A 112,364-nucleotide genomic window follows, 5' to 3' on the forward strand; every position below is an offset into this window, starting at 1 on the left:
CATGCGTCCCGGCGTGATGCCGATCCTGTTGACGACATTGCTGGCGCTGACCGGCGCCTTCACCGTCTTTGCCTATGTCGCGCCGCTGGCCATCGAGGGCGGCGGGCTCAGCCAGATCGCGCTGCCCGGCATGCTGCTCGCCTTTGGCGTCGGCGCCGTCATCGGCAACATCGCCGGCGGCCAGGCGGCCGACCGGTTCGGCGCCACCCGCACCGTTGGCTGGTCGCTGACGCTAAGCGCCGCCATGCTGGTGATGCTGTCCGTGATCCCGGCCTTCCTGCCGCAGCATATTGCCGGCCCGGCGCTGATGGCGATGATGGTGCCGTGGGGCATCGTCGGCTGGGCGTTCCCGCCGGCGCAGGCCAGCCGCATCATCAAGCTGGCGCCCGATGCCGCCCCGATCGTGCTGTCGCTCAACGGCTCGGCGCTTTATCTCGGCGTGGCGTTGGGCGCGGTGGTTGGCGGTGGCGTGCTGCGCTTTGGCGCGCCGGCCGATCTCGGCCTGGTCGCTGCGGCCTTCCCGTTGATCGGTCTGGGTATTGTGCTGGCCGGCCGCTGGGCGGCACGGCCGGTTGCGATGCCGGCCGAGTAGTCCCCGTCTTGAACCCGCCGGCCAGCTTAGTTGGCCGGCGGCAGATCAAAATCCAGTGCGGAAATATCATCCAGCGCCGCGCGCAACCTCGCGGCCTTCTCCTTGCCGACCACGTCCTCGAAACGCTGCTGGGCGACCTGCCACAGCTTCATCGCCCCATCGAGCTTGACCAGCCCTTGAGGCGTCAGCCGCACCCGCTTGATGCGGCGATCGTCCGGATCGGCGACGGTCTCGACATAGCCGTCGCGGATCAGCGGCTTCAGCGTGTGGCCGAGCGCCGACAGGTCCATGATCAGGGCCGACGCAATGGCGCCCATCGCCGGTTCATCGCCAATGTGGATCTGATAGAGCAGGCCCTGCTGCGTGGCTTTCAGGCCCGAGGGCGCCAGCACATCATCATAGTACTGGCCAATCTTGCGCGTCGCGCGACGCAGCATGGCGTTGTTGCAGAGCGACAGTCCGGGCAGGGCCTCTTTCGACATGATGCTTCCCTCAGCGGCGCTGACATGATGTCCGGCTGCTGCCTGACAAATAATCCCGGATGCGCTCATTGACAAGATAGTGGCATATGCCTATTTTGTCGATAGTGGTATATGCCACTAAATCAATCAGGCGGCTTGTAGGCGAGCAGAGGGCGATTGTCCACGGTGCCGACGGCCAGGTCGAAGCGAACATTTCGAGATAGAAGGAACAGGACAATGAGTGGACAGGCAAACAAGGGCACGGCGGTTGTCACCGGCGCTTCATCGGGCATCGGCGCGGTCTATGCGGACCGGTTGGCGGGGCAGGGCTATGACCTGGTGCTGGTGGCGCGCCGCGCCGACCGGCTCGAGGAACTGGCCGAGAAGCTGCGCTACGCCTACAGCCGCAAGGTCAGCGTGATCAGCGCCGATCTCTCCGACGACAATGATGTGCGCCGGGTCGAGCAGGCGATATCGGCTGACGACAGCGTGACGCTGCTGGTCAACAATGCCGGCCTTGGCGGCCAGCAGGTGGTGGCAACGGCCGACGCCGACGCGGCCGAGCGCATGATCAAGGTCAATGTCATCGCCTTGACCCGTCTGACCCGTGCCGTGCTGCCGGGTCTTCTGGCGCGCAACCGCGGCGCCATCGTCAACATCGCCTCGGTGCTCGCCTATGAGACCTCGTTTGGCGGTATCTACAGCGGCACCAAGGCCTATGTCGTCAACTTCACCGAAGCGCTCCACCGCGAGGTCGCGGGCACCAATGTGAAGGTGCAGGTGGTGCTGCCGGGCGCGACCCGGACCGATTTCTGGGAACTTGCCGGCAGCGATATCGACCAGCTTCCGAAGGAAATCATCATGACCGCCGACGATATGGTCGATGCCGCGCTTGTCGGCCTTGCCAGGGGCGAAGCCGTCACCGTGCCCGCACTTGCCGATGCCGGCAAGCTGGACACGTTCCTCGGCGCCCGCCAAGCCTTCTACGGCAGCCTGCACGCCGACAAGCCGGCGGTGCGTTACGCGGCTTGAAGGCTATCCATGCTTGGGTTCCTCGCCCCCATTTCCTGGGGGCGAGGAACTAGGGTCGCGCCTTACGCCGATCGCCACGTCGGAATGATCGATGCCGCCAGCACCAGCGCCAGCACGATATTGAGGGCGCGCCATTGCCATTCGGTCTTCAGCAGCCGGGCTAGCACCATGCCAGCGAGGCACCAGATGGACAGCGAGATGGCGGCGGTCAGGCCGAAGGTCGAGCCGAGCAGCAGGGCAAGCTGTCCCGGCCCGTCGGCAAGGGCGGCGAACGAGGCCGCTGCGCCCAGTCCCATCGCCCAGCCCTTGGGGTTCATCCACTGGATGCCAGCGCCGCCAAGAAAGCTGTTGGGCCTGGCCATCGTCACGTCGAGATTGGGCGGACCGGCGCGGCCGATCTTGAGCGCTAGCCACAGAAGATAGAGCGAGCCGGCGATCTTCATGGCAAGCTGCAGTGACGGCACCGCAAGCAGCAGACCGGCGAGCCCTGCGGCAGCCGCCGCCGTCACTGTGGCGAGGCCGGCGGCACTGCCGATCATCAGTGGAACCGACCGGCGAAAGCCGAACTGCGCGCCCGAGGCGGTCGACAAGGTCGTGGCAATGCCGGGCGTGGCGGTAGCCACAAAGGCAAACAGGATGAGCGGCAGGATGGACTGGAGCATGGGACGTCCTTTGTCGGAAGCTCCATGGTAGACGCCGGCAAACATCAGTAAATGCAATGTTTGCGATGCTAAGCATTAGTATCTATAATGCAGAGCATGATCCGCAACCTCGATACGGCGCTGATGCGCACCTTCGTCACCGTGGCCGACAAGGCCAGCATGACAGCGGCGGCCAACGTGCTTCACCTGACACAGGGCGCCGTCAGCCAACAGGTCAAAAGGCTGGAGGAGGCGCTCGGCTGCAGCCTGTTCGAGCGCGACCGGCGCGGCCTGCGCCTGACGCGGTCCGGCGAGCGGCTGTTCGACAAGGCCAAGCGCCTGCTTAGTCTCAACGACGAAATCTGGGCCGAGATGGCAGGAAGTGCGGTGGCCGGCCAGGTGCGGCTCGGCGTGCCCTACGACCTTGTCGGCACCTTGCTGGCGCCGGTGTTGAAGGCCTATGCCGAGACCTATCCGCAGGTCGAGATCTCGCTGGTCTGCGCCTCGTCGCCGGAACTGGCGGCAGCGCTGGCGGCGGGCACCATCGACCTTGCGGTGATCGAGGAAAGGGTCGGCCCGACATCAGGCGAATGCCTGGCCGTCGACCGGCTGGTCTGGGTCGGCGCCAGAGGCGGCACTGCCCGTGCCAAGCGGCCGCTGCCGGTGTCTATCGTCGCCGACACCTGCGCCTTCCGGCCGGTGGTGCTCTCGGCGCTCAACGAGCATGGGCTGGAATGGCGCACGGTGTTCGAAAACGGCAACATCGACGCGACGACGGCGACGGTGCGCTCCGACCTCGCGGTCACCACCTGGCTGGCGTCCACCGTCCCGGCCGATCTCGACATTTTGCCGTTCGATGTCGGCCTGCCGCCACTGCCGAATTTCGCCATCAATCTGCATTTGCCGAGGCATGGTGTTGGGGCTGCGGCACAGGAATTCGCGCGGCATATACGAGACGGGCTGGCGCGACGGCCACAGGCGGCTTGAGACCTGGAAGAACTTGTTTCCTCTCCCCCGTCGCTCTCCCCCCTCCGGAGGGAGAGGAAAGGAGCCAAGGCCGTCCCGCTACTTCCAGTTCCTGCGCCGTTCGAGTTCGGCGGCGGACGGCTCGCCCGTGACGAACGACCCGACCTCGATTTTGCCCGCGCGTTCGTAGGTTGCGATGATGACGCCGGTGCTCGACGTCTGCGATTTGGCAAGCTTGAAGGCGGCCGGCATCGCGTCGTCGCCGAACAGCCGCTTGCCCTTGCCCAGCACCAGCGGGAAGATCATCAGTCGGATCTCGTCGATCAGGCCGTTGGCGAGCAAGGTCTGGATCAGGTCGGCTGATCCCTGGATGAGCAGGTCAGGTCCATCTTCCTGGCTGAGGCGGCGCAGCGCCGCGACGATGTCTTGCCCGAGCCATTGCGTGTTCTGCCAGGTGAGTGTGTCAGGCCGATGCGTCGCCACATATTTGCTCGCGGGGTTGAAGGCATCCGCGATCGGATCTTTCTGATACGGCCAGTAGGCGGCGAAGATGTCGTAGGTTCTGCGGCCGAGCAACAGGGCGAAGGGCTTGGAGAAGAGCTCGTTCATTGCCGCGCCGCCCACTTCGTCAAAGTAATGGAAGGTCCAGCCGCCGAAGCTGAAGCCGCCGACCGGGTCCTCTTCGGGTCCGCCGGGTGCCTGCATGACGCCGTCGAGGCTGACGAAGGTGGCGGCGATGATCTTTCTCATAGTGCTCTCCCTTGTTCCATCCACGCCGTCGCGGCCGGACTATGGCCCAAGGACGGCCGGCCCGCACCCATTCCGACAGGGCCTGCGAAATTCTGGACAATCGGCGCATCGATGCGTCAGCTGCCGGGTTTGGCGCGGACGTCTTTCGTCGAGAACCAGACGTCGCCGAAGATGGCCGTGGCGGTGCGGTCCGGCGCCTTGTCGCTCGTCAACCAGATCGAACGGCTGCGCGCGGCCTGCTTCGGAGTCGGGATCTTCGCCGCCAGATCCGCGACCGAGGCCCCGAAGCACGGGATGAACCAGGAGCGCATGAAGGGATTGCAGGTCAAGCCCTTTTCGGTGCGGGTCACCAGCACCGCCAGCGGGACGCGCTCGGCCGGGCGCCAGGGAAATATCATGCGGCCGCCGGGGCGCAACGCCTTCAGCCATCCGGCCGGAGGGGCGACGACGCCGGCATTGACATAGACGATGTCGGATGGCGGCAAAGGCGTGGTCACGGCATCGCCGTGGACGACAGTCGCATTGCCATAGGCTTCGAGATTTTTGCGCGCCAGCTCGGCCAGCCTGCCGTCGAGTTCGAGGGCGGTGACGGTGCCGCCAGGTGAAACCAGCCTGGCCAGCACGGCGGTGTAGTAGCCGGTGCCGGCGCCGATATGCGTGACGGTCTCGCCGGGTCTCGGCGCCAGTTTTCCGATCCACATGGCGTGCAGGAACGGCTCGCCATTGTTGATGCCCTTGTCGGCATCGAGCGCCACCAGCACGTTCTGGTAGACATGGGCCGGATCGGCGCTCGGCGTGGTGATCTTGTCGCCGCTGGCGACGATCGTCCACGGTCCTGGGCCGAGAAAGGCTTCGCGCGGCACGCTGGCGAACACCTCCTCCAGGCGCGGATCCGATGAGCCGGCATTGGCCGCCATCAGCCGCGCGTAGAATCTCCGGATGTCTTCAATGTTGCTCATGACGCCAGGAAAGATAGCGCGGTCTGGCGGTTTGTCGCGCTATCCGGCGGAACCTCAACCGACCCCGAACAGCGTGTCGTAAAGCAGCTTGAAATTGAGCACGAGGATGATCGCCGCGACCACCCAGGCCAGGGCTGCAACGCCACGCGGGATGGCAAGATTGCCCATCTTCTTCCTGTCGGAGACGAACTGCACCAGCGGCACCACCGCGAAGGGCAGCTGCATCGACAGGATCACCTGGCTGAACACCAGCAGTTGGCCGGTGCCCTTCTCCCCATAGAGCGCGGTGACGACCACCACCGGGACGATGGCGAGGCCGCGCGTCAAAAGGCGACGGGCCCAGTTGGGAATACGCAGGCGCAGGAACCCTTCCATGACGATCTGGCCGGCAAGCGTCGCCGTCACCGTCGAGTTCAGGCCCGACGCCAGCAGCGCCACGGCGAACAGGATGGAGGCGATGCTGAGGCCCAGCAGCGGCGACAGAAGCTTGAAAGCCTGGTCGATTTCGGCGACGTCCTGATGGCCGGTGTCGTGGAAGGCGACGGCCGAGACGATCAGGATGGCGGCGTTGACGAACAAGGCCAGCATAAGGGCGATGGTGGAGTCCGTCGTCGCCCATTTGATGGCGTCGCGCTTGCCCTTTTCAGTGCGCTCATAGGCACGGGTCTGCACGATCGAAGAGTGCAAATAGAGATTGTGCGGCATGACCGTGGCGCCGATGATGCCGATGGCGATGTAGAGCATTGCCGGGTTGGCGACGATTTCGGCCGACGGCACGAACATCGCATGCAGGATCGTGCCGGCCGGCGGGGCGGCGAAGAAGATCTGGATGGCAAAGCAGCTGAAGATGATGATCAAAAGCGCGATGACGAAGGCTTCGAGATAGCGGAAACCCTTGTTCATCAACAGCAGCACAAGAAAGGCGTCGAGCGCGGTGAGCATGGCGCCGCCGATCAGCGGAATGCCGAACAGCAGCTGCAAGGCGATCGCGGTGCCGATGACCTCGGCGAGGTCACAGGCGATGATGGCGAGTTCGCAAGCGATCCACAGCACGAAATTGACGGGACGGGGGTAATAGGCGCGGCAGGCCTGGGCGAGGTCGCGGCCGGTGGCGATGCCAAGCCGCGCCGCCAGAGCCTGCAAAAGGATCGCCATCAAATTGGACAGCATGATGATGAACAAAAGCGTGTAGCCGAACTGAGCGCCGCCGGCGAGATCGGTTGCCCAATTGCCGGGGTCCATATAGCCGACCGAGACCATGTAGCCAGGCCCCATGAAGGCGAACAGCCGGCGGAACCAGACGCCCGAACTCGGCACGGCGATGGTGGAATTGACTTCGCGCAGGCTGGGCTGATCGTCCTCGTCCCGTCCGGCGAACCGCCATGAGGATCGAGGGGCTGTGGCTTCTGCGTCTGACATGAAAAGGCTTTCCGCGACTTCCGGGGGATGTCGCTAAGCTATGCCATGGCTCAACATTATGCAATAGGCTATATTTCATTGTTTGTGCTTTTTGCCGGCGTTCAGCCGGGTTTGCGAAGCGGCGAAGTGGAAACGCCGGTTGCGCCTGTGGGGGAATGCAAATAAACGGCCTGAAGAATCAGAGCCCGTGCTATAAAGCGGCGATGGCTGAACGCCCGAGGAGGAGCGCGCATTGGCGCTGAAGAACAGACCAGTTCCGCGTGAGCCGTTGCCCGACGCCGATGTCCATTCGGAAGGGTTCCGGCAGCAGCGCCAAGCGCGCCGCAGCGCGCTGGTCGAGGACTATGTCGAGTTGATCGCCGATTTGATCGAGGACGGCAACGAGGCGCGCCAGGTCGACATCGCCGCCCGTCTTGGCGTCGCCCAGCCGACGGTGGCCAAGATGCTGACGCGCCTGTGCGCCGATGGGCTGGTGTCGAGAAAACCCTATCGCGGCGTGTTCCTGACCGAGGCCGGCCGCAAGGTCGCGGACGAAAGCCGCATCCGCCATCAGACGGTGGAAGCCTTCCTGCGCTCGCTCGGCGTCAGCGCCGAGACGGCGCGCATAGATGCCGAGGGCATCGAGCACCATGTCAGCGCCGAGACGCTGGAAGCGTTCCGCAAGGCGATGACGGCGCCGCGCTAAGGCACCCAACCCTTCTCTGAGAGGTGGAACCGCCGCACCTTACGCACGTTGCTCCTGACAGTGCGCGATTGTCGCGCCTAGGAGGAAGCAATGGGCGTCGAACAGGCACCGACCGCAAAGGGCAAGCAGGCAGCCAAGGGATTGAAGCAAGCCGCGGCGAAGGACGAGCGCAAGACCGAGGCCGAGACCGGCCGCCCGCTGGAAAAGGGCGCTGCGCGTTTCGAGGAGCGTTCGAAAAGCTCCGACGGCAAGAGCGCTGGGGCCAAGCAGAAAAGCTGAGGCCGCGCCGAGGTCAAGGCAGGCGGAATCTGTCTGTTCAGCGGCCGGTTGTCGTCCGCTATGGCTCCCGGGCGTGCGAGCCTTTTGAAGGGTCCACTGGACCTTGCAATTTGCCTGCGACCGTTCTCTCACTCACGGACATCCTGCACCCAGCTTCTGGGGTGGCCGTCGACGCGGAACTGGAAGATGAAATAGGGCGGGATGCAGGTGCCTTCGCCGGGCTTGGCCTGGGGCAGGTCGTCATACCCAGCGGTGCAGATATAGTCCTCGCGGCAAGGATGCGCCTTGTCGCAGGCGCGCAGGCCGGCGGTCTTGGTGAATTCCCGGGTGCAGAATTTGTGGTCCTTGCCGGATGCGATACAGTCGTTGAAGCCGGTCTTGGCCAGACGGCCGCATGTCGCCTCGTCGGGAAGCTTGTCGCAGGTCGCCTTGCGCAGCATGCCGCCGGGAAAGCCGCCGGTCTTCTGGCCGGGGTTGTCGTAGCGCTGGCGCGCGGCGCCATAGCCGGCGAGTTTCACCACCGGTTTCTTGTCGCGCGCGGGGTCGATGGCGCAGGCCTTGGCGGTGGCCGGCGACAGGCGGCAATACTGGTCGTTGCCCCATGTCGACATCTTGATCTCGCCGAACTCGACGGGGTCGCCGACCGCGGTGCCCTTCTCGCTGACGCAGGTGCCGAAGCCCGGATGGATGGCGCTTTCGTGGACGCCGGCGCAGCGCAGGCCGGCGCCACAGGTCCAGTCCTTGAAGCTTGCGTCCTCGCCGCGATAGCAGATCGAACCCCAGCCATTGTAGAGGTCGGTGCCTTTCAGCGCCTCGGCATATTTCTGGTCCGGACGGGCGGCGAAACCCCTGGTGAAATCGGGATGGCCGCCGGCGGCGAATTGCTCGACGATGGCGCGGCGGCGCGGCAGGTCGGCGAAGAACACCGCCGAGCCCGGCACGAAGACGGCATTGCGGCGTGGCTCGCTCGCCGGATCGGCGCCAGTATAGTGGAAGCCGGCAATACCATGCGTCTGATGGCAGCCTGTGCAGCTCATCTCGTTGAGCCGCAAATTGAAGCCCGCCACCGACTTGATGGTGGCGAGCGTGTTGCCCTTGGCGACATAATCCTTCAGCGCCTTGTCGATATCGGCGTCGTCGACCAGCCCATAAGCGATGTTGTTTTGCGAGCGGCTCAACCCGCCGGGCGCGACGGAAACGGCACTCTTGGCCAAGAACTTTTCGTCGATGACCAGCCGGCCATGGTCGAGGTCGTAGATGTTGCGGTCGGTGAGCAGCCATTTGGCGAAGGACGGCTTGTTGGCCAGCACGGCTGCCCGGTCGATCTGGTTCTCCATCCTCGATTCATAGAAGCTCGAGGTCGCCGGATTCCATTTGAAGATTTTCAGGAGATATTCGGCATGGCCGCCGAAATCGCGCCGCGTCGAGGCCGACAGCCGCAGCACCTGCATGTTGAGCTCGAGCCGCATGATCTGCGAGGAATTCAACATGGCGCCTGACAGCGGCCCTTGGTCGGAACGCAGCCAGGCGGCAAGCTGTTCGGGCGGCAGGTCTTTTTGGCCGGCGGCGAGCCAACGCTGGGCGACGTCGGCGCAGGACACGTCGGTTGTGCTCGGCAGATCCTTCGAGGCACGCGCCTGCGTCCGCCCGGGCTTGGCGTTGAACACCAGGCTCATAGTCAGCGGCAGGCGCGAGGAGATGCGCTGCCCAGTCTTCCCCCCGATTGGCTTGCCCTTGGCCGGCTTTTCGGCGACCGAATAGTGGAAGCGATAGATCAGCCGGATCTCGCCGCATTCGGTGTGGCCGAGATAGCCGCGATCCATGCGGTTGACGACGCCGGTCAGGTCGAGCGTCGAGCCGTCGTCGTCGATGTATTTCGGATTGAATTTCTGGCTGGTGTCGTTCGATCTGGCCATGGCGGCGACGTAGGGATCGGGGCTGGTCTTCGGCTCGTCCGATATCTCTTGCTTGACCGTGTCACGCACCGTGGCCAGCGCCGGCACGGAAAACAGGCCGCGATTGTCGACGTCGCGGGTGAGGCCGAGCACGGGGCCGAGCAGGCGGCTGATCGACAGGCCGCCGCGCTCCAGCGCCTGCAAGGTGGCCGGATCGGTGACGGCAACGCTGGAATCGAGCGTCACCGCGCCGGCCGGCCCGATTCCAAGGCAACTCAATGCCATCAGCAACAGCAGGAATTGGCCAATGATCCGCAAGCGCCCCTCGCTACACAGAAAATCAAACACTAGCGGTCTTCCCGATCTTCGGCCATGGGGCGACAGTCGCAGCAACGAACCCGGCGGCAAGAGTTCCGTCTGCTTCAGTCCAAGGCATGAACAGGCCACTCGCCGGTTTTGATCGCCTAAAGGCCATCGAAAAACACTGTGACTTGGCGCAACCATTGGGATAATTGTTTGTTGGGTTGAGCCGGCCTTGCCGGAGCAATGAAGAAGTTCATCACGGGGAGTTGCCATGCTCTGGAGAGGCCGTCGTCAGAGTGACAATATCGAGGACGACCGCAGCGACAGCGGCGGTGGTGGGATCGGCGGCGGTGGCGGTCAGTTCCAGCTCCCCATAGGCGGCCGGACCGGTGGCGGCGGCAGCATCATCCTCGTCATCCTCGTGGTGATCGCTGGATGGTACTTCGGCTTCGATCCCTCAGCGATCCTGGGTGGTGGCGATGGCGGCCTGCTGCCGGGCGGTGGCGGCCAGATCACCGACAATGGCGGTGGCGGCCAAGACAGCGGCACCGCTCCCGCCAATGACGAGATGAAGCAGTTCGTGGCGACCGTGCTGGCCGAGACCGAGGACACCTGGACCGGCATCTTCAAGTCGCAAGGCCTTACCTATGAGGACCCGAAGCTGGTGCTGTTTTCCGGCCAGGTTCGCTCCGCCTGCGGCTTTGCTTCGGCGGCGGCTGGCCCCTTCTACTGTCCGGGCGACCACAAGGTCTATCTCGACATGACCTTCTTCCAGGAGCTCGATCAAAAGTTCGGCGCTTCCGGTGAGTTCGCGCGAGCCTATGTCATCGCACATGAGGTCGGCCATCACGTGCAGAACCTCACCGGCATCATGGGCAAGTTCAACCAGATGCGGCAAGGCATGAGCGAAGCCGATGCCAACCAGCTGTCGGTGCGCATCGAGCTGCAGGCCGACTGCTTCGCCGGCGTGTGGGCGCACTACACCGGGCAGAAGGGCATATTGGAGCAAGGCGACATCGAAAGCGCGCTGAACGCCGCCAAGCAGATCGGCGACGACACGCTGCAGAAGAAGATGCAGGGCTATGTCGTGCCGGAAAGCTTCAACCACGGCACCTCGCAGCAGCGCCAGACCTGGCTGGCGCGCGGCTACAAGAGCGGCAAGCTTTCGGACTGCAATACGATGACCGGCGCGCTTTAACGAGACTGTTTGGAAATTCTACTCCGGCGGCCATCTGGCGGCGTTTTCTGCGCTTCCGGTGCTCACGGACCCAAATGTCCGCTGCGCTCCGGTTCTCGAAACCACCACTATATGACTCGCCAGAGCGAATTTCGAAACAGTCTCGGCCAGCGTTTCCTGGCCCTGATCCGGCGATGAGACGCCGTCAGGGGGTGTCAGGATCAATGATTCCTGCCTGTTCCCGCATTGTTCCTTTTTGCGGGTTCGCCTATAAGGTTCGTCCGCCTGCGCCCCGGGCGGCCGGAGGAGCTTGACCCATCATGATCGATCCCAAAACCGCCAGGCGGGGCTTGGCGCTGGTCTTCACCACGCTGCTGCTGGATATCATCGGCTTCGGCATGATCATGCCGGTGCTGCCGGCCTTTCTCAGGGAACTGACCGGCGTTGGCATTAGTGAAGCGGCGATCGAGGGCGGCTGGCTGTTCTTCGTCTATGCGGCCATGCAGTTCTTCTTCGCGCCGATCATGGGCGGGTTGAGCGATCGCTTCGGCCGGCGGCCGATCCTGCTTGCCTCGGTGCTGACCTTTTCCATCGACAATCTGATCTGCGCCATCGCCTGGTCCTATCCGATGCTGTTCATCGGACGCGTTCTGGCCGGCATTTCGGGCGCCAGCTATTCGACGACGTCGGCCTTCATCGCCGACATATCGAACGACGAGAACCGGGCGAAGAATTTCGGCCTGCTCGGCATTGCCTTCGGTGTCGGCTTCGTCATCGGGCCGGTGCTGGGCGGATTGCTCGGCACGTTCGGACCGCGCGTGCCGTTCTTTTTCGCCGCCGGCCTCGCCTTCGTGAATTTCCTGATCGCGATGTTCTTCCTGCCGGAAACGCTCGATGAAAAGCATCGCCGCCGCTTCGAATGGAAACGCGCCAATCCGGTCGGCACGCTGCTGCAGATGCGCCAGTACCAGGGCATCGGCTGGATCGGGCTCGTCTTCTTCCTGATGACGCTCGGCCACATGATGTATCCGGCGGTCTGGTCGTTCGTCTCCAACTACCGTTATGGCTGGAGCGAGCAGCAGATCGGCTTCTCGCTCGGTGCCTTCGGCCTGTGCGGCGCGATCGTCATGGGCACTGTCTTGCCGCGCGTGATCCCCAGGCTCGGCGAGTGGAGGACAGCGGTGATCGGCCTGACCTTCACGGCGGCGAGCGCCTTCGGCTATGCCTTCGCTTCGCAGGGCTGGATGATCTATGCGGTGATCGTCGTCGGCTGCCTGGAAGCGCTGGCCGATCCGCCGCTGAGAAGCCTTGCCGCCGCCAAGGTGCGACCTTCGGCACAGGGCGAACTGCAGGGCGCGATGACCTCGCTCTTCTCGATCACCTCGATCATCACGCCGCTGCTCTACACGGCGATCTTTTCCTGGTTCACTGGGCCAAGCGCGCCGGTGACCTTCGGCGGCGCGCCCTATCTGGTCGGTGCGTGTTTTCTGCTGCTGGCGCTCATCGTCTTCGTCACCAAGGTGGCGAGACCGGCGACGGTCACAAATGTCGCCACCGACGTGGCGGAAGATGGAGCGCAGGCATGAGCCATGACAGCCGCATCGCGCTGACCAGGGACGGGGTGTCGCTGTCGCGGCTGGTCTTCGGTGCCTGGCGCCTGCTCGACGGCGACGCCCGTCCGGACGCCGATCAGGTCGCGCGGCTGATCGGCAGCGCCGTCGATCTCGGCCTGACCAGTTTCGACCATGCCGACATTTATGGGAATTACGAGGTGGAGGCGGCCTTCGGCGCCGGGCTGTCGCGTTGGAAGGGCAAGCGCGATCAGATCGAGCTGATCTCGAAATGCGACATCATGCTGGCCTCGGCCAACCGGCCGCAGAACCGGCTGAAGCACTATGACACCAGCGCCGTCCACATAAATGCTTCGGTCGACCGCTCGCTCGCCAATCTCGGCACCGATTATCTCGACCTGTTGCTGCTGCACCGGCCGGATCCGCTGATGGATGCCGACGAGACGGCGGCGGCGCTGGCCGGACTGATCAAGGCGGGCAAGGTGAGGGCGGTCGGCGTTTCCAATTTCACGCCGTCGCAGTTCGATCTGCTGGCCTCGCGGCTGCCGTTCGCGCTCGCCACCAATCAGATCGAAATGTCGGTGCTGAAAACGTCAGCATTGACCGATGGCAGCCTCGACCACGCGCAGCGCCTGGGCTACGCGCCGATGATCTGGTCGCCGCTCGGCGGCGGCTCGCTGTTCACCGGCAAGGAAAGCCGGGAGGCACGGGTGCGGGCAGCGCTCGCGGCGGTCGCGGCCGAAGTCGGCGCCGGCGATCTCGCCACTGTTGCCATCGCCTGGCTGCTGCGGCATCCGGCCCGGCTGGTGCCGGCGCTGGGGTCGATGAAGCCGGAACGGCTGGCGGCCATGGTCAAGGCGCTGGAGATCACCCTCGACCGCCAGCAATGGTTCGCCATATTGGAGGCGAGTGAAGGCCGGCCGGTGGCTTAGGGGCAGCAATATACTGTCAATAGCCGTATTTTTTTGGATTTGACAGAATTGTATCCACGGTAAAGGCCGGGTTTGCGACCTCTACCTGCTCCATGATCCTCAGCATTTCCTCACGGTCTCGATCGCGAACGGCTGCGTCCCATCGATCCATCAGGCCAACGGAAGTGAGGCGCTCGTTGACCGTCATACTCCCCAAGTTTTGAGAAGGTTGCTTTCCCATGACGTGAGTTTCGCATGGAAAAGCGATTCAAACCAACACCGCACTTTACGATGCGGCGCTAACGGATCGGGTTAGGCCCGCTCTGCCAGCAATTCCTCGCCGCGCTTTTCGCGGATCAAATTGACGAAGCGGCGGAACAGATAGTGCGAATCCTGCGGGCCGGGGGAGGCTTCGGGGTGATGCTGGACCGAGAACACCGGACGGCCGGTCAGCGCGATGCCGCAGTTCGAGCCGTCGAACAGCGAGACATGGGTTTCCTCGACGCCTTCGGGCAGCGAGTCGGCATCGACGGCAAAGCCGTGGTTCATCGAGACGATCTCGACCTTGCCTGTGGTGTGGTCCTTGACCGGATGGTTGGCGCCGTGATGGCCCTGGTGCATCTTGGCGGTCCTGCCGCCGAGTGCCAGCGCCAGCATCTGGTGGCCGAGGCAGATGCCGAACACCGGAATGTCGGTCTTGAGCAAATCCTGGATGACCGGCACTGCATAGTCGCCCGTGGCTTCCGGGTCGCCGGGGCCGTTGGAGAGGAAGATGCCGTCGGGCTGCATGGCGAGGATCTCTTCCGAGCCGGTGCTGGCCGGAACCACGGTCACCTTGGCGCCGAGGCCGGCGAGCAGGCGCAAGATGTTGCGCTTGACGCCGTAGTCGATGGCGACGACGTGCAGCGACGGCTCTGCCTGCTCGCCAAAGCCTTCGTTCCACACCCAGGGCGTCTCGCGCCAGACCGAGGACTGGCCCGAAGTGACTTCCTTGGCGAGGTCGAGGCCGATCAGGCCAGACCAGGCGGCGGCGCGCTGCTTGAGATCGTCGAGGTCGAAGACGCCGTCGGGTGCATGCGCGATGACCGCGTTGGGCATGCCCTTTTCGCGAATCAGCGCGGTGAGCGCGCGGGTGTCGATGCCCGAGAGCGCGACGATGCCGCGCTTCTTCAGCCACTGGTCGAGATGGCCGGCGGCACGGTAGTTGGACGGGTTGGTGACATCGGCCTTGAACACGGCGCCGACAGCGCCGGCGCGGGCGGCCGGGTTGAGGTCTTCGATGTCCTCGCCATTGGTGCCGATATTGCCGATATGCGGGAAGGTGAAGGTGACGATCTGGCCGGCATAGGACGGGTCGGTGAGGATTTCCTGGTAGCCGGTGAGCGCGGTGTTGAAGCAGACTTCGGCGACGGCGGAGCCGGTGGCGCCGAGGCCGCGACCCTCGATGACGGTGCCGTCGGCCAGCACCAGCAGGGCGGTCGGCTTTTCCGTGGCCCAGGCGGGCGTCATCTCGGCCATGGCGGCACTCCTATCAGGCTGTGCGCTTCGATGGCGGGCCATCCGCGCAGCAAACGACGCGGCAGCGATTTCTCGAGCCTCAGCGCGTCAATTCATTGTCTTATGCAAGGCCGAGTACATAGGGGAAGGTGCCAGAACGGTCAATGATACAGCCAGGGACCGACATCGATTTATTTCGTCGAACAATATCAGTGGCTTGCCGGCCCATTCGAGATTTGCCTTGTGCTCCCGGCGAGGTTATGGTCCGCGCCGTTCGAAGGAGACAAGCACAATGCGCGGAAAAATCGCCGAATCCCTGAAGAGCGCGATGAAGGCGCAGGACAAGCACCGGCTGCCGACATTGCGGCTGATCCAGGCCGCCATCCACGATCGCGACATCGCCAATCGCGGTGCCGGCAAGGACCCCGCCAGCGACGAGGAGATCCTGCAGATCCTGGCCAAGATGGTGAAGCAGCGCGAGGAATCGGCCAAGGCGTTCGAGGACGGCAAGCGCCCGGAACTGGCGGCGCAGGAGCGCGGCGAGATGGAGATCATCCGCGGCTTCCTGCCGACCCAGCTCGACGATGCGGCGATTGCTGCCGCGGCGCGCGAAGCGATCGCCGCCACCGGTGCGGCCAGCCAAAAGGACATGGGCAAGGTGATCGCCGCGCTGAAGCAGAAATATGCCGGCCAGATGGATTTCGGCAAGGCCAGCGGCATCGTCAAGGGGCTGCTGCAGTAGGGGGCTGTTGCGGTCACCCCTGCCGATTTTCATAGCTGGGCGCGCAGGCAGCCGGTGTTACAGTTTGACCTAGGGTTGGGTCATGGCGTTGAAAATGCCGGCGCCAACTACCGCACATAAGGCTGCGGTCCCAAGCCCTCCCACAATGATGCACCACCAGGCGCGGCCATTTCCCTGCAGCATGGGATTCAGTTTTATCATCCGTCGCGCCAGAAGACCCTGGTAAAGCGCATAGGAAGACCCGAACCCGGCGAGCCAAATAACGGAAAAGACGACGCCCCGCGTGAGCATCCTGTTGAGCCTGGTCTGTTCGACCGTCAAACTCGCATTCTCAGTATCCATGCTTCGCCCCCTTTTTGCTTGAGCTGTGGCCGCCTCTTAATATTCCAGCGCTGTCGATTAGTAAGTCGCAGCGATGTCATTTGTCGATCAGGATGGATTGCTCCTTGTTGTCTCGCGAGCGTTCGCCAATGCCTTCGACAACGATGCTGATCAGATGCCTGATCTCGTCGTCGCTGAAGGCGCCTCGCGAGAGCGCCGAGAGCATCGCCTGGCCGTATATGCCGAGCAGGACCAGCGCCATGAAATTGGCGTCGTCATCGCCGCGGATGACACCTTGCCGCTGGCCGAGCACGAGCAGGTCTCGCACCAGACGCTGGAAGGATGGGCGATCGGGCGGCGGCTGCAGGGACGGCCGCTCGGCGGGGGCAAGGGCCAGCCTGGCAAGCGAAGGGTTGGCGAGGCACCAGCGGGCGCTGTCGAGAAAGACTGTTTCGAGCAGGCCAAAGACGTCTTCATTCGCCGCCATGCGGGCGCGATAGGCGGTGTCCTGCGCCTCCACGCCGGCGATGAGCCTCAGCGCAATCTCCTCTTTCGAACGGAACAGATTGTAGACCGTCTTGCGGGTCAGACCCGCGCGGATCGCGATCTCTTCCATCGAGGTGTTGGCGAAGCCGAATTCCCGGAACGCCAGGTCGGCGGAGTCGAGGATGAGGTTTCGCGACCGCTCGGTTCGCGCCGAAGTCGATGCGCTGGGCAAAGTGCGCTTCCTGATCGCGCCCAATTCGCTGCACCATGTGTTCCTGGCCGATTGGCAGGGTCTCTATCCCGATGCCAGGGTCTATGCGCCGCCCGGCCTGCGCCAAAAGCGCGGGGATATCCGCTTCGACGGCGATCTCGGCGATGCGCCGGAGGCGGACTGGGCCGACGATCTCGACCAGGTCGTCATCCGCGGCAACAGGATCACGACAGAGATTGTCTTCTTTCATCGCAAGAGCAGCACGGTGCTGTTCACCGATCTCATCCAGCATTTTCGCCCTGGATGGTTCAAGGGCTGGCGGGCACTCATTGCCCGGCTGGACCTGATGGTGGCCGCCGAGCCCTCGGTGCCGCGAAAGTTCCGCGCCGCCCTTACCGACCGGGCCGCCGCACGCGCGGCCATCCAGCGCGTCCTGGCATGGCCGGCCGAAAAGGTGCTGATGGCGCATGGCGATCCGGTCACCGAAGGTGGGCAGGCCTTTATTCGCCGCGCCTTCCGCTGGCTGGTTGGTCGGTGACTTACGAGGTGGACCTCCGGGGCTCCAATGCGCGGCGCAACGCAGGCGCTTCCTGCTGGACATGATCCCATAACCGGTTGGCGACTGGCCCGTGCGGCCGGTCGCGGCGGCGCGCTACCACGAGTTCGTCGGTGCGGCCCGGCATATGGCGGCCGGCGATGGAGTGCAGGCGTCCGTCACCCAGCTCTTTCTCGATCAGGAAGCGGGGCAGGTGGCCCCAGCCAAGGCCTTGCAGGATGATTTCCTTTTTCATGCCCTGGTCGGCCACCAGGCATTGCGGCGCGCCCTCGATCAGCGAGTAGTTTTGTTGCGGCGAATGGCGGGCTGTGTCGCGCATGACGCATTGGGTGAGTGCCTGCAGCTGATCGGGCGTGATCGGCTCTTTGATACGCTCCGGCAGAAAGCCGGGCGCCACCACGGGAATGAACGGCACCTTGCAAAGATCGACCCATTCCACCCGCGCATCGCCCTTGTCGACCCAGTGCAGGATCAGATCGGCCTCGTCGTCGAACAGCCGTTCCCACGGACCGCCGACGGCCTCGAAATGCAGATGCAGGCGCGTGCCCGGGCATTGGGCGAAGAACCGTCCGAGCATGCCCAGCACCCGCGGCCGCGGGCAGAGATCGCCGATCACGACATGGATCTCGCTTTCCTCGCCCATCGAGAGTTGGGCGGCGTGCACCCGCAGGCCCTCCAGTTCGCGCAGCAGCGATTGCGCGCGGCGGTGGAACGACAGCCCCGCCTCGGTCGGGCGCACGCGATAGCCGCCGCGATCCAGCAGAACGAGGTCGAGCTGGCGCTCGAGCTTGGCGACAGCGGCGAACACGGCCGGGTGCGAGCGATGCAGCAGGGCGGCCGCCGGCTGAAAGCCGCCGGTGCGGATCACCGCATCGAAGCATTGCAAATCGTGCAAGGTGAATTCGGCCATGTCATCTTTGATTACAGAGTTTATCCTATCTTTGTAATATCAACAAAAACACGTCGCGGCTACGCTCCGCCTCATTCAACCTTCCAGAAGGACTTTTCATCATGAGTGAGCTGAATTTCGTGACTGTCGGCGATGGCACCCGTATCGCCTACCGCTTCGATGGCGATGCCGCAAAGCCGGTGCTGGTGCTGTCGAACTCCATCGCCACCACGTTGCACATGTGGGACGGACAGGTCGGCGAGCTGTCGAAACATTTCCGTGTTCTGCGTTACGACTTTCGCGGCCATGGCGGGTCAAGCGCCCCAGCTGGCGCCTATTCGCTCGACCGGCTTGGCCGCGACGTGATCGAGCTGCTCGATGCGCTCGGCCTTGGACGTGTGCATTTTCTCGGCCTGTCGCTCGGCGGCTTCGTCGGGCAGTGGCTCGGCATCCATGCGCTCGAGCGCATCGACCGGCTGATCCTGAGCAACACCTCGTCCCATCTCGGCCCGGCAAGCTATTTCGACGAGCGGATTGGCGTTGTCCGGCAGGCGCCGGACATGTCGGAAACCGCCGAAATGTTCCTCAACAACTGGTTCCCCGCGCGGATGGTGGCGGCCAACGAACCCGTCATCGCTGAATTTCGCACGATGCTGCTCGCGATCGACCGACAAGGCCTGGCAGGTCTGTTCGCGGCGGTCCGCGATGCCGATCTTCGCCGCACGGTCGCGCTGATCAACCGGCCGACATTGGTGATCGCCGGCGAGCACGACACGGTGACGGCGGCCAGCCACAGTGAGATGATCGCGGCGGCGGTGCCCGGCGCGAAGCTGGTTGTGCTGCCCGCGGTTCACCTGTCGAATGTGGAGTATCCGGCAGAATTCATAGAGGCGGTGCTCGATTTTCTGCGCTGAGCCGGCGCGGGGTGAGGGAGGTTCGCAGCCTGCTATAGAGCGGACTTCACGGCTTGCACATCGGCAGCGGCTGCGCGGGTGGCGCGGGATGATCTTTCTTGTACTGGGCGATCATCGGCTCAAGGGTTTTTTGCGGCCAGAATTTCGGCGCGCCGATTTCCTTCAGGCAGGATGCGTTCCAATAGGGCGCTTCGCCGGAGGGTGAATGGCCTTTTGCTGCTTGTGCGACGGCGGCGATGTCGCGCGATTCCGGATAGATGTAGAGCGTCGTCGGGTTGTCCTTGACCATCGCGATGATCTGCTGGGCATCCGTCGGCGACCAGCTGGTGCAGCCATTGCTGCGGCCGCCCGCATAGTCCACCAGCTTGCCGAACGGCACCAGACCATCGTGATCGGCATAGGAGCTGTTGGGGCTTTTGCGCATGCACATGGTACGCAGCACCTGCGCCGCGTGGCCGCCGATCACGCGCTGCCTGGCGTTGGCGGCTTCGCCTTCGCCGTCGAACTGGATGAAGGTTCGCAGGAAGGCAGCGTCCTGCTTCGCACCGGTGCGATAAAAACCCTTGAACGACGTTTTCGACTCCCGGGTCATGTATGCCCCGCCAGCCGTTAGTTCCGAATCCATGGCATTGCCAAAATTCTTGGAACACCGCCTGCCGTTTGAAAAATCGACCGTGCCTTTCAGGTTCTTGCCGGCCCCGTGACCCGATGCGATAGCACGAAACGACTGGCTGGCTTCGCAGACGACATAATACCGGCGCCCGAGCACGCCATTGCCGAGATCGCCGGGACGTGTCGCATCCATGGCGAAATAGCAGGGGTTCCTGACTGCGCCTTGCGCCACCTTCTTCAGGTAGAGCGCGCGCGCCCGCTCCAGCACCACTTGTGAGATCTGGCCGTCGCTGTCCCCGACATGGGCCTGCAGCCAAGCCGGGATGCCGGATGGCGCGGCGAAGGACCGGACCGTCGCCGTCAGGGCTATGACGATGACAAGAAGGCTGAGGGTGACGACAATACCCAGAGGGACAAATCTCAACCGCACCGGTTCAATTCTCCTGCCGAAGCCATGCGAATCTTTGCGGGTGTTATATCCGCAACCGATCATAAAAGGCCGTGCGCCGATCGGCGAGACACATCTTGTTTAACGTGTCGCGGCGGGGTCGTTTTGCGATCAGTCCAGCGGAGAAGTATGTCGGGCCAGCCTTCCTGAATCTCCTCGCAGCGTCCGTGCAACAAGCTTGGAGATGGCAAAAGGACGCTCTATAATCGATTCCTACAAAATAGTTATCGACCGTCTGAAGATGGACCCCCTCAGCGACGTCATCTCCCTTTTGCAACCCAGCACGGCGATCTCCAAGCCCATCAGGGGACGCGGTCGATGGGGCGTGCGTTACGCCGCCTATGATGCACCCGGCTTCACCATAATCGTGGAGGGGACGTGCTGGATCGCGTTCGAGGGCAAGGATCCAGTCAAGTTCGAGAAAGGCGACTTCCTCCTCTTGCCTTCCACACCGCCATTCTCCCTCAGCAGCCATCCGGGCATCGACTGTGAGCTCAGGGCGCCGATGGACATTGCCATCCGGCACGGCGACCCAGATGGAGAGCCCGACTTCGTCGCGCTCGGCGGTACGTTCCGGATCGAGCCGGTCAACGCCCCGCTCCTAGTTGCGCTCCTTCCGAGCGTCATCCACGTGCCGGTATCGCAGGGGCGTTCCGGCAGGCTTGGCAAGGTTATCGAGCTCATCATGGAAGAGTGCGAGAACGAAGATCCGGGCAAGGAAATGGTTTTGCAGAGATTGCTCGAGGTTCTGCTCGTGGAAGCGCTCCGATGGCATGGCATCGCCCACGGCGCGGCTGGCCTGCTCAGCGGGATGCGGGACCCGGTGCTCGCGCGCGTGCTGCGCTCAATGCACGAGGATGTCCGGGTGGGCTGGACGGTCGCGGAACTCGCCAAGGTTGCCGGGCTTTCGCGGTCGGCGTTCGCGGCTCGCTTTGTGGCCGTGCTGGGTTGCGGCCCGATCGAGTATCTGGCTCGCTGGCGCATGGCGCTGGCCAAGGATGCTCTCATCCGCGGCTCGAAAACCTTGGACAAAATAGCTGATGAGATCGGCTACGAGTCCGCCAGCGCCTTCAGCACGGCCTTCAGGAAGCGGCTTGGCTGCTCACCGGGAAGGTTCGCCCGCGGCAATGGTGTCGGCGTAACCGGCTGAGGCTCTTCCCTCACGGCGAGGCCTCTTCAAACGCTTCCGTTGATAACTCCGACCTGCTCTCGTTCGGCCTAAGCGATTTTTTTGGACAGTTGGAAATAAAACTAGGACTATCAATTATAGATCGTCTGCTTTGGCAAGCCTACGGAGGGTTTATCGAAACCAACGGAGCTTACCATGCAAACGATCCTCATCACTGGCTGTTCTTCTGGCTATGGCCTGGAGACGGCCCGCCATTTCCTCGCCAACGGGTGGAATGTCATCGCCACCATGCGGACGCCGCGACAGGACATACTGCCGCGCTCGGAGCGCCTGCGGATCCTGCCCCTGGACGTCACCAGCGAGGCCAGCATCGCGGCGGTGGTCAAAGCCGCCGGTCAGATCGATGTTCTGGTGAACAATGCAGGCATCGGCGTGGTCGGCGCCTTTGAAGCGACAACGATGTCGCACGTCCGCAAGATATTCGACACCAACAGCTTTGGCGTGATGGCGATGGCGCAGGCCGTGATCCCGCAGATGCGCGAGCGTCGGTCCGGGGCGATCGTCAACGTCACTTCCAGTGCCACCCTGGCGCCGATGCCCCTGGCGGCGGCCTACACCGCCAGCAAGCAGGCCATCGAGGGCTTCACCGGATCGCTCGCGCACGAACTCGGCTATTTCGGGATTCGCGCCAAGCTGGTCGAGCCCGGATACGCGCCAACGACGCGGTTTACACAAAACACTTCGGTGCCCATCGAAGACATGATCCCGGAAGCCTACGCCGATTTCGCTGCACCGATCTTCGCTGCCTTCGCCCAGCCTGCGCTGACCACCAGGGAAAGCGACGTCGCCGAAGCTGTCTGGGCCGCGGTCCACGACACTTCAGGCCAACTCCGCTTTCCGGCTGGCCCGGACGCGGTCGCGTTGGCAAAAGCTGGCTGAAGTCTCCCAGTCGCGCCTCGGATGCTTTGTCGGCCTCGGCCTGCTGTTTCGGGGGGCTGAGCCAGTTTGCGTCGGCCATCCGCGCACCCGCGATTTTCGATCCGCCGGGATTGGGCTATGATTTGATTCTGGCGTGGCCCACGCCTCCTCCCTCCGCTGGGAAAGCATTCGTTCATGCGGGGCATTCTCATCACCGAACCGACTGATCGAGCACCAGGCATAAGGAGGGGTTGCGAAAACTGCTCGCACCAGGAGGTTTTTGAGATGATTCTATCCGCGCCTGTCTACCATCTGAAGCGTCAAGCAAGGCTGTTGTCGCGCGAGGCAAAAATCCCGCTCCACCAGGCGCTTGACCGGATTGCCGCGCAAGAGGGATTTGCCAGTTGGAGCCTGCTTGCGGCGAAGCTGTCCGAGACGGCGCCCGCCAGCAGGTTGTTCGCGCAACTGGCACCTGGTGATCTGGTTCTGGTCGGCGCGCGGCCGGGCCATGGCAAGACGCTGATGAGCCTCGAACTGGCGGTCGAAGCGATGAAGTCGGGCCATCGCAGCGTGTTCTTCACGCTGGAATATACGCAACGCGATGTGCTGGAGCGGTTCCGCGCTGTCGGCGTCGAGCCGGCCCGGTTCGACGGACTGTTCGAGTTCGACACTTCCGATGCAATCAGCGCCGGCTATATCGTCAGGATGTTGGGGTCGGCGCCGCGCGGCACGCTGGCGGTCATCGATTATCTGCAACTGCTCGATCAGAAACGAGAGAACCCCGGCCTGATGGACCAGGTCCGCACGCTGAAGGCTTTCGCGCGCGATAGCGGCGTGATCCTGGTCTTCATCTCGCAGATCGACCGGTCCTACGATCCGGCGAAGAAGCCGGTCCCGGATATCAGTGATGTTCGCCTGCCCAACCCGCTTGATTTGTCCCTGTTCGACAAAGCCTGCTTCCTGAACGAGGGCGAGATCCGCTTCCATGCGGCTTGAGCGCTCCGGCGGCCAAGGCTATCCCTACGTGGTTGGGAGAGCATGGATCATGGTCGAGATCGTCAAACCGGCGCTTGAACATCTGCCGTCCTACAAGGCGGCGCTCGAGCGCGGCTGGTCGCCGGACAATGTGCGGCTCGTGGAGGCGACGCGCGAGCAACTCGCGGCGATAGAGCAGGATCCGGTGGCGTTCCTGGCCAGTCTCGATGACCCAGAAGCCAGGGGTGACCCGATCACCTTGCCCGACGGCACGCAAGTGCCGCGCCTGCCGGGGTTCCGCCGCTGGATCTGGGATGGCGAGGCGTCCGGCTCGATCGGTTTTCGCTGGCAGAAGGGCACGGCGGAACTGCCCTCGCATGTGCTTGGCCATATCGGCTATGCGGTGGTGCCGTGGAAGCGGCGGCGCGGCTACGCGACCGAGGCGCTACGGCTGATGCTCGATGAGGCGAGGGCGGTCGGCCTGCCCTATGTCGAGATCACCGCCAAGCCGGGCAATCCGGCCTCGCACAAGGTGATCCTGGCCAATGGCGGCAAGCTCGTAGAGCGCTTCTTCGAGGATGCCGCCTATGGCGGGGTGGAGAGTTTGCGGTTCCGGATCGATTTGTAGGTCGCCTTAAAGCGCGTCGCATCGAAACGGATTCATGCGACGCGCTTTAGGTCTTTATGCATGTCGTCCCCCCAAAACCGAGGTCACTTTTGGGCAACATGCATTAGAGTTCCTGCTCGCGCAGCCAGTCGGCCAGCGATGCGCGATGCTTGCCGGCCCTGCCGGTGAAGGCCTCGGCGGACAGCATGGAGTTCAACACCGCCTCCTGCGTGGCTTCCACGGCCGCCCGAAAAAGCATGTCGATGCGCGCTTCGTTGAGCGCGAGCAGGGGCACCAGATCGCGGCTTTCATCGTGATCGACCAGATTGCCGGTGCTGAAGGCGATGGCGATGTCACCACTGCCATGGCCCCAGAAAGAGCCGGGCCTGGCAATGCCGGCTCCGGCGCGGCGCGCCACCCTTTCAAGCTGGCGGTGTTCGAGCGGCACGTCGGTTGCCAGCACGATCATGACCGAGCCGCGCTCGACCTCGGCCGGTTGTCTGGGGTCAGGCCGGCGCCCATCGGGCAGAACGAGGTCTCCGGACCTGCCGAAGTTCGACAGAACGAGAACGCCGAGGTGATGGCCGCCGCCGAGCGCGATTCTTCTGGACGCCGAGCCGATGCCGCCTTTGAAGCCGAAGCAAGTCATTCCCGTTCCGGCGCCGATATTGCCTTGTTCGACCTCGCCCGCATGCGCGTCGGCCAGCGCGGCGAGGGCGTGTTCCTCTGATATCGCCAGGGCCTGGATGTCGTTCAGCGGACCGTCATTGCATTCGCCGACCACCGGATTGACGGTTCCGGTGGTGCGGCCGATATCCGGGTTCATGCGGATGGCGTCGCGGATCAGCGCCGTGGCGCAGGTGCCCACCGAGAGCGTGTTGGTCAAGAGAACAGGCGTTTCGATGGTGCCGAGCTCCTGCACCTGTGTCAGGCCGGCAGTCTTGCCGAAGCCGTTGATGACGTGGCTTGCCGCCGTCACCTTCCTGCGGAACAGATTTCCGCCATGCGGCAGGATCGCCGTCACGCCGGTGTTGACGTCGCCGTTGCGCAGCGTGCAGTGACCGACGCGCACACCGGGCACATCGGTGATCGCATTGTGCATGCCCGCCGGCAAGGTGCCGCAGATCAGGCCGAAATCGCTGACAGTTCTGGACATGCGTCAGACGTGCTCGTCGGCACACAACGCATGGTCGGACAGCGCGCGGATGACGTAGCAGTCGCCGACAGTTTTGCCGTCGCAGCAGGAGGCGATGCGCTCCAGCTCGGTTTCCAGCCGCTTCAGCTGGGCGATCTTTTCGCGCACGGAAATCAGTTGTTCTTCGGCAATCTTGTCGGCGTGGCCGCAAGGCTGCTCGGGATGGCCGCTCAATTCGATCAGCAACCGGATGTCCTCGACGGCGAAGCCGAGGTCGCGGGCGTGGCGGATGAAGGCCAGCCGCTCCAGCTCTTGCCTTGAGTAGCGGCGCTGGTTGCCTTCCGAGCGCTCGGGCGCTGCGACCAGGCCCATCTGCTCGTAATAGCGGATGGTCGGCACCTTGACCCCGGTGCGGCGCGAGAGATCACCGATCGAAAACATGCATTTTGCCTCTTGAAGCTCTAGTGACTAGAGCAATTACAGTGCCTGACATCAGGGTTCAAGGCCCATGCGGCGGCACGCCGCGCGAGAGCAGACAGGTGATGGGATGACGGCTCCTCTAAAGCAGACAAGGTTCAAGATCGGCGGCATGGATTGCGCCTCGTGCGCGGCCAAGATCGACACGGCTGTGCGCCGCCTCGACGGCGTCGTCGACGTCTCGGTTTCCGTGACGGGCGCCAGCATGACGGTCAGCCATGGCGTGCCGCTCAATGACGACAAGGTGCTGCAGCAGGTGGCGCGGCTGGGTTATGGCATCGTTAGGGCGGAGGCCAGGGCCGATGGGCCAGCGGCCAAGGCGCATGACCATGCGGGCCATGACCATGGCGGCGGCCAACAAATCGCCAAAGAGGCCGCAGGGTCATCGCATCTGCACAGCCACGCCGAGCCGGGGCAGGCGTGGTGGCGCAGCCGCCGCGCGGTGCTGACGTTGGCTTGTGCGGCAGCGCTTCTGGCCGCTTACGGTATCGGCCATCTGTTTCCGTCGACCGAGCGCTGGGTCTTCCTGGCGGCACTGCTGGTCGGCCTGGTGCCGATCGCACGGCGGGCGCTGATGGCGGCGCTGGCCGGCACACCGTTCTCGATCGAGACGCTGATGACCATCGCTGCCATTGGCGCGGTGATGATCGGCGCCACGGAAGAAGCGGTCGCCGTAGTGGTGCTGTTCCTGATCGGCGAGCTGCTGGAAGGGGTCGCCGCCGGCCGCGCGCGTGCCAGCATCCAGGGCCTGGCCGATATGGTGCCGAAGACGGCGCTGGTCGAGCGGGGAGGCGGCACTTCAGAAGTACCCGCGGACCTGATTGCCGTCGGTGACGTCATCGTGGTGCGGCCCGGCGACCGCATCCCGGCCGATGGCGAGATTGTCGAAGGCTCGAGCGATATCGACGAAGCTCCGGTGACCGGCGAGAGCACGCCGAAGCACAAGGGTGTCGCGGAATCGGTCTTCGCCGGCACGATCAACAGCGATGGCGTGCTGAAAGTGCGGGTGACGGCGGCCGCCTCCGACAACACCATCGCCCGCATCGTGCGGCTGGTGGAGGAGGCGCAGGAGGCCAAGGCGCCAACCGAGCGCTTCATCGACCGATTTTCGCGATATTATACGCCCGGTGTGCTGGTCGTTGGTGCGTTCGTGGCCGTGCTGCCGCCGCTTGTCGCCGGCGGCGGCTGGAACGAATGGATCTACAAGGGCCTGGCGATCCTCTTGATCGGCTGCCCCTGCGCGCTGGTTATCTCGACGCCGGCGGCGATCGCCGCCGGCCTGGCGACCGGCGCCCGACGCGGCCTGCTGATGAAGGGCGGCGCGGTGCTGGAGGGCTTTCGCCGGATCACGGCGGTCGCGTTCGACAAGACCGGCACGCTGACCGCGGGCAAGCCTGTTGTGACCGACATCGTCGCCTATGGCCGCGATGAGCGCTCCGTGTTGGCACTGGCGGCGGCGCTCGAGCAAGGCTCCAGTCATCCGCTGGCGGTGGCGATCCTTGACAGGGCCAGGGCCGACAAGGCGCCGGTGCCGCCGGCGCTCGCAGCGAAGGCAATCTCCGGCAAGGGCGTCGAAGGCAGCGTCGGCGGCGTGGCCGTCTTCCTGGGCTCCGGCCCAGCGGCGGGCGAACGTGCCGAGATGACGCAAGCGCAGCGGCTTGCCATCGACAGCCTCAACGGCCAGGCCAAGACCGTCTCGGTGCTGATCGCCGATGGCGCGGTGGCCGGGCTGATCGCCATGCGCGACGAGCCACGGCCGGATGCGGCGGCCGGCATCGCGGCGTTGAAAGGCGAGGGCATCCGCACGGTGATGCTGACCGGGGACAACCGACGCACGGCTGAAGCCATCGCCGCTTCGCTCGGCATCGAGGCGCGGGCGGAACTGCTGCCGCAGGACAAGCAGCGCATCGTCGGCGAGTTGCAGCGCGAAGGGCTCAAGGTGGCCAAGGTCGGCGACGGCATCAACGATGCGCCGGCGCTGGCCGCCGCCGACATCGGCGTCGCCATGGGCGGCGGCACCGACGTGGCGCTGGAGACGGCCGATGCGGCGATCCTGCATGGCCGTGTCATGGACATTGCCCGTATGGTGCGTTTGTCGCGAGCGGTGATGGCCAATATCGGCCAGAACATCACCGTAGCGCTGGGGTTGAAGGCGGTGTTCCTGGTCACCACCATTTTTGGCATTACCGGCCTGTGGCCGGCAATCCTGGCCGACACCGGCGCTACCGTGCTGGTCACCGCCAACGCCATGCGTCTCTTGCGTTGGCGCGGGTGAGGGCTTTGTCGTGGCTACTCGGCCGGCGCCGTCAGCGGCGGCGTGGCGTTGCTGCGGCCTTCCCAGACCTGGGAGACGACTGCGACCAGCACGGCGACCAGCATCGCCAAAGCGCCGGCCACCGGCAGGCTGCGATAGCCGTAGCCGGCATTGAGCATGGCGGCGCCCAGTGATGCGGCCAGCGCGATGCCGACATTGAAGCCGGACGGGATAAGCGAGGAGGCGAGGTTGGAGGCATCCGCCGTCCAGGCCAGGATGCGGGTCTGGATCGGCGTGCCGATGGCGAAGTTGAGGCCGCCCCAGATGACGATCGCGACAACCATCGGCACGGGGTAGGGACTGACGGCATAGATGACCGCCAGCGTCACCGCCTGTAGGCCAAGCATGGTGATCAGCGACGGCATCAGCTTCCAGTCGGACAGTTTGCCGCCGAGGAAGACGCCGAGCGTGGCGCCGACGCCGTTGAGCAGCAGCACCCAGGGCACCAGGTCTTCGTCGAGCCCGGTGACCTCCAGCAAAGTCGGGGTGATGTAGGTGAACAGGCAGAACTGGCCGAGCATCAGCATCAGCATAAGGATCAGCGAGGTCCAGACCTGCTGGCGCGCCAGGACTCGGACCTCACGCGCCAGGCCGGCGGGCTTGGCCTGATATCCGGTAGTGCGCGGCAGAAGGGCCGTCATCGCGAGCGTTGCCGCCACGCCCAGCGCGCACATCACCCAGAAGGTCGCGCGCCAGCCCCAGATGTTGCCGATCGCGGTGCCGGCCGGCACGCCGATGACGTTGGAGACGGTGAGGCCGGACAGGATGACCGCCACCGCCATGCCGCGTTTGTCCTCCGGAACGAGGCCGACGGCGACCACCATGGCGACGCCGAAATAGGCGCCATGCGCGACGGCCACGGCGATGCGCAAAAGCAGCATCGAGGTGAAATCGGGCGCCAGCGCACAGGCTGCCTGGCCGATGGTGAAGGCGACGGCGAGGCCGAGCAGCAAGGTCTTGCGCGGCAAGGATTTGGTGGCGAGCGCCAGCAGCGGCCCGCCAATGGCGATGCCGCAGGCATAGCCCGACACGAGATAGCCGGCGGATGGAACCGAGACGCCAAGCCCTTCCGCCACCTGCGGCAGCACGCCGGCAATGACGAATTCGGTGGTGCCGAAGGCGAAAGCGGCGATGAACAGGGCGATGAGCGGAAGCGACATGGGGAAAGCCTTGGCTGCAACGGCCTCAAACCATGGATGGACGGCCGGGGCAATCCAGAAATTTTTGTCGCGAGTTTAGGTTTTCTTGACTGGCAGCTTTAGGCTCGAGGCTTGCGGCCATAGGGAATCTTCAACCACGCCCGCTCGTGGAAATAGTAGAGCAGGGACTTGGTGAAGACCTCGGTTATGCCGATGGCCGCGGCGAGCTTGACGCTTCCTGTCACGACCAGGGAAATGATCAGCGTGTCGATGGTACCGGTCACGCGCCAGGAAAGCGCCTTGGCGAAACTGCGCGAATGGGTGTCCATCGATTCCTCCGAAAGCCTGGCCCAATCGATCCTTATCCTGACTGGCGGAAGCGGAGCAAAGGTATTTTGCTGTCGAAGCGAGGCGCAGTGAGGCGACTTCAGCTCGCCTTCAACCGCGACCCCGTCAGCAGGCCGCGCTCTTCCAGCACCGGATAGGCCATCGACGCCAGCAGCGAGTTGATCTGCTTCAGGTCGCGGATGGTGTCGAGGTGGATCGAGCTGGTTTCGACGCTCTTGGCGGTGCCTTCGCGCAGCCGCAGGAAATGGCTGGCGCTGGTTTCCTTCTCGCGGTCGCGCAACTGATCCTTCTCCAGCACCAGCTGACGGGCGGTTTCGGGGTCGCGCGAGACCAGCACGTTGAAGGCAAGCCTTGCATTGGCCAGCACAGAGCTGTGGAAGGCGGACAATTCGCTCCAGCCTTCGTCGGTGAATTCCAGCCCGCGGTCGAATTTCTTCTTCACATGCACCAGCATGTTGCGCACGATGATGTCGCCGACCTGCTCGAGTTTGACGCAGGCGCCGATCAGTTCCTGGCAGCGCAGCGCCTCGTCCTCGGTCAGCGGGTTCTTGGTGACCTTAGCGAGGTATAGTTTGATCGCCGCGTGCTTACGGTCGACGCGGTCGTCGAGGGCGGCCAGCGCCTTGATCTTGTCGCTGTCGGCGCTCTCGTAGAGTTCGATGATGCGCTTCAGCATGATCTCGACCGTCTCGCAGACCCGCACCACCTCGCGCGTGGCGTTGGCCAGTGCCTGGCTCGGCACATCCAGAGCGCTTTCGTTGAGCGCCGACAATTCGATGACGTCGAGCGAGGCCGCCGGCGCCGGCTTGGTGCCGAGCGCCACGATCTTTTCCGAGGCACGGTAGACGAAACCGGCCAGCGGCAGGCCGGCAAGCAGGATGATGACATTGAACAGGATATGGGCGTTGACGATTTGGTCGGCCGCCGTCGCGCCGAGGAAGCCGACATGCGGGCGGACGATCATGAACAGGATCAGCATGACCAGCGAGCCCAGCCCGCGCATCAGGAGATTGCCGATCGGCACGACGCGCACGGCGGGCCCGGCCGAGCGCGTCAGCATCGGCGCGATGATCGAGGAGCCAAGATTGACGCCGAGGATGAGGACGACGCCGAGTTCCGGGCTGATCAGGCCGCGGCCGGCCAGCGTCGCCATCAAAAGCACCGCCGCGATGCTCGACTGGAACAGCCAGGTGATCAGCGCCGCCAAGAGATAGGCGGTGATGGAATCGCTGGAGAAGTAGTTGATGATGACCGGCATCAGTTGGCTGTTGCGCAGGGGCTCGGAGGCCTGGCCGATCATTTCCAGCGACAGGATCAGAAGGCCGATGCCGACCAGGATGCGGCCGGTCTGACGCCAGTCGCGCCGCTCCGTGGCCATGAACATCACCGTGCCGGTGATAAGGCAGAGCGGTACCAGCAGCGTGAGATCGAAGGTCAAGAGCTTGACCACGAGTGCCGAGCCGATCTCGGCGCCGCGCACGGCCAATTGGCCGGCGGCACCCGAGACGATGCCGGAACCGGCGAAGGAGCCGACCAGCAGCGTCACCGCCGTCGAGCTTTGCAGCGCGATGGCGAGGCCGGTGCCGGCCAGCACCGCCATGATCGGATTGCGCATGGTGGCGCGCAGCCTGTGGCGCAGCACGTCGCCATAGGCGCGTTCGACGCCGGTCTTGACCATGCGGGTGGCAAACAGCATCAGCGCAACGGCGCCGGCCAGATGCAGAAGAACGACGGAACCGCTCATTGAGGCGCCTTCATGCGAATGGCGCGCGCGATGCGGACATCGCGGCGATCAGGTGAGAAAACAAGGGTACGAATCATGGTCATGGCAGCCGTGGATAATAGCCGGAATATTTTAGCCGGATAATAAAATCTTGTCGATTTTAGGAGGTCGTCGCAGCGCGACAGGCCGTGTCGGGAAATGGACGGGTGCGCAAAATGGTTGCATTGCCGGCCCATGGTGGTGCGGCGGATCCGCCGCACCTATCGCACTTCTGGCGTCCGGCTTGCGATGATGTTCAAATACCGGGAATAAGTAGAAGATTTCATTACACAATTGTAATGCTGGCATTCAGTTTCAGTTCATCCGCCGGCGGTTAATCCTCGGGGCATCGACAACCAAGGAGACTTCCCATGAAGCGCATTGTTCTTTCTGCTCTCGCTGTCGCGATGCTCGCCGCCACGTCGCTTACCGGCCAGGCCGCGCCGATGAACGCGCCGGTCGCGCCGCAGTCGAATTACACCAAGGTCGATTGGCAGAAGCCCGGCCATCACAACGATGTGAGGAAGCGCGTCTTCAAGAAGAAGGTCGTCGTGAAGCGCAACCACTGGCGCAACGGCCAGAGATATTCGGGCTGGAGGCAGCACCAGCCGATCCGCGACTATGGCCGCTACGGCCTGCATCGCCCCGGCCGCGGCCAGGAATGGATCCGCGTCGGCAACGACTATGTGCTGGTTGGCATCCTGTCGGGCGTCATCTTCGGCGCGCTTGCCGCGCAGTAAGTTCTGGCAGCTGGACTGAGAAGGAGGGGCGGCCCGTTACGGCCGCCTTTCTTTTTGCCCTGTGGAAACCGGGTATGGCCCGTATTGGGGGTCGTCGGATTTCGCCGGCGTGATTATATGGTGGGGAAACGAGTTCCCTCAATGCGCTTTCCGCCCGCCTTCCTTGACGAGATCCGCGACCGCGTGCCGATTTCACAGGTCATCGGCCAGCGCGTCGCGTGGGATCGCAAGAAAACCAATGCGTCGCGAGGCGACTATTGGGCCTGTTGCCCGTTCCATGGCGAGAAAAGCCCGTCCTTCCACTGCGAGGACAAGAAAGGCCGCTACCATTGTTTCGGCTGCGATGTGTCGGGCGACCATTTCAAGTTCCTCACCGAACTTGAGGGATTGAGTTTTCCCGAGGCGGTCGAGAAGATCGCCGATATGGCTGGCGTGCCGATGCCTGTGCGAGACGAGCGGGAGGAACGGCGCGAGCAGGAACGCGCCAGCCTGACCGACGTCATGGAAATGGCGACCACCTTTTTCCAGGAGCGGCTGCAGGGGCCTGAGGGAGCCAAAGCCCGCGCCTATCTGCGTGATCGTGGGCTGACGCCGGCGACGCAGCAGTCGTTCCGGCTTGGCTTCGCGCCCGATAGCCGCAATGCGCTGAAGGAACATCTCGCGGCAAAAGGCGTGCCGAAAGCCGATATCGAAGCGTGCGGGCTGGTGCGTCATGGCGACGATATCCCGGTCTCCTATGACTGGTTCCGCGACCGCATCATGTTCCCGATCCCGGATTCGCGCGGCAAGATCATCGCCTTTGGCGGCCGGGCGCTGGCGCCCGATGCGCTGGCCAAATACATGAACTCGCCCGACACCGAGCTCTTCCACAAGGGCAATGTGCTCTACAATTTCGCCCGGGCCCGCAAGGCGCTCGCCAAGGGCGGCACGGTCATTGCCGTCGAAGGCTATATGGACGTGATCGCGCTGGCGCAGGCCGGCTTCGAGAATGTCGTGGCGCCGCTCGGCACAGCGCTCACCGAGAACCAGCTCGAACTGTTGTGGCGCATGGCGCCGGAGCCGATGCTGTGCTTCGACGGCGACAAGGCTGGACTGAAGGCGGCATGGCGGGCTGCCGATCTCGCGCTGCCGTCGGTGCAGGCCGGGCGCTCGGCGCGTTTTGCACTGCTGCCGGAAGGCAAGGATCCCGACGACCTCGTCAAGGCCGAGGGGCCGGACGCTTTCCGCGCCGTGCTTGCCGATGCGCGGCCGCTGGTCGACCTGTTGTGGATGCGCGAGACAGCTGGCGGTGTCTTTGACACGCCGGAGCGGCGGGCGGAACTGGGAAAGACGCTGCGGGAGTTGACCAGCCGCATCCGCGACGAAAGCACGCGCTATCACTACCAGCAGGAAATGCGCGAGCGGGAAAAGAGCTTCTTCGGCTCGCAGCGCGATGCGCGGCAAGGGCGCCAGGACTGGAAACCGGGGCAGGGCAAGGCAGCCGCACCCGGCGGACAATTCGCCAAGCCTGGCGGCGGCCGCATGGCGATCACCGAAAGCCTCGGCCAGTCCGCGCTGGTCAAGCGCGGCAGCGAGGGCATGTCGGTGCGCGAGGCGACGATCATCGTGGCGCTGGTCAACCATCCGCCGCTGATCGACGAGAATTTCGCCCATGTCGAATTTCTCGACCTCGCCAATTCCGATCTGCAGCGGCTGCATGCCGCCATCCTCGACGCGATGGCGCATGACACGGCCAATGACCGCCACGCGGTGGTGGCGACGATCGAGCGCGCCGGCTGCGCAGAGATCTGGGAGCGCGCTGTCGGCCTGATCCGGCGGGCGCGGCAATGGCCGGCGCTGGAGACGGCGGCACTCGAGGATGCCCGCGACGCTCTGAACCAGGCACTGCACTTGCAGCGCAGCGCGCGCACCTTACATAAGGAGCTGAAACAGGCGGAAGCGGCGCTCGAAGCAGACCCCTCGGACGAAAACTTTCGCCATCTGATCGAAATTCAGGCGCAATTTCAGGATGTACAGGCGACGGAAGCGCTGATCGAAGGATTCGGCGTTTCGTCGGGCAGGGCTGGGCGAGCCTAAGTGCAGCTGAATACAGGAATGAGAGCGTGGCCGGGCTTCCCCAGGGGGCAAGGCGCGCTAAGTCGGGTAATTGATTCGCTTTTTTCATGCGAATCATGCCAGAGGCGCTTGACCTTCCGACAGAATGGCGGAATCAGGACGATTCGAAACGTTAACCCGCGCCCGCGCCGACGGGAAATGAGCGATGTGAGGTACTGGTCACTGGACAGGCAGGCCGTCTGCCACAGATATCAGGGTTAATCTGGACTTAACGGTAGATACGGTTACTGGCCCGGTGAAGCGCGTTTCATAAGCGAGCACATCCGGTTTTGACTGGTCCGACAGTTTACGCGGCTTCGATGGCAGCCGCTTGGAGAAGATAAAAAAAATGGCGACTAAGGAAAAGGAAGAGGTCGAGACCGAACGCGAAGGCGCCACCGATGGCCCTCTGCTCGACCTTTCCGATGATGCTGTCAAGAAGATGATCAAGGCCGCCAAGAAGCGCGGCTATGTCACGATGGACGAGCTGAATTCGGTGCTGCCTTCCGAGGAAGTGACCTCCGAGCAGATCGAGGACACGATGGCCATGCTGTCCGACATGGGCATCAATGTCGTCGAGGATGACGAGCAGGGCGAAGAGGCCGAGGCCGGCGACACCGCGGCCGATGCCGAGGAAGACGCCAACGAGCTGGCCGAACAGACCGGCACGGCGGTTGCCGCCACCACCACCAAGAAAGAGCCGACAGACCGCACCGACGATCCGGTGCGTATGTATCTGCGCGAGATGGGCTCGGTCGAGCTTCTGTCGCGCGAAGGCGAAATCGCCATTGCCAAGCGTATCGAGGCCGGCCGCGAGACGATGATCGCGGGCCTGTGCGAAAGCCCGCTGACCTTCCAGGCCATTATCATCTGGCGCGACGAGCTCAACGAATCCAAGATCCTGCTGCGCGAGATCATCGATCTTGAAGCCACCTATGCCGGCCCCGAAGCCAAGCAGGCGCCGGTGGTCGAGCGCATCGAGGAAGCGCCCAAGCCCGAGGAAAAGTCGCGCCGCGGACGCGACGAGGAAGACGACATCACCAATGTCGGCGCCGATACGCGCGGCATTGGCGACGATGACGAGGAAGACGAGGACGAGGCGAGCCTGTCGCTGGCGGCGATGGAAGCCGAACTGCGCCCGCAGGTGATGGAGACGCTCGACGTCATCGCCGACACCTACAAGAAGCTGCGCAAGCTGCAGGACCAGCAGGTCGAGAACCGTCTGGCCGCCGCCGGCACGCTGTCGCCCAGCCAGGACCGCCGGCTGAAGGAGCTGAAGGACCAGCTGATCAAGGCGGTGAAGTCGCTGTCGCTCAATACGGCGCGCATCGAGGCGCTGGTCGAGCAGCTCTACGACATCAACAAGCGCCTGGTGCAGAACGAGGGCAAGCTGCTCCGCCTCGCCGAAAGCTATGGCGTGCGCCGCGAGGAGTTCCTGAAGGAATATCAGGGATCGGAGCTCGATCCGAACTGGACGCGCGCGATCGGCAATCTGACCTCGCGAGGCTGGAAGGAATTCACCAAGAACGAGAAGGATGCGATCAAGGACCTGCGCGCCGAGATCCAGCACCTGGCCACCGAAACGGCGATCTCGATCCTGGAATTCCGCAAGATCGTCAACCAGGTGCAGAAGGGCGAGCGCGAGGCCGCGATCGCCAAGAAGGAAATGGTCGAGGCCAATCTGCGCCTCGTCATCTCCATCGCCAAGAAATACACCAACCGCGGCCTGCAGTTCCTTGACCTGATCCAGGAAGGCAATATCGGCCTGATGAAGGCGGTCGACAAATTCGAATACCGCCGCGGCTACAAGTTCTCGACCTACGCGACATGGTGGATCCGGCAGGCGATCACGCGTTCGATCGCCGACCAGGCGCGCACCATCCGCATCCCGGTGCATATGATCGAGACGATCAACAAGATCGTACGTACCTCGCGCCAGATGCTGCACGAGATCGGCCGCGAGCCGACGCCGGAAGAATTGGCCGAAAAGCTCGCCATGCCGCTCGAAAAAGTGCGCAAGGTGTTGAAGATCGCCAAGGAGCCGATCTCGCTCGAAACGCCGGTCGGCGACGAGGAGGATTCGCATCTGGGCGATTTCATCGAGGACAAGATGGCGATCCTGCCGATCGACGCGGCGATCCAGGCCAATCTGCGCGAGACCACCACGCGGGTTCTGGCCTCGCTGACGCCGCGCGAGGAGCGTGTGCTGCGCATGCGCTTCGGCATCGGCATGAACACCGACCACACGCTGGAAGAAGTCGGCCAGCAGTTCTCGGTCACCCGCGAGCGTATCCGCCAGATCGAAGCCAAGGCGCTGCGCAAGCTCAAGCACCCGAGCCGGTCGCGCAAGCTGCGCAGCTTCCTTGACAGCTGAGTTTGTCTGTCGCGAAGAATTGAGGGCGCCGATTGGCGCCCTTTTTCGTTTCAAGCGTTAAATCGTATCTGCCTGGAGCGGTTCATCATTGCTCTACAACGGTACGTTCAGCCGTGTCCCCCTGACGATGATGCCGCCGCGATCGCCGATCTCGATCGAGCCATAGCGCTGCCTGAAACATTCGGGCAGCGGGCGGTCGCCGGGAACCGACAGCCACAAGCGGAGCATATGGCGCCGCCTGTCCGGGTCTGGCCAGTCGCGAAAACCCATGCGGTCGTGTAGCAGCGAATGATTGTAGACGAACTGCATGTCGCCCGGCCGAAGCCGCATCGACAGGTTTAGCCTGACATCATTGGCGAGGCTGTCGAAGAGATCCAGTGCTTCGACATGCGCGGTGCTCAGCCGCATGGCATCGGGGAAGCGCTGCGCGCTGTCGATGTACTGGCGCTGGTAGATGCCGGTCAGCAGTCCTGCATGCCAGTTGAGGACCGGGATTTCGAAATAGGGTTTTTCGCCTTCCGGGATTTCGCCGCGCCGGTCGGTGGCGATCGGATCAAACAGCAGGCGGACCAGATCGGGCCGGCTTTTGCGCATCTCATTGTAGATCGTCACCGTGCTGACCAGCAGGGATTCGCCGCCTTGCATGGCATCCCTTAAGCAAAGCAGGCCGACGACATCGGCGGAATCGGTGTGAAATGTCTGACGCTCCGCCGTCTGGTAGATGCGCGTCGTGGGGCTCCTGGCGTCGGCGCCGATGTCGCGGACATGGCCGAGAATATGGCCCTGGGCATTCTGCGAGCGTGCGCTGCCCAGATGCGCGCCAATCCCGCAGAAGATCGTTGCCGCCATTTCAGCCGAATATTTTTCGACCGGGAGGCCGCGCAGCACCTCGAAGCCAATGCCGGCGATCAGTTTTTGGCGAAGGGCGGCAAGATGGCCGGCAAGCCGAGGCAAGGGGAAATCGGCCTTGGCCAGGCCACCAATATCGCGCGAGCGGGCGAGAAAGCCGGTTGCCGCCGATTCCAGCTCCGCGACATCCAGCGGGCCCAGTTCGACCAGCCATTGTTCCGGATGCCTGGCCATGGCCTCGCCGGTCCAAGCGGCGGGAATGTCGATCCGATCCGGCGGCAGGTCTGTTGTCTCGCGCATGACATTCTCCTGCGGGCCCGGATCGGCTCCGGACATTGAGGATTTCCCAGGCTGACGGCTATGACGAAGATGCCGCAATCAGCCGGGTTTTTAAACCGGCTTTCCCTTGTCGGCGCCGACGCGCGGTAGTCCTTGCGGGATGTTCGCTGCGGGAGGATAATTTCGCGTCGGATGCATTTTCTGGGCGACAACCCGGATGCCCGCCCCGGCGAAGCCGCCGTGCTCCGTGGCTCCGGAAGGAGGCGTACCATGACGACCTACATCATGCTGATGAACTGGACCGAGCAGGGCGCGAAGAACGTGCGCGATTCGCCCAAGCGCCTCGACGCCGCCAGGAAGCAGCTGGGCGAGATGGGAGGATCGTTCAAGGCGTTCTACCTGACCATGGGCGAGTTCGACATGGTGGCGGTGGTCGAAGCGCCCGATGATGCGGTGCTGGCGCGTTTCGCGCTGATGCTGGCCGCGAACGGAAACCTCAAATCACGGACGCTGAAGGCTTTCCCGGAATTCGCCTACCGCGAGATCATCTCGTCGCTTGGATGAAGCAAGCGGCAGGGCTCTCGAAGGCGACGGCTAGGTGCCGGCCTGACGGCGCTTTGCCGCAGGACAGGACGCGTCGCCATGATAGACTGCGGCCAGGGGAGATCGCGATGAAGAACGTCTCGCTACTGGCTGCCAGCCTTGCCTTGATATCGTCGATGCCGTTCGCCGCCGGTGCCGCCGCGCAAAAACCGGTCGGCATGGCCAATCCGGCATCGGTGCATTGCGGCGAGATCAGCGGGCGCCTGGTGATCAGGAAGGACAAAGCCGGCAATGAATACGGATTTTGCCGGTTGCCCAAGGGGCGCCTGTGCGAGGAGTGGGCGCTGTTTCGCGACAACAAATGCGTCGGGCCAAAGGCTGCCATGCGCGGTAAGTGACGCGCACGCTATAAGGTGAGATCATGTCCGAAACGCATTCGCATCTTTGGCCCGGCGTGCCGCTCGCCCTCGGCTCCGCCGCTCTGTTCGGCGCGACGCCGCCACTTTCCAAGCTGCTGCTCGATGCCGTGAATCCCTTCATGCTGGCCGGGCTGCTCTATCTCGGCGCCGGCGTCGGCCTCGCTCTCTACCGCCTGCTTCGCGGCAAGCAGGCCGCCGCCGGCGAAGCGCAGCTGGCCGCCAGGGATATCCCCTGGCTGGCGCTGGCAATCGGCATGGGTGGCATCCTCGCGCCGGTGCTGTTGATGTTCGGCCTCAGCCTCAACACGGCGTCCAGTTCGGCGCTGCTGCTCAATCTGGAAGGGCTGGCGACAATGGCGATCGCCTGGCTCGTCTACCGCGAGAATGTCGACCGGCGCCTGCTTTTCGGCGCCTTCGCCATCCTGACCGGCGCCGTTCTATTGTCGTGGCAAGGCAACGGCGTCGCCTTCAACCTTGGTGCCATGCTGGTCGCCGGGGCCTGCCTGGCCTGGGGGCTGGACAACAATTTCACCCGCAAGATCTCGGCCACCGATCCGGTGGTGATCGCCATGCTCAAGGGATTGGTGGCGGGTGTCGTCAATGTCGGGCTGGCGCTTGCCGCCGGGGCTTCGTTTCCTCCAGCGTCGATCGTGGCGGCAACGGCCGCCGTCGGCTTGCTTGGCATCGGCGTCAGCCTGGTGATGTTCATCGTGGCGTTGCGCCATCTCGGCACCGCGCGGACCGGCGCCTATTATTCGCTGGCTCCATTCATCGGTGCCCTGCTGGCCATCGTCATGCTGGGCGATGCCGTCACGCTCAAGCTGGCGATCGCCGGGCTTTTGATGGGCATCGGCCTGTGGCTGCACCTGTCGGAGCGCCATGAGCACGAGCATGACCATGAGGCGCTGGAACACGAGCACAGCCATGTGCATGACGAGCACCACCAGCACGATCATGACGGGCCGGTGAGCGAGCCGCATTCGCACTGGCACCGGCATGCGCCGATGCGCCACCGGCATCCGCATTATCCAGACCTGCATCATCGGCATAGCCACGGCTGAGCATGCCAAGATCATGCTCAAGCAAACACCCAGGCCTGAACTGACCGTTTGGTACAACACGCGTTGCCCGGTCTGCGATGCCGGCATCAGCAGGCAGAAGCGTCGGTTGATCGAAGCGGTCAGGGCCGGGCGGATCGAATTTCGCGACATCAATCTGGAGCCGGCGGCGCTTGGCCGTTTTGGCGCCTCGCTGGAGGATATCCGCCGGCGGCTGCACGCCACCGATGCGGCCGGCCGGCTGCTGGTCGGCGCCGACGTCGCCATCGCCGTGTGGGCGGTAACGCCGGGCGAGGGCTGGCTGGCGAAACTGTTCGGCAATCCGTTTGCCTTGCCGTTGACGCGCTTTGCCTATGATCGCTTCGCCGACCTGCTCTACGCCTGGAACCGGCGCAAAGGCCGCTGGTAGCGAATTCATCCGTCGAACGGGACCGGCCTCACGGAGAGATTGACCGGGCTGGCGCGGCATTCAGATACATCGTAAGATATATCTTGACTCCATGGCGGCGCGCGCCTACTTAAGATATATCGTAAGATAGAACTCAAGGAGCAATCAATGCACAAAGACAATCATTTCGGGCGCGGCCATTTCGGCGAGCGCATGTTCATGCACATGGCCGGAAAGTTCGGCAGAGGGGGCGGCGGCTTTGGCCCGTTCGGACATGGCGGTCGCGGTGGCGGTCGTGGTGGCCCGGGCGACATGTTTCGCGCCGGCCGCATGCTGGCTGACGGCGATCTCAAGCTGATCACGCTGTCGCTGCTGGCCGAGGCGCCGCGCCACGGCTACGACATCATCAAGGCGCTGGAAGAGCGCACCAGCGGCATCTACAGCCCGAGCCCGGGCGTGGTCTACCCGACGCTGACCTTCCTGGAAGAGGCCGGCTATGCCGTCTCGTCGAGCGAAGGCAACAAGAAGGTGTTTTCCATCACCGAGGCCGGGCAGGCGCATCTTGCCGACAACCGCGAGATGATCGACGGCGTGCTCGAACACCTCGAACGTTTCGGCCGCAAGATGGCCAAGGCGCGGGACTGGTTCGGCTGGAACGACGATGGCGACGACCGGCGCGGCGGCCGTGGTGGCCGTGGCGAGCGTTCGGAAACGCGCGACGAATTCCGCGCCATCCGTCGCCGCCTGCGCGCGGCGCTGGGCGAGATCGTCGATGCCCCGGCTGAAAAGCAGGCCGAGGCGATCGCCATCCTCGAAGCCGCGGCGGAAGCGTTGGAAGCGCTGACGCCCCGCTGAGGCGGGCGGCACTTTGCGGTACGCAAAAAAGCCCGGGGAGACCCGGGCCTTTTTTTGTTGGCGATGATGCGGATGGCATCATTCCTTGCCGACATATTCGCTGATCAGCTTTTCGTTGCGCGCCTTCTCGATCTTGGCGGTCATCTCGGCCGACAGGCGTTCGTCGGTGCGGTACTTGACCAGGTTCACCAGGCTGCCGGTCAAGAGCAGGATGCCCATGGCCCAATAACCCTTGGTCGCGAGGTCGACCGGCGCCAGCCACAGCGACAGGCCGAGCATGAAATAGGCGGCACCGACCGAGGCGGTGTTGAACATGATGTAGGTCTGATTGGCGTTCATTGGAGTTCTCCGTTGGTTCGATGATGATGGATTGGATGGAAGTCAGGTCTGCAAAGTCTGGTTTTCAGTTGATGGTCTTCAGGCGCTTGAGCACGTCCTTGGCGCGCACCTTCGCCGCCGGGCCGTGCCCGGCATCCGCAAGACGGTCGCGGATCGCTTCGTGACGCAGTTCGCCGTCGATCTCGTCGAGGATGCCGGCCTCCTCGAAGGGGTCGCTGGCTCCCTTGATGCGAGCCAGAAGCTCCTCGGCGTCGTTGAGGCTCGCCGAGTGGCCGATCGACCTGACCAGGCGTGACTGTGCCTTGCGCTCGGCATCGATGGCCCGGGCCGAGATCATGCCCTGGTTGAGGTCGATGATGCGGCGATGCGCTCGTTCCATCGAAACGCGCATCCGCAACGTTTTTTCGCCAAGGCTCTGTACGGTGGCGCGACGGACTTCGCGTTCATTCTCCAGTTCGGCGATGGCCGCCGCACCGTTTTCGGCGAGCCCGTTATTGCCGGCGGCGAGCGCGCTGAGCGTGCGGCTTTCGAGGTCCGCGTGGCGGCGTTCGAGCTGGTCGAGACCGGCCTGCTCGGCACGCTGGCGGACAATCAGTGAGGCGAGTGTCTGCTTGGCGGCCGCAAGGCCCGCCTCGGCGTCGCGGATGCGCTGTGCCAGAAGGTCGATGGCGAAGCGATCCTTGAGGCCGTCCTCGGCTCGTGCGCTGGCGCCGTCGAGCAGTGTTCTGATCAGGCTAAGCATGGTTCTTCTCCCTTCGAAATGTTGCCGTGAACAATGTTCACGAGGCCAACATAACAGGAAATGAACATTGTTCAAGAGCTTTTTGAACGCTGTTCATGAAATCCCGGATATGGTAAACGAAGGGACGATCATGGTTCGAACAGCCCGAGCGAGGGCACGGGCATCTATAAGGACAAGCATGGCACTGGACAGGGAAGAAATAGGCGAGCGGGTGCTGACGATTGCCGAGGTGCTGCTCAACGAGGGCGGCATGGACAATCTGAAGGCGAGAACCATCGCCGAGCAGGCGGGCATCTCGGTCGGCTCGGTCTACAATCTGTTTTCCGATCTCGACGGGGTGCACCGTGCCGTCAACATGCGGCTGCTCGACCGGCTGGGTGCGGCAGGGGCGGCGGCGATGGCCGATCTTTCCGAGCGCGGCATCACCGATGTGCGCCAGCGCCTGTTGGCGCTGGCCGGCGCCTATGTGCGCTTTGTCGAGGCGCATCCGGGCAGCTGGCCGGCACTGCTCGCCTTCAACAGGCGGCGTCCGACGCTGACCGAGCCGGACGCCTATGAGGCGCGGCTCGACCAGCTGTTCGAGATCATTGCCCGTGTGCTCGCCGGCGGCGATTTCGACCTCGACGAAGACACGCGCCGGATCGCCGCGCGCACGCTGTGGTCAAGCGTGCATGGCATCGTCACCAGCGGCTATGCGGCCAGGTCAGTGCGCCGGCAGGCGGACGAGATCGACCAGCAGATCGAGCTCCTGGTCGCCGTCTTCATCAGGGGGCTGGAACGCGACGGCACATTCGCGCATGCTGGAACAACAGCGTCGTGAATCGCGAACGGACCGCGGTTTGCTGGACGAACAAGGAGATTTGAGCGATGTCTTTTCTGAAACGTCTTTTCGGTGGCGGCGGCGGTGAAGCGGCCGAGCCCAAAAGTGCGGCACCCGCCAAGCAGGTCGAGCACAAGGGTTTCCTGATCAGCGCCACGCCCTACAAGAACGACGGCCAGTACCAGACCTGCGGCATCGTCTCCAAGGAGATCGACGGCGTGGTGAAGGAACACAAATTCATCCGCGCCGACCGCTTCGCCGGCCTCGACGACGCCGTCGACATTTCGATCAAGAAGGGCATCCAGCTGGTCGATGAGCAGGGCGATCGGATCTTCGGGTAGGCAGACTGGTCGAGGCGACCGACCGCATTGCACCAGAGGCGGCAAATGCTGGCGCGGGCAAGCTTGTTCCGACGCTTGCTCGCGGAGCAAACCTCGGTAACGTCTGCTCATTCAAACAGCACTTGAATGCCGGGCATTGCCCGAGGCCGGATAGGCGTCGAAATGCGAGGCGACCGTCCTGGCCATGAGAGGCCCGTCACTTGCCGACGGTTCACGGTTTCAGATCGATGGTGTCCATGTCGCGAAGCGGGAACGCGCGATGGGTGGAAATGGCGACGATCCGGTCGCTCAGGTGGGCGAGCAGCCGCTCCAGGATGCGCTCGCCCTGCTCGTCGTCGAGATGCTCTGTCGGCTCGTCGAGCAGCACCAGCGGCATGGAGGACAGCCACGCGCGCGCGAGGTTGATGCGCTGTACCTCGCCGAGCGAAAACCGGTCCTGCCTGATCCAGGCATCCAACCCGCCGGCTTCATGGATTCGCCTGTCCATCTCGACGGCTTCCAGCGCACGCCACAGGGCCGCGTCCGGTGCGTTGCCGACGAAGAGGTTAGCGCGCACCGTGTCCTCGAGGATGACCGCATCATGCAACACCAGTGCTGAGAGCGCCCGCCGCTCGCCTGCCGACAGGATGCGGTCGCCGGCGGCCAATCCATCCTCGCCGATCCAGCCGGCAACCTGCTTGAGCAGGCTGGTCTTGCCCGAACCGCTTGCGCCGATGAGCACCGTTGGCCGACCTCTTTCGAGCGAAAGCGCGACCGGCGCTCCAATGGGCCGGCCGTCCGGCGCGCGGCGCTGCAGGGCGCGGTGGCGCAGTTGGCGCGGTTCGTCCGGCATGTGCGCTTGCCTGTCCGCCGAACCGACCTCGGTCCACTTGCCGATCTCGGCCCGGGCGGCGTTGCGGCGAAGCACGGCCACCAGCATCCGCGACGCGCCGTTCAACGCTTCGCCCAGCGCCAGCCACGAAAAGCCGAGCAGCATCGGCAGGAGAAGCTCCGTGCCTTGCCGTCCCGCATACCAGGCGGCCGCCATCACGCTGATGCCGGCAAGCGGACCGAGGGCGGCGCCGAGCGTGTCGAGCCCGGCCTGCAGGCGGCGAAGCGCAAGCATCTCGCCATCCGCGCGGGAGAGCGCGGCAAGCGCTTCGCCACACTCATGGCGCCAGGCGCCCTCGGCCTTGAGCGGAACGGCTGACGCCATGGCCGTGCCAAGCCTGCCTGCGCCCCCGCGACGCATCGACCTGGCGCGCTCCCATGCCACGGCGCCAGCCTTGGCCATCCGGTTCCCCGCGAACAGGATGGCGAGCAGCAGAAGCATGATCGGTAGGAGGGAGAGCGGTGCGAGCATCGCCGAACCCGCGATGAGGACGGCGAGGCCGCAGGCCAGCGTCAGCGCCGGCAGCCCGGCACGCAGCCGGGCGTAGTCGAGGTCCTCGACATCGTCGAGATAGTCGGCCAGCCGCGCCTCATCTCCGAGCTGCCATCCGGCCCGGCGCACGGCAGGCGCCGCCGCCATCGCGGCGAAGAGTTCGACGCGATGTGCGACCTGGTCCGAAAGTGCCGCCTTGTGACCGGCCAGCCGCTCGCCATAGCGGGCGGCCGTGCGGCCCACCGCGAACAACCTGACCAGCGCCGCCGGTATGTGGAAGTTGAAGGTGAAGGCGGTGGCGGAAAGGCCGGCGATCGCCACCGATCCCAACAGCCAGGCGGAAACACCGCCGAGCAATACGCCGCAGCAGAGTGCCGAGAAAGCAAAGCCCGTCGCCAGCCGCCACGACTTCCGGCTTGAGGATTGAAGGAGAGTGTTCATGCCGCCACCTCGATGGCATCGTTGGGAGTGAGGTCGACCGTCATGTCCGCGGCGGCGGCGAGGTCGCGGTCATGGGTGGCCACGACGACAAGCCGCGATCGCGAGATCGCAAGCAGCATGCGCCGCACCGCTTCGGCCGTCTGGCGGTCGAGCTTTGCCGTGGGTTCGTCGGCCAGCACGGTCCGCCCGGAAAGCTGCGCGCGGGCGACCGCGATGCGCAGGCGTTGCCCGCCGGAAAGGTTGGCTCCGCCCCGGTCCAGTCTGGCTTCGAGGCCGCCCGGCAACAGCGCGTCGTCGAACAGGCCGATCGCGCTGGCGGCTGCCTCGAGATTGTCCCCGGCAGGCGCGGCGATACTCCATGAAAGGGCTTCGGCAAGCGTTCCCTCCGGCACGCAGCTGTCGGTGGAAACCCAGGCGATTTCCCGGCCGGCGAGTGCATCGGCGTCGAGCGATCCGCCTGGTTCGAGCCCGGCCAGTCGGCGCAGCAATGTCGACTTGCCGGACCCGCTCGGACCGACAATGGCGACGATGCCCTGTTCCGGCAATGCCAGGGACAGGCGGTCGAGAATCGGCAAGCTCTGTGCCGCGACCGGCTCGGCACCGAGCAGCCGGTCAAGTGCGGCCGCCGCGGCAAGGCCCTCTGCCTTGGCGTGATATTGTTCCGAAAAGCGCCGGAAGGGTGCGAAATATTCCGGCGCGATCATCAGGATGAACAGGCTCTGCCAGAGCGCGAGGTTGGAGAAGCCGGGGATCATCGCGAGCTTCAGATGGCCAAGGCCGAGGAAGACGGCGAGGATGGCGATCGACAGCGATGCGAAGAAGTCGATGATGCCGGCATTGACGAAAGCAATGCGCAGCACGCCCATCGTGTTGTCCGCATAGGTTTCGAGGCGGCGAGCCAACTTGGCGTCCTCGGTGGCCATCGCGTGGTTGGCGAGGATCGTGGGCAGCGTGCGGATGCGGTCGGCGAACTGGCCCGCCAACCGGCCGAAGGCGCGTTCCTGGGCGTCGGCGCGCCGGCGGATGGCATTGCCCACCAGCGCGAGGAACAGGATCATCACCGGCGTCAGGCAGATGACCAGCAGCGCCGCCTGCCAGGAGACGAGGAAAAGTGCGATGGCCGCAAGCAGCGGTCCGGCACCCATCATCGTGCTGGCCGCGCGATGGCCGACGACAAGGCCGGCCACCGCCTCGGGATGTCGCTGCATCGAGACGATGACGCCGCCGACCGACAGCGATTGCAATTGCCGCACCGGCATGTCGTTCAGGCGCTCGCCCGCATGCCCGCGCAACCCGGCCGAGACGGCGGTTTCGGCCGACGCCTGCGCCCTGTCGGACGCGAGCCCGGCGAGGCAGGCAGAAGTGAGAAGCACGAGCACCGCCGCGACCAGCCATGGGTCGACGGGATCGCCCATCACCAGCCGCCCTGTGCCGATCGCCGCCGACGCGGCGAAGCCGAGGCGCAACCCGGTGCGCGCGACCTGCAGGATGAGCAGCCGACGCACGCCGCGCCTTGCCAGCCGTTCGCCGATCGACAGTGCCTGGAAAAGGGCGGGGCCGGAGGAGGCGGCCTTCGGATCCGGCGCGGGAACGGCTGACGTTTTCATGCCCCGGTTCTGCCACGCGCGATGATGAAACGAATTGATCCAGATCAAGCCGTGGATGTTCGCGGCGCGTTATGAGCGGGTATCCAGAAGGGATACTCCCATGCCCGACTTTCTCCTCGTCGACCTGTCCCGGCTGCAGTTCGCGCTGACAGCCCTTTACCATTTCCTGTTCGTGCCGCTGACGCTGGGCCTCTCCATCCTGATCGCCATGATGGAGACCGTCTATGTCATGACCCGCCGCGCCATCTGGCGCGACATGACCAAGTTCTGGGGCGTGCTGTTCGGCATCAATTTCGCTCTCGGCGTCGCCACCGGCATCACCATGGAATTCCAGTTCGGCATGAACTGGGCCTACTACTCGCACTATGTCGGCGACGTATTCGGCGCGCCGCTTGCCATCGAGGGCCTGATGGCCTTCTTCCTCGAAGCCACCTTTGTCGGGCTGTTCTTCTTCGGCTGGGACAGGCTGTCGGCCCGCGCGCATATGATCGTGACCTGGTTGATGGCGCTTGGCACCAATTTCTCCGCGCTCTGGATCCTGATCGCCAATGGCTGGATGCAGAACCCGGTCGGCTCGGCCTTCAACCCGGACACGATGCGCATGGAGGTCACCGACTTCATGGCGGTGATCTTCAATCCGGTGGCGCAGGCGAAGTTCGTGCACACCGTTTCGGCCGGCTATGTCTGCGCCGCCACTTTCGTGCTCGGCGTTTCGGCCTGGTACCTGCTGCGCGGACGCTATGTCCAGCTCGCCAAGCGCTCTTTCGTCATCGCCTCGGCCTTCGGCCTGGCCTCGTCACTCTCGGTGATCGTGCTCGGCGACGAAAGCGGCTATGCGCTGACCGACAACCAGAAAATGAAGCTCGCGGCCATCGAGGCCATGTGGGAGACGGAGCCCGCGCCGGCGTCCTTCACGGCATTCGGCATTCCCAGCCAAAGCGACCGCGAGACACATTTCGCCATCCGCATCCCGTGGGTGATGGGCATCATCGGCACGCGCTCGATCGACAGGCAGATCGCCGGCATCGACGATTTGGTCGCCCGTGCCGAAATGCGCATCCGCAACGGCATCGTCGCCTATGACGCGCTGGAGAAGATCAAGGCGGATCGCACCGACACCGCCGCCCGCGCGGCCTTTGATGCCAGCTCCGGGGATCTCGGCTATGCGCTGCTGCTCAAGCGGTACCTGCCGGATCCGAGGCAGGCGAGCGAGCAGCAGATCAAGGATGCCGCCTGGTCGACCGTGCCTTACGTGCCGCTGCTCTTCTTCGGCTTCCGGCTGATGGTGGCCTGCGGTTTCGTGCTCGCCGCGCTGTTCGCGGTGTCGCTGTGGCACACGACACGGGAGACCGAAGCGCCGCGCTGGCTGTTTCGTGCCGCGCTCATCGCCATGCCGCTGCCCTGGATCGCCATCGAGGTCGGCTGGTTCGTGGCGGAGTTCGGACGCCAGCCCTGGATCATCGATGGCGTGCTGCCGACCTTCCTCGCCACGTCCGAGCTTGGCGTCACCGACCTGGCGCTCACCATCTGCGGCTTCACGCTCGTCTACGGCGTGCTCGCCATCATCGAGGTCAAGCTGATGCTGGCCGCCATCCGCAAGGGGCCCGAGGTCGTCAGCCTCATCGATGACCTGCGCCCGAACGCCGAACCCGCACTGCAACCCGCAGAGTGAAAAAGGATCACGACGATGATCGACTTTCTCTTCGACTATGAAACGCTGCGCGTGATCTGGTGGATCCTGCTCGGCGTCCTCCTGATCGGCTTCGCCGCGACCGACGGTTTCGACATGGGCGTGGGCGCACTGCTGCCCTTCGTCGCCAGGACCGACGCCGAACGGCGCGTGGCGATCAACACAATCGGCCCGGTCTGGGAAGGCAACCAGGTGTGGTTCATCCTCGGCGGCGGCGCCATCTTCGCGGCGTGGCCGGCGCTCTACGCGCTGAGCTTCTCCGGTTTCTACCTTGCCATGTTCCTGGTGCTTCTGGCGCTGATCCTGCGCCCCGTTGCCTTCAAGTATCGCTCGAAGCGGCCCGATCCGGCCTGGCGCAGGCGCTGGGACTGGGCGCTCTTCGTCGGTGGCGCGGTGCCGGCGCTCATCTTCGGCGTTGCCCTTGGCAACACGCTGCAGGGCGTGCCGTTCCATTTCACGCCGGACCTGCGCCCCATCTATGAAGGCAGCCTGTTCGGCCTGCTCAACCCGCTCGCGCTCTATTGCGGTCTCGTCTCGGTCGCCATGCTGATAACCCACGGCGCGGCCTGGCTCGCGTTCAAGGCGGAAGGCATCGTCGAAGACCGCGCGCGTGCGATCGGCGCCAGGTCCGCCGTCATCACTTCGCTGCTCTTTGCCGGCGGTGGCGTGCTGGTCTGGCTCGGCCTGCTCGGCGGCTACCGCGTGACCTCGCCGATCGTGTGGGACGGGCCGTCCAATCCGCTGCTCAAGACGGTATCGGCGGACAGCGGTGCCTGGCTGGCGAATTTCCATGCCCATCCGCTGCTCTGGATCGTGCCGGCGCTCGGTGTCGTCGCACCGCTGCTGGCGGCGATCGGCTTCCAGGCCCGGCGCGAAGGCTGGACCTTCCTTGCCTCGCAGTTCGGCGTTGCGATGATCATCGCGACGGTGGGGCTTGCCATGTTTCCCATCCTTCTGCCGTCGAGCAGCAATCCCAGCCATTCGCTGACCGTGTTCGATGCCTCCTCGAGCCGCGCCACGCTGCGCAACATGCTGATCGCTACGGTGATCTTCCTGCCGCTGATCCTCGCCTACACCGGCTGGGTCTACAGCGTGCTGTGGGGCAAGGTCGGCGAGAAGAGCGTCGAGAAGGCCGGTTCGTCGGCCTACTGATTCAACCGGAGTTTTGACCATGTGGTATTTTGCCTGGATCCTTGGCCTCGGACTGGCCGCCTCCGTCGGCATCCTCAATGCGCTCTGGTACGAGCTGCGCACCGTCCGCGAGGAGCCCGCCAAGGACACCGTCGCGCTGCCCACGCCTTGAGCCTAGCCGGGCGGAGGAGCCATCATGACGGATTCTGAGCTGGGGCCGCTGCGCGGGCCGGCGGACATGAAGCGGGCGCATGTGCGGATGCTTGCGCTCTGTCACATGCTTGAAGGTATCGCCGACGATCTGCCGTCGCGCGTCGACCGCTTCCAGTGCCTTGCGGTGGCGGCCGATCTGTTGCCGGTGCTGCGAGAGTGCCATCGCTTCGAGGAAGAGATTGTCTTCCCCGCCTTCGCGCGGCTCCAGGGCGGGGAAGATATCGTCGCGCGGCTCAAGATGGAGCACCTGGAGGACGACTGCGCGGCGGCTGACCTTAGTGAGGTCCTGCTTGCGCATGGCCACGGCAGGCCTATCGAGAACCCCGAGGCGCTCGGCTACATGTTGCGCGCGCTGTTTGAATCCATGCGGCGCCATATCGCCTTCGAGCGCGACCATGTGCTGCCGGGCATTCTCAAGCAGCGTTGAGCGCTTCATCGCATCGCGTTTGGTCGGCGATCAGTCGCCGGAACGCACTTCCAGGCGCGCGAGGTCGTCGACGACAATGTGACGGTTGTTGTCGATGCGAATGACGTTGTTGCCTCGCAGTCTGGTCAATTGCCGGCTCACCGTTTCGATGGTGAGGCCGAGGAAATCCGCGATCTCCGCGCGCGACAGCGGCAGGTCGAAAGCGGCGGCGCGGAGCTCCGGGCCGGCGGCCGGATCGATGTTGCGCGCGATCATCAACAGGAAGCTCGCGATCTTCTCGGCTGCGGTCTTGCGGCCGAGCGCCACCATCCAGTCGCGCGCCTGATCGAGCTCGCGCAATTTCTGTTCGAGCAGCCGATGCTCGAGGTCGGGTTGCTCCTTCATCATTCGCTCCAGCGCCTGGCGTGGAAAAGAGCACAACTCGACATTGGTCGCGGCCTCCGCGGTCAATGTGCTCTCGGCCTGGAACGGTCTTCCCAGAAAATCGGGAGCGAACTGCAGGCCGACGATCTGCTGGCGGCCGTCGGACAGCGTCTTGGTGAGTTTCACGACGCCGGAAAGAACGTTGGAGAACCGCTCGACGTTTTCGGTGTCACTCATCAGTTCCTCGCCGGTTTCCGCCTTGTACCGTTTCGTCGACCTGGACAGCGTGACAAGCTGATCGGGGTTGAGGGCGCCACAAATGCCGCGGTGCCGCGCTTCGCATGAAACGCAGAGAACAGGAATGCCCTTCGTGTGAATGTCTTCGCGCACGATCGTACATCTATAGTGTTACCAGCCGGCAGCGGCAACGCATGGGCGATGACTTTAGCGATGGCGCATATGCACTGCCGAAAGGACCCTGTTGCATAAATCCAGCTTATCATCATCCCTAGTTTTTGAAGACGTTACAGGCCCTTTCGCCGCCTGTAGCTTCGACGCTACACGTTGGAATAACTGGGATTTGGTGGGTCGATGCAGACGCATGCGCGGGTGGTTGTTGTCGGTGGCGGGTGTGTTGGCGCGGGCATCCTTTATGGCCTGGCAAAGCGCGGCTGGACCGACGTGGCGTTGCTCGAACGCACCCAGCTGACCGCCGGCTCGACCTGGCACGCGGCAGGCCTCGTCCCGTCCTATGCCCGCAACGTCAATATCGGCCGGATGATCAACAAGACCATCGAGATCTATGAGGGGCTCGAGACCGAGACCGGGCAGCCGGTCGGATGGCACAAATGCGGCCAGCTGCGCATCGCCAATTCCAGGGATCGGCTCGACGAATACAAGAGCTATATGAGCGTCGTCGACGTCCAGGGCATGCGGGCGCATCTGCTGTCGCCGGCGGAGGCGAGGGCGCTGTGCCCGCTGCTCGACAACAAGCATATGCTGGGCGCGCTTTATCATCCCGATGACGGCCATATCGCACCGGCCGACGTGACCCATGCCATGGCCAAGGGCGCGCGGGATCTGGGCGCCAAGATCTACCTGAACACCGAGGTCACCGGCTTTCAGCGGACCGCCAGCGGCGAATGGCGGGTCGCGACCAACAAGGGCGACATCATCTGCGAGCATGTGGTCTGCGCGACCGGCAATTACGCGCGCCAGACCGGCGCGCTGCTCGGCCTCGAGATCCCCGCGATCCCGATCCTGCACCAGTACTGGATCACCGAGCCGGTGCCGGAGATCGTCGAGCGCAAGCGTGCTGGACGTCCCGAAATGCCGATCCTGCGCGACGAGGGTTTTGAAGGCTATCTGCGCGAGGAAGGCGACGGCTTCATGTTCGGCCCCTATGAGCGGACCGAACACTTAAAACTGTTCGCCGAGAACGGCGTTCCCGCCTGGTTCGGCGCCGACCTCGTCGAAGAGGATTTCGAGGCGGTGTCGTGGAACTGGGAGCAGGCAACGCAGCTCGTGCCGGCGCTGGGAAGCGCCGGCATCAAGGCCAATGTCCGCGGCCCCTTCCAGATGACCGCGGACGAGCTTCCGCTGATGGGACCGGCCTGGGGCCTGCCCAATGTGTGGCTGGCCGAGGGCGTGCCGGGCGGCATATTGTGGGGCGGCACGATCGGCTATTACCTGTCGGAGCGGATCGTTGAGGGCGGCAACAGCCTCGACACCTCCGATCTCGATCCGCGCCGCTTCGGCGACTACGCCAACAAGGCCTGGACGCGCGAAAAAGTCCGCGAGGCCTGGGGCACGCATGCCGAGCAGAAATATCCAGGGCAGGACATGCCCGCCGCCCGGCCACAGAAGACCGCGCCGTCCTATGCGCGGCTGACCGAACTGGGTGCGGCCTGGGGCGTGCTCAACGGCTGGGAGATGCCCAACTGGTTCGCGCCCAAAGGCGTCGAGGCCAAGGACCAGTATAGCTGGCGCTGGACCGCCAAGGGCGTGTTCGTCGGCGAGGAGGTGCGGGCCGTGCGCAATGCCGTCGGCCTGGTCGAGATGACGCCGATGACCAAGTTCGAGGTCTCGGGACCAAACGCCGCCGCCTGGCTCGACAGGATCCTCGCCAACCGCCTGCCGGCGACCGGCCGGGCCGTGCTGGCGCATCACCTTACCGCTGCGGGCGGCGTTCAGGCGGAATACATGGTCGCGCGCCTTGGCGAGGACAGTTTCTATCTCATTTCGACGCCGCGCGCCGAACGCTGGAATTTCGACGATCTCTCAAAGCTGCTGCCCGCCGATGGCGGCGTCAGCCTGAAGAACGTCACCGACGAGCGCGGCTGCTTCACCGTCGTTGGCCCCAACGCGCGAGACGTGCTGCAACCTCTCACCGAGATCGACCTGTCGAACGCGGCCTTTCCCTGGTTCGGCGTGAAGACCGGCAGCGTGGCGCTTGCCAGCGATGTGCGGCTGCTGCGCGTCAATTATGAAGGCGAACTCGGCTGGGAACTCTATCATCCCATGGCCTACCAGCGGCAATTGCTCGACGCGATCCTCAGAGAGGGCGAGAAGCACGGCATGCGGCTCGTCGGCTTGCATGCGCTGGAATCGCTGCGGCTGGAGAAATCCTACCGCGCCATGTACCGCGACATGAATCCCGATCTCAACGCGCTGGAGAGCGGGCTCGAGCGCTTCATCCGCCTCGACAAGGGTGATTTCGTCGGCCGCGACGCGATCCTGAAATACAAGGATAAAAACGACCAGCGCCGGTCGGTGACACTCAAGATCGAGACCGACGGCGCCAGCACACTCGCTTCCGAAGGCTTGTACATCGACAGCAAGCTGGTCGGGCGCATCACGTCGGGTGGTTATGGCTACACGCTCGGGCATGATGTGGCGCTGGCGCTGCTGCCCGAGCGTCACAGCACGCCCGGCACGAAGCTCGACGTCGCGATACTGGGGGAATGGAAGACCGCTACGGTTATTGCGGATTCGCCTTACGATCCGAGCTCGACCAGGGCGCGGATGTAGCGCGCCATCCGGCACGCGCCGTGCGCCGAAGGTCACCGCCAGATTATCTGTGACCGTCCGGAACAAAGCCGACTGACGCAGGTTAGGTCCCCAGCACATGTGTGCATGAAAGGACCTTCCCCAATGAAAACACGCCTATTTCTGGCCTCACTGGCCACAGCTACAGCCATGGCTTTTGCCCTGCCTGCACTTGCCGCCGACAGCGCGCAGGACTTCGTCAACAAGGCCGCTGCGGGCGGCATGTTCGAGGTCGATTCCAGCAAGGTCGCCGAAGGCAAGGTGCAGGATCAGAGCGTCAAGGATTTCGCCCACAAGATGATCGACGATCACGGTGCGGCCAACGCCAAGCTGGAGACGATCGCCGGCGAGCAGAAGCTGACGGTTCCCAAGGAACTGGATGCCAAGCTCAAGGGTGATGTCGACACTCTGCAGAACGGCAAGGATCCGATCGACGCCCCCTACGTCCAGATGCAGCGCGACGCGCACACCGATGCCGTGAAGCTGTTCGAAAGCTACGCCAAGGACGGCGACAACGCCGAGCTGAAGGCGTTCGCCCAGCAGACGGTGCCGACGCTCAAGATGCACCAGGAGATGATCGAGAAGATCGCCGCGACCATGGGCACCCAGTCCTCGGATTCGCAGACGCCCAAGAACACGGTCGGCGGCGCACCCGACCCCATGCCTCCGTTTCCCGGGGCCAACAGCTTCACCGAGGACCAGGCCAAGGGCCGTATCCAGGACGCCGGCTTCGCCGATGTGTCGAAGCTGACCAAGGACGACCGGGGCATCTGGCGCGGCCAGGCCAACAAGGACGGCAAGAACACCACTGTGGCGCTGGACTACAAGGGCAACGTCGTTGCCGGCACCAACTGACACTGAAATCCAGGAGATCAAAACCATGAAAACCGTAACCGGACTTTTCGACAATTACGATGATGCTTCCGACGCCGTCGGCGAATTGGAAGCCAGCGGTGTCGCGCGTGACGACATCAGCATCGTTTCCAGCAATTCGGACAATCAGCACGAGAATGACGGTTCCAAGGCTGCCGATGACGCCGCCGGTGGGGCTGGACTGGGAGCCGCGATCGGCGGAGCCGGTGGACTGCTCGCCGGGCTTGGCTTGATGGCCATTCCGGGCGTCGGTCCGGTGGTGGCTGCCGGATGGCTGGCTGCCACTGCCGTCGGTGTCGTTGGTGGTGCCGTGGTTGGCGGCGCGGCAGGCGGCATCGTCGGTGCCCTCACCGATTCCGGTGTCCCGGAACATGATGCCCATGTCTACGCCGAGGGTGTGCGCCGCGGCGGCACTCTGGTCACAGCCAAGGTCGACGACCAGTTGGTGCCGGAGGCCGAAAGGATTCTGGGACAGGCTACGTCTGTTAACCTGGAAGCACGGCGTGGCGAATACCAGGCCGACGGTTGGACCGGCTTCGACGCTGACGCGGAGAACTACCGCTCGAACGAAATCGGCCGCGATGGTGCTCGCGATGTAAACCGAGTTTGATCGACAGGGCCTCGCTGCCGAAAGGCGGCGGGGCCATTCTGCCGAACAGCCTTCGGCTAACGCATCAAGCCAGCCGCGCGAAGCGCATCCTCAATAGTCTTGCCAATGCCTGTAGCAGAAGCGCGTGAACCATCTGGACGCGGTTGTTCGGCAGGTTCGACCCGCGCTGGCCTCGACTTTTCGGGCGCTATATATGGGCGCAAGTCCGTACCTGCGGTGGGGTTCGCTGCGGCCGCCTCAAACTTCGCCCCTCTTGGTGCATTCCGGCTCGCAAGATCCCAGAAGGCCGCCATACGTCTCGTCGACGATATTCCGACCTCCAGCATGAACGGCGCGGCATGGCCCAAGCCGTCGGCACCGCCTGTCTTCAAGGGGGTGCCATGGCCCATGCCGGCAATTGTGTATTTTTCGATCACCTCACGGCCATCGGCGTCGCACCAGACTTGCCGCGTTTGTCCATCGACGGTCTCTTTTCGAACAGGGCTTGCCCCGACGCGATGAACGCTCTGCCATTGGGCGACAAGGGAGTCCGCATTGGACGGCGCCACCGTGTGGTCGGCCGTGCCCTGCCAAATTGAGATTTTCGGCCAGCTTCCCTGATGCGGCGACGCCTGCGCCAGACGTCGCTGGAGTTCCGACTGAGACGGGCCACCATGCCCACGCATGCGATCGAACGCTTCCGGGATCGTCGATGCGCTGCCATAGGCAAGTCCCGCAATGATTGCGCCGCCGGCGAACACGTCCGGATAAGTTGCCAGCATTGCCGCCGCCATGGCGCCGCCGGCGGACAGACCGGTGATGAAAACGCGCCGGCGGTCCAGGCCATGCTTCGTCACCATGGTTTCGATCATCTGGCGGATGGAGAGCGCTTCACCGCGATCGCGGGTGACATCTTCGGGCACGAACCAGTTGAAGCAGAGATTGGCATTGTTGGCGCGCTGCTGTTCGGGCAACAACACGGCAAACCCTTCCTCTTCTGCCAGGCGAGACCAGCCCGCCCCGTGATCATAGCCGGCAGCCGTCTGCGTGCAGCCGTGCAAGACGACGACCAGCGCTGCTCCGCGCGGCAAGTTCTCAGGAACGTAGAAGCGTGCCCGCAAGGTGCCTGGATTGGACCCGAACGTGGCCAGGTCGGACAGACTGTCGAGATGGCCCGGTTGGGAAAATGCCGGCCGGCCTCGCATGGCCGAAAGGCGAGCGATCGTATCTGAGATGTTCCGCAAATCGAAATCCTAGACCGCCGGAATGGCGGAAGCCCGAGCACAACGCACTTACGGCAACATCGTTGCTGCACTGCACAATAACAAGCTTACGCTGGGGTAGACGAGAAGCGTGCTCCGTTCCAAACCGGCGCCGCGTCTCAGGCCGGCCCATTCCTCGGCGACTTCGCCAGTTCCTGTTCCAGATCCACCAGTTCCTTGCCGCCGGCCATCAAATTGAGCAGCTGGTCGCGGGTGATTTCGCCTTTGGCGTAGGTGCCGGTGCTCCTGCCGCGCTTCAGCAGCGTGAAACGGTCGCCGACGACATAGGCGTGGTGAACGTTGTGGGAGATGAAGATGACGCCGATGCCGCGCGCCTTGGACTGGACGATGAGCTTCAGGACCACGGATGCCTGGTGGACGCCCAGCGCCGATGTCGGCTCGTCCAGGATCAACACCTTGGCGCCGAAATAGACGGCACGCGCGATGGCCAGGCATTGCCGTTCGCCGCCCGACAGCGTGCCGACCGGCTGTTCGGGGTCGCGCAGCTGGATGCCCATCGCCGACATCTCGTCATAGGCCGTGCGGTTGGCGAACTCGGCGTCGAACTGGCTGATCGGCCCGAATTTGCGCATCGGCTCGCGCCCGAGGAAGAAGTTGCGCGCCACGCTCATCAGCGGCACCAGCGCTAGGTCCTGGTAGACGGTTGCGATGCCGCTGTCGCGCGTATCGGCGGGCGAGGCAAACCGTGTCGGCTTGCCCTGGACGCGGATTTCGCCCTCGTCGGGCGTGTAGACGCCCGACAGCGTCTTGATCAGCGTCGACTTGCCGGCGCCATTGTCGCCGAGCAGGCAATGCACCTCGCCGGGGCAGACGTCGAAGGACACGTCCTTCAGCGCCACGACCGAGCCGAAATATTTGCTGACCGACTTCAGTTCGACATAGGGCTCGGCCATCACCGGCTCCTCATGGCGCGGTTGCGCACATAGCTGTTGAACAGCACCGCGATGATCATCATGGCGCCCATGAACAGCTTGAACCAGTCGGTGTCGATGCCAGTGTAGAAGATGCCCATCTGCACCACGCCGAAGATCAGGGCGCCGAACATGGCGCCGACGGCCGATCCGTAGCCGCCGGTGAGCAGCGTGCCGCCGATGACGACGGCGATGATGGCCTCAAATTCCTTCTGCGTGCCGCGAAGCGTGTCGGCGGAGCCGGTGACCAGCACCTGGATCGCCGCGAACAGGGCTGCCGCGAGCGCCGTCATGACGAACAGCGTGATCTTGGTGCGCGCCACCGGCACGCCGAGATTGCGCGCGGCATTGGCTTCGCCGCCGGCGGCAAAAATCCAGTTGCCGAAGCGGCTGCGCGTCAAGAGCCAGGTGCAGGCCAGTGTCAGCACGATCCACCAGACGATCGACACCGGAATGCCTGAGATCGACGGCAGGCCGTCCGCCCGCTTGCCGATCAGGCCGATATCGGCAAGCACGGCGATCAGGCCGGAAAACACCTGTCCCGAAAACAGGCTGTTGAGCGGATCGTGCAACGCCAGCTCGTGCACGCCCGACACCTGGGTCCGCCCTGAAATGCCGCGCGTGAGGCCAAGGGTGAGGCCGCGCAGCATGAACAGGCTGCCGAGCGTGACGATGAAGGAGGGCAGGCCAGTCCTGACGACGGCGAGGCCGTTCAGCGCGCCGATGCCACCGCAGACGGCGAAGGTGAACAGCAGCGACAGCCAGATCGGCCAGCCCCAGAACACGGCGGGGATGGCGATCAGGATGCCGGCAAAGCCGATCATCGAGCCGACCGAGAGGTCGAACTCGCCGGCGATCATCAGCAGAGCCACGGGGGCGGCGAGAATGCCGAGCTGGGCCGAGACTTCGAGGAAGTTGACGATCCCCTTGGCACTGAACAGTCCCGAGCTTCCCGCCGTTATGGCGAAGAACACGAAGACCAGCACCGTGCCGGCCGCCGCGCCAAGCTCCGGCCTGCTCAACAGGCGGCTGAGGCGTGAGACGGACCGGACCCGCTCGTCGCGAATCTCTGAAACCATGGCTGCTTGCCCTTCACATAGAGCCGTTCATCGTTTCACGCTGAACAGCTCTATCTCCTTGCCTTGACGCAATTCCGGACGGAAAATCGCTCACACTTTTCCTGGAATTGCTCTGATGAAGCGGCCGGAGCGGGGCCCCGGCCGCCAGTGCTAGCGCTTGCCGAGTTTCGACAGCTCGATGACCGAGGCGGCGGTGTCCTTGGTGACGAAGCCGGGGCCGGTCGGATAGTCGGCGATCGGCATGATCTTGTACTTCTTCCAAAGGTCGAACATCGCGACCGGGATGTAGCCCATGGCATATTGCTGGGCGTCGATGCCCCATTCCATCTTGCCAGCGACGACGGCCTGCAGGATCGTGGGGGAGAGATCGAACGTGCCGGTCTTCACCTTGCCGGAGAGGCCCAATTCATCAAGCGCGGCGAGCGTCGGTTCGGCACCGCTGGCGCCGACGGCGAGAATGAATTGTGTATCGGCATGAGCGGTCATGTAGGCGATCACGCGGTTCTTCATTTCGGTCGGGTCGATGACGCCGTTCATCACCGGAACGTCGACGCCCAGCCCCTTGGCAAAGCCGGCGCAGCGGTCGTCGAGGCTCGAATTGCCGACCTCGTGGTTGGCGCAGACCGCCTTGGTGAGGCCGAGCGCCTTGATGCGTTCGCCGGCCATGACGCCCGCCTGGAATTCATCCTGCCCCATGAACAGCAGGCCGCCAAGGTCATGGGTGAGTTTCGAGCCGCCTGAATCGATGATGATGACCGGGATGCCGGCGGCGACGGCGTTCTTGACCGGCGTTGAAAGCGCGGCCGCATCGGGGATCGAAACGACCATGCCGTCCGGTTTCGAGGCCGTGATGGCGTCGATCATCTGTGCCATCTTGGCCATGTCGAAGGTTTCGGGCGCCAGATATTCGGCCTTGACGCCCAGCGTCTTGGCGGCATCGTCCATGCCGTTCTTGACCACCGACCAGTAGGGGTCGCCGCTCTGGCCATGGGTGACGAACACCACGCGCGTTTCGTCGGCGGCCGCAAGGGTCGTGGCCGCCGCCATCATCGTGAAGCCGGCCAGCAGGCCGAGCGCAGGCTTTACTAATTTCGCAAGCGAAAACATAACAACCTCCTGTTTGTTTTCCGCCGCCGCAATTACGGTCGGCAGTCCAGTTGCCCCTTTATTCCAGTTCCATTCCTCAGCACTGGTTTCGTGGAGGCCGCATGCGGCCCCAATCATTCCATGATGGTAAATCCGGCCTGCCGCGCCATGCGCGACAGGTTCCGAAATCCCATTGTCGCATAGGTCAGCGGGTTGGCCTTGTTTGGGTCCTGCTCGGCCTCGACGACCAGCCAGCCGCTGTAATCATTGTCGGCCAGCACGCGCAAAATGGCGGAGTAGTCGATGAAGCCGTCGCCGGGGACGGTGAAGATCCCCTCCATGACCGCGCCCATGAAACTCATGTCCTCGGCGCGGGCACGCTCGAGCACGGGTTTGCGGGCGTCCTTGCAATGCACATGCACGACGCGTTTGACCTGCGCCTTGATGAGCGCCAGCGGGTCGCCGCCCGAAAAGATCGAATGGCCGGTGTCGTAAAGCAGGCCGACCGCTTCGCCGGTGTGCCTCATCAACAGGCCGACCTCGGCATCGGTCTCGACGATGGTGCCCATATGGTGGTGAAAGGCCATGCGAACGCCGAAATCCGCCATCCTTTCGGCGAGCGCGGTCAGCTTGCGGCCGTAGGCCGGCCATTCCTCGGGGCTCAGCGCAGGACGCTGCGAGATCGGCCCCCAGATGGCGTTGTGGCGCCCGCGCGAGGTGTCGGCATAGACGACATGGGTGGAGCCCATATCCTTCAAAAGCTGGAGATGCGGCGTGATCGCATCCATCTCCGCACTGAGGTCCTTTTCGTCGCAACGGCCGTCATACCAGCCGGAAACCACAGCAAGGCCATACTGTGCCATGATACGCTTCAACTCGGCCGAGTGGCGCGGAAACTTGCCGCCAAGTTCGGTGCCGGAATAACCGGCCTGTCTGGTTTCGCTGAGGCAGACTTCAAGCGGCGTGTCGCCGCCGAGTTCCGGCACGTCATCATTGGTCCAGGTGATCGGATTGATGCCGATGCGAACCGTCACGGGCGAACTCCTGATTGCTTCGATTGGGCAAGGTGATGGCGGGTCAGCCCGGCCAGCAGCGTCATGTCGCGGCGGGCATGTTCGGCGGTGTTGCGCACGGCTGAGCCTTCGACGATCGCCGACCAAAAACCTTTCAGTTCCTCGACGAATGCCTCTTCGTAGCCGCTGCGGATGTCGCGGCTGGAAAGCGTGTGGCCGTTGCCGGTGCGCAGTGTCAGCCGCGTTGGCTGGTGGTTGAGATAGGGCGAGGGGAATTCCAGCTCGAGCGCGGCGTCGTCGAAGTAGAGCGTGATGCGCTCGCGATAATCGGGCAGCCCCGGAGTGGCGATGTGGACCATGGTCCACAATGCCTGGCCGCCTAGGAGCAGCACGGCGCCCTGGCCGCCTTCGCCCTTGGCGAAGAGCGAGGCGCCGACGATCTCGCCATCGGCGACACCGAGTGCATCGAGCAAGCCGTGGACGGCGTTGACGTCGTGCACGATCGACGAGGAAAAGGCGCCGACAAAGCCGCGAAAGGTGTCGGGATCGTCCATCCCCGGCACGGCACGCTCCACCTGCTCGCGCTGCCTGGCTTCGGTCGAGGCAATCAAACCCGCCGCGACGTCATCACCCCGGCAAGTGGAGGCGTGCCGAATGAAGGGCCAGGCGTCGGGATCGTTGACCTCGACCGAAACGTAGCGAAGCGTATGCGCCGTGCCGGGCAGCATGTTCAGTGCCGCCTCGTAGCTCGGGTCGAAACGCTTCATGTAGCCGACCTGGAGTACCTTTCCGGCGCGATCCCTGGCGGCGATCAATTCATCGATGTCCTGCGTGCTGTAGCAAAGCGGCTTTTCGCAGAAGACATGCAGCCCCCTGGCGAAGGCGGCGAGGCTCTGTTCTCGGTGCAGCGCGTCCGGTGAGGCGATGACCACGGCGTCAAGCGGCAGTGCAAGGAGTGCGTCGAGATCTGAAAATGTCTCGAGGCCGAATTCCTCGCCGACGAAGGCGCGGACTTTTCGCGACGGATCGTAGACGCCGAGAATCTTGAACTGCCGGTGCAGCTTGAGCAGATTCGGGATGTGCTCGACCTGGGCGACGCCGCCCGCACCGATCACTCCCACCCTTATGCACTGCATCGGCCAGCCCCATCTGAACCCGAACGCTTTTTTCTTGAGCCTAGGCCGCCTTTGGTTCCATTGTTAGAACCAGATTCCAATGATTTTCGGGAACCAGATGAAGACCAGTTTTCCCGTCGACGGCATCGCTTTGGATCGCGACAGCCCCGCCAATCTGCACAGGCAGCTCTATGTCCAGTTGCGCGGCCTGATCGAACGGCGCGTGCTGCCGAGCGGCCACGCACTGCCCTCGACACGGGTCATGGCGCGGGATCTGAATATCGGCCGTAATACGGTGATTGCCGCATGCGACCAGCTGGCACTGGAAGGCTATCTGGCGATACGGCCGCGCAGGCCTTCGGTGGTCATGGACCTGCCGACCCGTTCGGTGGCGGCGGAACAGGTGTCGGTCGAGGACGCCAATCCGATATCGCGGCGCGGGCAGACCATGCTTGCCCAACCCTATCACCATGGCCGGCCGGGCATGCTCGCCTTTCATCCCGGCATGCCGGACCCGGACAATTTTCCGTTCAACACCTGGTCGAAACTGCTCAGCCGCCGCGCCAAATTCGCGCATATCGATCTTTTCGGCACCTATCACGTCAAAGGCTATCCGCCGCTTTGCGAGGCCATAGCGCGCTACCTCACCGCGTCGCGCGGCGTGAAGTGCACGGCCGAGCAGATCGTCGTCACCAATGGCGCGCAGTCGGCGTTCGATCTCCTGGCGCGGCTGCTGATCGATGACGGCGACACGGTGTGGATGGAGGAGCCGGGCTATTATGGCGCCGGGTCGGCCTTCGTCTCGGCCGGGGCGAGGCTGGCACCGCTGCGCGTCAGCAAGGCGGGCTGGCACCTCGAGCCGCCGGCTATCATTCCGCGCATGATCTTCGTGACGCCGTCCTGCCATCACCCGCTCGGCATAACCATGCCGATGGAACAGCGGCTCAATCTCCTGCATATGGCCGAAAGCTGGCGCTCGTGGATCATCGAGGACGACTATGACGGCGAATACCGTTTTCAGGGCCAGCCCATTCCGGCACTGCAAGGCATCGGCGCGTCAAACCGCGTGGTCTATGTCGGCACCTTCGCCAAGATCCTCTTCCCGGCGATGCGGCTCGGCTTTATGGTGGCGCCCAAGGCAATCGACCATACGATCGTCTCGGCGTTGAGCGTGAGCGGCCAGTTCGCGCCCTTACTGACCCAGGCCGCGCTGGCGGACTTCATGAATGAGGGGCATTTCACCCGCCATCTCAGGCGCATGCGGCGTCTCTACGCGGAGAGGCGGCAGTTCTTCCTGGAAAGCGCGCAAAGGCATCTCGGCGAATGGCTGGATTTCCACACCACCGAATCCGGCATCCAGGTCGTCGGCATTTTCCGAGACAGATGCAGCGACCGGGCGGTTGCCGAAGCGGCGCTCCAGCACGGCATAAACGTCTCGGCGCTGTCGATCCAGTATCGCCATGGCACGGAGCAAAACGGCCTTGTCATGGGCTTTGCGGCGGCCGATGAGCAGACGACCGAAAAGACGATGCAAAAGTTCCGCACCGTGCTGCAAAGCCATTTTTCGCGAATGAACAACACTGGGTAACCAACTGGGATTATTAGCTTTTTAAGATGGGCTCGCGCCGATGGGTGGTGCTAGCCCAGCTCTGCCATCCGTGCCCGACAGCGCACCTCGTCGATCGGCCTGCCAAGCGCGGCAAAGCGCGTGGCTGCTTCCTCGAACGCCGCCACCGCCCGGGTTTCGTTACGCTCGGCCCGGCGCTGCACGCCGCGCGCTTCCCACACGGCAGCCACCCAGGGGCTGCCATTCCACATGCCGGCGACCCGCTCAGCCTCGTCGAGCCGGCGGTTGACCTGCTCGGTCTCGCCCGCTTCGGCCAGGGCAACGGCAGCCGCGGTGCGGAAGGTCATCGAGCAAGGCTGGCAATTACAGCCCGATGACAGCATACGGTCACCTTCGCGAATGGTCTCGGCGATCCTCTCGGAGGTGGCGGCGGCGCGCACCTCGAGCCCTTTCAGGCTGATCAGCAAATGCGGCGCCAGCCAGGAAGAATGGGCAAGGGTGGTGGCGCGGTGGATCAGCCGTCCCGCCTGCCATTTCTGGCGGCGGGCAAGCGCGAGTTCCGTCTGGCGCTGCAGCGCCAGCACGCGGCCGGCAACGGCTCCCACCTGCGCATAGAGTTTTTCGGCTTCGGTCAACATGCGTTCGGCCTCGGCCAGCTGGCCCGAGAAGAGCGCCGCTTCGCCCAGCACGAGCGAGGCCAGGCCGCGCCCGGCGATCGAGCCGGCGCCCTCGGCCACCGACAGCAGCTCCCGTGCCGAGGCGGCGATGTCGTGGTGGCCCTTGGCACTGCAGAGGCAGAATTCGGCCAGGCACAGATGCCCGTCAAAAACGTTGGAGACGAAGGCCGGCCTGGAGCGGACCCATTCGATGAACTCCGCCCTGAACAGTTCGCGCCACTGGCCCTGCATGTGGGCCACCAGGCCGATCAGGGCGCTGGCCTCGCCAACCTCGCGGGCAAGCCCGGCACCCATCGCCAGTTCGCGGGTTTCCCGGCCGACCTGGCCGGCCTTGGCAAAGTCGCCGCTTTGCAGGTGCAGCAGGCCCCAGGCCAGCGAGGCGCGGATGCGGTCGCTCAAGCCGACGGGGTCGATGGAGGGCACGGCCAACGCCTTCTCGTAGAGCTTCACGGTTTCGGCGCCCGGGCCGACGCCAAGATCGATGCGCAGGCTTTGGCTCAGCTGATTGAACAGCCGGATCGCCTCGGCCCGGTTGCCGGCGTCGAGCGCCGCCTGCATCAGGGCGCATTGCGCCTGCTCATCGGCCGGGTCCAGCGCGATCAGGCGCTGCCACAGCTTGCCGGCCCGCAGCACCTCGGCATAGCGCTGCCGCAGGGCCTGGCGGGGCGTTTCGAACCAGTCGACATAGGGGTCGTCCGGCAGCAGGTCTCCCATGTAGAGATCGGCGGCCATTTCGCAGGCGCTAGGGTCGGAGCCTCGCAAGGCAAGTTTGGCGGCGGCCTCGAAAGCGTCAACGTCGATTTCAAGATCGGCCGCTGGGGCGAGGGCGATGACATCGGCCGTCTGCTCGATCAGGTCATGAGCACCCAAGGCGCGGCGGGCGAAGTGGATGGCCTTGCGCAGGTTCGCTCCGGCAGCCTCCGGATCAAGATCGGGCCAGAAGGCCTCCATGACCTGTTCTCGGTGAATGCGGTGCGAACGGGTGACGGCAAGCAGCTTCACCAGCGCCGCGCCACGGTCACGGCGCCAGGCCGCGGCCGGAATGACTTGACCGTCCAGACCGACACTGAACCCGCCGAGCAATTGGACTTGAACGCGCACCCGAAGCACCCTTCAGCAAGCGATCCGCCATTGCCGCCAAAAAACGGCCGTCACAAGCGCCTGTGGGATGGGGAACGCTGGCGGAACATAGGTTGCCTAGTCTGCACCCGTAGTCAATTCCAACCATCTCTCGCAGGAGGATCGAATGTCTCTTCGTATCGCCGACATGGCCCCCGACTTCGCCGCCGAAACCACACACGGCCCAATCAGCTTCCACGACTGGCTGGGCAGTTCATGGGGCATCCTGTTTTCCCATCCCAAGGATTTTACCCCCGTCTGCACCACCGAACTCGGTTACATGGCCAGGCTGAAGCCCGAGTTCGACAAGCGCGGCGTCAAGATCATCGGGCTTTCCGTCGATCCGGTCGAGCGTCATGCCGGATGGGCTGATGACATTGCCGAGACCCAGGGCCATGCACCGAACTTTCCGATGATCGGCGACCCGATGCTGGCCATTGCCAAGCTCTACGACATGCTGCCCGCCACGGCCGGCGACAGTGCCGAGGGGCGTACGGCGGCCGACAACCAGACGGTGCGCCATGTCTACGTCATCGGGCCCGACAAGAAGATCAAGCTGATGATCGCCTATCCGATGACCACCGGGCGAAACTTCGACGAGATCCTGCGTGTGGTGGACTCCATGCAGCTGACCGCCAAGCATCGCGTCGCCACGCCGGTGAACTGGCGGCAAGGCGACGACGTGATCATCGCGGGTTCGGTTTCAAATGATGAAGCCAAGGCGCTCTATCCCGAGGGCTGGAAGCAGCCCAAGCCCTATATCCGCATCGTCCCGCAGCCGCACGGCAACGCCTGAGCCTTCTTCCAGGCGTCCGGCAACAAGAGGTGACATTATGAAAACCCGTATCCTTATCCTTGGCGCCGGTTTCGGCGGGCTCGAACTCAGCACGTCCTTGTCAGAAGCTTTGGGTGACAGCATTGCTGTCACCCTGATCGACAAGTCGGATTCCTTCGTGTTCGGCTTTGCCAAGCTTGATGTGATGTTCGGCCGCGCAACCGAAGCGGCTGTGCGGCTGCCCTACGCCGACTACGCCAAGGCCGGCGTCACGATGAAGCGCGAGACCGTCACCGCCATCGACCCGGAACGGCGGCGCGTGACGACGGACAAAGGTGTGCACGAGGCGGACATATTGGTGATCGCTCTCGGCGCCGACTATGACGTATCGGGCACACCCGGCATCACGCTTGGCCGCAACGAATTCTATTCGGTTCCGGGCGCCGCTCACATGGCGAAGGTGCTGCCAGGCTTCACGCGGGGTAATGCCGTGATCGGTGTCTGCGGCGCGCCTTATAAATGTCCGCCCGCGCCCAGCGAATGCGCGTTGATGCTGCATGACTACCTGACCGAGAGGGGCGTTCGGGGCGACTGCCAGATCACCTATGTGAACGCGATGTCGAGCCCGGTGCCGCCTTCTCCCGAAACGTCGAAGGCGCTTCTGGCCGCCTTCGCCGAGCGCCGCATCACCTTCATCCCCAGCACCCGTGTGGTGTCCGTGGACGAGGGCCGCAAGGTTGTGACGCTCGACAATGGCGGCGAACTGCCCTGCGATCTGTTCCTGGGCGTGCCCCGGAATCGCGCGCCCGATGTCGTCGTCGAGGCCGGCATCACCGAGGGCGGCTGGGTGACCATCGATCCGCGCACACTCGAAACCCGATTTCCCGGCGTCTACGCGCTGGGGGATCTGGCCAATACGGGCGCGCCGAAGGCGGGCGTCTTTGCCGAGGGCGCCGCGCGCACCGTTGCGGCCAACCTGATCGCCATGCTGCGCCATGAGGAACCGACGGCAAGGAACCCGGGCGCGGGATCCTGCTACATCGAGTTCGGTGCCAACCGGATCGCCAGGGTGGATGTTGATTTCTTCTCCGGCCCGAAACCCACCGGTGCTTTCTACGAACCGTCGGAGGCTTTGCGGGTCGACAAGGTGAATTTCGGCTCCAGCCGCAAGGCCCGCTGGTTCGGGCATTGACCTTCGAGAAGGGCGGGCGCCGATGAATTGTCGCCGCCGCCCGTCCCGTTGCCTCAGGCCATCTGCAACTGCTTTCGCGGCAAGGGCGGGAAGGCGATCGCTATGCCCGCGGCACCCAGGCCGATAAGGGCCGAGCCGATGAACAGCCAGTGGTAGCTGGCATAGGCATCGAACACCATGCCGCCGGCGAGCGGGCCGAGCGCCATGCCGAGACTGGACAGCATGGTCGCGGCGCCGAACACGGTGCCGAGGATGCGCTGGCCGAAATATTCACGCGCCAGCACGGCATAGAGCGGCATGACGCCGCCATAGGTGGCGCCGAAGATGACGGCCAGCATATAGAACTGGTCGAGCTGGCTGACCGAGAGATAGGCGGCAATGACGACCGCCTGGATCGCCAGACCGGCGATCAGCACCGGCTTGACGCCGAGCCTATCGGCCAGCACGCCGTAGAGAAGCCGGCCACCCAAGCCAGCGAGACCCTCGACGCTGTAGATCGTGACCGCCGCCATGGGGGCGACGCCGCACAGCATGGCGTAGCTGACCATGTGGAAGATCGGCCCGGAATGGGCGGCACAACAGGCGAAAAAGGTCAGCCCGAGCACGACGAACTGCGGCGAACGCAGCGCCTGCGCCACGCTCATGCCGGCACCCTCGGCGACCGGCGTGGAGGCCGCACCCGCCACCGCGGGCTTTGGCGGCTGGCGCACCAGGAGCACCGCCGGCAGCAACAACACCCAGGCCATGATGCCGATGTCGAACATGGCGGCGCGCCATTCATAGGCCGAGATCAGCCAGCGGGCGAAGGGCGAGATCGTCATCGGGGCGACGCCCATGCCGGCCGAGACCAGCGAAACCGCAAGGCCGCGATTGGTGTCGAACCAGGCCGTGGTTAGCGCGATCATCGGCGCGAAGAAGGCGCTGGCCGCAAGCCCGACAAGCACGCCATAGCTGATCTGGAAGGTCAGCAGCGAGCCGGCGCGGCTCGACACCACAAGTGCCAGGCCGAGCAGCACGGCACCGATCGCCACGACGATAAGGGCGCCAAAACGGTCGGAGAGAGCGCCCCAGGCGAAACCGCCGAGGCCCATGACCAGGAAGTTGAGCGTCATGGCGCTCGAAATGCCGGCGCGCGACCACTGCGTGTCGAGCGCCATCGGTTCGAGAAAGATCGCCAGCGAAAACATTGTGCCGATGGCGACACAGGACATCAGCGCGCCTGCCGCGACGATGACCCAACGATAGGAAAGGTTCATGCAAATCTCCCATGCCAAAGGCAGCGCTTAGCGCTGCTTGCGTCCGAAGGACGAGGGCGTTGAGGTCGATCCTACAATCTGGTTGCATTTTTTATCTAGTTTGGAATGACGCCCATTTTCGCCCGGCCGGATCGTCTTACCGGCGCCAGTCAGATCGGCAGTTCCGACGTGTACTTGATCGTCCAGCTGGGAACGTCGGTCTTGACGTTCTGGACGCCCTTGATGCGGCTCAGATGCTCCGACTGGAAGCGGCGATAATCATTGACGTCGGCCGCCACCACGCGCACCAGGGCATCGCAGTCGCCGAGCATCAGGTAGCATTCCATGACCTGCGGCAGCTTGGCCACTTCGGTGGCGAAGTGCTGGACCGTATCTTCGTCCTGCGTCTTCAGCCAGATGCGGGTGAAGAAAGTGAGGCCCTTGCCGATGCTGGCCGGGTTGAGCACGGCGACATAGCGGTCGATGACGCCGGCCTCCTCCAGAAGCTTGACGCGCCGCAGGCAAGGCGAGGGTGACAGGCCGACCTCGTTGGCCAGTTCGTTGTTGGCCATGCGGCCGTTGCGTTGCAGCGCCCGCAGGATGCGCCTGTCGATGTCATCGAGCTTCATGGTGTTGAATTCCACTTTATCGGCCATGAGTGACACTCAATGCCAAAAATGGGTGAAAAACAACAATCTTCGCAACCAAATTGCGGAGCGGTGTGGGTATGTTTGCCGCCGGTATCACGAGAGCTCAAACGCAGGGAAGCGGCGGCCGCGAGGCCCGCCGACGGCAGAGCATGAGCATTTCACAGACAATCGAAGCGGTGGGCGATGGCTCCGGATCCGAGTTCCGCCGGGGCGTGGCGTCCTGCGCGCCGGTGCTGCTCGGCACCATCCCCTATGCCTTGGTGCTTGGCGCCCAGGCGACCCAGAAAGGGTTGAGCACGGTCGAACTGTCCATGATGACGGGGCTGAACTTCGCCGGCGGCTCGGAATTCGCGGCGATCCAGCTGTGGACGTCGCCGCCGCATATCCTGCTCATCGTCGCCATCACCTTCCTGGTCAACAGCCGGCATCTGCTGATGGGAGCAGCACTTGCGCCGTTCCTGCGCGACCTGCCGCGGCGCAAGGCGTTTCCGGCGCTGTTCTTCCTGTGTGACGAAAGCTGGGCGCTCGGCCTGGCCGACGCCAAACAGCGCGCCGGCGCCGGCCTCACGCCGGCCTTCAGCCCGCGCTATTACATGGGCGCGGCGCTGGCGATGTATCTGACCTGGGTTTCCTTCACCACGCTCGGCGCCTTGCTCGGGCCGATGCTCGGTCATGTCGAGACCTATGGTTTTGACATGGCGTTTCCGGCTGTCTTCCTGGTGCTGATGCGCGGCATGTGGAAAAGTGTTTCGGCGGCGCGACCGTGGCTGGTCAGCCTGGTCGCCGCCGCCCTTGTCTATCTCTTCATTCCCGGCGCCTGGTATGTCGCGGCGGGCGCGGTGTCGGGGCTCGCCGCTGCCTGGCTGATGGCAGGTGAGGCATGATCGACATGGCAACCCTTCTCACCATCGTGCTGATGGCCGGCGTCACCTATCTCACCCGGATCGGCGGCTATGTCGTGCTGCGCAACCGCGTGCTCAGCGCTCGCGCCACGGCGGTGATGGAAGCGGCACCAGGCTGCGTGCTGATCTCGGTTATCGCGCCGGCGTTCGTGTCGAAGAACCCAGCCGATCTGCTGGCGCTGGCCATCACTTTTGTCGCGGCGATGCGGTTGTCCATGCTGCCGACCGTGCTGATCGGGGTCGCCTCGGCGGGGCTGCTCAGGCATTTCATCGGCTAGCCTCCAGCCAAAGCCAGCAGGGCGCTCGTTCACTGCACCGTGGATGTGATGCGCCGATCCTCGGCGTTGAACAGATGCAAATGGGTCAGGTCCGGCGCGAGGAAAACCTGTTGGCCCGGCATCACGGGAATGCGTTCGCGCAACAGTGCGCTCAGCGTGTTGTTGCCGGCCTTGGCCATGACGAGGGTTTCCGCGCCGGTCGGCTCGACCACTTCGACCACCGCCGGCACGCCGCTGTCGGAGAGCCTGAGATGTTCGGGCCGGATGCCCCAGGCAAGCGCACTCTCGCCCGGCTCCAGCATCGGCAGAGGAAACACGGTGCCGTCGCTAGCGGCAAAACCGTCCGCTGTGGTGCGGCCTTGCAGGATGTTCATCGACGGCGAGCCGATGAACTGGGCGACGAACAGATTGGCCGGCCGGTCGTAAAGGTCGAGTGGAGCGCCGACCTGCTCGACGATGCCGCCATTCATGACGACGATCTTGTCGGCCATGGTCATGGCTTCGACCTGGTCGTGGGTGACGTAGACGATGGTGGTTCCCAGGCGCTGGTGCAGTGCCTTGATCTCGGTGCGCATCTGCACGCGCAGCTTGGCGTCGAGGTTGGAGAGCGGCTCGTCGAACAGGAAGACTTTCGGGTCGCGCACGATGGCGCGGCCCATGGCGACGCGCTGGCGCTGGCCGCCGGAAAGCTGGCGCGGATAACGCTCGAGCAGGTCTTGCAGTCCGAGAATCGTCGCGGCGCGCGCTATCTTGGCGTCGATTTCGCCCTTGTCGGTCTTCTTCAACGTCAGCGCGAAGGCCATGTTCTCGCGCACCGTCATATGCGGGTAGAGCGCATAGTTCTGGAACACCATGGCGATGTCGCGTGACTTTGGCGCGACGTCGTTGATGACCTTGCCTTCGAGCGCGATCTCGCCGGCACTGATGTCTTCCAGCCCGGCGATCATCCTGAGCAAAGTCGACTTGCCGCAGCCGGAAGGCCCGACCAGGATGACGAATTCACCCGACGCGATGTCGACCGACACGCCGTGGATAACCCTGGCCTTGCCATAGGCTTTCTCGACGCCAGATATGGTGAGCGCACTCATTCGTGTTTTCCTTAGAAAGAGACCTTGTCGCCGCCCTTGAGCTGCAGGATCTGCCGCGCCTCGTCAGGGGTGGCGACCGAGGCGCCAAGCCCTTCGATGATCTGGCGCACCTTCTTCACCTGCTCGGCGTTGGATTTCGCCAACTGGCCCTTGCCGATCCACAGCGAGTCCTCCAGCCCGACACGCACATTGCCGCCGAGCGCGATCGCCTGGGCGGCGATCGGCAACTGGCTGCGGCCGGCGCCCAGCACCGACCAATGGTAGTCCTGCCCGAACAGGCGGTCGGCGGTGCGCTTCATATGCGCGACGTCCTCCGGATGGGTGCCGATGCCGCCCAGAATGCCGAACACGCTCTGGACGAAGAACGGCGCCTTGACCAGGCCGCGCTCGACGAAATGGGCAAGCGTGTAGAGATGGCCGATGTCGTAGCACTCGATTTCGAAACGCGTGCCGTTTTCAGCGCAGGTGCGCAGGATGTGCTCGATATCGCCGAAGGTGTTGCGGAAGATGCGGTCGCGTGAGCCTTCGAGATAGGGTCGCTCCCAGTCATGCTCGAAGGTCTTGAAGCGTTCCAGCATCGGATAGAGACCGAAATTCATCGAACCCATGTTGAGCGAGGCGACTTCCGGCGCGAAGGTCGCGGCCGGCTTGACCCGCTCCTCGACACTCATCGTCGCGGCCCCGCCGGTGGTGATGTTGATGACGCAGTCGGAGCGCTGCTTGATCACTTTCAGGAAGGGCGCGAAGGCCTCGGTCGACTGGTCGGGCCGGCCATCGGCCGGATTGCGCGCATGCAGATGAACGATGGCCGCACCGGCCTCGGCCGCGCCGATCGCGGCATCGGCGATCTCTTGCGCGCTCACCGGCAGATGCGGCGACATTGACGGCGTGTGGATCGAGCCGGTGACCGCGCAGGTTATGATGATCTTGTTCTGGTTCGCCACGTGAAAGGATCCTCGTCTATTTTACTGCGCCTTGGGTGATGCCCGAGATGAACTGCTTCGACAGCACGATGTAGAGCAGCGTGATCGGCAGTGCCGCCAACGTCAGTCCGGTGAACAGCACGCCCCAGTCGGTGGTGAACTCGCCGACGAAGACGGTGAGGCCCTGCGGCAGCGTCTTGAGATTGTCCGAGGTGATCAACACCAGCGGGAAGAAGAAATCATTCCAGATCGGCACGGCGTTCTGGATCGCCACGATGACCAGCGCCGGTCGCGCCAGCGGCAGCATGATCGAGCGCATGATGCGAAACTCGCTGGCGCCGTCCATGCGCGCCGATTCTTCCAGTTCGCGCGGCAAGGTCCGGAGGAAGCCGGTCATGATGAACACCGCCGAGGGAATGCCCATGGCGACATAGACCAGCACCAGGCCGGCATAGCTGTCGACCAGGCCAAGCGAATCCAGCTGGATGAACAGCGGGATGATCGCCAGTTTCAGCGGCACGGTCATGCCGCTCAGGAAAAACATCAGCACCAGCGCGCTCAGCCTGAACTGGTAGCGGGCGATCGCGTAGGCGGCCATGGTGCTGAACAGAAGGATCAGAGCCACCGCGGCCATGGTGATGCCGACGGAATTGGCGAGGTAACGGACGAAATTGGTTTCGCTCCACACCCGCTCGGCATTGGCCAGCGAAAAATGCGCGGGCAGGGCGAAGGGCGAGGAGAAGATCTCGGCATTGGTCTTGAAGGACGACATCACCATGACGAACAGCGGATAGATCATGATGACGGCGTTGATCGCCAGCATCAGCTGGATGGCGCCGTTCTTCAACAGCTCGCCTATTTGCTTGGTGCCGACCACTGCGCTCACAGTTCGATCTCTCGACGGCGCAAGTAGCGAAGCGCGATTGCGGTGACGCCGGCAACGATGATGAACATCATCACGGCCAGCGCGCTGCCCTGGCCGAAATCCTGGATGCCGGTCGTCGTCGAGCCGAAGGCGGTGCGGTAGAAATAGAGGCCGAGCACGTCGGTGGCGCCGCCGGGCGAACCGGTGAGGCCGGCCATGACGTAGGGGATCTCGAACCAGTTGAAGCTGCCGATGAAGGTCAGGATGGTGACGATGGTGACGCTCGGCGCAATCAGCGGCCAGATAATCCTGGTCATCAGCACATAGTCGCCGGCGCCGTCGAGGCGGGCGGCCTCGATCACTTCCTTGCTGACGCGCTGCATGCCGGCGAGAAGCACCAGGGTCGGGAAGCCGAGCCAGTGCCAGACATTGGCGAACAGGATGCTGCCGAGTGCGGTGTGTTCATTGCCGAGCCACGGTATGGCGCCGATGCCGACCAGCGCCAGCGTCTGGTTCACCAGACCGAACAGCGGATGCAGGAACAGTTTCCACAGGAAGCCGACGATGACCGCCGACAGGACGACGGGAAGAAAGACGATGACCTGGTGGATGCGGTGGCCGGGGAGCGCTTTCAGCAAGGCATAGGCGAGCAGGAAGGCGGTGCCGTTCTCGAACACCATCAGCGCCACGAAGGCGATGATGTTGTGCTTCAGCGCATTGTAGGTCCAATCGCTATAAGGCTGTTCAAACAGCACCTTGCGGAAGTTTTCGAAGCCGATGAATCCGGTCGGCTGCAAGCCGTTGAACTCATAGAAGGCAAGGCGGAAGGCCGAGAGCAGCGGCCAGAGCACGAACAACACCATGACCACCAGGGCCGGTGTCAGCAGGGACGCGATCCAGAGTGACCGGCGCCACGGAAAGGCTTTTTTCGTGTGGCGCCGGCCGCTGTTCATGTCACTTGCCCTGGAAAGGCTTGTACCATTTGGCGAGGCCGCTGGTGAGGTCGGCCGCCACCTGGTCCGGGGTGATCGAACCCGACATCATCTTGGTGATGTCGCCCTGCAGCAGCTCCGATCCCGTCGGCTTCTCGAAACGGAAGTAGACGACATTGATATGCGGCATGGCGGTTTCGTTCAACTTGGCGACGTGCGACAGCAACTCGTCCTTGATGACGACACCCTTGATCGGCGAGATGTTGCCGAGCAGGGCGGAAAACTTGTCGCCAAATTCCTTGGTGCCCATCCAGTTGACCAGCTTGAGCGCCGCCTCCTTGTTGGCTGACTTGGCGTTGACCGCATAACCGCCGTCGAAGAACTTGGTCACCTGCGGCGTGTCGCCGGCCTTGGCCATGGGCGGAGCGACGAAGTCCATGTTGATGGCCGGGTTCTGGCTTCTGTAGGTGGCGATGTCGAAGCTGCCGCCGGCCAGCATCGCCGCCTTGCCGCTGATAAACAGCTGGCCGGCGGTGTCGTAGTCGATGCCTTCGAAACCGGGCGGCATGTAGTCGCGCAATTCGAGCAGCTTGCCGAGTGCCGCGACATAGCGCGGGTCCTTGAAGGTGGTCTTGCCCGAGGTCAGGTCACTGACGAACTCCTGGCCGAGGAACGGATTGGTGAAGATGGCCACGAACATCTCGTTGAACCAGCTGGTGCCCATGCCGTTGGCCAGGGGATAAATGCCCTTGTCCTTCATCGCCTTGCTGACGGTTATGAACTCGTCCCATGTGGTCGGCGGCGTCAGCCCGGCCTTGGCGAAAACGTCCTTGTTGATGAATAGGCCGAGCGTCTGCGAGGCGAAGGGCAGCGAATAGACCTTCTTGTCGGCGCGGTAGGTGCCGGCCACCAGCGCATCGGCGGGCTGGTTGGCGAGTGAAGGCACCGTGGTCAGATCCTGAGGCTCGAAATAGCCGGCCTTCACGAACTGCTCGAGCCAGCCATAGGCGTGGGTGTGGATGACGTCACCGCCCTTGCCGGCGGCCAGCGCGGTCGAAACGATCGTCGGATAGTTCTCATCCGGGAACGACTCGAACTTCACATGGATGTCCGGGTTGGCCTTGGTGAAATCGGCGAAAAGTTCGTTGTAGGCAGCCTTGTCTTCCTGGCGCCAGGTCCAGAACGAGATGTCGGTGGCATGCGCCACGCTGGCTGCCAATCCCCATGCGAAAGACGCGGCCGCGAGGGCCAGCCCAATCCTTCTCCTGCTCATGTTGCAATCTCCCAATCGCGCTTGATGCGCTTTTTACGACGATTATCAAATCATAGTTCTTGCCGTCTGGGAAGATAGTTTGTAAAGTTTCCTAACTAATGTGAATTGGACGCGGCAGCCTGCTGCGTCCCGGCTTGCGCGGTGGATATCGGTGACCCAGAAAATCATTGCAGGCGTGGATATAGGCGGCACCAAGACGCGTATCGTGGCGTGCCTGGGCGAGCAGACGATTGCCGATGAGGTGCTGGTGACGGAGAGCTGGCGCATTCGCCAGATGGAGATCGATGCGACGACGCTGGCCGGGATCGTTGCCGGATTGTGCGATGGCGTTGCACCAGCGGCCATGGCGGTCGGCGCCCACGGTTGCGACACGGACGAACAATGCCAACGGTTCCAGGCGCTGCTGGCCGCCCGGACCGGTGGTTTGGTGCAGGTCGTCAACGATGCCGAACTGATGGTGCCTGCCGCCGGCCATGTCGACGGGATCGGCGTCGTCGCCGGCACCGGCTCGATCGCGGTGGCGCGCACGGCCGATGGCAAGATGCTGGCCGCCGGCGGCTGGGGCTGGATCCTCGGCGACGAGGGTAGCGCGCCGGCCTTGGTGCGCGAGGCGGCCAAGGCGATCCGGCACAGCCTCGACCGGGGCCGGGATGGCGACCCGCTGATTGCCGCGCTGATGCGCGAGCTCGATACAGACGACCAGACCAAGCTTGGCATCCTGCTCAACGAAACGCGCGGGGCGGCGGTCTGGGGCCGCTATGCCAATGCCGTGTTCGACGCGGCGAATGCCGGCTCGGCCCTCGCCATCCGGGTCATCCGGGAAGGTGGGGCAGGGCTCGCCGCGCTGGTCGAACTGTTGATCGAACGCGGCGCCAATCCCGCCCTTGTCGTGGCTGGCGGCGGTGTCATTTCAGAGCAGCCGATGCTGATGACGGCATTTGTCGAGGCCATGGCAAAGATCTCGCCGTCGAGCCAGGTGCTACTGCTGCGCGAACAGCCCGTGCTTGGCGCGGTCGCCTTGGCCAGGCGACTGCTCGTCGGCCAGGACCTGTCCCCGTCGATTGGAGTTGTTTGAATGATGAAGCGTATCGGCTACCGCCAGGCGGTGGCGCGCCAGGCGGAAAGTCTCGAAATCGGCAGGCGTTCGGTGGCCTCGGCACTCGACGGCCTGGATCTCAGCGCTTTCGCCGGCAAGACAATCGGGCTTGCCGGCATCGGCGCCAGCTACCAGACGGCCCTTGTTGGCGCGCACTATCTGCGCGCCTCCGGCATCAAGGCTTTTGCCTATACGCCGACCGACCTTTATGGCCGGACGGATGCGGCCGCCGAAGCGTTCATCGCGCTCTCGGCCTCCGGGCAGAGTCGCGAAATCTCCGACGTCATGCGCGAGGCGTCGGCGTCGCCGCGCCTGGCGGTCTGTCGCGGCAGCGACAATCCGCTGGCTGAACTCACCGGCGCAGTGCTTGCCACTGACTCCGGGGCCGACAATGGCGCGAGTTCCACCGGCTATACCGGGACCTTGCTGGCGCTTGGCATGCTGACCGACAAGCTTGCCGGCAACAGTCTTGACTGGACGCGTTTGCCCAGCGCCGTCGCGACCGTTCTCTCCGGTGCGCAAAGCGCTGCCGGGCAGGCGGCACGGCTGCTGCAGGGCAGAACATCCATCGACATCGTCGGCGCCGGCGTCTGCTTCGCCAATGCGGGCGAGGCGGCGATGCTGATCCGCGAGGCCGTCCGGGTGCCGGCATCGGGATGGGACACGCTGAACTATCTGCACGGGCCGATGGAATCGCAGGATGCGGCGACCGGTTTGATCGCCATCGGCGATGGCCGCGAGGTCAAGATCGCGCAAGATGTCGCCGCGCTGGGCTGTCCTTCGGTGCTGGTGACGCGGCGCGGCGATGTCGCCCCAGCAGACAGGCTGGTGGTGATCCCCATTCCGGCGCTCGGCAACGCCATCGCCGACGCCATACTGGAGATCATCGCCATCCAGCTCATTGTCGGCGACATGCAGGACGCGGCCGGCCTCACCGACATCGTGTTCCGCTACCGCCAGACCGATATCAAGCTGAAGCCGTGGTCGCCGACCGAAGTCTGACGCCGCTGTCCGGATCGTGGAAATTGCCAAACCGCCTGGCAATGGGGCATTGAGAACAGGATGCGGCTTTCGAGTCGGGGCGGCGATCGCGCTTTCACCGACTGGTGACAGGATTTCAGGCAAAAGGTCGAACGGCTGAGATGGCGGCTGCGGAAATCCCCAATCTGACCGACAGCGCCCGCGCCGTGCTGCGCGTGCTCGCCGCGCATGGGCCGGTGACGCGGCCGAAGCTCGGCGCCATGCTCGACCTTTCGAAGCCGACCATGTCGGCGGCGGTGTCGGAACTGAGCGCACTCGGCCTCGTTGCCTCGCGTGGCATTGAGCGTGGCGCCATCGGCCGCACGGCGACGATCTACGGCATCGGTCCGGGCGCCGGCTACGCGATCGGCATCGATGTCGGCGCGGCCCAGGTGCGCGCCGTCGCCTATTCGATGGATGCACAGAAGCTGGCGTCGGCGGAAGAACCGATCGCGGAAGCGATAGCCGGCGATGCCGACAAGGTCGGCGCCGTCGTGCTGTCGGTGGCGCGTGCCACCATGGCTGGCGTGGCCAAGAGTTTTCGTGCGCTGCGCGCCATTGCGGTGGCCGTGCCGCGTATCGTCTCCAACGATCGTTTCGACCGGCCCGGTGGGCCATCCGCCGTGCTTGGCCTGCTGCGCCGCAGCATCGAGGTGCCGATCATCCTGGAAAACAACGTCAACTGTGCTGCCATTGGCGAGATGCACTTTGGCGCTGCGCAAGGCCACCAGACCTTCGCCTTTCTGCAGGTTGGCGTGCGGGTCGGTCTCGGCTTCATTACCGAGGGGCGCCTGTTCCGCGGCGCCGGCGGTGCCGCCGGCGAAATCGGCCGCATGCCGTTTCCGTGGTCGGCCAGCGAGACGCCCCATCGTGAAGGGCTCGAACATTATCTCGGATCGCGGGCGCTGATCGAACGCTGCCGTGTCGACTGGCCGGCGGGGGAAGGCGCGCCGCCCGACTCGGCCAAGGATCTTTTTGCGCGCGCGCTTGAGGGTTCACCGCCGGCGGCGGCAGCCGTCGCACGCCATGCTGCCGATATCGGCAGGCTGGCGGCCGGCTGCATCGGCATGCTTGACCCCGGCCTGATCGTGCTTGGCGGTGGCGTCGGCAGGAATCCGCTGATGACGGAAAAGGTCGAGCACGTCGCGGCGGACCTTGCGTGGCCGACACGGATCGCCGTCAGCTCTTTGGAAGACGGCGGCACGGCGCTCGGCGCGATGAAGCTGGCCGTCGACTACAGTCTCGGCCTGATGCTGCGCGAAGGCCGCCATCCGGCCGTCGTGCTGCCGCCGCTGACGGAAATAACGCAAGACGCGACGGACACGGCTGGTCAGGCAAAGGATGTCTGATAAAAACAAGGGCAGGCGCGAACGCCTGCCCTTCGAGTTCAGATGATCGAGAGTCTTACGCGGCAGCAGCGGCCTGCTGGCTGGCCACAACGGCGTCGACCTTGGCGAGCGCGGCGGTCAACGCGTCAGGCCAGCCGCCCCTCGTGCGGAGCAGATCTCCGCCGTCACGCTCCACTCCGGCTGCAGGATCGAACCGGATTATAGGGTGCGCCATCGTCGAAATTGAGATAATTTCCGGCTTTTCTCATTGTCGTTTTTCAGACGAGCTACCGGCGGGGCTAATGACTGAATCGGGAAGCAATCAAGATCGAGGTGAAAAATACGGCTACCTGACGTGCTCGGGGTGCCGGAATGCGTATTGATTCAATTGCGCTTAGAACTCCATCCCGAATGATCTCGAATGAAGATATACTAAGATATATTCGTGATTACAATCAAAGTCAAAATAGAGAAGAGTTAGAGTCTTATTGTCGGAAAATCGAGCGCCTGTTCCGAAGAGCCGGCGCACAGTCGCGTTACGTCCGTGACACGGGCGCCGGGGAAAGAGCCTTTGACCTGTTGCGTGATGCCGCTCGATCGGCCATCGCCGATGCTGGCCTGGTGCCCCGGGACATAGATCTGGTCATCTACTGCGGGATAGGGCGCGGCTTTCTGGAGCCGGCCAACGCGACGTTCCTGGTTTCTGCACTTGGCATCGAGTGCGACGCCTTCGACATTACGGAGGCGTGCATGAGTTGGGCAAGGGCGCTTCAGGTTGCCCAAGGCTTTTTGCTGACCCGATCATACGCAAGGATCCTGATCGTAAATGCTGAGTTCAGCGTCTACGAAAACGGATATCCCGAAATCTTCAAAATGCAGACCGATCCTGAAATCGCTTATACATTTCCAGCTCTAACTATCGGCGAAGCAGCCACTGCCACCGTCGTTACATGGTCGCCAGATGCTTGGAAATTTCGTTTTCGAACCAGACCCCAGTTTGCATCGCTTTGCAATCTACCACTTCCCGGCTTTCGCGATTTCTGCTTGCCTGATACAAAAGTTGGAGCCAATGGCGTCCATCAACTGGTTGCCTACAGCTCAGAGCTTACACAGACGGCGAGCAGGGAAATGACCTCTTTTGTAAAGGCGGCATACCCCGACGTTTCTGGCATCGACATCTGGTTCCCACACAGTTCCAGCGAGTCGGCCCTGAAAATCATGGCGACTAGACTGGGCGTTGGCGACCGCCTTTATGACAAAGTATTTCGAAAATTCGGAAACTTGGCATCAGCGTCTATTCCTGCGGCTATGTGTGAGGCAACCAAAGAGGGTTCGTTGGAGCGAGGAATGCGGGTGGTGTTGTGTCCGGCTTCCGCTGGAATGGTATTTGGCCTGATGGAGGGCATCTACTGAGGAGGGGAGTGATGGCAGACAAGGACGATGGGACACCAAAACCGGCCGAGTCCCAGCCGGATGTTTCGCAGGCGAATTTTCAAAATCCGATAGTAATCCTTGCAACTCTGATTCTGCTCAGTCTGTTTGTCATGATCGGCGCTTCGATGCTCGGCGTCGATCACGGCTTTCTTTCGGGAATGGCAAGGCCCGAGCTTGCCAGAGGGCTGATTACCTATCTCTTCGCGATCGTGACCATAGGAATCGCCGTCGCACTCGTCCTCAACACGCTGGTCGGGCCAGCTCCAAGCGACGCGAATGACGGTCGCTTTCAGAGGGCGAAGGAAGTCTTGTCCCTCCTGCTGGGCGTGTTTGGCACGATCGTCGGCTATTACTTCGGGGCGGAGTCTTCGAAGGCAAATCTGGAGGCGCCGTTTGAATTGTCCACGCCGGATCTTTCACCGCAGCCAGTCGGCCCTGCAGGGCTGGTTACGGTGCGAGCCGTGATAAAGGGCGGCACGGCGCCACTTCAGTATGGCGTCGGACAGGGCACGGACAATGTCGAAGTCAAGGACCTGGCATTTGAAGGAGGCTGGATCGTCAAGCAGGTGCAATTGAAGGCACCTTCTCCAGCTGAGGTTCAAAGCATTCATCTGGTCGTGGAGGATTCGAGCGGCAAGCGGATTGACCGGGTCGTGCCGGTCAGACGCAGTGCGCAAGACTAGAGAAATTCCAGGAAAAGTGTGAGGCACCGGCGGCCGCTCGTAGGCCGGCTGAAACGAAAAAGGCAGGCGCGGGCGCCTGCCTTTCGAGGTCAGATGGTCGGTTGTTTACGCGGCGGCAGCCACCTGCTGGCTGGCCACCACGGCGTCGACCTTGGCGGTCGCCTTGGCGAGTGCGGCGGTCACCGCGTCAGGGCCCATGCCTACGCCTTCGATGCGGATGACATCGACATCGGTCATGCCGAGGAAGCCGAGCACGCCGCGCAGATAGGGGATGGCGTGATCGAACTGCACTGCCGCACCTTCGGAATAGATGCCGCCCGAAGCCAGTACGATATAGACCTTCTTGCCGGTGACGAGGCCCTTGGGGCCGCTTTCGCCATAGGCAAAGCTCCGGCCGGAGCGGGCAATGTGATCGACCCACGACTTCAGCGTCGAGGAGATGTTGAAGTTGATGAAGCCGGTGGCGAGGATCACGGTATCTGCGGCGAACAGTTCGTCGAGCACGACGTCGGAGACGCCGACAACCTCAGCCTGACGCGGGGTGCGGGCTTCAGCCGGCGTGTAGATGCCGGTCGCGTAGTCGGCATCGATATGCGGCAGCGGGTTGGCGACGAGGTCGCGCACGACAAGCGTGTTCGACGGATCGGCGGCGACAAGCTTTTCAGCGAATTCGGTGGCGATGCGGGTCGAGTGCGAGGCAGCGCCGCGCGGGCTCGAGGTAACGAGAAGAATGGACATAGCGGGTCTCTCCAGTGGAATGAATCGTCCCGCCAGATATGGGTCTATCGATCCATCAGATAAACTGGTATATTTTCTATACGATCCATCCACAAAATAGATACAGTGATGCAACCCAACCCGACCCTCGACCAGCTCCAGATCTTTGTCGCAGTTGCCGACACCGGCAGTTTCTCGGCCGCCGGCCGCAAGCTCAACCGGGCACAATCCGTCATCAGTTATGGCATCGCCAATCTCGAGGCGCAGCTTGGGCTGAAACTGTTCGAGCGCGAGGGCACGCGCGAGCCGCAACTGACCGAGATCGGCCGGGCGATGCTGGAGGACGCAAGGCGCATGATCGGCGTGCTGCAGCGCATGCGCTCGCGCGTCGATGGCCACCATCACGGGTTGGAGGCCGAAGTGGCGCTGTCGGTCGATTCGGCGCTGCCTTCGCCGGTGCTGGTGCGGGTGCTGAAGGCATTCGAGGCGCAGTTTCCGACTGTGATGCTGCGACTGCATATCGGCTCGCTCGGGTTGATCCCGGACCATGTCGTCAATGGACAGGCAGATCTCGGCATTGGCGGCCTGCTGGGCGAGGTCGACGTGCATCTCGTGCGCATCGGCTTCATGTCGATGGTGCCTGCCGCTGCGCCCACCCATCCCCTGGCACGGCTGCCGAAGCCGGTGAAGATCGAGGATGTGCGCGAACACACGCAGCTTGTCGTCACCGATCAGTCCGAGCGCACCAAGGGGCGTGACTATGGCGTCTTTGCCTACCGCACCTGGCGGCTGACGGACATGCGCACCAAGCACATGCTGATGCGCGAGGGGCTGGGTTGGGGTGGGCTGCCGCGCTGGCTGATCGCCGACGACCTGGCCACCGGCCGCCTGGTGGAACTTGATCTCGAACCCTACAAGGAAGTGAGCTCGCCACTGTTTGCCATGCACCGCAACGACCGCAGCCCGAAGCCGGCGGCCGCTTGGCTGATCGACCGGTTCAAGCGCGGGCTCGGCTGCTTCAACGAGTTCGAGCCGGGCGAGGTGCCTGAGGACGATCCGGAGACAATCCGTCAATCAGCGCCATGAGCACGGCGCGGTAATCCTCGGCTGAGGCGCCGGCCTCGATGGCAAGTGCTGCGCGGTCGAAGGCGGATGCAAGCAGCGCGGTCAGCGCCTCCGCCGGCAATCGCGTCATCGTGTTGGCTCGCATCGCCGCGACCAGGCCCTCGCGCAGTGAGCGGTTGCCATGGCGGTTGTCGATCGCATCCATGGCGGCGCGGCCGAGCACGGCGGGGCCGTCGAGCAGCAGCAGCCGCGTGCGGCCGGGCGCGCGCATGGCGGTGAGATAGGCGTCGGAGCCGGCGATGAGCGCATCGCGGGCTTCGAGCGAAGGTGGCGAGGCACGGTCGATTTCTTGCGCTACCGCTTGCGCCTCCTGCTCGACCACGGCGGCAAACAGCGCCTGCTTGTCGGCAAAATGGTGATAGAGCGCGCCGCGCGTCACGCCGGCGGCGGTGACGATCTCCGGCGTGCCGGTCTCGGCGTAGGATTTCTCGGTGAACAGCTTTCGCGCCGCCGCGATCAAATCGGCGCGCGTCGCCTCGGTGCGGTCGCGGTTGGAGCGGCGCGCGGATTCCTGTTGCATACATGCAGCCTGTATGTTAATTCGATTTACATACAGACTGTATGTTATGCCCAGGGAGAAGGAAAGATGAAGACGACGAGCTATTATCCGGTGCTGATGACCGGTGACGTTGCCGGCACGGCGGCATTCTACGTCAGACATTTCGGCTTCCAGCCGCTGTTTGAAAGCGACTGGTACGTGCATCTGCAGTCGGTGGACAACAAACGCGTCAATCTCGGCATCGTCCAGGGCGACCACGAGACGATCCCGGAAGAGGGGCGGGGGCGCACCTCGGGCCTGCTGATCAATTTCGAGGTCCGCGACCCCGATGCGGTCTACGAGCAGGTCCTTGCCGCCGGCCTGCCGATCCTGCGAACGCTGCGCGACGAACCCTTCGGCCAGCGCCATTTCATCACCAGCGACCCCAACGGCGTGCTAATCGATGTCATCAAGCCGACCCCGCCCAGCGAGGAATTCCTGGCGCAATATGCGGAGGGGGCGGCGGGGGTTTGAGTGATGGTCTGAAGTAACGAATGGCTAGAAAGTACCGTCCGACTGAAGGAATATGACGGCGGCGCCAATAGAACCGCGACAATATTTTCAACGTACTGTTGCCCGGCAGAGGCCTGCATATTCTCTGCTTGCGCAGCTCCGAGACTGCGGCCATCCTGAGCCGAGGCTGGAGGGAGCTGAGGGTGGCGGACCGGATCAGTATTGGCAGTCGAGAAGAGCTTGAGAACTGGCTGGCGGACAAGCCGCCGGAATGGGCGCAGGCGATTGCGGCGCGGCTTGCGCTAAGAGTGCTCCCGCTGGCCAATGCCGATGCGCCGATTTCCCGTGAACGCTTGCTTCTGGTTGTTTTTCGGGCTGCGTTTATTTCCTGGTTTGCCCGCAGGTACCCCACGCAAGATATGCGGTCAGCCACTTCGGATGCTGCTTACGCTGGCACCGTCATGGCCGAGTCCATGGTCGTTGGCAGCGACATTCGAGCTGTTGCTCCGGTCGCGGTCGTTCAAGCCGCTGTCACGGCTGCCGACTTCAGCGATAGAGGAACGAAAAGCTCGGCAGCGATCACTGCCGAGTTCGCGGCAAATGCCAGTAGCGCCGTTGCGAGCAGCGTCGGCGCAGCCCAGATAAGGGAAAGTGTTGCTTCCGATGTGTCCTTCTTGTCTGAACTGGAAAGCCTCGGCTCCGCGGAAGCTGCTCGCAGGCTGATCAATGAGCCGCTGTGGTTGATTGACGTGCGCGGCGATTCGAGATTTCAGGCCAATTTTCCGCCTTGGGTCCGCGCGCCGTTCGACAACATGGTCAAGGATCCTGATCTGGCCAGGGCAGGATTCAAACTTTGGATAGAATGGTATCGGGCGATTTTGCCGAATAGCCATCGAGCGCGACCAACAACCTATTTGGGCGAGACAGTCGACCTGCGCGTAGCCGCTCAATCAAACACATGGTGGAGCCGCGAACCGATCAGAGTGAATGCAGATATAGCAAGATGGCGTGCCAGCCCTGCTTCCGAAAATCCTACGGATGATTCCGACGGGCTGGAAGGCATGCTGCCGCCCGAAGGCTCCGAATCCACTACACAATCCAGCAGGATAACAGGTCCACGACTGACGACGGCTCGCAAACGTCGAAGCAAAGGACCGATTTCATCCGCCGCCGACGGGACCATCCGCACTGCGCCCCAGGAGGACATGAAGGATCTCGTTGGCGATCCCGATCCAAAGATGGAATCGGAAGCCACACTGACCAAGCCGCCGCCGGAATCACCGCCGGCGCCGTCACCAGAAACCTCCGCAGTCGAGACCAGCTTCCTCGATGACTCCACCGATCCCGATGTCGATTTTCTCAACCGGTCGGATCTGGCCTTCGTGCTGGCGGGGCGGCTCAATCAGGTCTGGGATCAGCTCAACAAGGAAAAGCCGCAGGACAATCACGCTGGCAACAGTGCGCGCTGGACAGGTCTTTGGCCCAAACGTCCAGCCAGGGAACCGCCGCCGGGCTTCGTCGTTCACATCGACGCACCGTGGGGTGGCGGCAAAACCAGCTTCGCCAATTTCCTGATCCGCCTGCTCAATCCGTACAGGGTGGCCGGCCCACCGCCGGCCTGGATGCTGGGCTTGCCGCTCGGCGACCCAAATTTCTGGCCGGAATCCTATCGGCGACCCTGGCACATCGTCACCTTCAACGCCTGGCAGCATCAGCATGTGCTGCCGCCATGGTGGGTGTTTTATCAAGCGATCCGCAAGCAGACGACCGACGCCATCTATGCCGAGGACTTGTTGGTCGAGCCAGCTCCGGCGACCGACGCATCCGGCAACCCGGTGCCCAACGCGCCGCCGGTGCCGCAACCGCCGACGGTTGGGCAAGGCTACCTTTCGCCGTTGCTGCGCGCTGCTGACGGGTCATGGTGCTGGCTGCGCGAAATGGTCTGGCGCGTGTGGACGCCCGATATCCGCAACAAGGTGGCGGTGACCGCGTTGGGTATTGTTGCGGTCATCCTCTTCTTTCGGTTTGGCCTGCTCAAACTCGATGACAAGGGGGTCAATGCGAACACCACTAGCCTCGGTCCTTTTGTTTCCGTGGTCATCGCCGCGCTTGTGGGAGGGGCACCGCTGATATGGACCGTGCTGTCGACGCTGAGTTCGACCTTGCTGTCCGGCACTCCCGATGCGGCAAAGAACTACGCGCTGGGTTCCGGCGACCCGCTCGATCGTTTCCGCGAGCATTTTGCGAAAATGATGGCGTCGCTCAAGCGCCCGGTCCTGGTGGTCATCGATGACCTCGATCGCTGTGAGCCGACATTCGTCGTCGAACTGATCCGTGGCATGCAGACCATCCTCAAAAGTCCGCGTCTGGTGTTCATCCTGCTTGGCGACCGCGACTGGATCGAGGAGTGTTTCACCAAGGTCAACGAGGCGATGAAGGGGATTCATGTTGGGCCGGAACATGAGTTCGGTGCCCGCTTTGCCGAAAAGGCGATCCAGTTCTCCTTCGTCCTGCCGAACATTTCGGATAATGCCCGCCGTTCCTATGTGCGCGATCTGCTGGGCATAAAGCCGGCCCCGCCATCACAGGAAGCAGAGTTCGAGGCTGCTTCGCCCCTGAACAGTGCGTTTCAAGGCCGCGTGGAGGCGATATTGCGGCAAGACCAAGCGCTAGAGCGCGAAAGCGCTGCCCAAGCCGTGCGCGAAGACATCAAGACCAGCGCAGTGAGCGAAGCGGCGGCCAGAGTTGTGCTCACTGACCTCGACAGGCGCCTGTCGCTACGGGCGGCAACGGACAAAACGGTCGAGGCCGCCACGCGACATCGGCTCGAAGCTTTGTCTTCGGTACTGCCCCCCAATCCACGCCAGATCAAGCGCATCATCAATGCCGTCTCGCTTCTGCAAGAGGTCGCTCGCATTGAGCAGGGCGTACAACCTGGCTCGTTCGACTGGAAGATCTTGGCATTGTGGATCATCCTGATGATCGAATGGCCAAAAAGCTGGTTTACGCTAAGCACCTATCCCGGCCTCGCCAATCGTTTGCTCGACCACCCGGATGAGCCGGTGCCTCATCTGCCTGTAGAAAATACCGACGCGTTCTTGGTCGCGCTGAAAGCGAAAGCCGAAGTGATGGCGATCATCAAGTTTCAGGGCGATCAGGAATGGCAGGACTGTGCCATCACAACGACGCGTATCCTGAAACTCAGGCAGATTCTGCCACCCGCGAGTGGTCAGTTGATCGACGTCGCGTCATCGAAGAAACCGGCTCCGAGCGAAGAGTCGTGATCTCCGCTCAGCCCGCCCTCGCCACCGGCGTCACCGTCACCTGGCTGACGCCGGTGCGGCGCACCACCGTGCACAGCGTCTCGCGGCCGATGCGCTCGGCGTCGAGCATGCGCACGAGGTCGTCGACGCCGGTGACCGGGCGCCCGTCTATGGCCGCGATGATGTCGCCCTCCTTCAGCCCCGCCTTGGCCGCCGGGCCGTTCTTCTCGACGCTGCGCAGCCGCACGGCCGTGCTGGTCGACACTTGCGACAACAGCGCCGCGCGACGCGGCAGATTGGTGGTGTCGGCCGAGACGCCGATGAAGGCGCGGCGCACACGGCCGAAGCGGATGATTTCCGAGATGACGAAATTGGCGGTGTTGGAGGCGACCGCAAACGCGATGCCTTGCGCGCCGTGGATCATGGCGGTGTTGACGCCGATGACCTCGCCGGCCGACGACACCAGCGGCCCGCCGGAATTGCCGGGGTTGAGCGCGGCATCGGTCTGGATGACATCGTCGATCAGCCGGCCGGTCGAAGCGCGCATCGAGCGGCCGAGCGCCGAGACGACGCCTGACGTGACCGTCCATTCGAAGCCGAGCGGATTGCCGATGGCGATGGCGATCTGGCCGCGCCGCAGCCGCTTGGAATCGCCGAGCGGCGCCACGTCGGAAAAACTGCCGTCGGCGCGCACCAGCGCGATATCGGTGTCGGGATCGCGGCCGAGCACACGGCCCTCGCTGGAGGCGCCGTCCGGCATCGACACACGAACTGTTTTTGCGTCACCGACGACATGGAAATTGGTGACGACCAGCCCGTCCGGCGCAATGACGAAACCCGACCCATGGCCGCCCTGGCCGCCAATACGCTCGATGCGGCAGACGGCCGGACCGATGCGGTCGACGGCATCGGCCACCGTCGTCGAATAGGCGTCGAGCAGCGTCTCGTCAGATTGGAATTTGGCGGCGGCGAGGGCCATGGAAGGGCTCCGTGTTTTCAGGCTTGATCGTGATTTTTTTCCTGTGTGTGTCGTTGTCCCAAAACCGCTGAGCACTTTTGGGCGACACGCACTATATGTGCGGAGCGGCTGGAACCGCCGCGACCTGACCAGATGGCCAGTCAAACCGCCAACTAGCCGTCAGGCGAGTACCTCCAGGGGCGCCGTCGGGCGATATCTGGGACATGACGAACCCCAGGAGACCATCATGAGTGATTTCAATCTGAATGCGTTTTCGCAAGCCGTTGCCGACCTCGCCGCCGCGGCGGCACCGGCGATCGCGAGTTTCGCCACGCATCACCACCGCACGGCGAGCGCCTTCCACTGGCGCGACGGCTATTTCGTCACTGCCGAAGAGGCTGTCGAGGCCGGCGAGGAGATCGAGCTGACGCTGGCTTCGGGCGGAGCGGTGAAGGCCGAACTGGTCGGTCGCGATCCTTCAACGGGCGTCGCCCTGTTGAAGCCCGCGGAGGCGGCCACCGCGCCTGTCCTTGCCAAGGCCGATGCCGTTCGGCCGGGCAATATCGCCATCGCCATCGGCAACAGCCAGGGCTCGGCACTGGCCGTGTCGGGTTCGGTCGGGGAAGTCGGTCCGGCCTGGCGTTCGATGCGCGGCGGCACGATCGACCGGCGCATCCATCTGGCCGTCGGTGCCGGCGGCCGCTTCGAGGGTGGTCCGGTGCTGGACGCCAAGGGGGCGCTGATCGGCATGCTGTTGTTCGGGCCGCGAGGCCGTGCGCTGGTCATGCCCTACGAGACGATTGAGCGGGCGGTGGCGACCTTGCGCGAAAAAGGCCATGTCGCACGCGGCTATCTCGGCGCCGGCCTGCATCCTGTGCGCGACCGCGACGCCCATGGCGCGATGGTGATGAGCCTCGATGACGCCGGCCCGGCCAAGGCCGCCGGCCTGTCGCTGGGCGACATCATCGTGGCCTGGAACGGCGAGGCGGTGCATGGCCCGCGCGACCTGATCCGCAGGCTCGGCCCGGACAGCGCCGGCGCTTCGGTGACGCTTGGCGTGGTGCGTGGCGGTGAACAGCGCGATGTTGCGCTGACCATCGGCGAAAAGCCGCTGAGCTGAGAGGATCGATGGAAGCGCTCGCCGGCGAACGGATCATGGCTGACAGCGCCGCCTCGCGGCGGCTGGTGGTGTTGGTTGCGCTTGGCGATGCCGCGCGCGCCGAGCGCCTGACTGCCACGCTTGCCGCGAGCGACGATCTGCTGCCGGTTGTGGCCGGCGGCGGCAGGGCCGACGTCGCCATCGTCGACGACAGGAGCGGAGATGCCGTGCCGGCCTCGGTACCACGGGTGCTGCTGTCGGGGCGCGCCGGCGGCGACCGGCCCGCTGGCGAAGTGTTTGCCGTCCTGCCTGCGGGTGCGGACGATCTGCTGATCGCCGCGGCGGCGCGGCTGGCGGCGGCTGGCTATCGCGTCACGGGCGATGGCGGCCGTGGACGCGATGAGGATTTTCATCCGGGCGAGGGCGCGCCGTTCGAGGATGAACCGGTCGATGACCACGCCGTTCGCCCGACGCTTTCGCCGCGCGAGGCGGAAGTGCTGGCGCTGTTGGCCGAAGGCGCGCCCAACAAGGTGATCGCGCGGCGGCTCAACATTTCCGTGCACACGGCGAAATTCCACGTCGCCGCGATCCTGATCAAGCTGGGCGCCGCCAACCGCACCGATGCCATCGCGATTGCGATGCGGCAAGGGCTGGTGCTGGTTTGATCGATCATACCGCCGCTTCGATGTCGGTCAGCCGGAAATCGTCACCCTTGAACAGAAGCGGCATGGCTTCAAGCCGGGCCGTGGCGTAGGCGATGCAGTCACAGAAGTTCAGCGCCGCCGGATGCCTGCCCTTGCCGTAACGCAGAAAAGCCTGACGGGCGACGGCTGCGTGGTCGGCGGTGAAGGGGATCGTCTCGATCGAGGCGGTCCGCAGGAAGGTGTCTAGCCGATCCAGGATTTCATCTTGCCGGGCACCCGCGAGCACCATCGTTGTTTCCAGATACGTTGGCGCTGCCAGCAGCCGTCTCTTGGCCTGCGTGATCGCGAGCACGAAACGTTCGTAGCCCGGCTCGAGACGCAGAATAGCGACCAAGACCGAGGAATCGATGATCATTTCGTCGGGATTCCGAACTCGTCGTAACCGAGGATTTCGTCGTCGGTCATCGCATCTTCGCGTTCGGGAATTTTTCCGGCGCTGTCGGCAATCGCCATCAACCGCTGAAACAGATCACTGGCGTCTTCGCGCGGCACCAGCCGTTCGCGCGCGACCTCGCGCTCGAGGCTCTGGCGGATAGCCTCTGTCACGGACACGTGGCGGCGACGGGCAAGCTCGCGCGCCAGTTGCTCCACTTCCATGTTCTTGATCGATAGTGCCATTCTATATTCTGCCTGTTTGTATAGAATATATACCCGAGCCTCGGTAAATCCAATAGATATCGGGCGCTGTCGATCAACAAAGCCTCCGCAGCGTCACCATGGCTTCCCGCGGCAAGCTCTTGTATCCGCGAGCCGCACGGGCAAGGATCGGCCCAGAAGAATGGGTCAGCACGCGGAGGAAAAATGTCGCTCAAGGGAAAGACGCTGTTCATCTCCGGTGGATCGCGCGGCATCGGGCTGGCGATCGCGCTGCGCGCCGCGCGCGACGGCGCCAATGTGACGATCGCGGCCAAGACCGCCGAGCCGCATCCCAAGCTGCCGGGCACGATCTACAGCGCCGCTGAAGAGATCGAGCAGGCCGGCGGCAAGGCGCTGCCCGTGCTGTGCGACATCCGCGAGGAGGCGCAGGTGGCCGAGGCTGTTGCAAGGACGGTGGAGAAATTCGGCGGCATCGATATCTGCGTCAACAATGCCAGCGCCATCCAGCTCACCGGCACGCTGGAGACCGACATGAAGCGCTACGACCTGATGCATCAGATCAACACGCGCGGCACCTTCCTGGTGTCCAAAATGTGCATTCCGCACCTGAAGTTGGCCGGCAATCCTCACATCCTGAATCTGGCGCCGCCGCTCGACATGAAGGCGAAGTGGTTCAAGAACCATGTCGCCTACACCATGGCCAAGTTCGGCATGTCGATGTGCACGCTGGGCATGAGTGCGGAGTTCGCCAAGGACGGTATCGCCGTCAATTCGCTGTGGCCGATCTCGACCATCGACACCGCGGCGGTGCGCAATCTTCTGGGCGGTGCCACGGTCGCGGCGATGAGCCGTTCGCCCGACATCATGGCCGATGCCGCGCATGCCATCTTCATGCGGCCGTCGCGCGAGACATCAGGTAATTTCTACATCGACGAAGAGGTGCTGCGCGCCGAAGGTGTCACGGATTTCTCGGTCTATTCACCAGGCGCGACCGGGCCGCTGGCCGGCGACTTTTTCGTGCCGGACGAGGTGTTTGCCCGCACGGACAGCAAGATCAAAAGCATCTACTGACGAAAATCACGGCCTGTCGGCGTTGCCCCTCATCCGCCTTCCGGCACAGCCCCTGCGCTATGGCTCCGGGCGTTCGTCGCTTCAATCGACAAATCGTTGTCGATTGGCCCGCCTTCGGCAGGATGCTTCTCACCTCCCCGTATAACGGGGAGAAGGGAGCTACCTCATGGAGGAGATGGCGACGATGGTCGAGGCGACCTTGACCTTGAGCGAGCCGACATCGATCGTGCCCAGCCAGTGCACGCCGCCGCCATCCTGGTCGTCGAAGCGGCTGACGAAGTTTTCATAGCTCGAGATGATGACCATCACCACCAGCGAGGCGACCAGCGCTGCATCGATCAGGCCAAGCATCTTCAGGATGGTGTCGGTGTCGCCGAGCGGGAACACCGTGGTGATGAACTCGTAGAGCTTCTTGCCGAAGGACAGCGCATAGACGGCCAGAGCCAGGCCAAGCCCGATATAGAACACGACCAGCAGCCAGCGCGAGGCAAGATTGATCGATTCGATGGCGAGTTCGAGACGCCTCATGGAGTGGTTCCGATTGTGGTCGGTGATCAGGCCGTATTTCGACCACGCCGATGCATTTTGCAAGACAGCAAAAAACCCCGCCGGAGAGGGCCGGCGGGGCTCAATGCATCCCGCTGGAGTCGGGACGGGGCAGGGAACGCCCAGCCCTGAATCTGGGGTGAGCGGGTTCGCGATTCAATGATCCGGCTCTAATGCCGGTACAAATCTTCTTGAGTCCGGGACCCGGATCCGAACCTTTCCCATCCCCGATCGAGCCGGGGATGGGTGCTTTTCGCATTGAGTCCAAAAACCAGGTCATGGTTTTGAAATCATGACCTAATTGTTGCTGGCGACCGGTGCCACCAGCGACGTGATACGGCGGATGGCGACACGCCGGTTCTCGCGGTTGGGCGCCTGCGTGTTGATCTTCAGATACTCCTCGCCATAGCCCTGTGTCGTCAGGTTCTCTGGCGGGATGCCGAAGGCATTGGTCAGCGCTTCGGCAACCGCCTCGGCGCGGCGGTCCGACAGAGCAAGGTTCGCTTCCGGCGTGCCGACGGCGTCGGTGTGGCCCTCGATCAGGAAGGTCTCGGCCGGGTTCTTCTTCAGCAGTTTCTCCATGGCGTTGGCGACGCCCTCGAGCTTCTGCACCTCGGTGTCGGAGATCGAGGAGGAGCCGAATTCGAAGTTCAGCGTATCGAGGTCGACGCGACGTGCAATGTCGCGCACGCGTGCCGAACGCTTGACCTCGTCGATCGAATAGAGACGCTGGACCCTCTCCACCGGCGGCTGGTCGAGGAAGGTGTAGTAGTCGTCATCGCTTTCGACGTCCTCGGAATCGAGGATGTACTGCCGGCGCGGAATGTTGAGCCGCATCGGCGGCAGGTCATCGCCGGGATCGCGCCAGTCGCCCTCATCCTGATAGTCCCGCTCGTCGACATAGCTCAGCACATATTCGCGCCCATCCGGCGTGATGCGCGAACGCTGGATGACATCGCCGTAACGGTTGCGGATGGTGACGATCTGGACGCCATTGTCGCGCTGGATCGTCTCGCGTCTACGGCCTTGCGACAGATCCTCGTAATAGACGTCCTTGGCGCCGCGGTTCATGCGCGGGGCGTCATTGCTCTGGACGATCGTCTGGCCGCCGAGCTGGATGATGACGCGGTCGCCGATCTCCTTGAGCACGTCAACGCCCTTCGGACGACGGCGGTCGCGGATGTTCTCGTCAGGCGCCCGGTCGAGGCGCTTGCCCTTTTCTTCCGTTACCGGGACGAGCTTTTCAGGCTTGATCTCCTGCTGGGCTGCCTTGTCGTCGGTTGGAGGCGGACCCTGGTCGACGGGAGCGACCACCGGCTTCTGGCCCTGGTCGCCGCCTTGCTGGGCGTTCTGGCCACCATCTTGCTGCTGGCCGTTCTGGCCGGCCTTGCCGCCATGCTTACGGCCGCCAGCCTTGCGCTCGGCATCCTTCTGGCTGTCGAGGATGGGGGCAGCGTTCTTGTCGGCAGGCGCTTCGCCCTGCACGGGGTTTTCGCCCTGGACAGGCGCGGCCGTGTTGCCATTGGCGGGCTGTTCACCGGTTGCCGGCTTCTCGCCATTGGCCGGTTGTTCACCTGTCACGGGCTGCTTGCCCGTCTGCTGCTGCTCGCCTGTCGCCGGCTGCTCGCCATTGGCAGGCTGTTCACCCGTCGGCTTCTTGCCGTGCTTCTTTGTCTTGTCCTGGGGCTGTTCGCCCTGGACCGGCTGTTCGCCGGCCGGAGCCGATTCAACCTTGGGCGTCGTTGCTTCGCCGGCAGGGGCTTCCTTCGGCGTCGGAGCGGCTTCTGGCGTTACTGCCGGGGCCTGCTCGGCAGGCGCCGCTTTCTGCTGGTCCTGCTTGTGTTTCTTGCCGGGCTTGGTCGGCTGGTTGTCGTTGGCGGGCTCAGCCTGGCCAGCAGGGGCCTCGCCGGCGGGCGCCTGCTCGGTCTGCTGCTGCTGCTGATCGCGCTTCTTCTTGCGAGGCTGCTGTTGGTCGGTTGCGGGGGCGGCTTCGCCGGCGGGTGCCTGCTCGATCTGCTGCTGCTGATCGCGCTTCTTCTTGCGAGGCTGCTGTTGGTCGGTTGCGGGGGCGGCTTCGCCGGCGGGTGCCTGCTCGATCTGCTGTTGCTGCTGATCGCGCTTCTTCTTGCGCGGCTGCTGTTGGTCGGTTGCGGGGGCGGCTTCGCCGGCGGGTGCCTGCTCGATCTGCTGTTGCTGCTGATCGCGCTTCTTCTTGCGCGGCTGCTGCTGGTCGATTGCGGGAGCGGCCTCGCCGGCGGGTGCCTGCTCGGTTTGCTGCTGCTGGTTGTGCTTCTTGCGGGGTTGCTGTTCCGGCTGCGCCTGCTGGTCGGCGGGGGCTTGCTCGGTCTGCTGCTGTTGCTGCTGGTCACGCTTCTTGCGCGGCTGCTGCTCACCTTGCGCCGGTTGCTCCGCCTGGGCGGGCTGCTCCTGCTTTTTCTTCCCTTGCTTCTGTGCGCAGGCTTCGGCTGACTCGCCCTCGGCGCAAGCGGCTTGCGCCAAAGTGAACGGGGCTGACGTGCGCTGGGCCGGGCCGAATGCGGCATTGCCTTGCAGCGGGTACGCGCCCAACGGCGCGGATGCCATCAACAGGCCAAGTGCGGTGCCTGCCAGAATCCGTGGTTGGCGTTTCATCGAAAACTCTCCTTGTGGGGTCCCATCCTTGCCAAAACCGATCTTAGCCCGATTGGTTCCAGTTTGCCGGGGATAGATGCCGTACAGGGCGAATGGCCGGCCTTTTGAAGGCAACTTCGTGTCATTCGGCCGAGTTGCGGCCGCATTTCAACCCTTGTCACGCTTGACCTCGGCCGCCGCTGGGGCCACATCCCCAAAATGGAAACGCCGTTTTGGAAAACAAAGACGCTGGAAGCGATGAGCCCGGCCGAATGGGAATCGCTGTGCGACGGCTGCGGCAAGTGCTGCCTGTCGAAGCTCGAGGACGAGGATACGGGCGAGATCTACTGGACCAGTGTCGGCTGCCGGTTGTTCGACGCACAAACCTGCCGCTGCTCCGACTACGCCAACCGGCTGGCGCGTGTCCCCGATTGCGTCGGGCTGACGCCGCAGAATGTGCGCACCATCAGCTGGTTGCCCAGCACCTGTGCGTACCGGCTGGTGGCCGAGGGCCGCGACCTCTATTGGTGGCATCGGCTGGTGTCGGGCAGCGCCGAGACCGTGCACGAGGCCGGCATCTCGATGCGCGGCCGGGTCAAGGCGAGCGAGACCGAGCTGGCCGAGCCTGAGGATTATTTTGATTATATGCTGGACGACGAGCCGTAAGGCCCGTGTCCGCACGGTTCCGTAACAAGGAACCGGTGCAAGATTTTTGGGGATGCATTGTTCGAAAGCTGGCGAAGATTTCCTCTTCCCGCCACATGAACCGCAGATGAACGGCGGGTTCGTAAACAGTTCACACAGGCTGATGCATTCTCCCATCATCGGTTTCACGAGGACGGGCGCAAGCCCGCAGCAAGGAGAAAGAACCATGTACAACACGATCAAGACGGCGGCCCTTTCGGCCCTGGTCGGCCTCGGCACGCTGGCGGCCATTCCTGCCCATGCCGACAGCCTCTATCTCGGCTTCGGCAACAACCAGGATCCGCGCTTTGGTGTCTATGCCGGCGACGACGGCTATCGGCATCGCCGCGATGAGCGCCGTGACGACTGGCGCGGTGACGACTGGCGCCGTGACGGCTGGCGCCGCGGCTGCTCGCCGGACCGCGCCCTCGACAAGGCCGAACGCATGGGCCTCTACCGCGCCCGCATCGTCGACGTAAACCGCCGCACGGTGAAGGTGATGGGCCGCCAGGACGGCGACCGCGTCGTCATCGTGTTCGCCAACGAGCGCGGTTGCCCGGTCATCTATCGCTGAGGGAAGATCAGTAGTGGCATCATCTTCTACGAAGATGAGCCTGGGATATGACCCTATGGGTCAGTCTGAAGTAGCGGAGCCCCTTTCCCCATCGGACGGGTGCGGCTCGAAAAAACCCCGCGGGAGCGATCCCGCGGGGTTTTTCATGCACGGCATTTGCCGAAGGATTTATGCGTGGTCGGGCAAAGCTCGACCACGCATCATTCGGGCTGCCTACTTCAGTTCGAAGGTGACGGTGACCTGGACGTTGTAGGCGTTCTCGCCGGCTTGCGTCGGCACAGCCGCACCGGCGGCGGCGTCGAAGGCCTTGGCGTTGATCGCCATCGGCGGCGGGGCGATGTTCTGGTCGGAGATCTCCAGCACCCGGCCAATGCTCACGCCGGCGGCTTCCGCAAGCGTCTTGGCCTTGGCGATCGCGTTGGCCACCGCTTTCTTGCGGGCCGCGTCGATGGTCGCCGCCGGGTTGTCATTGGTGAAGGAGATGCCACCACCCTGGTTGACGCCGAGCGACACGGCCTTGTCGAGGATCTCGCCAGTCTTGTCGATGTCGCGCACGCGCACCGCAAGCGTGTTGGTCACCTGGTAGGCGACAAGCTCGGCCTCCTGGCTGCCATCGGGCTTGTTGGTGTAGTTGTAGCGCGGGTTGATCTGGATGCCCGCCGTCTGCAGGTCGCGATCCTTGATGCCGGCAGCCTTCATCGCCGCGATCACGGCGGCCATGGCGTCGTTGTTGGCGTCAAGTGCCGCACGCGCCGTCTTGGCTTCGCGCATGACGCTGAGCGACAGCAACGCCAGGTCGGGAGGGGTAGTCGCCTCGCCCTCACCCGAAACAATGATGCGGGCGGGCGTCGGCGAATCGGCGGCTCCAGCCATCGCCGGAAAAGCGATTGCAGCGGCGAGCACCAGGGGCAAAAGGTGTTTGGTCATGAAAATCTCCTTGGTCTGCGATCCAGTCGCGAAGGTCGCGTAGAGCGCGATTATGGGTTGATTTGGGCGATCCGCGAAAGCCGGTCGGGAAAGCCTTGTGCCGGGAAGCGAAAAACATTAATCCAGCCGGCGTGGGGCCTGTAGCTCAATGGTTAGAGCCGGCGGCTCATAACCGCTTGGTTGGGGGTTCGAGTCCCTCCGGGCCCACCATTATCGTTGTTCATCAACGGCTTTATGGGGTGGTTCGCCACGAGGTTCGCCAATAGGTTCGCCAAGCATCGGCTTGCGCGTCACCAGACGCACGACTCGATCCATTCCCTGGACCGCCAGCCGTACTTGCGATGCCTCGCGCGAATAGAGCTCCGCATGATCGATATCGTCGTGCCCTAATACGTCCATGAGCTGTCTGGTTGAGGCCTCGGCCTCCGCCAGATAAACACCGAGCGACTTCCTCAGACCATGCAGGGTCAGTCCCTTCGGAAGACCGGCAAGCTTGCACCAATGCGCCATCATCCCAGTCAGTGACTTGGCGGAGAAGGGCTCACCATAGCCGTTGACCAGAATGGTCTCGCCGCGCCTGTCGGCCGCATCCAAGATCTCAGACAGCATCGGTGTGATCGGCACGAAAAGCCGTTTGCCACCTGTTCGTCCCTTGTTCTTGGCCTGAACGATATCAAACCCGTCGAAGTGACGCTCGACACCGTCAATGAAGACACGGCGGGTGACCCTCTGATCCCAGCGCAGGCCCGCGACGTCGCCGCGGCGGCTGCCCAGTCACCCGACTGAACACGCGCGAGAAGGCGGCCGCGCTGTCGTAGCCGACCTGCGCTGCGACACTCTTGACCGGTTTGCCTTTGCCGAGAAGCTGGCGCGCGATCGTCATGCGCCAGACCGTCAGGTACTCAATGGGCGTCAGGCCGACCAGCGTCCGAAAATGATCGGCGAACCGCGTGCGTGACATGCCCGCAACGTCGGCCAGATCCTCAAGCTTCCAAGGCTTCTTCGGCGCCTCGTGCATCGCGGTCAGCGCTTTTGCCAGGCGTGGGTCGGCGAGCCCGGCGAGCACGCCGGTCGAAATGGCGCCGCTCTCAACGACGTGACGCACGATCAGGATCAGGAGATAGTCGAACAGCCGGTCGAGCGCCGCCTGGCGGCCACCAGCTTCGGAGAAGGCTTCGCCGACCAGCAGATCACAAACCGGGCCCAGCGCCGGATGAGCAGCGAGCGGCAGGACCACACATTCAGGCAAGCCCTGGCCAATCGGGTTGCCCTCCGCACCCCCGAGTTCGACCGTCGCGCATACGAGGTCGGCTCCGCGCTCGGGATCAACTGCGAAACTGTGGGTCCGCCCGCGCGGCAAAAACAGCAGGGTCGGCTCGACGAGTTCGAGGTCGGCTTGTCCGTCCTGGGTGACCGTAAGCGCGCCTGCCTTGAACAGGTGCAAATGGCCCACTCCAGTGAACTGCAACGTCTGGCACAGCTTCCCGGTGAAGAACGTCCGGGCCGTCGGCGTTGCGTGGGCGAACAGGGCAGCGAAAGGGTCCATCGGGACGATCGGCAAAATAATTGGCACCAAGCGTCACCCATAGTCTTCCATATGAGCGGTGTGCAAGTCCCAGTCCTCGATCAACCGGAGAGTCCCATGAATATTCGCTTCGTCACAAAGACCGTTCACGCCTTCCTCGACTATCCCGTCGCGCTGAGTCTGATGGGAACGCCGTTCCTGCTCGGACTCGGCCATGCCAATCCGCTGGCGCTTTGGGTGTCAGTCGCAACCGGCGTCGCCGCCCTCATTCTGACCCTGTTCACCGATCACAGGACCGGTGTAGTCCGAGTGCTGCCATATGGGCTGCATATCGCGGTTGACCGCCTCGTCGGCGTTACTTTCGTCGCCGTGCCCTTCGTGCTCGGCCTGCAGGGGCTGGACGCCTGGTACTACTGGGCGAACGGTGCTGCGGTTCTCCTTGTCACCTTCGTGCTCAACGCGCCCGAAAGCGGGGAGCGCGCGCTGAAGACGGCGCACCCCTAAGAGCCTTTTGCTAACATGATGCGGCAGCGGCCGAGTTAACCCTCGGCCGCTGGTGCTTGAACCACCCAGGTTCGCTCCACAATGGCGATCCGTGTCACTACGGCACACGAGCAAATTGACATCAAGGTCGTCGCGCAAAGTGTCGGGTCGATAACTGGTTGCGTGAGATCGAAGACCCTTCCGCGCCTGCAATTTAACCTGAACCAACAAATGTCTGAGGAGACGACACCTATGAAAGCGATCATTGTGACAAACCAGTTTGCGGGAACGGCCGGCATGACACTGGTGGAGCGGCCCAAGCCACAGGCAGCGATAAACGACGTCGTCGTTCAGGTTCATGCGTCGGGCTTCGTTCCGACCGAGTTGGAGTGGCCTTCGACTTGGACCGACCGCCGCGACCAGGCGCGTACGCCGTCGATCCCTGGACACGAGCTGGCCGGAGTGGTCACCGCGCTCGGCTATGGCACCACGGGTCTTTCAGTGGGACAGCGGGTGTTCGGTCTCGCGGATTGGTATCGCGACGGCACACTGGCGGAGCATATTGCCATGGAAGCACGCAACCTCGCGCCGCTGCCAGGCGACGTCGATTTCACAGTGGGCGCGAGCCTGCCAATCTCGGGTCTGACCGCGTGGCAGGGACTCTTCCAGCACGGCCGTCTTCAGGTGGGGCAGAGCGTCCTTGCACATGGCGCAGCCGGTGCGGTCGGTTCGATGGTGACGCAACTCGCACGAGAGGCCGGCGCCTATGTCATCGGCACCGGACGCGCCGCCGACCGACAGAAGACACTGGATTTCGGCGCAAACGAATTCGTCGATCTCGAGAACGACGCCCTGGAAGACGTCGGTGGAGTCGATCTGGTGTTCGATGTCATCGGCGGGGACATCCAGAAGCGGTCCGCAGCTCTGATCAGGGCGGGAGGAACGCTGGTGACCGTCGTCGGCCCGGCCGAGGCGCGGCCCGCAGACGGCCTGGCGGTTGACTTCGTTGTCGAGTCCGATCGCGCCCAACTGAGTGAGATCGTCCAGCGGGTGCGGGACGGACGACTGCGGACGAACATCGGCAAGGTTTCGGCGCTCGACGAGGCCGTTGCAACCTTCAACGCGAGCGAGCGACACAGGGGGAAGACGGTCATCCGCATCCGTCCGTAAGACCTTGGGGAGAGAGGGCGGTTCCTCTCTCCTCGATTATCGTCTACGCGTCTCACCGGGCCACGCGCTGAGCGTTATGACGACGCGCTTACGACTAGCCCTTCGAAGATCGGCTACGGCGTAGACCACAACAAAACCGGCGCATGGCGGGTCACTGCCGAACAGCAGTTCCTTTGGATCCAAGTCGGACGGTTCGCCAACGGCCCCAAACCAGCCGCGCTCGTCACGGGTTCATCGACCTTCTTTGTGGGATGAGGAGGCACCTCGTGGAGGGAAAACTAGTCCTTCTCCTGGTCCTTATGTTCGCCAGACCATACGAGAGAATACGAAGGAAATGGCTTGGCGAACCATCCGCCAACATATTGATTTCCTATAGGAAACGTTGACCCTTAGCGACTAACATAATCGTTATTTGTCAATGGATTATGAGGCGGTTCGCCCAAATTGATTCAAGACGCTAAGCCAGCCACTCATTCCCATTTTGGGGCTTCCTGAAAGCAGAAAGTCGATTTGTTGGCTAACTCTTGCGGATCGGCGAAAGCGTCTGTCCGCAAGCCAGGTATGTTCCGGAAACCAGCAAGACCATCAGCGTCGTGTCGAGAATATCGTGGCCGACAAGGATGCCTGTCAGGCCGCCTATAACGTATATTATGACGGTGACCACGATCATGGTGGCGCCGAACCGCTCCAGCGGATCGGCACTGATGCGCAGGATTCTTGTCGCATTCCGGATTGCCACGACGAAGATTGCAGCCAACGTTAGCAAACCTACGAGTCCAGCCTGCACCAACGCCGTCAGAAAGCCGTTGTGGAAGTGGTTGAAGCCTTCGCTCGACCCAAAGCGCTGCTTGAACCCCTGCCTTGAAAGCTCCCGGCTGGCAGCCATTCCCTGACCAAAAACAGGCGCTCGGCGAAAGGCATCGAGCCCGATGTCCCACAACCCAACCCGCAACCCGAGCGGCGTGGTATAATCGCCTTTGGCGGCGAGGGCATTCCAGTCATCGAACAGGACATATGTGCGATTGACGATGATTGGAGACGTGACTGCCGCTATCAGCAGCGTTGAGGCGCCGGCAATCACCAGCAACTGCCTCATATCTGATCGGGAAACCCTTTGGCGATTGATCACAAGAACGACCACAACCGCGATCAGCAAGGCCACCCAAATCATGCGCGAGCCCGAATAAATAGCTGCCACGACACCCGCAAGCGCCGCCGCTGTGAGGGGCTTCCAGGCTTTCTCTACCCCAGATAGAGCACCTGCCAGGCATGTCATCACGGCCAGGCAGGTGACCGTGGCAAACACGATGGGATTTCCGGCCCCTCCTTCGGCTCTCAGCATCCCAATCCAGTGGTATTGGACGATGGCCAGCGCCAGCGACCCGACACATGCTGCAGCGCTGGCGCGCACGGCAATGCGTGCAAGGGTCGCCTTGTCGGTGATGCTCCACGTCGAATAGGAGATCGGGAACAACAGCAAGGTGATCAGGGGCAGGAAATGCGTGGCATCGGCCCGCAGCGTACCGTTTACGATCGACGCCAGGATCTGCGCGGCGCAGTAGGCATAGATCGAAATGGTCATGGCAAGCATCGGTCGATCGATGTTCAGGTGCCGTCGGCCGGTCGCGAGCAGTGCCAAGGACCAGAGCGCGCCGCCATGGAAGACGAAGCTCACCACCGAACCGAGTACCGGTGGCGAAAAGAAGCAGGCGATCGAAAAGTAGCGGTTGACCTGTTCGGCCGTGAGTTGGCGCCGGAGCGATGTAAACAGGTTCAATGCCTTTGCTTCGCAGTCGTCGAGGTCACACGCGGATCGTTCAAACGATCCGCGCTCACCGTACTTTGCCCTGTGCCCGGAATCCGTATAGCCGCTCGCTTTGGTATCCGGTAGTGCGGAACTGTCTTGCCCTTCATCCAACTGCGTGAGCGGATGCGACAAAACCAAACCGGCCCCACCTTGATATCTGTTCAAGCCGCAACCGCCGACGAAACTCCTTGGCTCGCTTCCCGCCAGGATTGGAACATCAGCACATCCCAAAGCAGGTATTGATTGTTGCGATGCCCGGAAAGGTGTTCGGACCAGGCGCGCCGGATCGCGTCGGGTTGAAAGAAGCCGTCTTCACGCAACCGGCGCTCATCGAGCAGCGCGTCGGCCCATTCGCGCAGCGCGCCGCGCAGCCAGGCGTCGATGGGCACGCCAAAGCCCATCTTGGGGCGTTCGACCAGCGCTTTGGGAACGTGTCTGTAAAGCAGCTGCCTGAGTGGCCATTTCGTATGGCCGCCGGCGCGCAGAATGGAAAGCGGCAGCGACAGAGCTAAGCTGATCAAGCGGTGGTCGAGCAGCGGCACGCGGGTCTCGAGGCTGACGGCCATTGCCGCGCGGTCGACCTTCACCAGTATGTCGTCCGGCAGATAGCTCATCATATCGATGTACATCATCCGCTCGACGTTGCCGGACAATTCTGGAAGCGCTTCCAATCCCGTCAGCATGGTGGGTGGCTCTACAGAATCCGGGATGATCTCTGACGGCTCCCAATGCGAGCAGAGCCGACGATAGACATCGTCCATGCTTCGCAACGAAAGCACGGACGCGGCCTTGTGGATCTTGTCGCCGACGCGTTCGCGGCGAAGGCGTCGCGGCAAGATCGGCATGATGGCGCCGGCGACGTTGTTGTAGAGCGCGGGTGACGGCAGCGTCGCCAGGCTGGCCGAAGCACGCCGCAAGCCGATCGGTATGCGCGACAGCTTGTTCCAGAACGCATCGGCGAGCGCGTAGCGGGTGTAGCCGGAAAACAGCTCGTCGCCGCCGTCGCCCGACAACGCCACGGTGACGCTGCCGCGCGCCATCTTGGAGACCAGGAATGTCGGGATTTGCGAGGAGTCCGAGAACGGCTCGCAATAGATGCCCGGCAGCTGCGGCACGACATCGAGCGCGTCGCCCTGGCTGACATAAAGCTCGGTGTGATCGGTGCCGAGGTGGCGCGCCACCTGCTTGGCATGGTTGGCCTCGTTGTAGCCCGCTTCATCGAAGCCGATCGTGAAGGTGCGCACCGGCCGCGCGCTGATCGACTGCATGACCGAAACGACCGCGGAAGAATCAACGCCGCCCGACAGGAAGGCGCCGAGCGGCACGTCGGCGATCATCTGCCCCTCAAGTGAGCGGCGCAGCTGACGCTCGACCTCGTCGACCGCCTCCTCGGGGCTGCCCTGGAAAGGATGCCGCTGCCCTTGCGCGGCGACTTCGCTCGCGCTCCAATAACTCTCGACGCGCGGATCGCGCTGAGGATCGGCAAGGACGAGAAAGTGGCCGGGCCGTAATTTCCGGATGCCTTGGTAGATGCAGTAAGGCGCAGGAATGTAGTTATGGCGCATCATCAGCGCCAGCGCGTCGCGGTCGATCTCGGGACGCCAGTCCGGCAGCGGCTGAAACGCCTTGAGCTCGGAGGCAAAGGCGAAAGCCTTGCCAATCCGGCCGTAATAGAGCGGCTTCTCCCCCAAACGATCGCGGCCGAGAACGAGCGTTCTCTCTCGTCGGTCCCACACTCCGAACGCAAACATGCCCACGGCCAGTTCAAGAGCCTTTGTGATTCCGAGCGCTTCGATGGCGTTCAGAAAAACCTCGGTGTCGGAATGCCCGCGCCAGGCATGGACGCCAAATTGCCGGTCGAGATGCGCACGCATCTCGCCGTGATTATAGATCTCGCCGTTGAAGACGATGACATGGCGCCCGTTGTGCGAGATCATTGGCTGCGCGCCGGCCGAAGACAGATCGATGATGGCCAGCCGGCGCTGGCTGAGTGCGATGCCGGCTTCGGCATCGCTCCAGACGCCGTCGCCGTCCGGTCCGCGATGCCGGATCCTGTCCGCCATGCGGCGCACGGTGAGGCCGCCGCAGCTTGTCGCGGCCGTTCCACCCACAATGCCAACGATCCCGCACATCTGGCGCTATTGATCCGTTCGCTCGAAACACCATTCGCCACAACCGGTGCCGAAAAGGCCAATTCCAGGTGTCACGTTGAAGCGCTGCCTGGTTCGAAACCCAAGCTTCTCCATGGCCGTCTCCAACGCGATGGCCGATGTCGATTGATAGGGGTAGCCGCCGAGCCAATCGTCGATATCGGCAAGGAATTCCATGCCTCGACGCGTGCGGTAGTTCCTTACAAACGAGAACGGATCGCGGTGGCGCAGAGTCCTCGCCACCATATAGGCCGAGACAAACAGTGCCTTGACCGGAGGCCGCAGCCACCGATGCGAGGCATAGAGCCGCTTTTCGACCGTCCACAGTCCGCAAAGCGGTGTCTTGAGGTAGATAGCGATGCCCAGTTGCCCGCTGCGGCCGACGAAGCCGGCGGCGTTGCCGATCGCTGTCCACATGTCTCCGGTATGGTGCAGCACACCCCACGAATAGACGACATCGAACGTTCCAGTCGGAAGCGAGGTCCTATCGAGGATATCGGCCCGCTCGACGCTCCAATCGGCTTGCGGGGCGAATCGCGACAGCACGGCCCTGGTCGTCTCGACGCAGTCTGCGTCATAGTCGAGCGCTGTGACCTTCGCTGCGCCCAGCCGCAGCGCGGCCGCTGAATGCAGGCCCGATCCGCAGCCGATGTCCAGAAATGTCTTCCCCTCCAGATCGCCCACCAGGCGGCGCAAATCCTGGCAAGCCCGGTCCAGATGCTCCTCTTCGAACAGCACGGCAAGCCCGGACCAGTTGCGGCCGAAATCATAGCGCGCGTTCATGGGCTCACCACCTGCCGTCTTTTTTGCGAAGCACAGACTCTGCGCATCATGCTCGATAGAACTCCCGGTACCACTCGACAAAACGCGGAACCCCGATCTCGATCGGAATCTGCGGCTTGAAGCCCGTCGCCTCCTCGAGAGAGCTGACATCGGCGAAAGTTGCCGGCACGTCGCCCGGTTGCAGGGGCATGAGATTGCGGTTCGCCTTGCGCCCCAGCGCGTCTTCGAGCACCTCGATCAAGCGATTGAGCTGAACCGGCGAATTGCCGCCGATGTTGTGGATCCTAAATGGCGCATCGCTGGTCGCGGGGTCCGGCTCGACGCTTTTCCAATCAGGATTGGTGGTCGCCGGATGCCGCATGACGCGGACAATGCCTTCCACGATGTCGTCGATATAGGTGAAATCGCGCTGCATGTTGCCATGATTGAAGACATCGATCGGCTCGCCGGCGAGGATGGCCTTGGCGAAGATGAACAGGGCCATGTCCGGCCGACCCCACGGACCATAGACAGTGAAGAAGCGCAATCCTGTCGTCGGCAGCGCGAACAGATGGCTGTAGGTGTGCGCCATCAATTCGTTAGCCTTCTTGCTGGCGGCGTAGAGGCTGAGCGGATGATCAGCCGATTCGTGCACGGAAAACGGCATGCGCGTACTGCCGCCATAGATCGAGCTCGACGACGCATAGACCAGATGACCGACCGAGGTTTGCCGGCATCCCTCCAGGACGTTGAGGAAGCCATTGAGGTTGCTTTCCGCATAGGCGTGCGGATTGGTCAGTGAATAGCGCACGCCCGCCTGCGCGGCGAGATTGACGACGATTTCGGGCATGGCCGTCTGGAACAGCGCCAAAATCCGGTCACGTTGGGTGAGATCGACTTGCTCGAAGCGAAAGTGCGGGAATGCCTTCAGCCGCTCCAGCCGCGCCTGCTTCAGGGAGACGTCGTAATACTCGTTCATGGAATCGAGACCGATCACCTGCCGGCCCTCGGCAAGCAGCCTCTGGCTAAGATGAAACCCTATAAAACCGGCGGTGCCGGTGATCAGAACGGGCCTGCTTGATGTCACGGCATATCCTAGCGCTAATTTCAGGTGGAGCCTTACAGGCTCCAATATTTTAATTCGTCAGGAATTTCATTCGGCTTGATAGCAGACTTGATGTCGAACAGTGTTCCACCCGGCTTAAGCATTTGAAACAGGCGGGACCTTTCGCTCTGCAGGTAATGATTGTGCGGCACCGCCAGAACAAGCGCCTCCAAATCGTCTATTTCGTCGAGCGGCAGGATCGTTTCACCATGATCGCGTCGTGCGGCTTCGGCATCGGCAAGAGGATCGTGGACTTTAGGGACAATTCCGAACTGCCTCAGTTCCTTGATCATGTCGAAAACGCGGCTGTTGCGCAGATCCGGCACGTCCTCCTTGAATGTCAACCCGAGAACGCCGACAGACGCCCCTTTGACCGGCATGTCCGAGCGGATCAATTGCTTGACGACCTGCTGGGCAACAAAGGCTCCCATGCCGTCATTGATGCGACGGCCGGCAAGGATGATCTGCGGGTGGTAGCCCTCGGCCTCGGCCTTGGCAGTCAGATAGTAGGGATCGACACTGATGCAGTGTCCGCCGACGAAGCCGGGCTTGAAGGGGAGGAAGTTCCATTTGGTCGCCGCTGCATCGAGAACATCCTGAGTGCGGATATCAAGGCGCTCGAAGATCATGGCCAGTTCATTCATCAGCGCGATATTCAAATCGCGCTGGGTGTTCTCGATGACCTTCGCCGCCTCGGCCACCTTAATCGACGGAGCATGGTAGACACCTGCATCGATGATACGAGCGTAGGCGCTTGCCACGCGCTCCAGCGTTTCGGCGTTCTCGCCGGACACAACTTTGACGATTCGTCGTAGCGAGTGCTCGCGATCACCGGGATTGGCCCGTTCAGGCGAATAGCCGAGCGCGAAGTCGTGAGGATGCCGAAGGCCGGAAATACGCTCGATTATTGGTCCGCAGAAATCCTCGGTCACGCCTGGATAGACCGTCGATTCGAAGACGACGACCGCGCCTTTGCTCACCGCTTCTCCGACAAGTTCCGATGCCAGTTTCAGAGGCCCAAGATCGGGAGCGCGATTGACGTCTATCGGCGTTGGCACTGCCACGATGAAGAACGTCGCGCCATTCAGCGTCTCCCGGTCGGTCGTAAGTACGATCGAGGATGTCTTCAGCGCAGTCGTGTCGACCTCGCCGGTGCGATCGACGCCGCCTCGCAGTTCCTGGATCCGACTTTCGCTAATATCGAAAGCTATCGTGCCTGGGAAAACTTCTCCAAACGCCACGGCTACCGGCAGGCCGACATATCCCAGGCCGATAACTGCAATGCGTTCGGACATCCGCAGATCCCTCAGGTAACTTGTGAGTCGAAGTGCTTGTATGGCAGGCGCTACGTCAATTCAACGACACGCTGTTGCGAAGGGGTAAAGTCCCTCCTCAAAAGTAGTCTGGGACCACTTCTCGTGGTGCCATCTGCCGACGATCATCGATGTTGTGGATAACATGCGGCAGCATTGGGTTTCGCGTGTCAAAAATCTACAACGGTCAAATGGTCGGGAGCAGGCAGCCCAAGAAATGACCGCATGAAGCGAATCGTCGTCATTGTGAGCGAACCAAAGTCCCTGGCAACCACTAGGGGGCATTTGCTTCTTGCGCTGCGCGATGCCGGGTACGAAGTTCATGCCATGGCGCCAGTCGATGCGATGACCGTTCGTTGGCTGACCGAAAACGGCGTCCAGTTTCATCCATTGCCAATGAAGCGTGCCGGTATTGCTCCGTTCGGCGATGCGCTGTTGGCCTTTCGTCTTCACAAATGGCTAAGAGAGATCAAGCCCCAGGTGGTGTTGACCTGTGCGATCAAGCCGATTGTCTACGGCATGCCGGCGGCGCTGATTGCTGGGACACCGAGACGGCACGCGCTTGTCACCGGCCTTGGCTATGCCTTCACGGACCGGCACAAGTCACCACGCTGGAGGATGGTAAACGCAGTAGCTCGGCTTCTTTATGCCTCAAGCCTTCGGGTTGCCACCACGGTCACCTTCCAGAACGACGACGACCGGAATGACTTCCGTCGCCTGGGATTGCTCGGGCGCACGCCAGCCAATGTCGTCAATGGCTCAGGAGTCGATCTGGACCGGTTCAAAGTCGCGTCATTGCCCGAGCAGCCACGATTTCTTATGATTGCACGCCTGCTCCGCGACAAGGGCCTCGCTGAATATCTGGGTGCGGCGAAGCTGGTTAAGGCAGTCAGACCTGACGCTCGTTTCGACCTGGTCGGAGACAAGGATCCAAATCCCTCGGGCTTTCCGGTATCAGAAGTTGAGGCAGCAGTCGCGGACGGAACCATCCGCTATCACGGGCCGGTCGAAGACGTCCGTCAAGTGATCGCAGATTCGCGTATCTTCGTGCTTCCGTCCTATCGCGAGGGGACGTCACGCTCGGTCCTGGAGGCCATGGCGATGGGGCGCCCGGTGATCACGACGGATGCGCCGGGTTGCCGCGCGCCGATCGTGCCCGGGGTGAACGGCCTGCTGGTGCCGGTTGGCGCCACCACTCCTCTGGCTGAAGCCATGATCCGCTTAATCGACAACCCAGACGAAGCCGAATGCATGGCCAAGAACAGCCGATCGATTGCCGAACAGCGCTACGATATTCAGAAAGTTACCGCTCATATGATGGAAATTATCGAAGTCGGACACCGAGCCGCGGAATGACATTTGCAGGATCGAACCGGTACGAGTTTGGAGCCAACTGGGCGTCGTTCATTGACAAGCACTACTCGGCTGAACGTCGGCAGATGGCGGCCGATAAGCTTCTGTCCTTCTTAGGCAAACAGAGCCTCGAAGGGATGGATTTTCTTGACATCGGAAGTGGCAGCGGGCTGCACTCGCTTGCCGCCTTCGACGCAAAAGCGGATCGGATACATTCCTTCGACTTTGATCCGCTTTCGGTAAGTACCACCGGCAAGCTGCGCAAGTTGGCCGGGGATCCGCCGAACTGGGCCGTCGAACGAGGCGACGTACTCGATGCCGGCTTTCTGGAGACGCTCGGCACCTGGAGCCTTGTCTATTCCTGGGGCGTGCTCCACCACACCGGCGCCATGTGGCAAGCGATCGAAAATGCTGCGGGCAGGGTAGCGCCTGGCGGCCTCTTCTTCATCGCTCTCTATTCGTCGAATGTCGTGCAGCCTTCGGCGCAATTCTGGCTCGATGTGAAACGGCGATACAATGCCGCCAACCCTCGGCAAAGGTGGTGGATGGAATATTGGTACATCTGGCGCTTCGGCCTTGGCGGCAATCCGCTTCGACTGCCGCTGCTTTTGAAGCAGATCTACGAGAAGAAGAAAGGGCGGGGCATGAGCTACATGACCGACGTCCGCGACTGGCTGGGTGGCTGGCCAATGGAGTTCGCCGACGATCAGGCCGTGGTCGATTTCCTGAAGGAACGGTTCGATTTCGAACTCATCAGAATATCCACGGGTGAAGCTTGCACGGAATTTCTCTTTCAGAACCCGAACAAGGTGCAATCCAAACCGAACTGATGCGGCGGCTTCGGGAGATCGACAGCGGCAGGACGGCCAAGCGTCGGTGAATCCGCCAACACGATGCACTTCAAGAGATCTGTCCGCCGGTTCTCGTCCAGATATGCGGCTGGCCGTCTTCGAGCGTTACGATCTCGTCGCAATTTTCGACTGTCGTGAGGCGGTGCGCGATGATCAATATAGTCAGGTCGGTGGGTAGTTCTCGGATCGCCTCCATGACTGCAGCCTCGGTCTCCATGTCGAGTGCGCTCGTAGCCTCGTCGAAGACGAGCACTGATGCCTGTTTGTACAAAGCCCGCGCGATACCTATTCGCTGGCGTTGGCCGCCCGATAGACGGACACCGCGCTCGCCGACGCGTGTCTCATAGCCCTGCGGCAAGCTTTCTATGAAGTCCGCCAACGCGGCCTGTTGCGCGGCATTGCGCACGCGCTCGGGGTTGATCGTGGCAGGGTCAATGCCGAAGGCGATATTGTCGGCGATCGACGAGTCCGCCAGGAAGATGCTTTGCGGCACATGCGCGATCTGTCTTTGCCAAGCACGTCGCGTAGCGCCATCCAGCGCCTGCCCGTCGATCTCGATCGCTCCGCTGGTCGGCTCGAGCAAACCCATTATCAGATCGACCGTCGTGCTCTTGCCGCTGCCGGTCTTGCCCACGAAGCCGACCTTGGTCCCCTTCGAGATCGTGAGATTGAACCGCTCGAGTATCGGGGGCTGGTCGGAAGCGTAACGGAACGACACGTCCTTGAGTGTGATCGCTCGATCGAATGGCAGGCGCCTGGCCGGAGGCTGGCTCCATTCTGGGCCAAGTGGTGCCTCCAGCGCCTGGAGCACAACTTCTGCGCCGGCAAGATTGCTCAGTATCAGCGCCCAATTGCCGTATACAAGCTGCATAGATGGCAGCAGACGCTGCGCTCCAAGAACGAATGTTCCCAGTATTGGCAGCACCTCGCCGGCATTGTTGGACCGGATGATGAGGAAATAGGCAAGCGCGGCGATGATCACCATACCCGCCGCTTCGATCGCGAAACGCGGAGCGCCAGCTGCAAGCGCGTTCGTTGCGTTCGCGCGTTGCAGTCGTAAATCGAGTTCGCTGTAGCGTGAGAGAAAATAGGGTTGGGTGTCGTTGATGATGACATCACGGATGCCACCCAGTCCCTCTTGTACCGAACGAATGCCTTCGGCCTGCGCGCTTGCGATGATTTTCGCATTTCTCTTGAGGTGTTTTCGGATCACAAGCGACATGGCGAGATAGACCACGCCAAAGCCCGCAAAGATAACGAAGGTGATGAACGAACTCAGGACAAAAAGGGCAGCGACGACGAAGACACCGACGATTATGCCGCTGATTGATTGCAACAGTGGCAGCATTACGCCTGCAGTAATGGCTTGGACCTGACGCAGCGCAGCCAACACCGCACTGGAGTTGCGCGAAACGTGGTAGCTATAGGGCTGGCGTAGAACTCGGTCATAGACCTTCACGCCCACTTCGTGCCCCAGCGAGAAGACGTAAGAATTCGTGGCCCAGGTAAGGAGTATGCGCACGGCGCCGGCTACGATGGCCACCACCGAAAACAGCACCGTGAGACCAAGAAGGCTGTCAGAAGAACCGGTGAGCCGAAAGCTCGCAAGCTGACGCGCCAGAAACGACTGTCCGCCAACGGCATCGGGATTGGCGATGCGCGCGAGAAACGGCAGCAAGGCACCAAGCGTGGCGGCTTCCGCCAGAGCACCAAACACCATCAGCACAAGGAGACCAAAAAACTGCCTCTGCCGCCGCTGTGATACCTGCTGCCACAAGCGTCGCAGTGTGTCGAAAGTGCTGCCCGGGTTTCGGTTTCCGCTCAATGCCAAATCGATGTCCGCATCCAGAAGGCCCAATGCACACGTTCAGCGCCCCACGACAAGCCACAACCCACGTCGATTGACAATTTTGTCAAAGAAGCGCGGAGGTGGTCCGTCCACAAATTTGCGCGTCGTGAACTAGGGGCCACGGCCGCGACGAAGTGATAGGCTTCACTTATGAATGATGCCTTCGAGATTCGGGATCAAAGGCCGCGGCTGAGCTTGATTGCTGCATCGCTGTGCTCACTTGGCTTGTTCTCGGCAGGAGTTGGGGCGGCTTTCCTACTGTTTGTCGCGGCCTATCCGCTCGGATTGATCAGCGCTTACCCGGCACCGCCTGCCGCGGCAACCGAGGGGCCGCTAGGGTTCGAGGAGAAAGTGGCGGATGTCGACGACCTCTACCGTGGTGTGGGCGAACCCATGCAGGCCTATCTCGAGCGCCTGACAAAGGCTGTGGCGGGTGGAATGGTGCATTATTGGACGGAAGGTGACAGTTGGACAGCGACCGACATGCGCTACACACGCATCAGCGCTTTCGACAACTACCTGCTCTGGATTCTCAGCTTCCGGCCGCAATATCGCGAGACGTTGCAGAACTATGAGTTTGTCACGCCTCGCAAGGGGCTGGCTCGTGGCTACGGGTTCTGTTCGCAGGTTTCGAAAATCGTCTATTCCGTGCTTTCGGATCAAGGCATCGACGCGACCATCTATAGTGTGCCCGAGCACACCGTGGTCGTGTCGAATGGCAATATTCTCGATCCTGACTATGGGGTTTTCGTTCCTCACACGCTTGAGGACGTGCAACAGGATCCGTCGATCATCGATAGCTACTACGCGCAATTTGGACCAATGCTGCCCTTGCTGAAAAAGGCGTATGGTCAGTCCTGGCAGTCGCTTGGGACCGCCGAAGACTTCGATAGCGTGCGTGCATACGAGGCAAAGTTCGAACGCTTGAAATGGATTCCGCCGCTCGCGTTTCTGGCAACCGGCATCTTGCTCGCCACTATAGGTGCGCTGCTGCGGCATCGTGAAGGACTGGTCCGGCTTGTGTCGCGGCGGGTTCACAAGTCAGTTCGCTCGTCCTAACCTTGCCGGGTCGCGACCTTTTGTGAATTGTATGCCAAATGGCGACTTCTGCTTGCGGGTGCCCGGCGCCTTGTGGCAAGCGGGACCAACGAGAAAAGGCGGCGGGGCGCGAGACGCGGCGAGAAGGCCTTGCGATGACTAATGCTGAAAGCCAACAGCGCGCTGCCACGCCTTTGACCGCGCGCGTGAGAAGGACCCGGCGCAGCGTGCTCTTCGTCATCGGGACGCTTGATCTCGGGGGCACGGAAAGCCAACTCGTGCTGCTCGCCAAGGAGTTGAAGAAGCGGGGTTGGCAAGTCGAGGTCTTTGCCCTTTCATCGGGTGGCGTTCTTGCGCAAACGCTGGATCGTGCCGGAATCCGCATATTGTACGGGCTTCATCGACCCAATCCGTCACCCGCTTCGCCGACATCGGCAAAGGCGGAGGTCAAATCGAGCGCTACCCCGAAGACGCGACCGAGCGTGAAGGCGATGCTGGTGCTCGGCGCCGCGGTCACTTCGCTCGTTGTTCGCATCGCTTTGACCCGGCCACGCGTGGTCCACACTTTCCTGCCTTTGACCAACTTCCTGGGCGCATTGGCAGGCCGGTTTGCGCTGGCACCACGCGTCATCACCTCGAGACGCGGTCTGGGCAACCATCAGGAGCGATGGCCACGGCTGAAACGTATGGATCGAATCGCCAATCGGTTTTCACATGTGGTGGTCGCGAACTCGCATGCAGTCGCAGCCGACATGGCGACACGCGATGGCTATGACATCGACCGCGTCCGCGTGATTGCCAATGGTCTCGATCTGAGCCGCTTCGATGTTATCGGCCAAAGTCGGGATGACATCAGGCGCC

The 112,364-nt window shown here is 63.3% G+C and carries 109 protein-coding genes, 1 tRNA gene and 2 pseudogenes (2 of these 112 running past the window's edge); 59 read left to right on the top strand and 53 right to left on the bottom strand.

What is annotated here, in order from left to right:
• On the top strand, positions 1-592 hold the 3' portion of the coding sequence (locus AC04SF_RS04615; RefSeq protein WP_488476730.1) for an MFS transporter. 587 nt of this gene lie to the left of the window's left edge; the window shows 592 of its 1,179 coding nt (coding positions 588-1,179); its start codon lies off the left edge, out of view; the stop codon is at positions 590-592.
• Positions 593-618: 26 nt separating this feature from the next.
• On the opposite strand, the gene AC04SF_RS04620 is transcribed toward AC04SF_RS04615, so the two are convergent.
• Positions 619-1,074, bottom strand: coding sequence for a MarR family winged helix-turn-helix transcriptional regulator (locus AC04SF_RS04620; protein WP_488476731.1), 456 nt, complete (start codon positions 1,072-1,074; stop codon positions 619-621).
• Positions 1,075-1,290: 216 nt separating this feature from the next.
• On the opposite strand from AC04SF_RS04620, the gene AC04SF_RS04625 reads away from it, so the two are divergent.
• Complete coding sequence (locus tag AC04SF_RS04625) at positions 1,291-2,085, top strand: SDR family NAD(P)-dependent oxidoreductase (RefSeq protein ID WP_488476732.1); 795 nt, start codon at positions 1,291-1,293, stop codon at positions 2,083-2,085.
• A 62-nt stretch (positions 2,086-2,147) separates the two neighbouring features.
• On the opposite strand, the gene AC04SF_RS04630 is transcribed toward AC04SF_RS04625, so the two are convergent.
• The gene (locus AC04SF_RS04630) at positions 2,148-2,747 is read right to left on the bottom strand and encodes a LysE family translocator (RefSeq protein ID WP_488476733.1); all 600 of its coding nucleotides are present in this window, start codon (positions 2,745-2,747) and stop codon (positions 2,148-2,150) included.
• A 96-nt stretch (positions 2,748-2,843) separates the two neighbouring features.
• Between AC04SF_RS04630 and AC04SF_RS04635 the strand changes: the two genes are divergently transcribed.
• Entirely contained in the window at positions 2,844-3,713 is an 870-nt protein-coding gene (locus tag AC04SF_RS04635; RefSeq protein WP_488477322.1) for a LysR family transcriptional regulator, read from the top strand.
• 78 nt (positions 3,714-3,791) lie between these two features.
• On the opposite strand, the gene AC04SF_RS04640 is transcribed toward AC04SF_RS04635, so the two are convergent.
• The 3 genes from AC04SF_RS04640 to AC04SF_RS04650 form a co-directional block, all read right to left on the bottom strand.
• Positions 3,792-4,442 (bottom strand): dihydrofolate reductase family protein, encoded by a 651-nt coding sequence (locus AC04SF_RS04640; RefSeq protein WP_488476734.1) that lies wholly within the window; start codon positions 4,440-4,442, stop codon positions 3,792-3,794.
• 116 nt (positions 4,443-4,558) lie between these two features.
• Positions 4,559-5,401 carry a protein-L-isoaspartate O-methyltransferase family protein gene (locus AC04SF_RS04645; protein WP_488476735.1) on the bottom strand — a complete coding sequence of 281 codons (843 nt, stop codon included), beginning with the start codon at positions 5,399-5,401 and terminating at the stop codon, positions 4,559-4,561.
• Between the two features lie 54 nt (positions 5,402-5,455).
• Complete coding sequence (locus AC04SF_RS04650) at positions 5,456-6,820, bottom strand: Nramp family divalent metal transporter (RefSeq protein ID WP_488476736.1); 1,365 nt, start codon at positions 6,818-6,820, stop codon at positions 5,456-5,458.
• Positions 6,821-7,052: 232 nt separating this feature from the next.
• On the opposite strand from AC04SF_RS04650, the gene mntR reads away from it, so the two are divergent.
• Positions 7,053-7,505, top strand: a complete 453-nt coding sequence (mntR, locus tag AC04SF_RS04655; protein ID WP_488476737.1) for a manganese-binding transcriptional regulator MntR — start codon at positions 7,053-7,055, stop codon at positions 7,503-7,505.
• A gap of 90 nt (positions 7,506-7,595) precedes the next feature.
• Positions 7,596-7,784 (top strand): hypothetical protein, encoded by a 189-nt coding sequence (locus AC04SF_RS04660; protein ID WP_096449109.1) that lies wholly within the window; start codon positions 7,596-7,598, stop codon positions 7,782-7,784.
• Between the two features lie 128 nt (positions 7,785-7,912).
• Here the strand turns inward: AC04SF_RS04660 and AC04SF_RS04665 are convergent, their stop codons facing one another.
• Positions 7,913-9,997: a hypothetical protein gene (locus AC04SF_RS04665; RefSeq protein WP_488476738.1), complete on the bottom strand. Its 2,085-nt coding sequence runs from the start codon at positions 9,995-9,997 to the stop codon at positions 7,913-7,915.
• A gap of 256 nt (positions 9,998-10,253) precedes the next feature.
• On the opposite strand from AC04SF_RS04665, the gene ypfJ reads away from it, so the two are divergent.
• The 3 genes from ypfJ to AC04SF_RS04680 all read left to right on the top strand — a co-directional run bounded on the left by ypfJ (position 10,254) and on the right by AC04SF_RS04680 (position 13,662).
• Positions 10,254-11,180 carry a KPN_02809 family neutral zinc metallopeptidase gene (ypfJ, locus tag AC04SF_RS04670; protein WP_488476739.1) on the top strand — a complete coding sequence of 309 codons (927 nt, stop codon included), beginning with the start codon at positions 10,254-10,256 and terminating at the stop codon, positions 11,178-11,180.
• Between the two features lie 299 nt (positions 11,181-11,479).
• Entirely contained in the window at positions 11,480-12,745 is a 1,266-nt protein-coding gene (locus AC04SF_RS04675; RefSeq protein WP_488476740.1) for a TCR/Tet family MFS transporter, read from the top strand.
• Positions 12,742-13,662, top strand: a complete 921-nt coding sequence (locus AC04SF_RS04680; RefSeq protein ID WP_488476741.1) for an aldo/keto reductase — start codon at positions 12,742-12,744, stop codon at positions 13,660-13,662. The genes AC04SF_RS04675 and AC04SF_RS04680 overlap by 4 nt, the downstream gene beginning before the upstream one ends.
• 16 nt (positions 13,663-13,678) lie before the next feature.
• On the opposite strand, the gene AC04SF_RS04685 is transcribed toward AC04SF_RS04680, so the two are convergent.
• Entirely contained in the window at positions 13,679-13,849 is a 171-nt protein-coding gene (locus AC04SF_RS04685) for a hypothetical protein (RefSeq protein WP_488476742.1), read from the bottom strand.
• Between the two features lie 104 nt (positions 13,850-13,953).
• Complete coding sequence (carA, locus tag AC04SF_RS04690; protein WP_096449099.1) at positions 13,954-15,159, bottom strand: glutamine-hydrolyzing carbamoyl-phosphate synthase small subunit; 1,206 nt, start codon at positions 15,157-15,159, stop codon at positions 13,954-13,956.
• A gap of 271 nt (positions 15,160-15,430) precedes the next feature.
• Between carA and AC04SF_RS04695 the strand changes: the two genes are divergently transcribed.
• On the top strand, positions 15,431-15,880 hold the full coding sequence (locus AC04SF_RS04695; RefSeq protein WP_287277350.1) for a GatB/YqeY domain-containing protein: 450 nt from the start codon (positions 15,431-15,433) through the stop codon (positions 15,878-15,880).
• 69 nt (positions 15,881-15,949) lie between these two features.
• Here the strand turns inward: AC04SF_RS04695 and AC04SF_RS04700 are convergent, their stop codons facing one another.
• On the bottom strand, positions 15,950-16,222 hold the full coding sequence (locus AC04SF_RS04700; RefSeq protein ID WP_488476743.1) for a hypothetical protein: 273 nt from the start codon (positions 16,220-16,222) through the stop codon (positions 15,950-15,952).
• A gap of 76 nt (positions 16,223-16,298) precedes the next feature.
• Positions 16,299-16,919: a TetR/AcrR family transcriptional regulator gene (locus AC04SF_RS04705; protein WP_488476744.1), complete on the bottom strand. Its 621-nt coding sequence runs from the start codon at positions 16,917-16,919 to the stop codon at positions 16,299-16,301.
• Between AC04SF_RS04705 and AC04SF_RS04710 the strand changes: the two genes are divergently transcribed.
• Positions 16,870-17,436, top strand: coding sequence for a DUF4336 domain-containing protein (locus AC04SF_RS04710; RefSeq protein WP_488476745.1), 567 nt, complete (start codon positions 16,870-16,872; stop codon positions 17,434-17,436). The genes AC04SF_RS04705 and AC04SF_RS04710 overlap by 50 nt on opposite strands.
• A 1-nt stretch (position 17,437) precedes the next feature.
• Here the strand turns inward: AC04SF_RS04710 and AC04SF_RS04715 are convergent, their stop codons facing one another.
• Entirely contained in the window at positions 17,438-18,364 is a 927-nt protein-coding gene (locus AC04SF_RS04715; protein ID WP_488476746.1) for a LysR family transcriptional regulator, read from the bottom strand.
• A gap of 101 nt (positions 18,365-18,465) precedes the next feature.
• On the opposite strand from AC04SF_RS04715, the gene AC04SF_RS04720 reads away from it, so the two are divergent.
• Entirely contained in the window at positions 18,466-19,257 is a 792-nt protein-coding gene (locus AC04SF_RS04720) for an alpha/beta fold hydrolase (protein ID WP_488476747.1), read from the top strand.
• Between the two features lie 46 nt (positions 19,258-19,303).
• Here the strand turns inward: AC04SF_RS04720 and AC04SF_RS04725 are convergent, their stop codons facing one another.
• Positions 19,304-20,299, bottom strand: a complete 996-nt coding sequence (locus tag AC04SF_RS04725; protein WP_488476748.1) for a hypothetical protein — start codon at positions 20,297-20,299, stop codon at positions 19,304-19,306.
• Positions 20,300-20,501: 202 nt separating this feature from the next.
• Here AC04SF_RS04725 and AC04SF_RS04730 point away from each other — a divergent pair, with 202 nt between their 5' ends.
• The 4 genes from AC04SF_RS04730 (at position 20,502) to AC04SF_RS04745 (ending at position 23,967) form a co-directional block, all read left to right on the top strand.
• The gene (locus AC04SF_RS04730) at positions 20,502-21,467 is read left to right on the top strand and encodes an AraC family transcriptional regulator (RefSeq protein ID WP_488476749.1); all 966 of its coding nucleotides are present in this window, start codon (positions 20,502-20,504) and stop codon (positions 21,465-21,467) included.
• A 174-nt stretch (positions 21,468-21,641) separates the two neighbouring features.
• Complete coding sequence (locus tag AC04SF_RS04735) at positions 21,642-22,385, top strand: SDR family oxidoreductase (RefSeq protein WP_488476750.1); 744 nt, start codon at positions 21,642-21,644, stop codon at positions 22,383-22,385.
• A 264-nt stretch (positions 22,386-22,649) separates the two neighbouring features.
• Positions 22,650-23,360, top strand: a complete 711-nt coding sequence (locus tag AC04SF_RS04740) for a DNA helicase (protein WP_488476751.1) — start codon at positions 22,650-22,652, stop codon at positions 23,358-23,360.
• Between the two features lie 49 nt (positions 23,361-23,409).
• Complete coding sequence (locus tag AC04SF_RS04745; protein ID WP_488476752.1) at positions 23,410-23,967, top strand: GNAT family N-acetyltransferase; 558 nt, start codon at positions 23,410-23,412, stop codon at positions 23,965-23,967.
• A 103-nt stretch (positions 23,968-24,070) separates the two neighbouring features.
• On the opposite strand, the gene AC04SF_RS04750 is transcribed toward AC04SF_RS04745, so the two are convergent.
• Positions 24,071-25,102, bottom strand: coding sequence for a DmpA family aminopeptidase (locus tag AC04SF_RS04750; RefSeq protein WP_488476753.1), 1,032 nt, complete (start codon positions 25,100-25,102; stop codon positions 24,071-24,073).
• Positions 25,103-25,105: 3 nt separating this feature from the next.
• Positions 25,106-25,522 (bottom strand): MerR family transcriptional regulator, encoded by a 417-nt coding sequence (locus tag AC04SF_RS04755; protein ID WP_488476754.1) that lies wholly within the window; start codon positions 25,520-25,522, stop codon positions 25,106-25,108.
• A gap of 106 nt (positions 25,523-25,628) precedes the next feature.
• Here AC04SF_RS04755 and AC04SF_RS04760 point away from each other — a divergent pair, with 106 nt between their 5' ends.
• Entirely contained in the window at positions 25,629-27,833 is a 2,205-nt protein-coding gene (locus AC04SF_RS04760; RefSeq protein WP_488476755.1) for a heavy metal translocating P-type ATPase, read from the top strand.
• 14 nt (positions 27,834-27,847) lie between these two features.
• Here the strand turns inward: AC04SF_RS04760 and AC04SF_RS04765 are convergent, their stop codons facing one another.
• The 3 genes from AC04SF_RS04765 to AC04SF_RS04775 all read right to left on the bottom strand — a co-directional run bounded on the left by AC04SF_RS04765 (position 27,848) and on the right by AC04SF_RS04775 (position 31,103).
• Positions 27,848-29,032, bottom strand: coding sequence for an MFS transporter (locus AC04SF_RS04765; RefSeq protein WP_488476756.1), 1,185 nt, complete (start codon positions 29,030-29,032; stop codon positions 27,848-27,850).
• Positions 29,033-29,130: 98 nt separating this feature from the next.
• Positions 29,131-29,340: a DUF2061 domain-containing protein gene (locus AC04SF_RS04770; RefSeq protein WP_488476757.1), complete on the bottom strand. Its 210-nt coding sequence runs from the start codon at positions 29,338-29,340 to the stop codon at positions 29,131-29,133.
• A gap of 98 nt (positions 29,341-29,438) precedes the next feature.
• Positions 29,439-31,103, bottom strand: a complete 1,665-nt coding sequence (locus tag AC04SF_RS04775; RefSeq protein ID WP_096449070.1) for a Na/Pi cotransporter family protein — start codon at positions 31,101-31,103, stop codon at positions 29,439-29,441.
• A gap of 389 nt (positions 31,104-31,492) precedes the next feature.
• Here AC04SF_RS04775 and AC04SF_RS04780 point away from each other — a divergent pair, with 389 nt between their 5' ends.
• The 3 genes from AC04SF_RS04780 (at position 31,493) to rpoD (ending at position 36,329) form a co-directional block, all read left to right on the top strand.
• Positions 31,493-31,861, top strand: coding sequence for an RcnB family protein (locus AC04SF_RS04780; RefSeq protein WP_488476758.1), 369 nt, complete (start codon positions 31,493-31,495; stop codon positions 31,859-31,861).
• A gap of 141 nt (positions 31,862-32,002) precedes the next feature.
• A complete protein-coding gene (dnaG, locus tag AC04SF_RS04785; protein ID WP_488476759.1) occupies positions 32,003-33,937 on the top strand; it encodes a DNA primase in 1,935 nt (644 codons plus the stop codon).
• A gap of 367 nt (positions 33,938-34,304) precedes the next feature.
• Positions 34,305-36,329, top strand: a complete 2,025-nt coding sequence (rpoD, locus tag AC04SF_RS04790) for an RNA polymerase sigma factor RpoD (protein WP_095201737.1) — start codon at positions 34,305-34,307, stop codon at positions 36,327-36,329.
• 93 nt (positions 36,330-36,422) lie between these two features.
• Here rpoD and AC04SF_RS04795 read toward each other — a convergent pair whose 3' ends face one another.
• Positions 36,423-37,478 (bottom strand): TauD/TfdA family dioxygenase, encoded by a 1,056-nt coding sequence (locus AC04SF_RS04795; protein ID WP_488476760.1) that lies wholly within the window; start codon positions 37,476-37,478, stop codon positions 36,423-36,425.
• Between the two features lie 249 nt (positions 37,479-37,727).
• Between AC04SF_RS04795 and AC04SF_RS04800 the strand changes: the two genes are divergently transcribed.
• From AC04SF_RS04800 to AC04SF_RS04820, 5 genes are all read left to right on the top strand, one after another.
• Positions 37,728-38,021, top strand: a complete 294-nt coding sequence (locus tag AC04SF_RS04800) for a GYD domain-containing protein (RefSeq protein ID WP_095202008.1) — start codon at positions 37,728-37,730, stop codon at positions 38,019-38,021.
• Positions 38,022-38,128: 107 nt separating this feature from the next.
• Positions 38,129-38,398 carry a putative hemolysin gene (locus AC04SF_RS04805; RefSeq protein WP_488476761.1) on the top strand — a complete coding sequence of 90 codons (270 nt, stop codon included), beginning with the start codon at positions 38,129-38,131 and terminating at the stop codon, positions 38,396-38,398.
• A gap of 23 nt (positions 38,399-38,421) precedes the next feature.
• On the top strand, positions 38,422-39,480 hold the full coding sequence (locus AC04SF_RS04810) for a DMT family transporter (protein WP_488476762.1): 1,059 nt from the start codon (positions 38,422-38,424) through the stop codon (positions 39,478-39,480).
• Between the two features lie 13 nt (positions 39,481-39,493).
• Positions 39,494-39,886: a thiol-disulfide oxidoreductase DCC family protein gene (locus tag AC04SF_RS04815; RefSeq protein WP_488476763.1), complete on the top strand. Its 393-nt coding sequence runs from the start codon at positions 39,494-39,496 to the stop codon at positions 39,884-39,886.
• A gap of 147 nt (positions 39,887-40,033) precedes the next feature.
• A complete protein-coding gene (locus AC04SF_RS04820; RefSeq protein WP_488476764.1) occupies positions 40,034-40,720 on the top strand; it encodes a PadR family transcriptional regulator in 687 nt (228 codons plus the stop codon).
• 78 nt (positions 40,721-40,798) lie between these two features.
• Here the strand turns inward: AC04SF_RS04820 and AC04SF_RS04825 are convergent, their stop codons facing one another.
• Positions 40,799-41,059, bottom strand: coding sequence for a YiaA/YiaB family inner membrane protein (locus AC04SF_RS04825; RefSeq protein WP_023779112.1), 261 nt, complete (start codon positions 41,057-41,059; stop codon positions 40,799-40,801).
• Between the two features lie 64 nt (positions 41,060-41,123).
• A complete protein-coding gene (locus AC04SF_RS04830) occupies positions 41,124-41,801 on the bottom strand; it encodes a PspA/IM30 family protein (RefSeq protein WP_488476765.1) in 678 nt (225 codons plus the stop codon).
• Between the two features lie 178 nt (positions 41,802-41,979).
• Between AC04SF_RS04830 and AC04SF_RS04835 the strand changes: the two genes are divergently transcribed.
• Both AC04SF_RS04835 and AC04SF_RS04840 read left to right on the top strand, forming a co-directional pair.
• Positions 41,980-42,621: a TetR/AcrR family transcriptional regulator gene (locus AC04SF_RS04835; RefSeq protein ID WP_488476766.1), complete on the top strand. Its 642-nt coding sequence runs from the start codon at positions 41,980-41,982 to the stop codon at positions 42,619-42,621.
• Positions 42,622-42,668: 47 nt separating this feature from the next.
• Positions 42,669-42,962, top strand: coding sequence for an HlyU family transcriptional regulator (locus AC04SF_RS04840; protein ID WP_096449050.1), 294 nt, complete (start codon positions 42,669-42,671; stop codon positions 42,960-42,962).
• A 211-nt stretch (positions 42,963-43,173) separates the two neighbouring features.
• Here AC04SF_RS04840 and AC04SF_RS04845 read toward each other — a convergent pair whose 3' ends face one another.
• Positions 43,174-44,766 (bottom strand): ATP-binding cassette domain-containing protein, encoded by a 1,593-nt coding sequence (locus AC04SF_RS04845; protein ID WP_488476767.1) that lies wholly within the window; start codon positions 44,764-44,766, stop codon positions 43,174-43,176.
• The gene (locus tag AC04SF_RS04850; protein WP_488476768.1) at positions 44,763-46,373 is read right to left on the bottom strand and encodes an ATP-binding cassette domain-containing protein; all 1,611 of its coding nucleotides are present in this window, start codon (positions 46,371-46,373) and stop codon (positions 44,763-44,765) included. The genes AC04SF_RS04845 and AC04SF_RS04850 overlap by 4 nt, the downstream gene beginning before the upstream one ends.
• A 100-nt stretch (positions 46,374-46,473) precedes the next feature.
• Between AC04SF_RS04850 and AC04SF_RS04855 the strand changes: the two genes are divergently transcribed.
• From AC04SF_RS04855 to AC04SF_RS04870, 4 genes are read left to right on the top strand one after another with little or no spacing between them, the layout of a single operon-like run.
• On the top strand, positions 46,474-48,045 hold the full coding sequence (locus tag AC04SF_RS04855) for a cytochrome ubiquinol oxidase subunit I (protein ID WP_488476769.1): 1,572 nt from the start codon (positions 46,474-46,476) through the stop codon (positions 48,043-48,045).
• Positions 48,046-48,060: 15 nt separating this feature from the next.
• On the top strand, positions 48,061-49,215 hold the full coding sequence (gene cydB / locus AC04SF_RS04860; protein ID WP_488476770.1) for a cytochrome d ubiquinol oxidase subunit II: 1,155 nt from the start codon (positions 48,061-48,063) through the stop codon (positions 49,213-49,215).
• A 19-nt stretch (positions 49,216-49,234) separates the two neighbouring features.
• Positions 49,235-49,366: a cytochrome bd-I oxidase subunit CydX gene (cydX, locus tag AC04SF_RS04865; RefSeq protein WP_096449042.1), complete on the top strand. Its 132-nt coding sequence runs from the start codon at positions 49,235-49,237 to the stop codon at positions 49,364-49,366.
• Positions 49,367-49,390: 24 nt separating this feature from the next.
• Positions 49,391-49,834, top strand: coding sequence for a hemerythrin domain-containing protein (locus AC04SF_RS04870; RefSeq protein ID WP_488476771.1), 444 nt, complete (start codon positions 49,391-49,393; stop codon positions 49,832-49,834).
• Between the two features lie 30 nt (positions 49,835-49,864).
• Here AC04SF_RS04870 and AC04SF_RS04875 read toward each other — a convergent pair whose 3' ends face one another.
• On the bottom strand, positions 49,865-50,590 hold the full coding sequence (locus AC04SF_RS04875; RefSeq protein WP_488477323.1) for a Crp/Fnr family transcriptional regulator: 726 nt from the start codon (positions 50,588-50,590) through the stop codon (positions 49,865-49,867).
• A gap of 198 nt (positions 50,591-50,788) precedes the next feature.
• Here AC04SF_RS04875 and AC04SF_RS04880 point away from each other — a divergent pair, with 198 nt between their 5' ends.
• The 3 genes from AC04SF_RS04880 to AC04SF_RS04890 all read left to right on the top strand — a co-directional run bounded on the left by AC04SF_RS04880 (position 50,789) and on the right by AC04SF_RS04890 (position 54,728).
• Complete coding sequence (locus AC04SF_RS04880; protein ID WP_488476772.1) at positions 50,789-53,227, top strand: GcvT family protein; 2,439 nt, start codon at positions 50,789-50,791, stop codon at positions 53,225-53,227.
• Positions 53,228-53,350: 123 nt separating this feature from the next.
• Positions 53,351-54,100 (top strand): DUF4142 domain-containing protein, encoded by a 750-nt coding sequence (locus AC04SF_RS04885; RefSeq protein WP_488476773.1) that lies wholly within the window; start codon positions 53,351-53,353, stop codon positions 54,098-54,100.
• 25 nt (positions 54,101-54,125) lie between these two features.
• Positions 54,126-54,728 (top strand): general stress protein, encoded by a 603-nt coding sequence (locus AC04SF_RS04890; RefSeq protein WP_488477324.1) that lies wholly within the window; start codon positions 54,126-54,128, stop codon positions 54,726-54,728.
• A gap of 56 nt (positions 54,729-54,784) precedes the next feature.
• Here AC04SF_RS04890 and AC04SF_RS04895 read toward each other — a convergent pair whose 3' ends face one another.
• From AC04SF_RS04895 to AC04SF_RS04920, 6 genes are all read right to left on the bottom strand, one after another.
• On the bottom strand, positions 54,785-55,951 hold the full coding sequence (locus AC04SF_RS04895) for an extracellular catalytic domain type 1 short-chain-length polyhydroxyalkanoate depolymerase (RefSeq protein ID WP_488476774.1): 1,167 nt from the start codon (positions 55,949-55,951) through the stop codon (positions 54,785-54,787).
• Between the two features lie 137 nt (positions 55,952-56,088).
• Positions 56,089-56,883, bottom strand: a complete 795-nt coding sequence (locus AC04SF_RS04900; protein ID WP_488476775.1) for an ATP-binding cassette domain-containing protein — start codon at positions 56,881-56,883, stop codon at positions 56,089-56,091.
• Positions 56,883-57,980 (bottom strand): ABC transporter permease, encoded by a 1,098-nt coding sequence (locus AC04SF_RS04905; RefSeq protein WP_488476776.1) that lies wholly within the window; start codon positions 57,978-57,980, stop codon positions 56,883-56,885. Before AC04SF_RS04905 ends, AC04SF_RS04900 begins: the two co-directional genes overlap by 1 nt.
• 150 nt (positions 57,981-58,130) lie before the next feature.
• Positions 58,131-59,087 (bottom strand): rhizopine catabolism ABC transporter substrate-binding protein, encoded by a 957-nt coding sequence (locus AC04SF_RS04910; RefSeq protein ID WP_488476777.1) that lies wholly within the window; start codon positions 59,085-59,087, stop codon positions 58,131-58,133.
• 113 nt (positions 59,088-59,200) lie between these two features.
• Complete coding sequence (gene iolE, locus AC04SF_RS04915) at positions 59,201-60,100, bottom strand: myo-inosose-2 dehydratase (protein WP_488476778.1); 900 nt, start codon at positions 60,098-60,100, stop codon at positions 59,201-59,203.
• Positions 60,097-61,215 (bottom strand): Gfo/Idh/MocA family protein, encoded by a 1,119-nt coding sequence (locus AC04SF_RS04920; protein ID WP_488476779.1) that lies wholly within the window; start codon positions 61,213-61,215, stop codon positions 60,097-60,099. The genes iolE and AC04SF_RS04920 overlap by 4 nt, the downstream gene beginning before the upstream one ends.
• Positions 61,216-61,312: 97 nt before the next feature.
• Here AC04SF_RS04920 and mocR point away from each other — a divergent pair, with 97 nt between their 5' ends.
• Positions 61,313-62,782 carry a rhizopine catabolism transcriptional regulator MocR gene (gene mocR, locus AC04SF_RS04925; protein WP_488476780.1) on the top strand — a complete coding sequence of 490 codons (1,470 nt, stop codon included), beginning with the start codon at positions 61,313-61,315 and terminating at the stop codon, positions 62,780-62,782.
• A gap of 50 nt (positions 62,783-62,832) precedes the next feature.
• Here mocR and AC04SF_RS04930 read toward each other — a convergent pair whose 3' ends face one another.
• Positions 62,833-64,539 carry an AfsR/SARP family transcriptional regulator gene (locus AC04SF_RS04930; RefSeq protein WP_488476781.1) on the bottom strand — a complete coding sequence of 569 codons (1,707 nt, stop codon included), beginning with the start codon at positions 64,537-64,539 and terminating at the stop codon, positions 62,833-62,835.
• A 145-nt stretch (positions 64,540-64,684) separates the two neighbouring features.
• Between AC04SF_RS04930 and AC04SF_RS04935 the strand changes: the two genes are divergently transcribed.
• Entirely contained in the window at positions 64,685-65,353 is a 669-nt protein-coding gene (locus tag AC04SF_RS04935) for a peroxiredoxin (RefSeq protein ID WP_488476782.1), read from the top strand.
• A 37-nt stretch (positions 65,354-65,390) separates the two neighbouring features.
• The gene (locus AC04SF_RS04940; protein ID WP_488476783.1) at positions 65,391-66,524 is read left to right on the top strand and encodes an NAD(P)/FAD-dependent oxidoreductase; all 1,134 of its coding nucleotides are present in this window, start codon (positions 65,391-65,393) and stop codon (positions 66,522-66,524) included.
• Positions 66,525-66,577: 53 nt separating this feature from the next.
• On the opposite strand, the gene AC04SF_RS04945 is transcribed toward AC04SF_RS04940, so the two are convergent.
• Together AC04SF_RS04945 and AC04SF_RS04950 are read right to left on the bottom strand one after the other, a co-directional pair.
• Complete coding sequence (locus AC04SF_RS04945; RefSeq protein WP_488476784.1) at positions 66,578-67,780, bottom strand: MFS transporter; 1,203 nt, start codon at positions 67,778-67,780, stop codon at positions 66,578-66,580.
• Between the two features lie 149 nt (positions 67,781-67,929).
• Positions 67,930-68,388 (bottom strand): Lrp/AsnC family transcriptional regulator, encoded by a 459-nt coding sequence (locus AC04SF_RS04950; RefSeq protein WP_488477325.1) that lies wholly within the window; start codon positions 68,386-68,388, stop codon positions 67,930-67,932.
• A gap of 170 nt (positions 68,389-68,558) precedes the next feature.
• Between AC04SF_RS04950 and AC04SF_RS04955 the strand changes: the two genes are divergently transcribed.
• Both AC04SF_RS04955 and AC04SF_RS04960 read left to right on the top strand, forming a co-directional pair.
• Positions 68,559-69,293 carry an AzlC family ABC transporter permease gene (locus AC04SF_RS04955; RefSeq protein ID WP_488476785.1) on the top strand — a complete coding sequence of 245 codons (735 nt, stop codon included), beginning with the start codon at positions 68,559-68,561 and terminating at the stop codon, positions 69,291-69,293.
• Positions 69,290-69,589: an AzlD family protein gene (locus AC04SF_RS04960; RefSeq protein ID WP_096449010.1), complete on the top strand. Its 300-nt coding sequence runs from the start codon at positions 69,290-69,292 to the stop codon at positions 69,587-69,589. The genes AC04SF_RS04955 and AC04SF_RS04960 overlap by 4 nt, the downstream gene beginning before the upstream one ends.
• A gap of 29 nt (positions 69,590-69,618) precedes the next feature.
• Here the strand turns inward: AC04SF_RS04960 and AC04SF_RS04965 are convergent, their stop codons facing one another.
• From AC04SF_RS04965 to AC04SF_RS04985, 5 genes are read right to left on the bottom strand one after another with little or no spacing between them, the layout of a single operon-like run.
• Entirely contained in the window at positions 69,619-70,677 is a 1,059-nt protein-coding gene (locus tag AC04SF_RS04965) for an ABC transporter ATP-binding protein (RefSeq protein ID WP_488476786.1), read from the bottom strand.
• A gap of 11 nt (positions 70,678-70,688) precedes the next feature.
• Positions 70,689-71,621 (bottom strand): 3,5-dioxohexanoate:acetyl-CoA acetone transferase, encoded by a 933-nt coding sequence (kce, locus tag AC04SF_RS04970; RefSeq protein ID WP_488476787.1) that lies wholly within the window; start codon positions 71,619-71,621, stop codon positions 70,689-70,691.
• Between the two features lie 16 nt (positions 71,622-71,637).
• Complete coding sequence (locus AC04SF_RS04975; protein WP_488476788.1) at positions 71,638-72,486, bottom strand: carbohydrate ABC transporter permease; 849 nt, start codon at positions 72,484-72,486, stop codon at positions 71,638-71,640.
• Positions 72,483-73,418, bottom strand: a complete 936-nt coding sequence (locus AC04SF_RS04980) for a carbohydrate ABC transporter permease (protein ID WP_488476789.1) — start codon at positions 73,416-73,418, stop codon at positions 72,483-72,485. Before AC04SF_RS04980 ends, AC04SF_RS04975 begins: the two co-directional genes overlap by 4 nt.
• Before the next feature lies 1 nt (position 73,419).
• The gene (locus AC04SF_RS04985; protein WP_488476790.1) at positions 73,420-74,670 is read right to left on the bottom strand and encodes a sugar ABC transporter substrate-binding protein; all 1,251 of its coding nucleotides are present in this window, start codon (positions 74,668-74,670) and stop codon (positions 73,420-73,422) included.
• A 151-nt stretch (positions 74,671-74,821) separates the two neighbouring features.
• On the opposite strand from AC04SF_RS04985, the gene AC04SF_RS04990 reads away from it, so the two are divergent.
• The 5 genes from AC04SF_RS04990 to AC04SF_RS05010 all read left to right on the top strand — a co-directional run bounded on the left by AC04SF_RS04990 (position 74,822) and on the right by AC04SF_RS05010 (position 80,231).
• Positions 74,822-75,745 (top strand): BadF/BadG/BcrA/BcrD ATPase family protein, encoded by a 924-nt coding sequence (locus AC04SF_RS04990; protein ID WP_488476791.1) that lies wholly within the window; start codon positions 74,822-74,824, stop codon positions 75,743-75,745.
• On the top strand, positions 75,746-76,768 hold the full coding sequence (locus AC04SF_RS04995; protein ID WP_488476792.1) for an SIS domain-containing protein: 1,023 nt from the start codon (positions 75,746-75,748) through the stop codon (positions 76,766-76,768).
• 140 nt (positions 76,769-76,908) lie between these two features.
• Positions 76,909-78,135, top strand: a complete 1,227-nt coding sequence (locus AC04SF_RS05000; RefSeq protein WP_488476793.1) for an ROK family transcriptional regulator — start codon at positions 76,909-76,911, stop codon at positions 78,133-78,135.
• A 390-nt stretch (positions 78,136-78,525) separates the two neighbouring features.
• The gene (locus AC04SF_RS05005; RefSeq protein ID WP_488476794.1) at positions 78,526-79,527 is read left to right on the top strand and encodes a 3-oxoacyl-ACP synthase III family protein; all 1,002 of its coding nucleotides are present in this window, start codon (positions 78,526-78,528) and stop codon (positions 79,525-79,527) included.
• Between the two features lie 11 nt (positions 79,528-79,538).
• Positions 79,539-80,231 (top strand): hypothetical protein, encoded by a 693-nt coding sequence (locus AC04SF_RS05010; protein WP_202353043.1) that lies wholly within the window; start codon positions 79,539-79,541, stop codon positions 80,229-80,231.
• A 105-nt stretch (positions 80,232-80,336) separates the two neighbouring features.
• Here AC04SF_RS05010 and AC04SF_RS05015 read toward each other — a convergent pair whose 3' ends face one another.
• Positions 80,337-80,969: an FMN-dependent NADH-azoreductase gene (locus AC04SF_RS05015; RefSeq protein ID WP_096448990.1), complete on the bottom strand. Its 633-nt coding sequence runs from the start codon at positions 80,967-80,969 to the stop codon at positions 80,337-80,339.
• A 108-nt stretch (positions 80,970-81,077) separates the two neighbouring features.
• Here AC04SF_RS05015 and AC04SF_RS05020 point away from each other — a divergent pair, with 108 nt between their 5' ends.
• Positions 81,078-82,034 (top strand): LysR family transcriptional regulator, encoded by a 957-nt coding sequence (locus tag AC04SF_RS05020; RefSeq protein ID WP_202353718.1) that lies wholly within the window; start codon positions 81,078-81,080, stop codon positions 82,032-82,034.
• On the opposite strand, the gene AC04SF_RS05025 is transcribed toward AC04SF_RS05020, so the two are convergent.
• Positions 81,967-82,593, bottom strand: coding sequence for a TetR/AcrR family transcriptional regulator (locus AC04SF_RS05025; protein WP_096448988.1), 627 nt, complete (start codon positions 82,591-82,593; stop codon positions 81,967-81,969). The two genes, AC04SF_RS05020 and AC04SF_RS05025, sit on opposite strands and share 68 nt — an antisense overlap.
• Positions 82,594-82,659: 66 nt before the next feature.
• Here AC04SF_RS05025 and AC04SF_RS05030 point away from each other — a divergent pair, with 66 nt between their 5' ends.
• Both AC04SF_RS05030 and AC04SF_RS05035 read left to right on the top strand, forming a co-directional pair.
• Positions 82,660-83,085, top strand: a complete 426-nt coding sequence (locus AC04SF_RS05030; RefSeq protein WP_488476795.1) for a VOC family protein — start codon at positions 82,660-82,662, stop codon at positions 83,083-83,085.
• Between the two features lie 182 nt (positions 83,086-83,267).
• Entirely contained in the window at positions 83,268-86,348 is a 3,081-nt protein-coding gene (locus AC04SF_RS05035; RefSeq protein WP_488476796.1) for a P-loop NTPase fold protein, read from the top strand.
• A 7-nt stretch (positions 86,349-86,355) separates the two neighbouring features.
• On the opposite strand, the gene AC04SF_RS05040 is transcribed toward AC04SF_RS05035, so the two are convergent.
• Positions 86,356-87,306, bottom strand: coding sequence for a S1C family serine protease (locus AC04SF_RS05040; RefSeq protein ID WP_488476797.1), 951 nt, complete (start codon positions 87,304-87,306; stop codon positions 86,356-86,358).
• 226 nt (positions 87,307-87,532) lie between these two features.
• On the opposite strand from AC04SF_RS05040, the gene AC04SF_RS05045 reads away from it, so the two are divergent.
• Together AC04SF_RS05045 and AC04SF_RS05050 are read left to right on the top strand one after the other, a co-directional pair.
• A complete protein-coding gene (locus AC04SF_RS05045) occupies positions 87,533-88,405 on the top strand; it encodes a S1C family serine protease (protein ID WP_488476798.1) in 873 nt (290 codons plus the stop codon).
• Positions 88,406-88,413: 8 nt separating this feature from the next.
• Positions 88,414-89,049, top strand: a complete 636-nt coding sequence (locus tag AC04SF_RS05050; RefSeq protein ID WP_488476799.1) for a helix-turn-helix transcriptional regulator — start codon at positions 88,414-88,416, stop codon at positions 89,047-89,049.
• A 4-nt stretch (positions 89,050-89,053) separates the two neighbouring features.
• Here AC04SF_RS05050 and AC04SF_RS05055 read toward each other — a convergent pair whose 3' ends face one another.
• Entirely contained in the window at positions 89,054-89,443 is a 390-nt protein-coding gene (locus AC04SF_RS05055; protein ID WP_488476800.1) for a type II toxin-antitoxin system VapC family toxin, read from the bottom strand.
• Complete coding sequence (locus AC04SF_RS05060; protein WP_095204197.1) at positions 89,440-89,706, bottom strand: type II toxin-antitoxin system VapB family antitoxin; 267 nt, start codon at positions 89,704-89,706, stop codon at positions 89,440-89,442. The genes AC04SF_RS05055 and AC04SF_RS05060 overlap by 4 nt, the downstream gene beginning before the upstream one ends.
• Before the next feature lie 183 nt (positions 89,707-89,889).
• On the opposite strand from AC04SF_RS05060, the gene AC04SF_RS05065 reads away from it, so the two are divergent.
• Entirely contained in the window at positions 89,890-90,756 is an 867-nt protein-coding gene (locus tag AC04SF_RS05065; protein ID WP_488476801.1) for an SDR family oxidoreductase, read from the top strand.
• A gap of 165 nt (positions 90,757-90,921) precedes the next feature.
• Here AC04SF_RS05065 and AC04SF_RS05070 read toward each other — a convergent pair.
• Together AC04SF_RS05070 and AC04SF_RS05075 are read right to left on the bottom strand one after the other, a co-directional pair.
• Positions 90,922-91,284 (bottom strand): annotated as a pseudogene (locus AC04SF_RS05070) (YqhA family protein); the annotation flags it as partial.
• Between the two features lie 315 nt (positions 91,285-91,599).
• On the bottom strand, positions 91,600-92,883 hold the full coding sequence (locus AC04SF_RS05075; protein WP_488476802.1) for an OmpA family protein: 1,284 nt from the start codon (positions 92,881-92,883) through the stop codon (positions 91,600-91,602).
• On the opposite strand from AC04SF_RS05075, the gene AC04SF_RS05080 reads away from it, so the two are divergent.
• The 3 genes from AC04SF_RS05080 (at position 92,869) to AC04SF_RS05090 (ending at position 95,170) form a co-directional block, all read left to right on the top strand.
• Entirely contained in the window at positions 92,869-93,771 is a 903-nt protein-coding gene (locus AC04SF_RS05080; protein WP_488476803.1) for a hypothetical protein, read from the top strand. The two genes, AC04SF_RS05075 and AC04SF_RS05080, sit on opposite strands and share 15 nt — an antisense overlap.
• 360 nt (positions 93,772-94,131) lie before the next feature.
• Entirely contained in the window at positions 94,132-94,578 is a 447-nt protein-coding gene (locus AC04SF_RS05085; protein ID WP_258582123.1) for a YcgN family cysteine cluster protein, read from the top strand.
• A 205-nt stretch (positions 94,579-94,783) separates the two neighbouring features.
• Positions 94,784-95,170: a hypothetical protein gene (locus AC04SF_RS05090; protein WP_096448972.1), complete on the top strand. Its 387-nt coding sequence runs from the start codon at positions 94,784-94,786 to the stop codon at positions 95,168-95,170.
• Between the two features lie 213 nt (positions 95,171-95,383).
• Here the strand turns inward: AC04SF_RS05090 and AC04SF_RS05095 are convergent, their stop codons facing one another.
• On the bottom strand, positions 95,384-96,097 hold the full coding sequence (locus AC04SF_RS05095) for an SIMPL domain-containing protein (protein WP_488476804.1): 714 nt from the start codon (positions 96,095-96,097) through the stop codon (positions 95,384-95,386).
• Between the two features lie 134 nt (positions 96,098-96,231).
• Here AC04SF_RS05095 and AC04SF_RS05100 point away from each other — a divergent pair.
• A tRNA-Ile gene (locus AC04SF_RS05100) sits at positions 96,232-96,307 on the top strand.
• A gap of 84 nt (positions 96,308-96,391) precedes the next feature.
• On the opposite strand, the pseudogene AC04SF_RS05105 reads toward AC04SF_RS05100, so the two are convergent.
• Positions 96,392-96,871: pseudogene (locus AC04SF_RS05105) on the bottom strand (tyrosine-type recombinase/integrase); the annotation flags it as partial.
• Positions 96,801-97,670: an AraC family transcriptional regulator gene (locus AC04SF_RS05110; protein ID WP_488476805.1), complete on the bottom strand. Its 870-nt coding sequence runs from the start codon at positions 97,668-97,670 to the stop codon at positions 96,801-96,803. The gene AC04SF_RS05110 and the pseudogene AC04SF_RS05105, both read right to left, overlap by 71 nt.
• Positions 97,671-97,739: 69 nt before the next feature.
• Between AC04SF_RS05110 and AC04SF_RS05115 the strand changes: the two genes are divergently transcribed.
• Positions 97,740-98,126 carry a hypothetical protein gene (locus AC04SF_RS05115; RefSeq protein ID WP_488476806.1) on the top strand — a complete coding sequence of 129 codons (387 nt, stop codon included), beginning with the start codon at positions 97,740-97,742 and terminating at the stop codon, positions 98,124-98,126.
• A gap of 231 nt (positions 98,127-98,357) precedes the next feature.
• A complete protein-coding gene (locus tag AC04SF_RS05120; protein ID WP_488476807.1) occupies positions 98,358-99,275 on the top strand; it encodes an NADP-dependent oxidoreductase in 918 nt (305 codons plus the stop codon).
• Between the two features lie 517 nt (positions 99,276-99,792).
• On the opposite strand, the gene AC04SF_RS05125 is transcribed toward AC04SF_RS05120, so the two are convergent.
• Genes AC04SF_RS05125 through AC04SF_RS05145 form a run of 5 tightly spaced genes read right to left on the bottom strand, consistent with a single transcriptional unit; the run spans position 99,793 to position 106,394 of the window.
• Positions 99,793-101,247 carry an O-antigen ligase family protein gene (locus AC04SF_RS05125; RefSeq protein WP_488476808.1) on the bottom strand — a complete coding sequence of 485 codons (1,455 nt, stop codon included), beginning with the start codon at positions 101,245-101,247 and terminating at the stop codon, positions 99,793-99,795.
• A complete protein-coding gene (gene asnB / locus AC04SF_RS05130; protein ID WP_488476809.1) occupies positions 101,244-103,214 on the bottom strand; it encodes an asparagine synthase (glutamine-hydrolyzing) in 1,971 nt (656 codons plus the stop codon). The genes AC04SF_RS05125 and asnB overlap by 4 nt, the downstream gene beginning before the upstream one ends.
• 6 nt (positions 103,215-103,220) lie before the next feature.
• On the bottom strand, positions 103,221-104,015 hold the full coding sequence (locus tag AC04SF_RS05135) for a class I SAM-dependent methyltransferase (protein ID WP_488476810.1): 795 nt from the start codon (positions 104,013-104,015) through the stop codon (positions 103,221-103,223).
• A gap of 46 nt (positions 104,016-104,061) precedes the next feature.
• On the bottom strand, positions 104,062-105,081 hold the full coding sequence (locus AC04SF_RS05140) for an NAD-dependent epimerase (protein WP_488476811.1): 1,020 nt from the start codon (positions 105,079-105,081) through the stop codon (positions 104,062-104,064).
• A gap of 32 nt (positions 105,082-105,113) precedes the next feature.
• The gene (locus tag AC04SF_RS05145; protein ID WP_488476812.1) at positions 105,114-106,394 is read right to left on the bottom strand and encodes a nucleotide sugar dehydrogenase; all 1,281 of its coding nucleotides are present in this window, start codon (positions 106,392-106,394) and stop codon (positions 105,114-105,116) included.
• Positions 106,395-106,637: 243 nt separating this feature from the next.
• Here AC04SF_RS05145 and AC04SF_RS05150 point away from each other — a divergent pair, with 243 nt between their 5' ends.
• Together AC04SF_RS05150 and AC04SF_RS05155 are read left to right on the top strand one after the other, a co-directional pair.
• Complete coding sequence (locus AC04SF_RS05150; RefSeq protein WP_488476813.1) at positions 106,638-107,768, top strand: glycosyltransferase family 4 protein; 1,131 nt, start codon at positions 106,638-106,640, stop codon at positions 107,766-107,768.
• A complete protein-coding gene (locus AC04SF_RS05155) occupies positions 107,660-108,595 on the top strand; it encodes a class I SAM-dependent methyltransferase (protein WP_488476814.1) in 936 nt (311 codons plus the stop codon). Before AC04SF_RS05150 ends, AC04SF_RS05155 begins: the two co-directional genes overlap by 109 nt.
• 70 nt (positions 108,596-108,665) lie before the next feature.
• On the opposite strand, the gene AC04SF_RS05160 is transcribed toward AC04SF_RS05155, so the two are convergent.
• Positions 108,666-110,474 (bottom strand): ABC transporter ATP-binding protein, encoded by a 1,809-nt coding sequence (locus AC04SF_RS05160; RefSeq protein WP_488476815.1) that lies wholly within the window; start codon positions 110,472-110,474, stop codon positions 108,666-108,668.
• Positions 110,475-110,615: 141 nt separating this feature from the next.
• Here AC04SF_RS05160 and AC04SF_RS05165 point away from each other — a divergent pair, with 141 nt between their 5' ends.
• Positions 110,616-111,524 carry a hypothetical protein gene (locus AC04SF_RS05165; RefSeq protein WP_096448950.1) on the top strand — a complete coding sequence of 303 codons (909 nt, stop codon included), beginning with the start codon at positions 110,616-110,618 and terminating at the stop codon, positions 111,522-111,524.
• A 206-nt stretch (positions 111,525-111,730) separates the two neighbouring features.
• Positions 111,731-112,364, top strand: the 5' portion of a protein-coding gene (locus AC04SF_RS05170; protein ID WP_488476816.1) for a glycosyltransferase. 557 nt of this gene lie beyond the right edge of the window; the window shows 634 of its 1,191 coding nt (coding positions 1-634); the start codon lies at positions 111,731-111,733; its stop codon lies off the right edge, out of view.

It is taken from the genome of Mesorhizobium sp. CNPSo 4671 (assembly GCF_057784245.1).

Bases quoted from the DNA above. Each gene is read 5' to 3' on its own strand.
- AC04SF_RS04620 (WP_488476731.1), bottom strand. From the start codon at position 1,074: ATGTCGAAAGAGGCCCTGCCCGGACTGTCGCTCTGCAACAACGCCATG.
- AC04SF_RS04625 (WP_488476732.1), top strand. From the start codon at position 1,291: ATGAGTGGACAGGCAAACAAGGGCACGGCGGTTGTCACCGGCGCTTCA.
- AC04SF_RS04630 (WP_488476733.1), bottom strand. From the start codon at position 2,747: ATGCTCCAGTCCATCCTGCCGCTCATCCTGTTTGCCTTTGTGGCTACC.
- AC04SF_RS04635 (WP_488477322.1), top strand. From the start codon at position 2,844: ATGATCCGCAACCTCGATACGGCGCTGATGCGCACCTTCGTCACCGTG.
- AC04SF_RS04640 (WP_488476734.1), bottom strand. From the start codon at position 4,442: ATGAGAAAGATCATCGCCGCCACCTTCGTCAGCCTCGACGGCGTCATG.
- AC04SF_RS04645 (WP_488476735.1), bottom strand. From the start codon at position 5,401: ATGAGCAACATTGAAGACATCCGGAGATTCTACGCGCGGCTGATGGCG.
- AC04SF_RS04650 (WP_488476736.1), bottom strand. From the start codon at position 6,820: ATGTCAGACGCAGAAGCCACAGCCCCTCGATCCTCATGGCGGTTCGCC.
- AC04SF_RS04660 (WP_096449109.1), top strand. From the start codon at position 7,596: ATGGGCGTCGAACAGGCACCGACCGCAAAGGGCAAGCAGGCAGCCAAG.
- ypfJ (WP_488476739.1), top strand. From the start codon at position 10,254: ATGCTCTGGAGAGGCCGTCGTCAGAGTGACAATATCGAGGACGACCGC.
- AC04SF_RS04675 (WP_488476740.1), top strand. From the start codon at position 11,480: ATGATCGATCCCAAAACCGCCAGGCGGGGCTTGGCGCTGGTCTTCACC.
- AC04SF_RS04680 (WP_488476741.1), top strand. From the start codon at position 12,742: ATGAGCCATGACAGCCGCATCGCGCTGACCAGGGACGGGGTGTCGCTG.
- AC04SF_RS04685 (WP_488476742.1), bottom strand. From the start codon at position 13,849: ATGACGGTCAACGAGCGCCTCACTTCCGTTGGCCTGATGGATCGATGG.
- carA (WP_096449099.1), bottom strand. From the start codon at position 15,159: ATGGCCGAGATGACGCCCGCCTGGGCCACGGAAAAGCCGACCGCCCTG.
- AC04SF_RS04695 (WP_287277350.1), top strand. From the start codon at position 15,431: ATGCGCGGAAAAATCGCCGAATCCCTGAAGAGCGCGATGAAGGCGCAG.
- AC04SF_RS04700 (WP_488476743.1), bottom strand. From the start codon at position 16,222: ATGGATACTGAGAATGCGAGTTTGACGGTCGAACAGACCAGGCTCAAC.
- AC04SF_RS04710 (WP_488476745.1), top strand. From the start codon at position 16,870: ATGAGGTTTCGCGACCGCTCGGTTCGCGCCGAAGTCGATGCGCTGGGC.
- AC04SF_RS04715 (WP_488476746.1), bottom strand. From the start codon at position 18,364: ATGGCCGAATTCACCTTGCACGATTTGCAATGCTTCGATGCGGTGATC.
- AC04SF_RS04720 (WP_488476747.1), top strand. From the start codon at position 18,466: ATGAGTGAGCTGAATTTCGTGACTGTCGGCGATGGCACCCGTATCGCC.
- AC04SF_RS04730 (WP_488476749.1), top strand. From the start codon at position 20,502: ATGGCAAAAGGACGCTCTATAATCGATTCCTACAAAATAGTTATCGAC.
- AC04SF_RS04735 (WP_488476750.1), top strand. From the start codon at position 21,642: ATGCAAACGATCCTCATCACTGGCTGTTCTTCTGGCTATGGCCTGGAG.
- AC04SF_RS04740 (WP_488476751.1), top strand. From the start codon at position 22,650: ATGATTCTATCCGCGCCTGTCTACCATCTGAAGCGTCAAGCAAGGCTG.
- AC04SF_RS04745 (WP_488476752.1), top strand. From the start codon at position 23,410: ATGGTCGAGATCGTCAAACCGGCGCTTGAACATCTGCCGTCCTACAAG.
- AC04SF_RS04750 (WP_488476753.1), bottom strand. From the start codon at position 25,102: ATGTCCAGAACTGTCAGCGATTTCGGCCTGATCTGCGGCACCTTGCCG.
- AC04SF_RS04755 (WP_488476754.1), bottom strand. From the start codon at position 25,522: ATGTTTTCGATCGGTGATCTCTCGCGCCGCACCGGGGTCAAGGTGCCG.
- AC04SF_RS04760 (WP_488476755.1), top strand. From the start codon at position 25,629: ATGACGGCTCCTCTAAAGCAGACAAGGTTCAAGATCGGCGGCATGGAT.
- AC04SF_RS04765 (WP_488476756.1), bottom strand. From the start codon at position 29,032: ATGTCGCTTCCGCTCATCGCCCTGTTCATCGCCGCTTTCGCCTTCGGC.
- AC04SF_RS04770 (WP_488476757.1), bottom strand. From the start codon at position 29,340: ATGGACACCCATTCGCGCAGTTTCGCCAAGGCGCTTTCCTGGCGCGTG.
- AC04SF_RS04775 (WP_096449070.1), bottom strand. From the start codon at position 31,103: ATGAGCGGTTCCGTCGTTCTTCTGCATCTGGCCGGCGCCGTTGCGCTG.
- AC04SF_RS04780 (WP_488476758.1), top strand. From the start codon at position 31,493: ATGAAGCGCATTGTTCTTTCTGCTCTCGCTGTCGCGATGCTCGCCGCC.
- dnaG (WP_488476759.1), top strand. From the start codon at position 32,003: ATGCGCTTTCCGCCCGCCTTCCTTGACGAGATCCGCGACCGCGTGCCG.
- rpoD (WP_095201737.1), top strand. From the start codon at position 34,305: ATGGCGACTAAGGAAAAGGAAGAGGTCGAGACCGAACGCGAAGGCGCC.
- AC04SF_RS04795 (WP_488476760.1), bottom strand. From the start codon at position 37,478: ATGCGCGAGACAACAGACCTGCCGCCGGATCGGATCGACATTCCCGCC.
- AC04SF_RS04800 (WP_095202008.1), top strand. From the start codon at position 37,728: ATGACGACCTACATCATGCTGATGAACTGGACCGAGCAGGGCGCGAAG.
- AC04SF_RS04805 (WP_488476761.1), top strand. From the start codon at position 38,129: ATGAAGAACGTCTCGCTACTGGCTGCCAGCCTTGCCTTGATATCGTCG.
- AC04SF_RS04810 (WP_488476762.1), top strand. From the start codon at position 38,422: ATGTCCGAAACGCATTCGCATCTTTGGCCCGGCGTGCCGCTCGCCCTC.
- AC04SF_RS04815 (WP_488476763.1), top strand. From the start codon at position 39,494: ATGCTCAAGCAAACACCCAGGCCTGAACTGACCGTTTGGTACAACACG.
- AC04SF_RS04820 (WP_488476764.1), top strand. From the start codon at position 40,034: ATGCACAAAGACAATCATTTCGGGCGCGGCCATTTCGGCGAGCGCATG.
- AC04SF_RS04825 (WP_023779112.1), bottom strand. From the start codon at position 41,059: ATGAACGCCAATCAGACCTACATCATGTTCAACACCGCCTCGGTCGGT.
- AC04SF_RS04830 (WP_488476765.1), bottom strand. From the start codon at position 41,801: ATGCTTAGCCTGATCAGAACACTGCTCGACGGCGCCAGCGCACGAGCC.
- AC04SF_RS04835 (WP_488476766.1), top strand. From the start codon at position 41,980: ATGGCACTGGACAGGGAAGAAATAGGCGAGCGGGTGCTGACGATTGCC.
- AC04SF_RS04840 (WP_096449050.1), top strand. From the start codon at position 42,669: ATGTCTTTTCTGAAACGTCTTTTCGGTGGCGGCGGCGGTGAAGCGGCC.
- AC04SF_RS04845 (WP_488476767.1), bottom strand. From the start codon at position 44,766: ATGAACACTCTCCTTCAATCCTCAAGCCGGAAGTCGTGGCGGCTGGCG.
- AC04SF_RS04850 (WP_488476768.1), bottom strand. From the start codon at position 46,373: ATGAAAACGTCAGCCGTTCCCGCGCCGGATCCGAAGGCCGCCTCCTCC.
- AC04SF_RS04855 (WP_488476769.1), top strand. From the start codon at position 46,474: ATGCCCGACTTTCTCCTCGTCGACCTGTCCCGGCTGCAGTTCGCGCTG.
- cydB (WP_488476770.1), top strand. From the start codon at position 48,061: ATGATCGACTTTCTCTTCGACTATGAAACGCTGCGCGTGATCTGGTGG.
- cydX (WP_096449042.1), top strand. From the start codon at position 49,235: ATGTGGTATTTTGCCTGGATCCTTGGCCTCGGACTGGCCGCCTCCGTC.
- AC04SF_RS04870 (WP_488476771.1), top strand. From the start codon at position 49,391: ATGACGGATTCTGAGCTGGGGCCGCTGCGCGGGCCGGCGGACATGAAG.
- AC04SF_RS04880 (WP_488476772.1), top strand. From the start codon at position 50,789: ATGCAGACGCATGCGCGGGTGGTTGTTGTCGGTGGCGGGTGTGTTGGC.
- AC04SF_RS04885 (WP_488476773.1), top strand. From the start codon at position 53,351: ATGAAAACACGCCTATTTCTGGCCTCACTGGCCACAGCTACAGCCATG.
- AC04SF_RS04890 (WP_488477324.1), top strand. From the start codon at position 54,126: ATGAAAACCGTAACCGGACTTTTCGACAATTACGATGATGCTTCCGAC.
- AC04SF_RS04900 (WP_488476775.1), bottom strand. From the start codon at position 56,883: ATGGCCGAGCCCTATGTCGAACTGAAGTCGGTCAGCAAATATTTCGGC.
- AC04SF_RS04905 (WP_488476776.1), bottom strand. From the start codon at position 57,980: ATGGTTTCAGAGATTCGCGACGAGCGGGTCCGGTCCGTCTCACGCCTC.
- AC04SF_RS04910 (WP_488476777.1), bottom strand. From the start codon at position 59,087: ATGTTTTCGCTTGCGAAATTAGTAAAGCCTGCGCTCGGCCTGCTGGCC.
- AC04SF_RS04920 (WP_488476779.1), bottom strand. From the start codon at position 61,215: ATGCAGTGCATAAGGGTGGGAGTGATCGGTGCGGGCGGCGTCGCCCAG.
- mocR (WP_488476780.1), top strand. From the start codon at position 61,313: ATGAAGACCAGTTTTCCCGTCGACGGCATCGCTTTGGATCGCGACAGC.
- AC04SF_RS04935 (WP_488476782.1), top strand. From the start codon at position 64,685: ATGTCTCTTCGTATCGCCGACATGGCCCCCGACTTCGCCGCCGAAACC.
- AC04SF_RS04940 (WP_488476783.1), top strand. From the start codon at position 65,391: ATGAAAACCCGTATCCTTATCCTTGGCGCCGGTTTCGGCGGGCTCGAA.
- AC04SF_RS04945 (WP_488476784.1), bottom strand. From the start codon at position 67,780: ATGAACCTTTCCTATCGTTGGGTCATCGTCGCGGCAGGCGCGCTGATG.
- AC04SF_RS04950 (WP_488477325.1), bottom strand. From the start codon at position 68,388: ATGAAGCTCGATGACATCGACAGGCGCATCCTGCGGGCGCTGCAACGC.
- AC04SF_RS04955 (WP_488476785.1), top strand. From the start codon at position 68,559: ATGAGCATTTCACAGACAATCGAAGCGGTGGGCGATGGCTCCGGATCC.
- AC04SF_RS04960 (WP_096449010.1), top strand. From the start codon at position 69,290: ATGATCGACATGGCAACCCTTCTCACCATCGTGCTGATGGCCGGCGTC.
- AC04SF_RS04965 (WP_488476786.1), bottom strand. From the start codon at position 70,677: ATGAGTGCGCTCACCATATCTGGCGTCGAGAAAGCCTATGGCAAGGCC.
- AC04SF_RS04980 (WP_488476789.1), bottom strand. From the start codon at position 73,418: ATGAACAGCGGCCGGCGCCACACGAAAAAAGCCTTTCCGTGGCGCCGG.
- AC04SF_RS04985 (WP_488476790.1), bottom strand. From the start codon at position 74,670: ATGAGCAGGAGAAGGATTGGGCTGGCCCTCGCGGCCGCGTCTTTCGCA.
- AC04SF_RS04995 (WP_488476792.1), top strand. From the start codon at position 75,746: ATGATGAAGCGTATCGGCTACCGCCAGGCGGTGGCGCGCCAGGCGGAA.
- AC04SF_RS05000 (WP_488476793.1), top strand. From the start codon at position 76,909: ATGGCGGCTGCGGAAATCCCCAATCTGACCGACAGCGCCCGCGCCGTG.
- AC04SF_RS05005 (WP_488476794.1), top strand. From the start codon at position 78,526: ATGATCTCGAATGAAGATATACTAAGATATATTCGTGATTACAATCAA.
- AC04SF_RS05010 (WP_202353043.1), top strand. From the start codon at position 79,539: ATGGCAGACAAGGACGATGGGACACCAAAACCGGCCGAGTCCCAGCCG.
- AC04SF_RS05015 (WP_096448990.1), bottom strand. From the start codon at position 80,969: ATGTCCATTCTTCTCGTTACCTCGAGCCCGCGCGGCGCTGCCTCGCAC.
- AC04SF_RS05020 (WP_202353718.1), top strand. From the start codon at position 81,078: ATGCAACCCAACCCGACCCTCGACCAGCTCCAGATCTTTGTCGCAGTT.
- AC04SF_RS05025 (WP_096448988.1), bottom strand. From the start codon at position 82,593: ATGCAACAGGAATCCGCGCGCCGCTCCAACCGCGACCGCACCGAGGCG.
- AC04SF_RS05030 (WP_488476795.1), top strand. From the start codon at position 82,660: ATGAAGACGACGAGCTATTATCCGGTGCTGATGACCGGTGACGTTGCC.
- AC04SF_RS05040 (WP_488476797.1), bottom strand. From the start codon at position 87,306: ATGGCCCTCGCCGCCGCCAAATTCCAATCTGACGAGACGCTGCTCGAC.
- AC04SF_RS05045 (WP_488476798.1), top strand. From the start codon at position 87,533: ATGAGTGATTTCAATCTGAATGCGTTTTCGCAAGCCGTTGCCGACCTC.
- AC04SF_RS05050 (WP_488476799.1), top strand. From the start codon at position 88,414: ATGGAAGCGCTCGCCGGCGAACGGATCATGGCTGACAGCGCCGCCTCG.
- AC04SF_RS05055 (WP_488476800.1), bottom strand. From the start codon at position 89,443: ATGATCATCGATTCCTCGGTCTTGGTCGCTATTCTGCGTCTCGAGCCG.
- AC04SF_RS05060 (WP_095204197.1), bottom strand. From the start codon at position 89,706: ATGGCACTATCGATCAAGAACATGGAAGTGGAGCAACTGGCGCGCGAG.
- AC04SF_RS05065 (WP_488476801.1), top strand. From the start codon at position 89,890: ATGTCGCTCAAGGGAAAGACGCTGTTCATCTCCGGTGGATCGCGCGGC.
- AC04SF_RS05085 (WP_258582123.1), top strand. From the start codon at position 94,132: ATGGAAACGCCGTTTTGGAAAACAAAGACGCTGGAAGCGATGAGCCCG.
- AC04SF_RS05090 (WP_096448972.1), top strand. From the start codon at position 94,784: ATGTACAACACGATCAAGACGGCGGCCCTTTCGGCCCTGGTCGGCCTC.
- AC04SF_RS05095 (WP_488476804.1), bottom strand. From the start codon at position 96,097: ATGACCAAACACCTTTTGCCCCTGGTGCTCGCCGCTGCAATCGCTTTT.
- AC04SF_RS05115 (WP_488476806.1), top strand. From the start codon at position 97,740: ATGAATATTCGCTTCGTCACAAAGACCGTTCACGCCTTCCTCGACTAT.
- AC04SF_RS05120 (WP_488476807.1), top strand. From the start codon at position 98,358: ATGAAAGCGATCATTGTGACAAACCAGTTTGCGGGAACGGCCGGCATG.
- asnB (WP_488476809.1), bottom strand. From the start codon at position 103,214: ATGTGCGGGATCGTTGGCATTGTGGGTGGAACGGCCGCGACAAGCTGC.
- AC04SF_RS05135 (WP_488476810.1), bottom strand. From the start codon at position 104,015: ATGAACGCGCGCTATGATTTCGGCCGCAACTGGTCCGGGCTTGCCGTG.
- AC04SF_RS05145 (WP_488476812.1), bottom strand. From the start codon at position 106,394: ATGTCCGAACGCATTGCAGTTATCGGCCTGGGATATGTCGGCCTGCCG.
- AC04SF_RS05150 (WP_488476813.1), top strand. From the start codon at position 106,638: ATGAAGCGAATCGTCGTCATTGTGAGCGAACCAAAGTCCCTGGCAACC.
- AC04SF_RS05155 (WP_488476814.1), top strand. From the start codon at position 107,660: ATGCATGGCCAAGAACAGCCGATCGATTGCCGAACAGCGCTACGATAT.
- AC04SF_RS05165 (WP_096448950.1), top strand. From the start codon at position 110,616: ATGAATGATGCCTTCGAGATTCGGGATCAAAGGCCGCGGCTGAGCTTG.